General features: G+C 42.4%; 79 protein-coding genes and 4 tRNA genes. 46 read left to right on the forward strand and 37 right to left on the reverse strand.

The genetic code is table 11. The features are described from left to right. Positions 1 to 750: 750 nt before the first annotated feature. From BGP78_RS20185 to BGP78_RS20195, 3 genes are all read left to right on the forward strand, one after another. Positions 751 to 1,974 (forward strand): FG-GAP repeat protein, encoded by a 1,224-nt coding sequence (locus BGP78_RS20185; RefSeq protein ID WP_119863085.1) that lies wholly within the window; start codon positions 751 to 753, stop codon positions 1,972 to 1,974. 446 nt (positions 1,975 to 2,420) lie between these two features. After that, positions 2,421 to 3,770, forward strand: a complete 1,350-nt coding sequence (locus BGP78_RS20190) for a sphingomyelin phosphodiesterase (RefSeq protein WP_119863086.1) — start codon at positions 2,421 to 2,423, stop codon at positions 3,768 to 3,770. A gap of 307 nt (positions 3,771 to 4,077) precedes the next feature. Then, on the forward strand, positions 4,078 to 4,509 hold the full coding sequence (locus tag BGP78_RS20195) for a TraR/DksA C4-type zinc finger protein (protein ID WP_119863087.1): 432 nt from the start codon (positions 4,078 to 4,080) through the stop codon (positions 4,507 to 4,509). 144 nt (positions 4,510 to 4,653) lie between these two features. Here the strand turns inward: BGP78_RS20195 and BGP78_RS20200 are convergent, their stop codons facing one another. Further along, the gene (locus tag BGP78_RS20200; protein WP_119863088.1) at positions 4,654 to 5,142 is read right to left on the reverse strand and encodes a DUF1579 domain-containing protein; all 489 of its coding nucleotides are present in this window, start codon (positions 5,140 to 5,142) and stop codon (positions 4,654 to 4,656) included. Between the two features lie 147 nt (positions 5,143 to 5,289). Here BGP78_RS20200 and BGP78_RS20205 point away from each other — a divergent pair, with 147 nt between their 5' ends. From BGP78_RS20205 to BGP78_RS20220, 3 genes are all read left to right on the forward strand, one after another. Next, positions 5,290 to 6,267 (forward strand): YafY family protein, encoded by a 978-nt coding sequence (locus tag BGP78_RS20205; protein ID WP_119863089.1) that lies wholly within the window; start codon positions 5,290 to 5,292, stop codon positions 6,265 to 6,267. A gap of 199 nt (positions 6,268 to 6,466) precedes the next feature. After that, entirely contained in the window at positions 6,467 to 7,753 is a 1,287-nt protein-coding gene (locus BGP78_RS20215; RefSeq protein WP_119863091.1) for a DEAD/DEAH box helicase, read from the forward strand. Between the two features lie 337 nt (positions 7,754 to 8,090). After that, the gene (locus BGP78_RS20220; protein ID WP_119863092.1) at positions 8,091 to 8,537 is read left to right on the forward strand and encodes a hypothetical protein; all 447 of its coding nucleotides are present in this window, start codon (positions 8,091 to 8,093) and stop codon (positions 8,535 to 8,537) included. 152 nt (positions 8,538 to 8,689) lie between these two features. Here BGP78_RS20220 and BGP78_RS20225 read toward each other — a convergent pair whose 3' ends face one another. The 3 genes from BGP78_RS20225 to BGP78_RS20235 form a co-directional block, all read right to left on the reverse strand. Next, positions 8,690 to 9,079: a glutaredoxin family protein gene (locus BGP78_RS20225; RefSeq protein WP_119863093.1), complete on the reverse strand. Its 390-nt coding sequence runs from the start codon at positions 9,077 to 9,079 to the stop codon at positions 8,690 to 8,692. Positions 9,080 to 9,142: 63 nt separating this feature from the next. Beyond that, entirely contained in the window at positions 9,143 to 9,367 is a 225-nt protein-coding gene (locus tag BGP78_RS20230; protein WP_119863094.1) for a hypothetical protein, read from the reverse strand. A gap of 338 nt (positions 9,368 to 9,705) precedes the next feature. Then, the gene (locus tag BGP78_RS20235; protein WP_119863095.1) at positions 9,706 to 9,954 is read right to left on the reverse strand and encodes a DUF3297 family protein; all 249 of its coding nucleotides are present in this window, start codon (positions 9,952 to 9,954) and stop codon (positions 9,706 to 9,708) included. A gap of 410 nt (positions 9,955 to 10,364) precedes the next feature. Between BGP78_RS20235 and BGP78_RS20240 the strand changes: the two genes are divergently transcribed. Continuing rightward, positions 10,365 to 12,056, forward strand: a complete 1,692-nt coding sequence (locus tag BGP78_RS20240) for a methyl-accepting chemotaxis protein (RefSeq protein ID WP_119863096.1) — start codon at positions 10,365 to 10,367, stop codon at positions 12,054 to 12,056. 296 nt (positions 12,057 to 12,352) lie between these two features. On the opposite strand, the gene BGP78_RS20245 is transcribed toward BGP78_RS20240, so the two are convergent. The 3 genes from BGP78_RS20245 to BGP78_RS20255 form a co-directional block, all read right to left on the reverse strand. Then, the gene (locus tag BGP78_RS20245; RefSeq protein ID WP_119863097.1) at positions 12,353 to 12,757 is read right to left on the reverse strand and encodes a YbaN family protein; all 405 of its coding nucleotides are present in this window, start codon (positions 12,755 to 12,757) and stop codon (positions 12,353 to 12,355) included. A gap of 265 nt (positions 12,758 to 13,022) precedes the next feature. After that, positions 13,023 to 13,562 carry a carboxymuconolactone decarboxylase family protein gene (locus BGP78_RS20250; protein WP_119863098.1) on the reverse strand — a complete coding sequence of 180 codons (540 nt, stop codon included), beginning with the start codon at positions 13,560 to 13,562 and terminating at the stop codon, positions 13,023 to 13,025. A gap of 186 nt (positions 13,563 to 13,748) precedes the next feature. Beyond that, positions 13,749 to 14,978, reverse strand: coding sequence for a porin (locus BGP78_RS20255; RefSeq protein ID WP_119863099.1), 1,230 nt, complete (start codon positions 14,976 to 14,978; stop codon positions 13,749 to 13,751). A gap of 395 nt (positions 14,979 to 15,373) precedes the next feature. Here BGP78_RS20255 and BGP78_RS20260 point away from each other — a divergent pair, with 395 nt between their 5' ends. From BGP78_RS20260 to BGP78_RS20285, 6 genes are all read left to right on the forward strand, one after another. Next, positions 15,374 to 16,225, forward strand: a complete 852-nt coding sequence (locus BGP78_RS20260; protein WP_119863100.1) for a D-hexose-6-phosphate mutarotase — start codon at positions 15,374 to 15,376, stop codon at positions 16,223 to 16,225. Positions 16,226 to 16,285: 60 nt separating this feature from the next. Then, on the forward strand, positions 16,286 to 17,638 hold the full coding sequence (locus tag BGP78_RS20265) for a sigma-54 dependent transcriptional regulator (protein ID WP_119863101.1): 1,353 nt from the start codon (positions 16,286 to 16,288) through the stop codon (positions 17,636 to 17,638). Further along, positions 17,631 to 18,911: a PAS domain-containing sensor histidine kinase gene (locus tag BGP78_RS20270; protein WP_182912343.1), complete on the forward strand. Its 1,281-nt coding sequence runs from the start codon at positions 17,631 to 17,633 to the stop codon at positions 18,909 to 18,911. Before BGP78_RS20265 ends, BGP78_RS20270 begins: the two co-directional genes overlap by 8 nt. A gap of 29 nt (positions 18,912 to 18,940) precedes the next feature. Continuing rightward, the gene (locus tag BGP78_RS20275; RefSeq protein ID WP_119863103.1) at positions 18,941 to 19,186 is read left to right on the forward strand and encodes a hypothetical protein; all 246 of its coding nucleotides are present in this window, start codon (positions 18,941 to 18,943) and stop codon (positions 19,184 to 19,186) included. Positions 19,187 to 19,275: 89 nt separating this feature from the next. After that, positions 19,276 to 20,310: a hypothetical protein gene (locus tag BGP78_RS20280; protein ID WP_147386106.1), complete on the forward strand. Its 1,035-nt coding sequence runs from the start codon at positions 19,276 to 19,278 to the stop codon at positions 20,308 to 20,310. Then, entirely contained in the window at positions 20,261 to 22,126 is a 1,866-nt protein-coding gene (locus BGP78_RS20285) for a hypothetical protein (protein WP_119863105.1), read from the forward strand. The genes BGP78_RS20280 and BGP78_RS20285 overlap by 50 nt, the downstream gene beginning before the upstream one ends. A gap of 73 nt (positions 22,127 to 22,199) precedes the next feature. Here BGP78_RS20285 and BGP78_RS20290 read toward each other — a convergent pair whose 3' ends face one another. Both BGP78_RS20290 and BGP78_RS20295 read right to left on the reverse strand, forming a co-directional pair. Continuing rightward, positions 22,200 to 23,975, reverse strand: coding sequence for a pre-peptidase C-terminal domain-containing protein (locus BGP78_RS20290; RefSeq protein WP_119863106.1), 1,776 nt, complete (start codon positions 23,973 to 23,975; stop codon positions 22,200 to 22,202). A 101-nt stretch (positions 23,976 to 24,076) separates the two neighbouring features. Beyond that, entirely contained in the window at positions 24,077 to 25,231 is a 1,155-nt protein-coding gene (locus BGP78_RS20295) for a lipopolysaccharide assembly protein LapB (protein WP_119863107.1), read from the reverse strand. 236 nt (positions 25,232 to 25,467) lie between these two features. Between BGP78_RS20295 and BGP78_RS20300 the strand changes: the two genes are divergently transcribed. Then, on the forward strand, positions 25,468 to 26,082 hold the full coding sequence (locus BGP78_RS20300) for a PQ-loop repeat-containing protein (RefSeq protein ID WP_119863108.1): 615 nt from the start codon (positions 25,468 to 25,470) through the stop codon (positions 26,080 to 26,082). A gap of 9 nt (positions 26,083 to 26,091) precedes the next feature. Here the strand turns inward: BGP78_RS20300 and BGP78_RS20305 are convergent, their stop codons facing one another. The 5 genes from BGP78_RS20305 to BGP78_RS20325 form a co-directional block, all read right to left on the reverse strand. After that, positions 26,092 to 27,357 (reverse strand): PAS domain-containing sensor histidine kinase, encoded by a 1,266-nt coding sequence (locus tag BGP78_RS20305; RefSeq protein ID WP_182912344.1) that lies wholly within the window; start codon positions 27,355 to 27,357, stop codon positions 26,092 to 26,094. Between the two features lie 4 nt (positions 27,358 to 27,361). Then, positions 27,362 to 28,735 (reverse strand): sigma-54 dependent transcriptional regulator, encoded by a 1,374-nt coding sequence (locus tag BGP78_RS20310; RefSeq protein ID WP_119863110.1) that lies wholly within the window; start codon positions 28,733 to 28,735, stop codon positions 27,362 to 27,364. 78 nt (positions 28,736 to 28,813) lie between these two features. Beyond that, positions 28,814 to 31,276 (reverse strand): ABC transporter permease, encoded by a 2,463-nt coding sequence (locus BGP78_RS20315; RefSeq protein ID WP_119863111.1) that lies wholly within the window; start codon positions 31,274 to 31,276, stop codon positions 28,814 to 28,816. After that, entirely contained in the window at positions 31,273 to 31,965 is a 693-nt protein-coding gene (locus BGP78_RS20320; RefSeq protein WP_119863112.1) for an ABC transporter ATP-binding protein, read from the reverse strand. Before BGP78_RS20320 ends, BGP78_RS20315 begins: the two co-directional genes overlap by 4 nt. Before the next feature lie 12 nt (positions 31,966 to 31,977). Then, positions 31,978 to 33,234, reverse strand: a complete 1,257-nt coding sequence (locus BGP78_RS20325) for an efflux RND transporter periplasmic adaptor subunit (RefSeq protein WP_119863113.1) — start codon at positions 33,232 to 33,234, stop codon at positions 31,978 to 31,980. Between the two features lie 493 nt (positions 33,235 to 33,727). On the opposite strand from BGP78_RS20325, the gene BGP78_RS20330 reads away from it, so the two are divergent. The 9 genes from BGP78_RS20330 to BGP78_RS20370 all read left to right on the forward strand — a co-directional run bounded on the left by BGP78_RS20330 (position 33,728) and on the right by BGP78_RS20370 (position 45,824). Then, a complete protein-coding gene (locus tag BGP78_RS20330; RefSeq protein ID WP_182912345.1) occupies positions 33,728 to 34,408 on the forward strand; it encodes an HlyD family secretion protein in 681 nt (226 codons plus the stop codon). Then, positions 34,378 to 34,854: an HlyD family efflux transporter periplasmic adaptor subunit gene (locus BGP78_RS20335; RefSeq protein WP_182912346.1), complete on the forward strand. Its 477-nt coding sequence runs from the start codon at positions 34,378 to 34,380 to the stop codon at positions 34,852 to 34,854. Before BGP78_RS20330 ends, BGP78_RS20335 begins: the two co-directional genes overlap by 31 nt. A gap of 23 nt (positions 34,855 to 34,877) precedes the next feature. Then, a complete protein-coding gene (locus BGP78_RS20340; protein ID WP_182912347.1) occupies positions 34,878 to 35,597 on the forward strand; it encodes an ABC transporter ATP-binding protein in 720 nt (239 codons plus the stop codon). Continuing rightward, a complete protein-coding gene (locus BGP78_RS20345) occupies positions 35,594 to 37,993 on the forward strand; it encodes an ABC transporter permease (protein WP_119863117.1) in 2,400 nt (799 codons plus the stop codon). Before BGP78_RS20340 ends, BGP78_RS20345 begins: the two co-directional genes overlap by 4 nt. A 179-nt stretch (positions 37,994 to 38,172) precedes the next feature. Further along, complete coding sequence (locus tag BGP78_RS20350; protein ID WP_119863118.1) at positions 38,173 to 39,333, forward strand: efflux RND transporter periplasmic adaptor subunit; 1,161 nt, start codon at positions 38,173 to 38,175, stop codon at positions 39,331 to 39,333. 15 nt (positions 39,334 to 39,348) lie between these two features. Then, the gene (locus tag BGP78_RS20355) at positions 39,349 to 42,492 is read left to right on the forward strand and encodes an efflux RND transporter permease subunit (RefSeq protein WP_119863119.1); all 3,144 of its coding nucleotides are present in this window, start codon (positions 39,349 to 39,351) and stop codon (positions 42,490 to 42,492) included. A 148-nt stretch (positions 42,493 to 42,640) separates the two neighbouring features. Beyond that, a complete protein-coding gene (locus tag BGP78_RS20360; protein WP_119863120.1) occupies positions 42,641 to 43,192 on the forward strand; it encodes a hypothetical protein in 552 nt (183 codons plus the stop codon). Between the two features lie 86 nt (positions 43,193 to 43,278). Beyond that, positions 43,279 to 45,336, forward strand: coding sequence for a S9 family peptidase (locus BGP78_RS20365; RefSeq protein WP_182912348.1), 2,058 nt, complete (start codon positions 43,279 to 43,281; stop codon positions 45,334 to 45,336). Between the two features lie 62 nt (positions 45,337 to 45,398). After that, entirely contained in the window at positions 45,399 to 45,824 is a 426-nt protein-coding gene (locus BGP78_RS20370; RefSeq protein WP_119863121.1) for a hypothetical protein, read from the forward strand. On the opposite strand, the gene BGP78_RS20375 is transcribed toward BGP78_RS20370, so the two are convergent. After that, on the reverse strand, positions 45,792 to 46,265 hold the full coding sequence (locus tag BGP78_RS20375; protein ID WP_119863122.1) for a Dps family protein: 474 nt from the start codon (positions 46,263 to 46,265) through the stop codon (positions 45,792 to 45,794). The genes BGP78_RS20370 and BGP78_RS20375 overlap by 33 nt on opposite strands. Positions 46,266 to 46,594: 329 nt before the next feature. On the opposite strand from BGP78_RS20375, the gene BGP78_RS20385 reads away from it, so the two are divergent. Continuing rightward, positions 46,595 to 46,804 (forward strand): hypothetical protein, encoded by a 210-nt coding sequence (locus BGP78_RS20385; RefSeq protein ID WP_119863163.1) that lies wholly within the window; start codon positions 46,595 to 46,597, stop codon positions 46,802 to 46,804. An 8-nt stretch (positions 46,805 to 46,812) separates the two neighbouring features. On the opposite strand, the gene BGP78_RS20390 is transcribed toward BGP78_RS20385, so the two are convergent. Both BGP78_RS20390 and BGP78_RS20395 read right to left on the reverse strand, forming a co-directional pair. After that, positions 46,813 to 47,406, reverse strand: coding sequence for an alpha/beta hydrolase (locus tag BGP78_RS20390; protein WP_119863124.1), 594 nt, complete (start codon positions 47,404 to 47,406; stop codon positions 46,813 to 46,815). A 9-nt stretch (positions 47,407 to 47,415) separates the two neighbouring features. After that, positions 47,416 to 47,952, reverse strand: coding sequence for a YaeQ family protein (locus tag BGP78_RS20395; RefSeq protein ID WP_119863164.1), 537 nt, complete (start codon positions 47,950 to 47,952; stop codon positions 47,416 to 47,418). Between the two features lie 165 nt (positions 47,953 to 48,117). Between BGP78_RS20395 and ylqF the strand changes: the two genes are divergently transcribed. The 8 genes from ylqF (at position 48,118) to BGP78_RS20440 (ending at position 58,678) form a co-directional block, all read left to right on the forward strand. Further along, complete coding sequence (gene ylqF, locus BGP78_RS20400; RefSeq protein WP_119863125.1) at positions 48,118 to 49,062, forward strand: ribosome biogenesis GTPase YlqF; 945 nt, start codon at positions 48,118 to 48,120, stop codon at positions 49,060 to 49,062. A 1,777-nt stretch (positions 49,063 to 50,839) separates the two neighbouring features. Beyond that, entirely contained in the window at positions 50,840 to 51,475 is a 636-nt protein-coding gene (locus tag BGP78_RS20410; RefSeq protein WP_119863127.1) for a hypothetical protein, read from the forward strand. 11 nt (positions 51,476 to 51,486) lie between these two features. Next, positions 51,487 to 52,431 (forward strand): serine hydrolase, encoded by a 945-nt coding sequence (locus BGP78_RS20415; RefSeq protein ID WP_119863128.1) that lies wholly within the window; start codon positions 51,487 to 51,489, stop codon positions 52,429 to 52,431. Continuing rightward, positions 52,428 to 53,489, forward strand: coding sequence for a sensor histidine kinase (locus BGP78_RS20420; protein WP_119863129.1), 1,062 nt, complete (start codon positions 52,428 to 52,430; stop codon positions 53,487 to 53,489). Before BGP78_RS20415 ends, BGP78_RS20420 begins: the two co-directional genes overlap by 4 nt. Next, positions 53,486 to 54,178, forward strand: coding sequence for a LytTR family DNA-binding domain-containing protein (locus BGP78_RS20425; RefSeq protein WP_119863130.1), 693 nt, complete (start codon positions 53,486 to 53,488; stop codon positions 54,176 to 54,178). The genes BGP78_RS20420 and BGP78_RS20425 overlap by 4 nt, the downstream gene beginning before the upstream one ends. Positions 54,179 to 54,411: 233 nt before the next feature. Next, the gene (locus BGP78_RS20430) at positions 54,412 to 55,713 is read left to right on the forward strand and encodes a GntP family permease (RefSeq protein WP_119863131.1); all 1,302 of its coding nucleotides are present in this window, start codon (positions 54,412 to 54,414) and stop codon (positions 55,711 to 55,713) included. Between the two features lie 298 nt (positions 55,714 to 56,011). Next, a complete protein-coding gene (gene fusA, locus BGP78_RS20435; protein ID WP_119863132.1) occupies positions 56,012 to 58,099 on the forward strand; it encodes an elongation factor G in 2,088 nt (695 codons plus the stop codon). A gap of 183 nt (positions 58,100 to 58,282) precedes the next feature. Then, positions 58,283 to 58,678, forward strand: coding sequence for a hypothetical protein (locus BGP78_RS20440; RefSeq protein WP_119863133.1), 396 nt, complete (start codon positions 58,283 to 58,285; stop codon positions 58,676 to 58,678). Between the two features lie 65 nt (positions 58,679 to 58,743). On the opposite strand, the gene hemB is transcribed toward BGP78_RS20440, so the two are convergent. From hemB to BGP78_RS20490, 10 genes are all read right to left on the reverse strand, one after another. Next, positions 58,744 to 59,754: a porphobilinogen synthase gene (hemB, locus tag BGP78_RS20445; protein ID WP_119863134.1), complete on the reverse strand. Its 1,011-nt coding sequence runs from the start codon at positions 59,752 to 59,754 to the stop codon at positions 58,744 to 58,746. 9 nt (positions 59,755 to 59,763) lie between these two features. Continuing rightward, positions 59,764 to 61,608, reverse strand: a complete 1,845-nt coding sequence (locus BGP78_RS20450) for a diguanylate cyclase (RefSeq protein WP_119863135.1) — start codon at positions 61,606 to 61,608, stop codon at positions 59,764 to 59,766. After that, on the reverse strand, positions 61,605 to 62,393 hold the full coding sequence (locus BGP78_RS20455) for a TatD family hydrolase (RefSeq protein ID WP_119863136.1): 789 nt from the start codon (positions 62,391 to 62,393) through the stop codon (positions 61,605 to 61,607). The genes BGP78_RS20450 and BGP78_RS20455 overlap by 4 nt, the downstream gene beginning before the upstream one ends. Before the next feature lie 75 nt (positions 62,394 to 62,468). After that, on the reverse strand, positions 62,469 to 63,212 hold the full coding sequence (tatC, locus tag BGP78_RS20460) for a twin-arginine translocase subunit TatC (protein ID WP_119863137.1): 744 nt from the start codon (positions 63,210 to 63,212) through the stop codon (positions 62,469 to 62,471). A gap of 32 nt (positions 63,213 to 63,244) precedes the next feature. After that, positions 63,245 to 63,556, reverse strand: a complete 312-nt coding sequence (gene tatB / locus BGP78_RS20465) for a Sec-independent protein translocase protein TatB (protein WP_119863138.1) — start codon at positions 63,554 to 63,556, stop codon at positions 63,245 to 63,247. A gap of 5 nt (positions 63,557 to 63,561) precedes the next feature. Then, positions 63,562 to 63,789, reverse strand: coding sequence for a Sec-independent protein translocase subunit TatA (gene tatA / locus BGP78_RS20470; RefSeq protein WP_119863139.1), 228 nt, complete (start codon positions 63,787 to 63,789; stop codon positions 63,562 to 63,564). A gap of 63 nt (positions 63,790 to 63,852) precedes the next feature. Continuing rightward, entirely contained in the window at positions 63,853 to 65,457 is a 1,605-nt protein-coding gene (ubiB, locus tag BGP78_RS20475) for a ubiquinone biosynthesis regulatory protein kinase UbiB (protein ID WP_119863140.1), read from the reverse strand. Positions 65,458 to 65,468: 11 nt separating this feature from the next. Beyond that, complete coding sequence (locus BGP78_RS20480) at positions 65,469 to 66,071, reverse strand: SCP2 domain-containing protein (protein WP_119863141.1); 603 nt, start codon at positions 66,069 to 66,071, stop codon at positions 65,469 to 65,471. Positions 66,072 to 66,079: 8 nt separating this feature from the next. Continuing rightward, positions 66,080 to 66,835 (reverse strand): bifunctional demethylmenaquinone methyltransferase/2-methoxy-6-polyprenyl-1,4-benzoquinol methylase UbiE, encoded by a 756-nt coding sequence (ubiE, locus tag BGP78_RS20485; protein WP_119863142.1) that lies wholly within the window; start codon positions 66,833 to 66,835, stop codon positions 66,080 to 66,082. A 110-nt stretch (positions 66,836 to 66,945) separates the two neighbouring features. After that, entirely contained in the window at positions 66,946 to 67,947 is a 1,002-nt protein-coding gene (locus BGP78_RS20490) for a GGDEF domain-containing protein (RefSeq protein ID WP_119863143.1), read from the reverse strand. Positions 67,948 to 68,252: 305 nt separating this feature from the next. Here BGP78_RS20490 and BGP78_RS20495 point away from each other — a divergent pair, with 305 nt between their 5' ends. Continuing rightward, complete coding sequence (locus BGP78_RS20495) at positions 68,253 to 70,013, forward strand: DUF885 family protein (RefSeq protein ID WP_119863144.1); 1,761 nt, start codon at positions 68,253 to 68,255, stop codon at positions 70,011 to 70,013. Positions 70,014 to 70,059: 46 nt separating this feature from the next. Here BGP78_RS20495 and mtnK read toward each other — a convergent pair whose 3' ends face one another. After that, positions 70,060 to 71,262: an S-methyl-5-thioribose kinase gene (gene mtnK, locus BGP78_RS20500; RefSeq protein ID WP_119863145.1), complete on the reverse strand. Its 1,203-nt coding sequence runs from the start codon at positions 71,260 to 71,262 to the stop codon at positions 70,060 to 70,062. Between the two features lie 122 nt (positions 71,263 to 71,384). Here mtnK and mtnA point away from each other — a divergent pair, with 122 nt between their 5' ends. Next, positions 71,385 to 72,407 (forward strand): S-methyl-5-thioribose-1-phosphate isomerase, encoded by a 1,023-nt coding sequence (gene mtnA / locus BGP78_RS20505; RefSeq protein ID WP_119863146.1) that lies wholly within the window; start codon positions 71,385 to 71,387, stop codon positions 72,405 to 72,407. A gap of 30 nt (positions 72,408 to 72,437) precedes the next feature. Continuing rightward, the gene (locus BGP78_RS20510) at positions 72,438 to 74,396 is read left to right on the forward strand and encodes a S9 family peptidase (RefSeq protein WP_119863147.1); all 1,959 of its coding nucleotides are present in this window, start codon (positions 72,438 to 72,440) and stop codon (positions 74,394 to 74,396) included. 43 nt (positions 74,397 to 74,439) lie between these two features. On the opposite strand, the gene BGP78_RS20515 is transcribed toward BGP78_RS20510, so the two are convergent. From BGP78_RS20515 to BGP78_RS20525, 3 genes are read right to left on the reverse strand one after another with little or no spacing between them, the layout of a single operon-like run. Further along, on the reverse strand, positions 74,440 to 74,982 hold the full coding sequence (locus tag BGP78_RS20515; RefSeq protein WP_119863148.1) for an acireductone dioxygenase: 543 nt from the start codon (positions 74,980 to 74,982) through the stop codon (positions 74,440 to 74,442). Then, positions 74,979 to 75,662 carry an acireductone synthase gene (gene mtnC / locus BGP78_RS20520; RefSeq protein WP_119863149.1) on the reverse strand — a complete coding sequence of 228 codons (684 nt, stop codon included), beginning with the start codon at positions 75,660 to 75,662 and terminating at the stop codon, positions 74,979 to 74,981. Before mtnC ends, BGP78_RS20515 begins: the two co-directional genes overlap by 4 nt. Beyond that, positions 75,659 to 76,273 (reverse strand): methylthioribulose 1-phosphate dehydratase, encoded by a 615-nt coding sequence (locus BGP78_RS20525; RefSeq protein WP_119863150.1) that lies wholly within the window; start codon positions 76,271 to 76,273, stop codon positions 75,659 to 75,661. The genes mtnC and BGP78_RS20525 overlap by 4 nt, the downstream gene beginning before the upstream one ends. Before the next feature lie 207 nt (positions 76,274 to 76,480). On the opposite strand from BGP78_RS20525, the gene BGP78_RS20530 reads away from it, so the two are divergent. Together BGP78_RS20530 and BGP78_RS20535 are read left to right on the forward strand one after the other, a co-directional pair. After that, positions 76,481 to 77,593: a methionine aminotransferase gene (locus tag BGP78_RS20530; RefSeq protein WP_259386392.1), complete on the forward strand. Its 1,113-nt coding sequence runs from the start codon at positions 76,481 to 76,483 to the stop codon at positions 77,591 to 77,593. Next, positions 77,581 to 78,390, forward strand: a complete 810-nt coding sequence (locus BGP78_RS20535) for an amidohydrolase (protein ID WP_119863152.1) — start codon at positions 77,581 to 77,583, stop codon at positions 78,388 to 78,390. The genes BGP78_RS20530 and BGP78_RS20535 overlap by 13 nt, the downstream gene beginning before the upstream one ends. On the opposite strand, the gene BGP78_RS20540 is transcribed toward BGP78_RS20535, so the two are convergent. The 5 genes from BGP78_RS20540 to BGP78_RS20560 all read right to left on the reverse strand — a co-directional run bounded on the left by BGP78_RS20540 (position 78,387) and on the right by BGP78_RS20560 (position 88,923). Next, complete coding sequence (locus BGP78_RS20540) at positions 78,387 to 81,677, reverse strand: methyl-accepting chemotaxis protein (protein WP_119863153.1); 3,291 nt, start codon at positions 81,675 to 81,677, stop codon at positions 78,387 to 78,389. The two genes, BGP78_RS20535 and BGP78_RS20540, sit on opposite strands and share 4 nt — an antisense overlap. Before the next feature lie 187 nt (positions 81,678 to 81,864). After that, entirely contained in the window at positions 81,865 to 85,203 is a 3,339-nt protein-coding gene (locus BGP78_RS20545; RefSeq protein ID WP_119863154.1) for an amidohydrolase family protein, read from the reverse strand. 196 nt (positions 85,204 to 85,399) lie between these two features. Beyond that, positions 85,400 to 87,559 carry an ATP-binding protein gene (locus BGP78_RS20550; protein ID WP_119863155.1) on the reverse strand — a complete coding sequence of 720 codons (2,160 nt, stop codon included), beginning with the start codon at positions 87,557 to 87,559 and terminating at the stop codon, positions 85,400 to 85,402. Positions 87,560 to 87,665: 106 nt separating this feature from the next. Further along, entirely contained in the window at positions 87,666 to 88,322 is a 657-nt protein-coding gene (locus BGP78_RS20555; protein ID WP_021032157.1) for a helix-turn-helix transcriptional regulator, read from the reverse strand. 229 nt (positions 88,323 to 88,551) lie between these two features. Further along, the gene (locus BGP78_RS20560) at positions 88,552 to 88,923 is read right to left on the reverse strand and encodes a histidine triad nucleotide-binding protein (RefSeq protein WP_119863156.1); all 372 of its coding nucleotides are present in this window, start codon (positions 88,921 to 88,923) and stop codon (positions 88,552 to 88,554) included. Positions 88,924 to 89,055: 132 nt separating this feature from the next. Here BGP78_RS20560 and BGP78_RS20565 point away from each other — a divergent pair, with 132 nt between their 5' ends. After that, complete coding sequence (locus tag BGP78_RS20565) at positions 89,056 to 89,691, forward strand: DUF2057 family protein (protein WP_119863157.1); 636 nt, start codon at positions 89,056 to 89,058, stop codon at positions 89,689 to 89,691. 34 nt (positions 89,692 to 89,725) lie between these two features. Here the strand turns inward: BGP78_RS20565 and BGP78_RS20570 are convergent, their stop codons facing one another. Further along, positions 89,726 to 91,573: a M1 family metallopeptidase gene (locus BGP78_RS20570; protein WP_119863158.1), complete on the reverse strand. Its 1,848-nt coding sequence runs from the start codon at positions 91,571 to 91,573 to the stop codon at positions 89,726 to 89,728. A gap of 144 nt (positions 91,574 to 91,717) precedes the next feature. On the opposite strand from BGP78_RS20570, the gene murB reads away from it, so the two are divergent. The 8 genes from murB to BGP78_RS20610 all read left to right on the forward strand — a co-directional run. Beyond that, positions 91,718 to 92,731, forward strand: a complete 1,014-nt coding sequence (murB, locus tag BGP78_RS20575; RefSeq protein WP_119863159.1) for a UDP-N-acetylmuramate dehydrogenase — start codon at positions 91,718 to 91,720, stop codon at positions 92,729 to 92,731. Beyond that, positions 92,724 to 93,716, forward strand: coding sequence for a bifunctional biotin--[acetyl-CoA-carboxylase] ligase/biotin operon repressor BirA (gene birA, locus BGP78_RS20580; protein WP_119863160.1), 993 nt, complete (start codon positions 92,724 to 92,726; stop codon positions 93,714 to 93,716). The genes murB and birA overlap by 8 nt, the downstream gene beginning before the upstream one ends. After that, positions 93,713 to 94,414, forward strand: coding sequence for a type III pantothenate kinase (locus tag BGP78_RS20585; protein WP_119863161.1), 702 nt, complete (start codon positions 93,713 to 93,715; stop codon positions 94,412 to 94,414). The genes birA and BGP78_RS20585 overlap by 4 nt, the downstream gene beginning before the upstream one ends. Before the next feature lie 124 nt (positions 94,415 to 94,538). After that, positions 94,539 to 94,614, forward strand: a tRNA-Thr gene (locus tag BGP78_RS20590). A 46-nt stretch (positions 94,615 to 94,660) separates the two neighbouring features. After that, a tRNA-Tyr gene (locus BGP78_RS20595) sits at positions 94,661 to 94,745 on the forward strand. Between the two features lie 46 nt (positions 94,746 to 94,791). Further along, a tRNA-Gly gene (locus BGP78_RS20600) sits at positions 94,792 to 94,866 on the forward strand. Between the two features lie 13 nt (positions 94,867 to 94,879). Next, positions 94,880 to 94,955 (forward strand) — tRNA-Thr (locus tag BGP78_RS20605). A 128-nt stretch (positions 94,956 to 95,083) separates the two neighbouring features. Continuing rightward, positions 95,084 to 95,353: GTP-binding protein (locus tag BGP78_RS20610; RefSeq protein ID WP_259386389.1), on the forward strand; the 270-nt coding region annotated here is incomplete at its 3' end.

The following is a 95,353-nucleotide window of genomic DNA, read 5'->3' on the forward strand; positions in this document are numbered from 1 at the left end:
TAATTCATGGTGGAAACATTTGATGTAACCCAGCTCCTAGGATAGATTGTTCACGCAGTCGTGATTGTTTTGTGGACCCTGAATCAAGTTCAGGGAGACGAAGGTGTAAAATTTGCTATATTCGCGGCATTAAGCCTCGCCAACGCGTGAAGTTCCGCATAATTCGTCTTTCTGACGAAGGTCAGAATCCAGTGTTTTAAAGTGTTGGCCTACACTGTTGAGCTTAATCTGTGCAGGTAACATTTGATGTAACCCAGCTCCTAGGATGGATTGTTCACGCAGTCGTGGCTGATTTGTGGACCCTGAATCAAGTTCAGGGAGACGAAAATAGTTAAGCAACGACCGATGTGACCCAGCTTCAAGGATGGATTATTCACGCAGTTGTGGTGTTTTGTGGACCCTGAATCAAGTTCAGGGAGACGAAAATAGTTAAGCAACGACCGATGTGACCCAGCTTCAAGGATAGATTGTTCATGCAGTCGTGACTGTTTTGTGGACCCTGAATCAAGTTCAGGGAGACGGAAATAACCGATGTAATCCAGCTTCAAGGATGGATTGTCCACGCAGTCGTGGCTGATTTGTGGACCCTGAACCAAGTTCAGGAAGACGAGTTTTTTTTGATTTCAATGGTAAAAATGCAGATCTCGTTGATGCTGTGGTTAAGAGCATTAATTCATATCCCCTCTTGAAAAACGATAATGTGTGGAATAAATTTGTTTTATAGATATACCGAATAAAGGGAAATTTATAATGAAAACTGGGTTTGTTTTTAAATGCTTATCGTGTGTTGCCTTGATAGTCAGCTGTCAAAGCTTTGCTCAACAACACAAATTATTACCGCATGATGGCAAAGCGGGTGATAATTTTGCTTTTAGTGTGGCAATTGATGGGACTACGGCGTTAGTTGGCTCACACAAAGCCGATGCTAAAAATAAGGAAGACTCGGGGGCTGCTTATATTTATGGTCTTAGCGCTGCGGGGTGGCAACAGCAGGCAAAGTTGGTCGCCACGCCTGCTTACGCTCATGATACGTTAGGTGGCAATGTGGCGCTGAAAAACGACATGGCTATGTTAGGGGTGATCAAACGAGATGATAAAGGCGAAGACGCCGGTGCGGTATTTGCTTTTGAAAGAGGAGCCAATGCTTGGTCACAAAAACAAATCCTCACAGCGAACGATGGCAAAGCGGGCGATGCATTTGGCCAGAGTATTGCGCTAACAGAGCGCTTTTTGGTGATTGGTGCCCCTCACAGTGACGCGCCATATAAAGATTCAGGTTCTGCTTATGTTTATATTCGAGATAAAAAAGCATGGCGCTTTCACAGCAAATTGACAGCAAAAGATGGTGCTGAAGATGATTTGTTTGGCATCAGTGTGGCGATTGACGGCAATACTATTTTGGTTGGCGCTGATTTGCATGATGAAATTGCAAAAGAAGCGGGGGCTGTCTATGCGTATGTATTTGATGGCAAAAAGTGGCAACACCAAGCGAAGCTGATGGCTAAAGATGGTGCTCAAACCGATATTTTTGGGGTGAGAGTATCGCTTGTTGGTGATACTGCGCTTATTTCTGCCAGAAGAGACGATATAGCCGGTGTGGGTGTTGATGCAGGATCTGCTTATATATTTGAAAGAGCACAAGGTCGCTGGGCTCAAGTGCAAAAGTTAGTTGCCCCAGATGGTAAAGCAGATGACAGGTTTGCTCGTGGTGTAGCCCTTAACAAAGATACGGCTGTAATTAGTGCGATGCACCATGACGCCAAGGGTAATAATGCAGGTGCGCTTTACGTGTTTAAAAAACAACAGGGGTTATGGCGTTATAGCTCAAAAATTGTGGCTCACGATGGCACAGCAGAAGACCGCTTTGGGTGGAATATTGCGCTGACAGATCATGCTGCCATTGTCGCGGTGCCGCATCGTGATGAGCGCGGAGCGCAGTCAGGTGCTGCGTATGTGGTAGAGTTACCAGACTAAGTTTGTTTGTGTGTCGTAACAATAAAAGTTTATACAGTGTAAAGAAAAGCATGCCTCTATGGCATGCAACTGACGCAGTTAATATACGGGTAAATGTGTGAGGGATCCTAGCTGTTTACTCGTGTATATACTGGTCTTTGCTGCGTTGTTTTGACGATCGCAAAGTTGATAATGTGTTCTTTACAGTCTTTTTCTTCTTCTAATCACACTTGCTAGGTTAACACGACCTTATTTTTTTGATCACGCCTATTTTGTTAATGGTATAAATTATACAAAGTGTCATACCCACGTAATGCGCATGATTTAGCTTTAATTGTGTGACTGTCTACTCACTTGCTGAGCCTGATCATGGCTCTATGGGAAATAACATGCCGACCAGCGGTATGGAGTGAGATACAGGAGAACATTCAACTTAAATCTAACAATTAAAAGAAAGGGATCAGCGTATGATCACACTTAAGCAATGCCGAGCGATCGGTTTAGTCATTGTCGGTGTTTTATCTGGCTTATTGTCAGGTCAAGCATTGGCTGAAAGCTACGTGTATTTAACCAATAATACCATGGAAACCTTGACGCTGAATACGCAGCAAACTGGGCACGACAATATTCGTCATGGCGATCAGTGGCAACAATTGGCTGCTGAAGTGCCACCATTAAGTACGGTTAAGTTTTTGCGTTTTAATCGCGATCAAGGCATTAAGTGGGGAAAAGAGTATATTTTTACAACGTCGGTTAATGGTGCGTCACAGCCGGTTTATTTAAAGCAAAGATTACTCGGCACTATGACATTTAGCAAGATGTGGCTCAGTGGTCAGGATGAACCATGGCACTATGATCGCGACATCCATCGTGTGCCTTTAGACAACCAGCAACAAATTTTGGCATTTAAATCTTCTTCAGCCAGAGCCTCAGGTGATGATATTCACTATGTGATCCACGATACATTTAATAAATCAGAAAAGTCTCAATATTCTAACGAGTTAAATGTACTGACTTACAATACGTGGGCATTATTGCCACCGCTTGCCTCTAAAAATACCGGTGATCGATTAGATACTATCGCTGAGTATGTGACCCATTATGATGTGGTGGTCTTTCAAGAAGTGTTCGACCCCATTTTAACAGCGAAATTCAGAGCAAAGGTTGCTCAGACTTACCCGTATATGACACAAATCCCATGGCAAGTGGGTAAAATATTGACCGGGGGGTCATTTATTGCGAGCCGCTGGCCTATCGAAGCTCAAGACGCCGTCGTGTATGACGCGTGTCGAGCAGACGGGTGTTTGGCTGGTAAGGGAATGAATTATGCAAAAATACGAAAAGGCAGTAATGCGTATCATATTTTTGGGACTCACACACATGCCTACACCAGTGAACAAGATGTCGCAGTGCGTTTTGCGCAATTGGCGCAGTTAAAGCGTTTTGTTGAAAACAAGCAGATCCCGTACGAAGAGCCAGTGATTATGGCGGGTGACTTTAACGTAGATAAAATTAACTACCCGCAAGAGCATTTGGCCTTTTTGGCATTGTTGAATGCCACAGAGCCTGAGGCCACAGGGACTTATCCGTATTCATATGCTGGCCCAGTTAATATTTATGCTGATGAAGCGTTTAATGAATACTTAGATTATGTTTTATATAGTAATGATCATCTTGCGCCTTACACCTCAGAAAATAACATGCTGACGCCGCGCAGTATCGATAGTCAGCATTGGCAAAGCTGGGATTTATCTGATCACTATCCTGTAGAAGGGCGCTTTGCGTTTCCATTGGCACCTGAATACATGCCTTATTAAACAAGCTACACAGCAGATCGTTGAGTAACAATTAGGGCCTCTGAATTGAGGCTCTAATGCCTATTAATAAGGTGTTTCTGCTGTTTTTTGGCACATGCTAGTCTTTTCGTTTAGTTCACTGGACTTCCCAGACTTTGCTTTATTTAAAATAGCAAAGCGATTGTCGCGCTACTTTTTACTGTCATTCTGTTCGTGAATACAAAGTACTTTTATGATCACATAACAAATAAAAGGCTATAATACCGATTAAATGTTATGTTATAACAATATGGTTTTGGGTTGTTTTTAAGTAATGTGGGTGAGTAATATGGAAGCAAGTAAATCATTGCCTGAATTGGCGCTAGAGCAAAAAATTCTCAACGCACCAGAGGACGACTATATGAATGCGGAGCAATTAGCATTCTTTAAGCAACGGCTTATAGACTTACACGATGAGACAAGGGCGCATATTCGTGAGGCAAAAGCACAAATGTTGAATAAGCCAGATGTGACGGATCCGAGTGATAAAGCAACGTGGGAAGAGCAGTGTAGTTTGTTAATTCGCATTGTGGAACGTGAGCAAAGATTATTACCAAAAATTCAGCAATCGTTAGAGCGTATTCGCCTAGATACTTATGGCTATTGTGAAGAGTCGGGTGAGCCAATCGGGATCCCACGACTACTGGCAAGGCCGACCACCGAATACTGTGTTGATGTTAAAGCGGTACTTGAAATGAAAGAGCATCTGCGCCAAGAATAACTGGCCGTGAGGCAGACTAAATAATCGCTACGATTATTCGTCGCTTCTCATTTAGTCTGGTTCTGAGTCTATGTATCAATGAGGACATGTAAAATGTGTGTAATCGGCAGTTTTTTCACGTTATAAATTGGCGAGTATTTGGCGTTACATCCGTTTTGCAAAAGTCATTATCCAATTGGTTTGCCAAGTTGCGCCGTTATCTTTGGAAAAAGCTTGCTCCCACCTTGGCGTATTGGGGTTGGTTGAGAACCAGGTAAAGCGGACTTTAACAGGTACACCCTTGATCACTTCATCGGCAAAAAATTCGCCAATACCTTGCTTAAATTGACCCACCACTGGCACATCTAGGGTGTTTGGAGATCGGCCATCTAACCACCATATAGACCAATTCTGCGACATTGAATCATAACTTCGCAGGGCGATAGCGCGGTAGGGAGATGTAGGTAATTGGAGTTGAACATCTTCAATATTACCGAATCCTCCCAGCGTTTTTTGTACAGAAGATGTGCCTGTAAATTCAATCCATTCATCACATTCGGTTAAAAAGCAGGTGAGTCGACGGTGCTTTACGCTCCAGTCTCCAATAATAAAGTCAAAGTCTTTTGGGGTGTTGCATTCATAGTTGGTGAGCATGAGTATTCCACGAGTATTGTTAGTTTAAATGTTGTTGCTATTTGGCTGTACAGTTCTGTGAAACAGCGCTGGGTGATACTATAAAAGCCATATAGGGCGAAATACGTCCTATATAAAAAGCATGTTTGAAAAAAATGGACAGTCGATATGGCGCAACCAACTACGCGTATTTTAGCGGTACTCGAATTACTACAAAATTATGGCCGCTTAAGTGGCGCTGAGATATCAGCAAAATTGGGGTTAGAGCGGCGCACAGTGCGCCGTTACATTATGGCTTTGGAAGAGTTGGGTATTCCTATTATGACGGAGCGTGGCCGATATGGTGGTTACACGCTTATACCTGGGTTTAAATTACAGCCTTTGATGTTTGACGAAAGTGAAGCCATGGCTTTGGCTGTTGGTTTATTGGCAACAAAACAAACAGGGCTGATCCCCACCGCCTGCGCTAGTGCATCAGCGCAAGCCAAACTAGAACGTGTCATGCCACACGGTTTAAAGCATAAAGTGCGTGCGCTCTCTGATTCTGCGCACCTCGCTCTGCCTACTTCCCAAGATAACTGGGAGGTAAAAAATGAGGTATTGCTGACACTCAGTATGGCAGTGTCACAGCAACAGCGAGTATTAATAAGGTATGTGGCCGCTAACCAACATAGTAGTACCCGTGATGTGGCGGTTTATGGCGTGGCATATTATTTAGGCGCTTGGTATATGGCTGGTTTTTGTTATTTAAGGCAAGAGATCAGAACCTTTAGAGTAGACCGAATATCCGAGGTAAATAGTGTGAATATCTCGTTTGAGCGACCGGCCGATTTTGATGTGCTCAGCCATTTACAACACACCATTGCCACTTTACCCCGTGAGTTTACAGTGAAAGTGTTATTGCAAACCACATTGGACACCGCATTGTTATACATAGACCCAACCATAGGCGTATTGGCGCAAGTTGACGAAGGCATAATGCTAAATCACCAGTGTAGTGATCTGCCTTGGTTTGCTAGACAGTTGGCATTCTGGCCCTTTGATTTTGTGGTACATCAGCCAAATGAATTGCTATTAGAGCTAAAAAAAGTCTCAGAGCGGTTGAATAAAGGGTGTGAACAGCGCCGCAATTTAGCGCAGAAATAAAAGAGGTGCTAGGTCTGTTTAGGGGGTATAATAAGCCTGTTTTATCTATACTTTCAACGCTTTTAGCCCATATTTACGGTATTTATTCACTATTTAACCAAATAAACGACCATGAACATTTCAGAGATAATACTAACCAAATTGCACAAAAATGCGCTAAACTCGCCGGCTACTTTTTTAGCATTGAGCCGACCCCTTTATGACTTTAGCCGCTTCGCCTAGTAATTTTACCGATCTTGGCCTTATTTCTCCTTTATTAGCACGACTAGCTGAGTTGGATTATGCCAGTCCAACGCCTATTCAAGCACAGGCGATTGGCAAGATACTGGCTGGGCGAGATCTTATTGCGGGGGCGAACACGGGCTCAGGTAAAACAGCGGCATTTGCATTGCCAATGTTACAGCAGTTATCAGAGCAGGGCTCTGCGCACCGTGATAAAGGCAACTTTGTGGCTGGGTTGGTGTTAGTGCCTACGCGTGAGCTGGCGACACAAGTTGCAGACAGTATCAAATCGTATGCGGCACACTTGAATGGCGCAATTAAAACCACCGTGGTATTTGGTGGCGTGTCGGTTAATAAGCAAATGCAAAACTTGCGTGGTGGCAGTGATATTGTGGTGGCAACACCAGGGCGCTTGTTGGATTTAATCGCCAGTAATGCCATAAAGCTTGATCATGTGCGCACCCTTGTATTGGATGAAGCTGATCGCATGTTAGGCCTGGGGTTTGCTGAAGAGCTGTCTCAATTATTGGCGTTGATGCCAAGTACCAAGCAAACATTGTTGTTTTCGGCGACATTTCCTGAACAAGTAACCGCTTTAACCGATAAGTTATTGAACAACCCGGTTGAAATACAAGTACAAAGCCGTGATGCCAGTACGGTGATACAGCGCGTATTTACCGTCAACCCTGGGCAAAAAACGGCATTGTTAGCGCATTTAATTGAGCAACATCAATGGCGACAGGCGCTGATTTTTGTTAATGCTAAAAACCACTGTGAGCATTTGGCGCAGAAGCTTGAAAAACGCGGCATTAGCGCCCAAGTCTTTCATGGTGACAAAGGCCAAGCGGCACGAACACGCACCATGGACGCATTTAAATCAGGAAAAATCGATGTATTGATCGCCACCGATATTGCGGCGCGAGGCATTGATATTGCCAAACTGCCTGTGGTTATTAACTTTAATTTACCCAGAAGCCCAGCCGATTATATGCACCGCATTGGTCGAAGTGGTCGAGCTGGAGAAGTGGGATTAGCCTTATCTTTGATTGATCATGATGATTATCATCACTTTAAAATCATTGAAAAGAAAAACAAAATTCGTCTTGAACGTGAACAAGTCGCGGGCTTTGAGGCGGATGATGTTAATCCTGAACCGGCAGCAGAAAAGCCGATGGCTAAGCCTGAAGGCACGGGTAAGAAAAAACGTAAGAAGCAAATTGACCCAGATGATGAAGTTTGGACAGGATGGAAAACACGTTCTTAAGGCTTGCTCTTAAGAGCCGTAATTAAGACAAACAATGTATTATGGGGGCATCGCCCCCAGTTGACATAACGTCACCTAATCTCACCTTTTGTGACCCGTACTTGTAATCGCACACGTCTTCACTAAACGCTCCGTAAAGTAAACGTATACCTAAAAACTCAGCGTGTACTCTAAGCAAACTGCGTATTTTGCCACGGCATATTTCGCGCGATCATATTGCTGTTTTTTTATAATTAAAAGTTAAATTTAAGTTAATTTTATGTTTTTAATTTGGTGTTTTAAGCGTTACACTGTTTTGAGTTTTTATTTATTTAACGGTTCAAAAGGAGGATGAAAGATGGGTAACGCAATTATTAGAAAGTGGAGTGAGCAAACCTATCCGGGCTTTGATGCACTGAAAAGTTATATTGAGTCATGTGATGTCATTAGCTACAAAAACGATGAAGTGAATAGAAGCGACAGCGATAGCTGCATTTGGTTTAGAGATGCATCGAGTGGTCGCAGCCAAGCTGATATGGAGTATGTTTTAAATACCCCTAAGTTCCGACACTTTCATAATTTGATGCCCGCAGGGACCGATCCGGTTGTTGCATTTTGCCAATTAATGGTGCTCCAGTATCGTACTAGATTAAAGTTGGCGAATGAGTCTGGCACGTACTTAATTAACTTCCATGTATGGCATGATGTATTTGCTAACAAAAACGAAGCACAGCTGTCTCAGCAGGTGAATTTTAATTATTCATCGAGTAATAAAGGTAACTTTAGCGCGATCGTGTGTTTATAGCTTAAATAATAGAAGGCTAAAAATGAATACATAAGTATTGTTTAGCGGGCTATTTCACCGAGCAGGTATAATGTAATAAGAAGGTACTTTGGCCTTTTTATTACATCCTGCTCAGCCATCAGGTTATGTTAAAGCGTATAAGGGGAGGCAGGTTATAAAAGCTGAATTTTTTCTAATTGCTTTTCAATGGCAGCTTGATTAAACCCTCTAATTAAACCGTCGGAAATCAAAATGACGGGTAATCCTTTGCCTTTTAGTGCTTCAAATTCTTTTAGTGCAATTGGGTCTTTCTCAATATCGACTTGTATATAATTAATTTCAAGCTTATCTAAAAGCGAGGTTGTTTTTTTACAAAATGGGCACCAATCGGTGATGTATATTTTGACAGGGCTGTTGGCACTAACACCGAACTCAGAGTAATCCCCTTTTTCAATTTGATATGCCGCGCTGATAGACTGTACAGCGGCAATACCATATTTTCCAATGAATACACCTAGGGTTGCAGTTACGATGAAAATCAGAATATATTTTATTATATTCATTAATCTACCTTATTTATGTTCGCTAATATAAGCGATATTGTAATATCGCTTATTGGAAGAATATTACTTACATTCTTGCATACATTGATTTTTAATTGTTGAGCAATTGCGGCCTGCACCCAATCCACCCATTTGGCAAACATATGATTGATAACCACAGTAGTTTGACAATGAACCAAAGTCTTGCCAGTTACAGCCATGGGTATACCAGCTACCTGCAGAGGCTGTTACAGAAATACCCATCCCCATAGCGACGCCCATAACCGCCATTACGATTTTCTTATTCATATTTATATCCTTTTATATTTTATTGTTGAGTGTGTATAAATACCACCCAGAAAAAATGTATGGGAATATGTCTTTTGTGTCAATAAAAGGTAACAAGGAAGTGGTTGATTAAATTTAATACAGTGGGTGTTGGTGGAAATTAGCCTGTCAACGTGAAAAAAATTAATTAAAAAGTTGATTTATAACGCGGTAATTTATTAATAATGAGATTAAAACGAGGTGACAACATATGTGCTGAATGAAGTTATTGGTTAATTATATGGGGAAAGATAATAAAAAGCTTGCAGTGTTTTAAGGTCCAACCCGCAAGCCGTGAAATACAGAATAGTCGATAAATCTTAACGATAGAACGCTTCAACCGAGCCTTTAACCGTTAAGAGTAGAGGTTGGCCACGACGATCTAGCGCTTTAGGAGAAGCCACTTTGATCCAGCCCTCACTGATGCAGTACTCTTCAACATCAAAGCGCTCTTTACCATTAATTTTAATGCCAATATCGTGCTTAAACACTTCTTCATCGTGAAAACGGCTGCGTGGATTGATTGAAAGGCGATCTGGTAGTGCTGGTTGTGATGTAGTGTCGTTCATAACATAACTTCTTGTGAGTAAAATATGTGCCATTGTAGGCAATCGTTGTTTGATGCTCAAGCGTGTTGCAATAAATATAAATAACTTGATGCTAAAAATGAATGCCTAAGCTGTGTTGGAGAATTCGTTTACAGAACATCGCTTAGAATGCGTCGTGAAAAAGGCATGATATGTTTGCTTTTATAGCACACTTTATACGAACAATTACGGTGTTTAAGAAGGCACCTTGTCACCACTTTTGCGCCGAAATTAAGCGAAATGATAGCGATGCGTTCTTTAGCTGTTACCACTCAATAGTAGATAAATAAATAGCTGTGTGTATTGCGGCAAGAAGTTGGGTAGAAAAATCGCGATTTTTGGTTTGTGTTACTACACTGTTTACACAACAGTAATAATTGGTCGTGTAGTTTATGAAAAGATTAAGTATTGGCAACCGAATTTATGCGATGGGTATAGCGCAGTTATGTTTATTACTCATTGTGAGTGGGTTGTCTTTGGTGCAAATGGCAAAGATTGGTAAGGAGCTAATAGATATTGCTGAAGAAGATATTCCACTCACGCGATACTTAACACAACTCACCGAACATCAATTAGAGCAAGCAATTTTATTTGAGCGTGCGTTGCTCTATAAGTCACTTACCGATCAGGGCAATCAAAAGTTTGCGCCTAAGCTCACTACTGTTTTGGGTGAAATATCGGTGCTCAGTGAAAAAATCACAAAAGAGCTCTCATTTGCTACGTCTTTTGCTGCAGAGGCAATCACAAAAGCACATTCAGATTCTGCTAGGCAAGAGTTTACCAAAGTAACGAAACAATTACGGGTCATAGATGGGCATTACGCCAGCGCGAATTCGCATATGATGAGTGTGCTAAATAAGCTGTCTTCTAGCCAGCTTGTACCGCTGATGGACGAAGTGGTGAAGGTGGAGCAAGAAGAAGATGGCTTGAAAAATGAACTGATTGCTTTGCTGGATGACATTCAGTCTTATACCCAAGAAGCATCATTGCAAGCTGAGCATGATGAGCAAGCAGCAATTGTATGGATTGCGGTAACTTCTGCTGTGGCGGTTGGGTTTGCTTTGTTTATATCATTTGTGATTGGTCGTTCGATAACTACGCCGATAAATGAACTTATTGTTAGATTGAAAGCCGTGGCTAATGGAGACGGGGACTTAACGGTTAAGCTAGATGAGTCGGCCAGAGATGAAACCGGTACTATGGCCCGCGAGTTTAATAAATTTATTGGTAATTTGCGCCATATCATTGCCAGTACGAATAACATTGTGAAGAGCCTCGGAGAGTCATCAGAATTAGCCACACAGGTCGTTGGCCAAACCCAGCAAAACGTGCTTGCACAAAAAGATCAAACGGAGATGGTGGCTTCGGCTATTTATCAAATGACAACAACCACACAAGATGTGTCTAAAAGTACGGCGAACGCAGCAGAAGCAACGCAAAATGTACGAAACAAGGTGGCATCAAGCAAAGCAATTGCTTCTGAAACAAATAATATCATTGAAAATCTTGTGGAAGAAATGAACGAAGCATCGAGTGATATTACGTCGTTAGTGGAAGAAACCAACAACATAAGCACGGTACTTGAGTCGATTCAGAGTATTTCTGAGCAAACAAACTTACTGGCACTTAATGCCGCCATTGAGGCGGCTCGAGCGGGAGAAACAGGGCGAGGGTTTGCGGTTGTAGCTGATGAGGTAAGAACGCTTGCAAGCCGCACACAAGGTTCAACGGCGGATATTCAAGACTTATTGGCACGCTTAAAAACAGAGGCCAATAAAGTGGTTGTGAGCATGGCAAAAGGCACAGAAAGTGCCAGTGCTTGTTTAGGGAAAAGCCGAGAGACCCGCAGCACATTAGATGAAGCGGCTCAATCGATAGACCTAATTAATGATTTAAACACACAAATTGCGACAGCAACTGAAGAGCAATCAGTGGTCGCGGTCGATATTGATAAGAGTGTGACCAACATCAATGATCTTGCCAGTGAAACCGCTGAAGGGGCGAGTGAAACCTCCAATGCAAACCAAAACATAGCCCAACGAGTCGTTGATTTACATGCAAACTTTGATCGCTTTGTGACTTAAGCATTAAGCTATCGCTTCTTTATATTAAGCCTGCGTAATCAATGTGCTATATGAAGAAGTCAGTATTACTGAGCCTTACTAGAATCATCTTTTAGTAAGGCTTTTTTAGTTGGTGAGCATAACGTTTTGTTAAACGTGAGGATAATGGGGAGAGTACAGGTAAGTCATATGGTGATGAGACAAGTGCACCACCATCTTGCCCCAAAATGATGGCTCGTTTGTTTGAGGTGTTTGTAATGATTATTTATTGCAGTGTAGCTGTGCATGACTCAGTGCTAATGTTGTATGAATATTACTTAAGCGACGTCAGATGATGGCGGGTATGATGGTTTGCGAAGTATATACGCCAGCACTATAACTTCGATAGTTGCCACGAGTGCGAGTACCCAGATTGCTGGTTGGCTGTAGCATAAAATAATAAAGCCCAGCGACATGCCAATACCTGCGCCCCATTTGCCTTTGGGGGGCACGACTTGGTGTTGTTGCCACATTTGCAAACTTGGTCCAAAACGGGGATGGGTCAATAGCCAGTTGGCAAAGCGAGGTGATGAACGGGTAAAACAGGCTAATGCCAGAATAAAAAAAATGGTTGTGGGCATAACAGGGAGCACGATGCCAATAAAGCCCAGCGCAACGAAAATAATGCCAATCAAATGTAGCCAAAAACATCGGTTGAAAATACGACTGAAACTATTCTTCATACCTATGACCCTGTAATACCGCCCTTTTTAAGCTTATCACAGGGTCAATTAAATGCGAGTTTTTGTATTTAACCTCAGCTCTTGATAAGTGAATTTACCCAATAAAGCTAATTTTCTCACTCTCGGCGTTGCTTTCATTTGTAATAGCCCGCTATGACTGCATAAAAGCGCCTTGATATTGAGCAAAATATCATCATTAGATTGTAGTTAAGTTTGTTTTAAAAACATTTTCTATTCCAAAACCCTTATCCAAACCTGAGGTTATTTAGATAAACGCTTTAAACGGTTGGTCAACTGGGGTTTGGGCTAAGTGATTCACATAGTTACTCATAACTTTTTGTGCCAAACCTAGAATGATATCGAGCAAATGTTGTTGCGTATATCCAACAGCAAAAAACTGCTGCTGATCTTGTTCACTGATCTGTCCTCTATTTCGCACTAATAACAAAGTAATGGTACGTAAGGTTTCTAGCTTTTCGGTTGGCAGCGCCGTGTGATTGCGCAGCGAGTGCGTTAAGGCATCGTCAATGCCCATCGATTTCGCAATGGCGCTATGTGCGGGGACACAGTAATGACAGTTATGCTCAATATTAATAGTTTGCCATACCACGGTTTTTTCTTCGTCGTTAAAAGCGCTATTAAGAAATAAACTGTGTAAGGTTTGATAGGCCTGCAAGTGAGGGGCAGACTCGGCCATAACAGCGTGTAAATTTGGCAGCATACCAAACGTATTGATTGAGTCTTGTAACAAAGGTTTACTTGGTTCAGGTGCACTTTCTAAAGTGTGAAGGGTAAATTGAGTCATGTGGAAATACCTTTTATTGGTTAACTTATATACCACACTAGCGTTATTTGAATGATTATTCAAATAAGGTTTGGCTATATTGAGTGCATAAATAGACTAGCAGTTGATGAAATTTTTTTAATTGAGAGTCGGTCGCACAGAAACCCTTGTGCGACCGTAATATCTGGCGCTAACTAATGTGTATTACTAAAAATAGTAGCCAATATTGATGTTAAAACGTCGCTCAGTGTCGGTGCTATCTCCAGCGATAGAACCACCAACGAAAGGTTGGTTTTTGGCATGTACTAAATCAAAGTAAGTAAACAACCCTCCGGCAGCAACAGACACGCCGGTCACATTCATCCAAGTGTCTTCACTGGCGTCTGATTTGTCATAAATAATGCCAAAGTCATTGTAAAATTGCAGTCCGGTTATTGCGCCCCATTTTACGGGGAGACTGTAAGCAATGTTGGCACTCGAGGTGGTGGCTTGCGCTGCAATACTGTCGTAAAACGCATATGCTCCAACGGCCATACGATCTGCACCGTCAATATCATGATCGTATTCACCGTGCTGTAGTTGCAGGTTCCAAGGTCCAATATTGCTGTTTAAATGTAGTGCCCACGCGAGACTGTCCCCGACACGCTCAGTGCCGTCATGTAATCCACCAATTTGCCCAGAAAATCCAACTTCTGTAGAGCCGCCAGCATGTTGGATATGATATCCATAGCGCGCAGCAAAAGTATTGTATTCACCAATTGATTTAGTTGGGGTATCGTAAATACCTTCAGAGCCTTGGCGATAGCCAACAACGTCATATGAATAGCGATCTGCCCGGTCATCAACGTAGCCGTCAACACCACCTAGTTCATCATTTTTAAAGAAGCCGAGGTCTAACTGCCAATTGTCAGTTAATTTACGTTGAAATAATACGCCTAAGTCATGATCGTCTTCTAAGCCAATATAATAATTGGTACTAAAAAAGTAGTTATGAGAATTGTACGGCCAATTACCAAAAGGGACTTTGGTGATCCCCGCTTGCACTTGCCAGTCCTCTGCAAAGTTATAGGCAGCGTAAGCATATTTTACCGCGGTCATGTAATCAAAGAAGCGTATTTCAGCGTTTAGTGCAACGTCGCCGATATCACCAGAAAAGTTGATACGGAGCAGATCAAAATCAAAATCACCACCGCGATTTTTATTGCCGTCATTATAAGATGTATGACTGTAGTTGGTTCTAACCGCGCCACCTACTTTAACGCCTGACGTGGCGCTTGGTTGGGGTTGTTTCGCTTTTATTGCTTCTTCTTCAATTCTTTGTATTTGCTGCTGTAGTTTTGCTAGTTGTTGTTTTAATTGGGCTAATTCGTCATTATTCGCCAAAGTTGGCAGTGAGAGTAGTCCTGTAGCTAGGGCGAGCGCAGTGCATTTTAACATGGTTATTATTCAATGAAGTTGTCAATGGTAGTGCTATTAGGGTAGACCATTTCGTATATGGATTCTAATAACATATTTGTAATATTTGATTCTCAAGTAATTTTTTGTTGTGGCTTAAGTTATTTGGAGGGGTCTCGTTGTTAGCGTTTAAGATCACATAGGGCGTTATTTAGATGTCATATAAAGCGGGTAGTTTAGTGAAAGAAGACACATTGTATGCGCTATATCAAAGGTACCCGTGAAAAGTGGTTATAGAGTGATCATACACTCGTTCGGGAGAGTATGTTTACAGTCAGGTATATGAAGATGCTTCATATTCGCGGTTATTTATTTACTCAGTACGCGTAAATTAGGTAACCTAGCTCATGAATTTCAACACTTAAATAAGGTGAAGTATGGATCTTTCAGCATCAGTGTCTATCCAGCGTACCGAGAGCGGCCTTGAGTATATACAAGTCGATAGCGCGTTGTGTCATGGTAAGGTTTTTTTACAAGGGGCGCAGCTAACGGAGTTTACGCCTAAAGGCCAAGATAATTTGATCTGGGTGTCAGCTGATGAAGATTACGTAGAAGGAAAAGCCGTGCGCGGTGGGATCCCTATTTGCTGGCCTTGGTTTGGTGTGCATAGCGACGCTGATTGGCCTATCCATGGTGTTGCTAGAAAGTTGGTTTGGCGTGCAGAGGAAGTGATTGAACATGACACACATATTGAAGTGCGTTTATCGCTTCCGATGACGTTGGTTGATGAGACGTATTGGCCACACCAGTCAAAATTAGAAGTGACTTTTGTGTTTGGAGAAAGTATTGAAGTACGCTTAACCAACACCAATTTAGGGCAACAAGCCTTTACGCTCACTCAGGCTTTACATACTTATTTTCCAACCTCAGACATCAGTGAAACATCTGTAGAAGGGTTGCAAGGGTCGCAGTATATTGAATTTGGCGAAGGGCCTTTTGCACAAAACGACGTGGTGCATTTTGCCCGAGAAACTGACATGGTGTACACCCAAGCCCCCGCAATACAAGTGATAAACACACCAAAAGGCCGCATAGAAGTTGCGCGAGAAAATTCACAGTCATGCGTACTATGGAATCCGTGGATAGAAAAGTCGCAGCGTTTAAGTAACTTTAAAGATGATGAGTACTTGTCGATGCTATGTTTAGAGGCGGCCAATGTGATGGATGATGCCATTACGGTGCAGCCCGGAGAAAGTCACACTTTGACCACGCGTCTGCGTTGGATCTAATACCCATTTCATTTTGATTATCGTATTCTTGTAGAGAATCATTTACTGCAAGGATACGATATGTCTGTGCTCATTATTGATGACAACCCTGAAGTACGTTTAAGTGCGGTCTATTTATTGGAAGATCACGGCTATTCGGTGCTTGAAGCCGACACCCCCGAGTGTGCAAAACAACTGTTATCAGTAAAATCCATTCAGTTAATTCTGTTAGATATGAATTTTAGCCGAGATACCACTTCAGGTGAGGAAGGGTTAGCATTTTTACGTTGGCTGAGTATACATTACCCTGATAGAGCAGTGATATGTTTGACTGGCTGGTCGAGTGTAAACCTTGCTGTTGAAGCGATGCAATTGGGAGCGTGCGATTTCATAGAAAAGCCTTGGCAAAATGAAAGCTTATTGGCGTCGATTGTTGATCAGTTCAAACTGATGTCAAAACAAAAAGACAATGCGTCTAAGCCGGAGAGTGAGCCACATACTGATGCGCCGTATCAATGGCAAAGTCAATGTATGAAAGCCCTAGAACAGCAATTACAAAAAGTAGCATCTACCAATGCGACTATCTTGCTTACGGGCCCAAGTGGGGTTGGAAAAAGCCATATAGCGCAGTCGGTACATCAATTGTCAGCACGTCGGACAGGGCCTTGGGTGAGCGTAAATATGGGCTCATTAAGTAGCAGCCTGTTTGAAAGTGAAATGTTTGGCCACGTGAAGGGGGCGTTTACTGACGCTAAATCAGCGCGTGAAGGTCGCTTTGCCATGGCGCGACAAGGGACGTTGTTCTTAGATGAAATTGGTACGTTGGACATATCGTTGCAAGCTAAGTTGCTGAGAGTACTTGAATCTGGAGAGTATGAGCAAGTGGGCAGCAGTGTGACCGAGCAAACGGATATTCGACTTATTTGTGCCAGTAATATTGATTTTGACCGAGCAATGGCGCAAGCAGCATTTAGGACTGACTTATTTTACCGTATTAATACGTTTAATTTCTCGGTGCCTCGTTTTTATGATCGACGAGATGATATCCTCCCATTTGCACAGTATATGTTAGCTGTCCATGCGCAGCGCTACGGGCTGCCCGTGAAATTATTGGCTGAGTGTGCGAAAACCAAATTACGGCATTACACTTGGCCTGGCAATGTGCGTGAAGTGAGTCATGTTATGGAACGCGCTTTGTTATTAAGTGAACAACCCGCAATTAAAGCCACAGATTGCCAACTGCGATTAGTCGACCCTCAACTAGAGCACACTGTAAACGAGGCGAAGACGTTAGCAGATATTGAAAAAAGCCATATCGTGTTCATCTTAAATCAGTGTGATGGTCATATTGGTGATGCGGCACAACGGTTAGGGCTCACTAAGTCGTCATTATATCGGCGTATTGAAAAGTATGGTCTTAAAGATCATGGCTAATTTTGAGCAACGACAAGCCCGTTATATTGGCTTACTTAGCCTTGGCATACTCATTTTATTGATGATCAGTTTATGGCAACTTGGTTTATCACCAGTTTGGCTGGTGGTGAGTTGTTTATTATTCGCTATCGTATTGTTGCTTGGGTACCGACGTCAAAAAATACAGCTGATGCAGGTATTGGCACGAGCCAACTGGCAACTAGAAGCGATTTTTGCAGAAGACTTTAATCAACAAATTAAGGCCCAGTATGAAAGCGGCGAGGTGGCGCTTTTTGAACAGCAGTTAGTAGCACTCAGTGAGCATTTACACCGTCATAAAAGCCGCTATAACAGTCAAATTTTTATTATCTATCAGTTGATAGACAAACTCGATATGCCCGTAATGGTTTTTGATCAGGACCACTCGTTAAGCTATTCAAATAATGCGTTTGAGCATTTGTACCACCAACCTTGGCAAACGATGAAAGGAGCGTCACTCGACACGTTACAATTAACTTGTAAAAATGACCTCTGGCAATTTACTAATCGTAATTTAGCGCGGCATTGGCAGTTACATAGTAGTGAATTTAAAGAGCGTGAAGGGCAATATGTACTATTAATTGCATCGAATATACGGCAACGGTTAAGAGAGAATGAATTGCAGGCATGGCAGCAGTTGATCAGAGTTATAAGTCATGAAATTAATAATTCTCTGACACCTGTTAGCTCATTGGCCCAAAGCTTAAGTGGTAAAATGACGGTACATAGAGACAGCCAAGCATTACATGTTATAAAGCAGCGTTGCGAGCATTTACAGTCGTTTGTCGGACGATATGCTAAGGCAAGTGAACACTTGGAGGTGTCGCCAAGTGTGATAGCACTACAGCCTGTTTTTGACCATGTTATGCAGCTTTTCCCAGAGCAACGCTTTAAACTAGACTGTCGGGCACCTCGGTGTATGGCAGATCAACAACTATTGCAGCAAGTTTTGATTAATGTGTGTAAAAATGCCATTGAATCTCAACAGCAGCCACACACTGATATAGTATTATCAAGTGCTTACTCTCAAGAAAAAGTGGTTATTTCAATCCGTGACTATGGGGCTGGATTTGCGAACTTAGATAATGTTTTTACGCCATTTTATACTACAAAACATACGGGGCAAGGAATTGGCCTAACACTGAGCCGAAATATTATTGAACAACATAACGGTGAACTCTTATTAGAAAACACCGTACAAGGTGCGCGAGTAACGATTATATTACCCATACCAGTTGATAATAATTCTCATTAGCATATAATGAAGTTGAAAAGGAGGTTAATATGTTAGTGATACTGTGTTTGTTAGCGTTATTATTAGTGGTAGCTGTTCTTATCAATGTGAAGGCAAGTAACACATTCAGCCGTTGGTTACATCGTGTTGGTGTGTGGTGTGCCGCATCCTTATTGGCATCCGCTATGTATTATGCAGGCCTGAGCGCCTTACTTGCTATGTGTGTGTTAATTATTTCTGCAGGCATATTGAGTTTGTTTGTGTCGTTAGCGAATCCTGTTGCTAATCCAAGTTAATACCTAATCTATATTAATGTTCATGATACACCGAGAAAAGTAGGCAAAGTTTGCAATACTAAACATAAGATGCCTTTTGCGGATGAGTTATGTTGCGATTGCTAGCTGGACTATATGTGTGTTGTTGTTCATGGTTGTGTTGGGGAGCACCGCATTGGGAAACCATACAGACCGAACACTTCAATGTGCATTACACCAAAGGACATCAAGCGTGGGCGCAGGCCGCAGCGCAAGAGTTAGAAATTGTTCGTGATATTGTTTTAGTACAGCAGAATCGTAGTTTACCCAGCGTTGCAGATGTCGTGGTATTTGACCCATATCATGGTGCCAATGGGTTTGCTTTACCCAGTACAGACAACCCGCTGATGGCGCTTTTTACCACTCCTCCTCAATCTGATACGGTTATTTCCAATCACCACAGCTGGTTACAGTTACTGATACTGCATGAATATGTCCATTTGGTGCACCTATCCCAGCCAACACGTCATCGGTTTCGGCAATTAATACGAGATATATCAGATATCTATGATTTAACCTCTGCGATGATGCCGCGTTGGGTTGCTGAGGGGTACGCAACCTTATTAGAATCGAAAATAACAGGCCGTGGCCGGCTCTTTGATAATTATAGTGAAGCCATTATTAGGGAGTTTGCTCGTCAAGGTGCACTGCCAACGTATGCTCAGTTGAACGGAGGAGATAACCGCTACCTATCTGACTCAATGGCATATTTACTCGGTGCACGATTTTTAGCATGGTTAGAATCAACGTATTCTGAGCAAAAGTTAGATGCGGTGTGGACCCGAATGCAAGCAGTTAAAAAGCGTGATTTTGAAGACGCTTTCCAAGGCATATTTAACCTTTCTGCGGCTGTTTTGTATCAGCGCTTTACGGCGGAATACACTTATCAAACTATGCAGGTTGCTGCGAAACGAGCTCCATTGAATGATACTCTGTGGACGACGACCAAATTTAGTGTACACAGTCCAGCATTGTCGCCAGATAAACGGTTATTAGCAGTCATTGAGCGCGATGCGCAAGGCCGCTCGCATTTGAATGTGTACTCGACGAGCGACAATGCCGAGGCAAAAAAAAAAGTTTGTCGCACAACAAAAACAGCTGCTTGAAATAGACCCAAATGATATTGCTGACACTGTACCTGAAGTTTTCCCTAAAGAGCGGCTTTTTAGTCTTCCAGCGCGTGGTCAAAGAGGGGTCCGTTACCCGCATTGGCAGGGAAATGATACGCTTTTATTTGTTTCTTCAGTGCGAGATACAGCGCACGCGATGATCTTTTCGGGAGCGTTATTTAGCTGGTCTTTATCAACGGGTAAAATCACTCAGCTAACTGAAAATGCCCGAATTAGGCGCTTTACCTTAAGCCAAAGAGCCCAGAAAATTTATGCTGAACAAGTACAGTTTGGTTACTCTCAGTTAGTTGAGATCACCCTCGGAACGAATCATGTTAAGGCCATTACACACAGAGAGTTAGGTACAGTTTACGATCACCCTGTACTCAACCGCTCTGATGACAAGCTAGCTTATTTACGGGTGAAGGCAAACAGTAATTGGCAGCTGGTTGTGCGTGATTTGGTCGATGGTTTAGAGACGTTGATCCCTATGCCACAAGGGTATCAGTATTTAGCACAACCTCAGTGGGATATGGCTGGTCGCTCCATCACTTTTGTTGCGGGGCGGGCGGGGTTGCTTGATATTTACCGTTATGATTTTGAGTTACACACATTATATAAACTGACCGATGGGCAGTATGTATTTACATATCCACTTTATCTAAGCAAAGAGCGCTTACTGTTTTTAGCAAAAACGGCTCAAGGCACACAACTACGCGTTTTTAATATTGGCAATACACCTGAGGTGAATGCGATTAGCCGCTTTACACCTATGCCGCGAGCCTCATCCACTGGCGTACTATTACCTAAAGCTGAGCGCCATCATACGCCATTGCCGAGCCAGCCTTATGATATATGGCGACAGTCAACATCACTGGCAGTAGGTGGGCAATATCACAGTATAGGGCGTTCATTGTTGCATGTGGGTATTACCGGGTCTGATTTATTAGATTTACTGAGTTGGCAGGTTGGTGTGACGCAAGACCTTGCGGGTGATGCATTATCGGGTCGATTTTCTGACTTACGTTATGTTGGCCAATATGCCAATTGGCACGCTAAAGTATTTGATACACGTTTTTCTGCACCGAACCGATCGCAGCATCATGGTAAACACAGTCAGAGACGGCGTGGCATTTTTTTGCAAGCTGGCACGAGTTATCAGGCAGAACATTGGCGACTAGATACCCATTTTGCTGGCCAATTGGGTGATGAGCGTACTGACGTTGAGCGAGATGATCTGCGTTGGTCACGGTTTGCTCTGTCACACCGGTGGTTTGAAGACCGACAGAGCGTGGCATTTGGCAGTCACATGTCATGGCATTGGTTACAGGGTAAAAGCGGCGAGCAATCATGGCAAGGCTATGACCTCTCAGCACGGCTATTTGGCCGTGTGGATACTTTCCCTTGGTATATTTCAGGTAAATATCAGCAAAGACACAATGTGTTTATGGCGTTAGGGGGATTGGAGTCACCTATCGCAGACAATAATAGCCATGTGAATACGCTGTTTATCCCTGAGCTTAGTATGGCGGGTCTTCGCGGATCACATTACCAACAGTTTGGTGGTGGGGTTACTTGGCGCGCGAATAGGCCGTGGCTTTATTATCATCAATATCATTTAGACAGACAACTTATTGGCCATAGTTATGGATTACGCTTATCAACGAAGATAGAAAAAGGCAGTTGGCTTGGTAAGTTTGCCCCTGCTGGCGTGAGCAATTTACGTGTTGATATGGGGTTAAGCCGACTATCTGGCACATCGCTTAATGATGAAAATAGTGCGTGGTTAGGTATTTGGTATGACTTACGGTAGCCCTGATAAAAGGGCAGCCTTCGAGTGAGGCCGCCCTAAGTCTTCATTTAACTTGGAGGTAGAAATAGGTTAATTAATTAGTATAGTCGGCTTTTAAAGACACACCACTAAATGTTCTATAAGCTCTTAACATCACATGATATCGACCAGCACCTTGGTTGACCGTACATGTTTCACTATTGCCATTTCTATACGGACGACATGCATAATTAGATGTGGTTGGTTTTTGATCTTTTCTTACATACAGATCAGCATCACCCGTTCCGCCAGAGATCACAAAGTTGATGTTCGAGGCGCCAGCAGGGACGTCGATATAGTAAAAGGTTTCTGAACGATAACTGCCCTGTAAACTTGTTTTTGCAACCCCTTTTTGTAGCTGAGCGGGGTCTGTACCATCATTTACAGATATAGATTTGCTGGTGGTTGCCTGATTGCCTGCTGAGTCTGTCACAGTCAAAGAGACAGTGTAGTCGCCAATAGCTTGATAGGCATGTGTTGAGTTAACACCAAAGCCATTGTTACTACTATCACCAAACTGCCATTCATATTGGCTAATTGAACCATTCGGTGTGCTTGATGCCGCACCATCAAATGTGCAATTGAGCGCTGAGCAGTTAAAGGAGAAGCTTGCTGTTGGCAACCTGTCGCCTGGTCCATTATCACCAACGGGCACTTGGTTGTTGAAATGGCTGGCTACTTGTGGCCAAATTCGACTGATCTTTGCACCTTTATTGGTACATCCACCTAAATGATGTAATGCGATTACATTATTTGTCGCGGCTGCTAATACTGGAGAACCTGATGAACCACCAATGGTGTCACAGTAGTATCCTAAATCAGTACCTGTGCCACGGCCGTTGGCATTTGGTTCATTGACTTGGCATAGACTATTGCTATCTTGATCTGATTCAATTGACAGCTCTTTAGGGTTACCCGAACCATGCTGTGGAATATAAATACGTTCACCTTGTGTGGCGTCGCGCGTATCTAATCCGAAGTAACCAAATGGTGCCGCTTTTGCGAAATCGTTAATTGAAAATAAGGTGTAATCTAATGTGTAGTCAGTTTTGAAAAAGTCTTTACCGGTCACTTTAACGACGGTTTCTTTGGTTGAGCCATTACAGCTGGTATTTTGATAGTTAAACCAAACTTCAGTCGAGGCAAGCTCCGCAGCCGACTCGACACAGTGATTATTGGTAAACATATTATTATCTGCACCAACACGCCACCCGGTACATAGGCTACGACCGCCAATCACGAGGCGAGCAACGGGGCGACTACGTTCAAATTCTACAGGGTGAGAGTTTGCCCAACATTGTACATCTTTACGTTCATTAACACCGCATGTTGATTGAGTGCCTGTATCCGGCCCGCCTAATATACTGACCTCATTCTCTGTACCATAGTAGTAATGATCTATGGTCGGCGCTTGCTTACTCGTACCTGCTGTATATTCAACGACCACAGTATCACTAGAAATAGACATGGCGGAGAATGAACTCACGCCATTATCGCCCGCTTCGGTATCTAGTGTGGCTTTATTCATATCCGCGAGCGTGTATTCATAGCGTTCGCTACTGTCGAGGTTTCTCACGATGAGTTTACCACCGCCTTTAAGATCGAGATCTTTGAAATGCAGTTTGATGTAACTTGCATCAGGGTGAGAGATGGTTTGCTTAAATGACCCTGCCTTTGTTGTAAGCACAATATTGGTTTCGGCTTTCGCACCAATAATGGCTTCGCTTGTTTTGTTGGTATATTTAAGCATTTGCGCTTCAGTGAGCGGCGCCTGTGCCATTGCAGTTAGTGATACTGAGCCTATTAAGGGGAGTAAGTAACGCACTTTCATTTTAATTTCCTTTACATGTAGTTGTCGTTTGTCGAAAATTCGAACACAACCAACATAGTTATTAAAATGTTAACTGTAAAGTGCTTTTGTTTACTTTGCGGTTACTTTTTGTGTGTTATTTGCTCTAAAGTTGACAGTTTAGCTTGGTAAATACCTAATTTCTTTTGGTCTTCGGCTTTACTGAGCGCTTTAGATAAATATGCTTTTGATTGTACTAATTCGTTTTTAAGGTAATAAAGTTTTGCTAACTCAAAGTAAGGCTCTGGTAAATAAGAGTATTCGTTAGAGAGCTCACTGAGCAGCTTTTCTGCCTTGGTGTACTGCTTTTTATGAATCGCTTTTTGTGCAATAGAAATAATATCAAACGGGGTTTTAGCTATCTGATTAGTCATATTTTCCAGCTTAGTTACCAGCGTATAGTTACTATTTTCTTGTGCTAAAGCAGCGTAGCTAGTCAGTAAATTAGTACTTACTAAATTATGTGTTAAAGCAAACTCAAAGAGTTGTTTTGCTGTCTCTGAGTCGCCTGCTCTACGGTGTAAGATAGCGGCTATATTAATTAGTTCAGGATCATCTTTTATATTTTTAAATGCTTGAATTATATATGAATAGCTCTCATTGAAACGTTTGTTTAAGAGTGCGTCAGCAGCATGGTTAGCGTAAAATTTTGCTGTGAGATCATTAACTGTTGCGGTATCTACGAAGTAAATATCTTGCGCTGGAAAATAATCAATCACTGTGCCGGGACGGATAGCACTGATCCAACCTTCTTCCTTTTCAGTAGGAGCCAGTAGCTTGGTGTTGAAATGGTTCGAAATAAGTAAAGTTTGACCCGACATTTTATAGACTGGTATGGAGGCGACTTCTCTAAAGCTTGTTTCTATGCCAATTAAGTTGGCGTAAGCCTGCGTTAATATAGCGAGGCTAATACAGTTACCTTGATCTTGGTTAAGGGTTTGTGTTGCTGATAAGGTCGCGCCATCATATGAAAAGCTATTGAGCTTACTTTCTAAGTACGCAGATATGACACGATCTTGTCGCACCCCTTGTTTAAGGGCGTTTTGGTGATAAGCAAAAAACTTATTTTGCTCGGTCACAGGAAGATTAAAGATGTCTTTGACTTGTGGAGTGGGCTGAGAATTAAACAAAGTATGATTAAATAGCGAGACTGGATCTATAGGGACTGTGGGGATTTTCTTTGTCGTTGTACAGCCAGAAAGAAAAGCTAACCCCATGATAAATAGTATCTGTTTCATTTTATTATTCCCATCACACATGTGCTTATCAATTTATCGCGTTCTATAGATCTCGGCAAGTGTAATGGTTTCTTTGCGTCTCATTAATTGTTTTTTATTGCTTTTATTGCAATGTGCCACTGTGTGATTAAAATGCACATCTTCAATTTATTTTCACAACTGTTTGTTTTACAAGTTTTGTTTTTAAATTACGTCGCGTTTACCTATTTACAAAAAAGTAACTGGAGTGTGTTGCATTGGCCATCTATTTGCCTATTCTTTCATCGTTGATATTAATGTTTAGCTTTTTGCCGCTGGTCAAAAAAATCCGCAAAAATCGCAGTGTGTCGGGGTTATCCTTGTTGATGATGAGTTTTGGGGTGGCACAAAGCAGCTATTTTATCGCTTATAACGTGTTTTTTGATAGGTTATTTATGATGTTGCCATTTTTGGTGACCGGCATGTTAAGTTCACTGATATTGTATTATTTTGTTCGTTATAACGCTTGCTCACAGCAGCGCCGACAGTTAGCGATGATGCTAGGCTTATCCGTGTTACCGTTTTTTTTGTTATTAAGTCCGTTGGTGGCTGCTGCAGAGTTATTTACGTGGTTGACATTTGTTGGTTTGATCATGAGTTCACTTCGGGTGATGCCTCAGACTTATAAAACCATAAAAAGCAAAGATGTCGCAAACCTCAGTGTCGGTTACTTTAGTTTGCAGTTTTTAGCTGGGGTGGTCGGTTTATCAGCAGAGCTGAATATGGCGCAGGTCAGTGTGGCACATTTGATGACTTTTGTGATGATTTTATTGACTAATGCAGCTCAAATGGGATGCATTTCATATTATCGTCGCCGCCCTGCTGTGGCATAAGTGCGGCCTTTAGTTGTCGCGGCTCAGGGGAATGGTAATTTTGATGCATGCACCTGCTTCTACGTTATATAAGGTGATTTTTCCGCCATGTAACTGGACTATATCGTTGCACAACGCGAGGCCTAATCCATGACCATTGGCTTTGGTGGTGTATAAGGGGTTTAACGCGTTCTCCAAATTAGCAAAACCGGGGCCATTATCGATAAACTCGATAACATGGCTCTTCCCACTACACTGACTTTGCAGCATGACGAGTGTTTGTTCGTTGCTCGCTTCTCGGGCGTTTTTCAATAAGTTAATTATGAGCTGCTCAAATAAGAGCGGATCCGCATAACAACTTTTTTCACCACCATAACGGATGATAACACCTTGTTCATTGGCATTAGCCATGATTAATTTATGCATATCAAAATGACGAGGAGCGGGTGTTGGTAAGCGGCTCAGTGATCCGTATGCGTTAATAAAGCTAAGCAGTGATTCACTGCGAGATTTTATACGTGAAAGTGCCTGTTTAGTTTGTTGTTCAGGCAGAGCCTCAAAGCTGAGTAGAGTATCCGCCATAGAGGCCATAGGTGTTAAAGAGTTGTTCAGCTCATGAGATAGTACGCGAATAATATCCGCCTGCGACGCTCTTTTTGCGTCTTGAAGTTGCGCACCAATAAAGTTAGCAATGATCAACGTGTGTTCACTTTCTCCCAATTGATAACAATTTAGTTGCCAGTCTTTTTTAAATTCGAGGTGTTGGCAATGTATGTTGGTGATGTTAAAGCCGCATTCAGCTAATGTCATATCTCGCAGTAAAGGCACACTAAGGTGTTGGTGCATTGGGTGATTAAAAAAGGTGAGGCGATTATTTTTATCAAATAAAGCCACAGGTTGTGGCCAGTGTTGAAATAGGCTATCAAGTACAGTGGGAATGTGTGAAAAAGTGGTATGTGCAGATCTTGCGTTATGCTGAAAAGCCTGTTCGATTTGACGACTTAGCTGAGCGAGCGGGTTACTCGCATCCTGAAACTCTAAGCTGACATTTGACTGCCCATGCTGTTTTGCGTGTACAAAAGCTTGAAGTTGTGCAATGGGTTCATGCCAGCTCCGATAGATGTGATAGGCAGCGTATATTGACAGGTAACTTATGATTATATTGAGCGTTAAAGTCAGTAATGGATCGTTAAAACTTTGCTGGATCAATATTGTACTGAGCGACAATATACATAGAATAACGGCGCTGAGTGTCGTAATAAATTTATGCTTATGACTCACCTTGTTCAGTTTCATCGCGTCATTCATTATCATCAATATAACGTTCGAGTTGATACTTCTCGAGTCTACGATAGAGCGCATTACGAGATATGCCAAGTGCTTTAGCTGAAGCACTGATATGTTCATTGTGTTCTGTTAGTACGTCAATGATGCGTTGTTTTTCAAGGGCCGCGAGGGTGAGATCAGGAACGGGATGTTGCGCTTGTGTGTTAGTTGAGGCCGGGTTATCTATTAAAATATGCGCGATGTCGATTTGTTCATGCGCGCAAATTAACACAGCTCGCTCAATCACATGGCCTAATTCACGTACGTTGCCGGGCCAGTTATGCTCAAGCAGCAAACGACTGGCCGATTGACTTAGTTTGGGCGGTGTTTTGTTATATTTAGTGGCAAAGTGCGTAATAAAGTGATTGGCCAGAGGAATGATATCGTCACTGCGCTCGCGCAAAGCCGGTAAGGTAATAACAAAGGTATTTAAGCGGTAATATAGGTCTTGCCTAAATTGCCCTGCGGAGATGGCGGCATTTAGGTCCTGATTGGTTGCTGCTATTAAGCGGACATTTGCTTGCTCACTTTTATTTGCCCCTAGTGGCATAAATTCGCCTGTTTCTAATACTTGCAGCAGTTTAGGTTGTAAATGCAGGGGTAAAGTACCAATTTCATCCATAAATAAAGTACTGTTATGTGCTCGACTAAAGGCGCCGGTACGATCTTGTTTCGCGTCAGTAAACGCGCCTTTATGATGACCGAATAGCTCACTTTCAAAAAGTGTTTCAGTTAATGCACCCATATTGAGAGAGATGAGTGACTGCGCATGCCGTAAGCTCAATTGGTGAATACGGTTGGCGAGTTGTGATTTACCAGTCCCGTTTTCGCCTAAAATGAGGAGATTGGCATCAGTGGGGGCGAGTTGCTGTAAAAGTTGTTCTAATTGCTGCATTACGGGAGAGGTTGCGACCCATTGCATCGTGTTCGCAGACTCACCTTGTGCCGGACATTGAGTGGTTTCGGCCTGATTGGCTGCGGCAATATGCGTCGATACTTGGCTTAATAGTTTCTCTTTACGCCACGGCTTTTCAATAAAATCTTTTGCGCCCAATTGCAGTCCTTTAACGGCTAACTCTATGTTTGCCCAAGCGGTCATGAGCATAACTGGGATATGCTTTGGGGTGATGTCGCCAAGTAACTCTAGTCCTTCATTACCTGAGGTGGTATCTCGACTGAAATTCATATCAAGTAGGATCAAAGAGGGTGTTAACCGTGATAATAATTGCAGACATTGTGCGGGACTGTCTGCTTCTATGACTCTGTAACCTGCTTGTGAAAGCAAAAGTGATAGGGCAAATCGAATATCATCGTTATCGTCGACTATCAGTATAGACTGTTGTGTCATAGCAATTAACCGAGGCAGCTCGTGCTGCCTCATCCTTATTATTGTAAGTAGTATTCTGTTAATGTGTTATCAGGCGACTCATTGTTCTCTAAGTGCCTTCATTGGGTCCGCATTAATGATACGCCATACTACCAAAATAATAGCGAAAAACACGATAGTTATTAGCAAGCTAGTGAAAAAAAACAGTGAGGGCCAAGAAAATGAAGGGAGCATGGCAACCTGTTTTTGCAACATAAAATAAAGACCACATGCACTGGTAATGGCGATACCTAACGCGCTAAAAAGTAAGTGTTTGAACGTAGCCAAGGTATGGCTAAGCAAGGTAAATCGCGTAGCACCTGTGGCCATGCGAATAGCCAGTTCAAAGCGCTTCAGCTCAGTAAAGCTTATCGCCATGCCATTACTCCCTACTGCAGCGAGTAATAGTGTCAAGATTGATAGCCCAGCCACAAAGTAAAATTGTACACGCTCATCTAGCATCTCTGTTGCCCAGCGCTCATTTAAGCTCTTCACTTCCACATACTTAATTTCAGGGTGTGCATGGGTGATTGCTTGGGTTATTTGCTCTGAACTTAACCCATGCTCATTGGGCAATTGCATGACCAGTTGCATATTTAAATTATCAAGTGCATGGCGAGCATTAAATAACGTTGGATAGCCATCACCTTTGCTCATAAGGGTATAATTGTTGGCGATAATGCCCACGACTTGCAAAGAAGCGACTTTTATCCCGAGTACTGACTCCAGGGTGCCATCAGTGGTCAATTTTCTTGCGAATGCTTCATTTATGAGTGCGACTCGCGCTTGGCTTGTGTACTCATCCTCTGTGACATTACGGCCCGCGAGTAGGGGGATATTGAAGGCATTAATATAGTCAGGTGCAATATATTTGGCTAAAAAAGTGAGTCGTTCGTTGGTTTCTGAGTTTTGCGTCATATTAATCGTTGATGCAAACCCAAAAGGCTCATCGGCACTTTGTAGTACAGTAATATCATGGTGTAGTTGATGTAGTGCAGTTGTTACGCTGTTTTTTACCGCTATCATTGCGTTGAAACGTTTGTGACGTTCAGGTTCATTGACATCCTCTTCGTCAGGGAGTTCTGGCAGCTCACCATGGCGTATGATTTCTGCAACATAGGTATTGCCTGGGGTAAACCCTAAAGTGACATTGAGCGTGCTAAAGGCCGATTGGGCCAGCATGGCTGTACCGGTCAAAATTACTGCGGCTGAGCTGATTTGGGCGATAAATAGCACTTTACTTAACACGGTTACTTTACCCGCGTTGAGACCTTTGTTACCACTATTTAGATTGCTCACTAACTGTTGTTGGTTAAATTGTGTGGTTGATAACACTGCAAAGAATAGGTTAATAATAAGCGTGGTGATGAGTGCGATGCTAATGGTGACCATGTCGAGTTGAACCAGTTCGATCAATTCAAGGTTACCACCACTAACAATCGGCAACACTCGGATGATCCAGGCCGCACCAAGTAGGCCCAGTAGTGCCGACAATGCAAATGTAGGGATATTCTCTAGGAAACTCATGATGATCAGCTTTCTACGATTTGCACCTAGGCACAGCTGAGTTGCAAACTCTTGTTCACGCTGTTGGTAATGGGCAATAAATAGATTGAGTAGATTTAAGCTCGCCATCAGTAATAAAATGATGACAGTAGCAAGTAAAAACCAGATCATGGTATTTTGCTCAAGCATTAAGGCATCACGGTATTGCTTCACTGTGGTCACTGGTCCCAGTGACTCAATAATCGAATTCATAGGCCCAAGCTCACTGGCATGGTCACGATAGTAATTATGCCAGAACTGTTCAACATCACTTTCGGTAATGGGGCGGCTTGTTTCTCTAAATAGAGCACGTACATCTCCACTGATAGTCATCAGCGTAGGTGTTTTGATTTGTTCAGCTAAGTTGTAGTAGCGCCATACTTGTTGGCTATATTTTTCATCATTGCCTGGTGTAAATGACTGGAAATCTGTAACAATGCCTTTGATTTGCATTTCAGCTTCACCAAGGTGCAGCGTTTTACCTATAACGGCAGGGTCAGAACGATATGCGCTGTGCCATAGGCTTTGAGAAAGCCAAATGGCATCTTGCGTGTTCATTAGCGACGGCATTTCGCCTAGAAGCAGTTCTCCACCGAGTGTATCTAATATGTTATCACTGGCAGAAAACGCAGAAACAGGGTAGTGAGTGCCGTTGACGGTGACTTTATCATCATCCACTGAGAAGGATGTAAAGTCACCATAGTCCTGATACTGCTGGGCTAACAAAGCAACTCGCTTTTTGGTAAAAATAGAGGTGGTGAGTTCACCCGATACGGTCACTCGGCGGTCGATTTGATATAACGCTTGCTCATCTTTTACATCTGGTAGCGGCTTAAAAATGAGGTTACTGCTTATCGCGACGACAGCCAAGACGGCAGCCAATGTTAAACTTAACGTCAATATAACGGGTAACGATAGGCGTGGCAGGGTGAATAAACGCTGCACCCCATGGCGTAATGCGCGAAAATAAAAACTCATGCTACTGCCTCCTTATGCTCTACTAATATTTTGCCATCAAATAAGCGAATTTGACGACGGGCCATTTGGCTGTAGCGTTCGTCATGGGTCACCATGATAACCGTGGCACCGTTTTCGTTGAGTGTTTTAAGTAGTTGCATCACCGCGTCGCCATTTTGGCTATCAAGGTTGCCGGTTGGTTCATCAACAAGCAGCAAATCAGGGTTGCCAACCAGTGCTCTGGCAATGGCAACACGCTGTTGTTGACCACCGGATAGCTGACTGGGTTTGTGTGCTAGTCGGCCATCCATATTCACCGCACTCAATTGTTTTTCGACAGCGGCTTTAATATCGGCACTAGGCATACCTCTATGCTCTAATGGTAGCGCGACATTTTCAAATACAGTCAGGCTATCGATTAAATTAAATGATTGAAAAACATAACCAATGTGCTTATTTCTTACCTGTGAACGCTGATCAATTTTAAGTTGGTGTGTATCGATATTGGCAAGTTGATAACTGCCATTCGTAGGCGTATCGAGTAAACCTAAAATACTGAGCAGTGTCGACTTTCCACAACCTGAAGGCCCAGAGATAGAGATAAACTCCCCTTTATTAATGCTCAGAGAGATCTCATGGAGAGCATGGGTTTTCACTTGGCCTTTGCTGTACACTTTATTGATATTGTTAATAGTTACGAGTGCAGTCATGAGGGCGTTTCCTTAAAGTTGTGCGTTATCTAGGGCCAATTGGCTGTAAGTATGCCATTGACTTAAATTGTTTGTGATAATTTTGTCACCAGCAAGGGCTCCTGAGGTGATCAATAAGTGACGACCTGATAGCTCTCCAAAGGTGATATGTATTTGTTCAAGCAGTGCTTGTTCGGTGACTTTTTTGTAAAGTGGCTGGGTGCTGAGTGGCTTTAGACCTGCGCGTTGCTCTACATATAAGGCATTATGTACATGCTCAACAAACACTTTGGCATTGATGGGTTGTGCAGGTCGTACATTATCTGGCAGTGATGACTGTACGTGTATTTCAGCAATAATATAGCCATTTTCAACAACGGAACCCAGTTGCTTCACTGTGCCTTGTAATGGGCCTTGCTTATGATCAAGTATGACCGCTGCGCCTATGTTGATGCGTTCAGCAATACGCTGTGGAATGTTGAGTTTTGCCATTAACTCTGACTTGGAGCCCACTCGCGCCATGGCTTGCCCTTGGTTAACACGTTGGCCAAGCTCAATGTCTAAGCGTTGCAAAGTGCCAGAGATACCTGCTTTTATGGTTAGGTCGGCTACTTTATTGGCAATTAATGACACCTGCTTTTCTTGTTGCTTCAATAAAATATGCTGCTGTTGCAGTTCAAGTTTGTGCATTTCTTTTTGTTTACTGAAACGGTAGTCAGCGAATTCATAGCGCTTTTTCAATTGGTTATATTTTAATGTGGCCCGCTCTAATTCTATTTTGGCGGCGATCCCCTGTTTGGCTAAACGTTGATTTACATCGACATCTAATTTGGCGGCTTGAATTTGGCTATCGATGTCCGCTAATTCTCCTTGAAATGTCAGCTGTTCATTTTGTTTTTGAAACTGAAATGACGCGAATTCAGATTGCATACGCTCTAACTTTGACTCGGCTTCAAAGTGTTGTTGCTCTAAATCGGGGTTAGAGAGCATGGCAATAATGGTGTCTTTGGTGACATCTGTACCGGCGCGCAAGTAAATTTCACTCACCTGCCCATCTGCAGGTGCGCTGACCAATCGTTCAAAGCGAGATGCGAATTGGCCAAACACAGGTGTCATGATGTCAATATCACCTTGTTGCACAATGACTGTGTGCAACGAGTCATTGGATAATGTCGGCATTGCAGGGCGCAGCGCTAAGTAAGCCATAGATGCCATACAGCCTAGTGCGATTAGGCTCGTGATTATTTTCTTCTTGTTGGACTTTTTGACTGGGTTGATATCAATGTTCATTTATTAAGCTCCACTGCTGGCGATATAGTGAATATATGAAATTTTGATGCCAAAAAATAAAGCTATTTAAAATCAGTAGTTTACTTGTTTTCCTTGCTCGGTAATTAATTGAAGTGTGCGATATCGAACAGTGAGGTGTTCGGTTTTAAAAGAAGTTATGATTTTGAAATCGATAGCGCGTGCATAGTTATGAGTGATTGTGTGCTACTTGCTATGATAAATCGTTATATCAAAACCGGAATAGTATTCCGATTTTGGAGAGAACTGTTCATGATTTTTGGACTTTCAAACTTAAGGTTATGAAATAAATAGATTTAAAGCATTGGCATGCTTCTCGCTATGTGCCAGATACTATGAATTTAAAAAAGCGTAAATTGTGGACTGTGTGAAACCAAAACCAGACCGATCATACCAATATATCATTGTATTGTTGTGTATTAGTTTACTCATATTTGGAGTTAGCTGGCTTTTATATGACTCAAACAAGGTAACAGTGATAAAGCGTACGGATATTTTGGTTGATACGGTCAAACAAGGGCCAGTATCTATCAAGGTCAGTAGTTTTGGTAAATTACACAGTGCTGAGCGTTATATTATTACCAGTGAGAGTGATGCAATAGTCGAAGCGGTACTTCATCAAGCGGGTAGTATTTTACAAAAAGGTCAGGTCATTGCACGTTTGTCTAATCCCGATTTGCAGTTGCAAGTAAAGCAGCATGAGCAGTTATTACAGCAAGCAATAATAATGCGAGCGCAGCTACAGCTTACCCATCAGCGGGAGCTGCTGTTAGAGCAAGCTGAAATTGATACCCTCATCGGGGATTTAAAAACGGCTGAACTTGAATTCACGGCACAACAAGCTTTATTGCGTAAAGGTATTGTCTCGATGTTGACGTTTTTACAAGTGAAATCCAAAAAAGAGAATCTCACACGTCAATTAAGCAGTATAAAAACGCGCTTTTTACAACTTGAAAAATTACAAGCCAGCATGCTGCAACTTGCGAAGCAACGTATAGATATGCAGTCTTGGGAGCTGACGCGGTTGCGTACTCGGGAGGCAAATTTAACCGTAAAAGCACCTCAGCTTGGCGTGTTACAGCGTATGCCTTTAACTGTGGGGCAAAGTGTGAAAAAGGGGCTGAGTTGGCATTATTGGGTAGCCCGAAAAACTTAACTGCACGGTTGAAAGTGCCGCAAAGTGTCATAGCCAAAGTGGCTATTGGCCAAAGATGTGAAGTACGGATCCGCGAGCATAGTGTGGCTGGGGTTGTGCAGAGAATAAGCTCTCAAGTAGAAAATAACAGCGTTGAGGTGGAAGTGAGTCTTCAAGGGGAGCTGCCTTTGAGTGCGAGGCCTTTGTTGAATATTGATGCTGAGATTATTGTGGCACATTTGCATGATGCATTGTATATGTTGCGACCAGCTCACTACAGTGCATTTAAGCCGGTGGTTTTATATAAAATATTAGCTGGAGGTCAGACAAAAGCGACTAGGGTCAGTTTTGACACTAGTTCAGGAAAACTTGCCGTCATCGCTGACGGTGCAAGCGCTGGTGAACAGTTCATTATTTCAGACTTAACAACGCTGGCGCAGCAAGGTGCGCAGGTGGAATTGTATTAATCAAATCATATTTTTGGGAGTACATGATGGATGTTGTAATTTCAATGCAAGCTGTGAATAAGGTATTTGAAACAGAACTATTGCAAACGCACGCTTTAAGGAATATTCAGTTAATCATCAGAGAGGGGGAGTTTGTTTCTATATCTGGGCCTTCAGGCTGTGGTAAGTCTACATTATTATCGATTATGGGGTTATTGGAGTCGCCCAGTAGTGGTGAGTACTACATCAATGGAACTGATGTGTCAAAACTGACACCAGATGATGCTGCCGAAATTAGAAATAAAGCAATAGGGTTCATATTTCAGTCCTTTAATTTGGCAAATGAGTTGTCGGTATTGGAGAACGTCTCACTGCCTCTACGTTATAGCAGTGCGAAGCCGGACAAAGCGAGTATAAAACAACGAGCGTTAGCCTGCCTTGAGCAAGTGGGCTTATCGCATAGAGCTGGTCATAAACCGAATCAGTTATCAGGCGGCCAACAGCAACGTGTTGCCATTGCCAGAGCGCTTATTGCTGAGCCCGCAATTTTACTCATTGATGAGCCGACAGGTAATTTGGATTCAAAAAGTGGTGATTCAGTGATGCGTTTGATTGGCGAGCTACACAGACAAGGTCGCACGATTTGTATGGTGACACATGACCCAAAATATGCAGATATGGCCCCCAAAAAAATTAAACTACTTGATGGTGAAATACTGGGTGATATAAGCACAGTGGCAGCGCATGCTACTTTGGAGACATGATGATCATGCATGCATTTTCACAGGTTTTAACTACCCCGCGGTACACGTTCAGTGTGATGATGAGTATGGTAATAGCATTAACGACGTTATTTATTGCTGTGACATTCACCTATTCTCTTTTGTTTAGTTCGTTACCTTACCCGAATTCGGATCGCCTCGTTAAAGTTGAATTTGCTCAGTATGATGCGAATGATCAGTTTAATGTTGAGGCATTTAATTATCCGAGCCTCATGGCTTTGTACCAGCAAAGGCGTCACTTAGAAGAGGTTGCATTAGTGCACTATGCAGAGCAACTTTTATTGTCCCATGTGGATAGCCCCAAAGTGAATACGGCATTTGTAACACATGAATGGTTTTCAATGTTTGATATACCCATGCATTTGGGGCGAGGCTTTACACATCAAAGTGATAATACCCTCCCTGTTGCGGTACTGAGCTTTGAGCATTGGCAAAAGTACTTTGAGCAAGACCCTCACATTGTCGGTAAAACGATTTCTTTTGGAAAGGCGAGTTTTCAAGTTATAGGCGTGACGGCCGCACATTTTATCGAGGCGAATTTAGCACAATTTAATCAAAAAACCGGAGTATGGTTAGCGTGGGATCATAATTTAACCACACAAGGAGCCAGAAGCTTTTGGTGGAACCGATATGCAAATAATTTAATGGTCGCCCGGTTGCCTCAGTCTGAAACGATTGAGACTGTGAGTCTGAATTTATCACAAGAAATGAATAGTGTGTGGCAAACGAACGTCAAGGGTGAAACCTATTTTGATGGTTGGCACATAAAAATATGGTTAACCCCTTTGAAAGCAGTCTTATTGGGGTCGAGCCGTTCGCTCGTTTTAGGTGTATTGGCTGGCGCGATAGGGTTATTGCTCATGGTTTTGTTTAATGTCTGTAACTTGTATATCGCCATGTTAGCGACTCGAAGACATCAGTTGGTACTTCGTGTCGCGTTGGGTGCAAAAAAGAAACAATTGTATGCGCAGCTGTGGTGTGAAGGATTACTTATCATGTTTACGGCGACGGTATTAGCGATGATAATTGCCCACTTAAGCTTGTTTTATGGCGCACCTTGGTTAGCGACTTTGTTTCCTCATGTAAGTTTGCTGACACTATCTTGGCCTGTTGTGGCAATGATACTAGCCAGCGTGTTACTGCTAAACAGTGTGTTGGTTTCAGTTGGACTGTCGCGATTTCCGTATCAAGGTTTGGCGCAAGCTATGGCGGGTGCGACAAAAGGAGTTGGAGTGCAAGTCAGTGCGCAGCAAATTAATATATCTGTGGTCAGCCAGCTCGCCATTGCCATGATGATTGTTAGTTGTTTATTGACTGTTGCATGGCAGCAATGGCAGCAAATTGAACTTGCACATACGCTGCCCTTAAAAGATAAGTTTATGGTACAACTTTCGGATACCACAAAAGATGGGGAGGCAGCGCAACAAGCAGCCTATACACACGCGGCTAATGTACTTGAAGTGCTCCCTATGGTTGAACAAGTTAGTCGTAGTAACTCACCGTTAGGAGAGCAACTCATTACCTGGGATTTGACTTTGGTTGATACGCTGCAAAAGGTGACGCCATTAGGAAAAGTGGTAGATCATCGCTATGCAGCATTTTTTTCACAGACATTATTAGCAGGACGGTTTTTTGATGTCACAGATGTACAAAATAATGCCGATGTTTTAATGATCAGTGAGTCATTAGCTAATCAATTGGGTGGCATTGAGCAAGCATTATCAACTCGGCTGAGTTTTAATATTGATGACCCCGATGCGGCAATGCAGATAATTGGGGTGGTGGCTGATCAAGCGAGTGTGAATGGTTCAATAACCCCGCGTTTTGTGTATCGTGCAACACAAGGCAGGCATTATTTGTTAGTGCATTTATTACCAGGTCACTCATTATCAAAAGCGAACATGGAGCAGCTTTTTGAACAACACCAGCCAGGTATGAAAGTATTTAGGGTTCAGAGCCTTGAAAGTCAGCGAGATGCGTTATTACTCGCCAATAAGCTACTGCTATGGGTAAGTATGTGTATCACAATTGTGACGCTCGTTTTGGCCGCAGTAGGGTTATTTGGTGTCATGAGCATCCGTCAATCAGCTCAGAGGCAAACCATCGCCATGAAACGAGCGATAGGGGCAAAAAATTCGCAATTGGTGGCGGAAATGCTACTTCAATTTGGACGAGTTGCAACCATCGCCACGCTCATTGCTGCTGTTGGCAGTATATTACTCGTAAATTATTTTACAACTGCGATAGATGTGTGGGCTGCAAGCTTTTGTATTGCTGTTAGTGTGGTGTTGATAAATGCGGCTTTTTGGGTTTACCAACCGTTACAGCAGCAATTGAAGCACGCAATCGGATGTCAGTTACGTGGAGATAAGGGGTAGGTCATCTCCCCTCGATTACCTCATGTCTATTATTAGAGTTTTTTGGTGAATTTATCGCATCATAAAGTCCTTTTTACTGATTTTTATAATTAGCAACAGAATCTTACAAATGTCACGTTTATTGCTTTGTGAATCTTGCTAGTATTGCATGAGGAAATAATTTTCAGGTGATATTGGACATGCAAACAAAAATATTAAAAATAATCTTGCCACTAGTCATGCTGGCAGCAGGGGGGGTGGGATCAGTGGCTATCAATGCGCTTGCGACAGAGCCAGATGAGAAAGAACTAATTGATACCCGCCCAGTGGTTGAAGTAGAAACAGCTTTTGCCCTTGATCATCAAGTTGTGATTAACAGCTATGGTGAAGTTAAGCCCTTTGAGTCAACACAGCTTTCAGTTCAAGTCTCGGGTGAAGTGACTGCATGGCACCCTAATTTTGTCAGTGGGGGGATTGTTGCACGTGGTGACGTGTTAATGGAAATTGAAAAAGACAATTACGAAGCGGCTGTATTACAAGCTGAGGCTGACTTATCGCGCGCTCAAGCAACATTGATAGAAGAGCAAGCACAGGCCGACGTTGCCGAAGATGAAGCCAAGCGTTTCCCTAGCCGTAAACATACCGACCTGTTTTTACGTAAACCCCAAGTATTAAGTGCACAAGCAGGCGTAAAATCTGCACGCGCAGCACTCAAAAGGGCGCAAAGGGATTTGGCAAATTGTGAAGTAAGAGCACCTTATGATGCATTAGTTATTTCGCGTGATGTGGGATTAGGCCAATTTGTTAGTACGGGTTCATCGGTTGCGACACTCAACGGTATTGAATATGCTGAGGTTGTGATCCCAATTGCTGGCTTTGATAGTGCCTTTTTACCAGAGCGGATCACAGGTTTAACAGCCACAATAAAACAAACTGGGCTAAATGGCTTTACACGACAAGCGGTTGTGCATCGCGATCTCGGGATCGTTGACAGCGATACGCGTATGGTAAATTTGGTTGTGCGTATTCAAGACCCATACGGGTTAAAAACCCGTCAACCGCAAGTGAAGTTTGGCTCGTATGTACAAATCACGTTTGGTGGAAAAACATTAAATAAAATTTATCGCTTGCCACAAGATTTAGTTAACAATAGCACGATTTGGTTGCTTAACGCTGAAAATCAATTAGAGCCCAGAGAGGTGACGGTTATTCGTGAAGAAGGGACCTATTTTTATGTGAGTGCAGGTTTGAATGACAATGAAAAAATTGTGACGACGGTACCTGAATACCCACAAAAAGGCATGACAGTGAAAGTAGCTGGTGAAGATTCATCTCAGTTAGCTACAACTGAAAAATTATAAGGGTGGGTGTATATCGTGAGTACGCATGAACAGCAAAAACAAACCGGCTTAATTGCTTTTTTTGCTAATAACCCGGTTGCCGCAAACTTGCTAATGTGGTTTATCATCATCATTGGTATTTTTACCTATTCTACCATTCAGAGGCAGATGTTCCCGAATGTAGAGATTAATTATATTACCGTATCTGCAAACTATCCTGGGGCATCGCCACAAGAGATAGAAGAAAGTATTTTAATTAAGATTGAAGAGTCATTACAAGATGTTACTGATGTGGAAGAAGCCGTCTACCGCGCTTCTCATGGCAGTGGTAGCGCGCAGCTGAAAATAGACCCTGATGTTGAGCTGACAGATGTGTTAGATAAGGTGAAGCTGAGAGTCGATAGCATCGCTACTTTTCCAGCCGCAATGGAGCCTTTGACGGTAAACCAAGTTGAGTTTCGACAAGATGTGGTTGGCATGACTGTATCTGCTGACTTGCCATTGACTCAGCTAAAACCAATTGCGAAAGAAATAGAAGATGAGTTGCTACATTTAGGGAATGTGTCTCTCGTATCTGTTGACGTCCCATTGGATGAAATCGCGATAGAAATAAAGCCAGATGTGTTGCGTCAATATAACTTAACCATTGCAGATATAACGAATTCTATACGTAATTATTCGGCAAATATTTCAGCAGGTGAGCTCAGAACTGAAGCGGGTATTATTTCAGTGCGCGTTGAAAACCAGTCATACAGTGGTGATGAATTTCGTCAGCTGCCTGTCAAAGTGGGCGCGAATGGTGCACAGGTCTTACTTAAAGATGTTGCAATCATCAAAGATGAATTTACTGAAGGTGAGCGATATTTTAAATTAAATGGCCAAAATGCGGTTTTTATTCAGGTCAAAGCGACGACAGAGCAAAATATGGTGCCGGTGGCAAACTCTGTTAATGCATATATTAAGCAAAAGAATGAGCAGTTGCCAGCCGGTGTGACGATTGAGTCTTTAGTGGATATGACATACTACTTGAATGGTCGCTTGAGTATGATGAAAACAAACCTATTACAAGGGATGTTTCTCGTGGCATTGATGCTGTTTGTATTTTTGCGCTTTAAGTTGGCGATGTGGGTAACCATCGGGATCCCGGTCTGCTTCTTGGGGGCGATCATGTTAATGCCTGCATTGGGGATAACACTAAATGTGACCTCATTATTTGCTTTCATTATGGTGCTTGGGATCGTGGTTGATGATGCCATTGTGATAGGTGAAAGCGCGTATACTGAGGTAGAGAAAAAAGGTCCTGGTGTAGAAAATGTGATCCGAGGTGCTAAACGTGTTGCGACACCTGCGACATTTGGGGTGTTAACAACCATGGCGGTATTTGCACCGCTGATGTTCTCAACTGGACCTGAAAGTTCAAACTTCATTTCAATTGCGGGCGTTGTGTTACTGTGTTTATTTTTTAGTTTAATTGAATCTAAGCTCATTCTCCCTGCGCATATTGCGCAAATAAAGTTTAAACCCCTTGCAGAAAAAAGCTGGCGAAATGGGTTTAATCGACGCTTTTTTGGCTTTGTAAATGGGCCTTATAAACGTTTTGTAACACGCTGTGTAGAATGGCGATGGACGGTATTATTTTCGTTTGTCAGTATTTTTATAATCAGTGTAAGCTTAATGACGAGCGGCCATATTAGAACGCTATTCTTGCCTAAAATTCCTCATGATTTTCCTGCGATTAAATTGACCATGAACAATAATGTGTCAGATGAGCAGACCATTGCTGCGGCTAAGCAGCTAGAGCAATTGGTTATTGATATCGATAAGCAGGTTGAGCAAGAGTATGGCGTGAAAATGGTGAAAAACGTCATGGTTTTCAATATGGATAGAACCAGTGCGCAAGTGATGGCGCCGCTAGTTGATGAAGAGCTACGCCCCTTTGACACCTTTGAACTGAGTCGTCGCTGGCGGGAAAACATGCCAGAGATTGCAGGGGTGAAATCTATACTTGTTGAAGACGAAGTGATTAACCTCGGCGGTGAGGGAGATTTTGGTTATTTACTGTATGGCTCTGACATTGAAACACTCAATGCTGCCGGACGCCAGCTTATTACCTTATTGCAGCAAGAAAGCGGCTTATTTGATATTAGCTCGACGATTGACCCTGCAAGTAAAGAAATTCAATTATCTTTAAAGCCAGTCGCTTATGATTTAGGGCTTACATTGCGTGATATTGGCTCGCAAGTGGGCGCAAGTTTTTATGGCGGTGAGGCACAGCGTGTTATTCGTAATGGGGAAGAAGTACGTGTGATGGTGCGTTACCCTAAGTTAACCCGTGAAGCATATTCATCACTAAAACATACGGTGATCACGACACCACAGGGCAAAGAAGTGGTGTTAGGAGATGTAGTCGATTTGATAGAAAAACCAGGGATCAGCTATATTCGACGTGAAGAAGGCTACAGAACGGTGTATGTCTATGGCAACATTGATGAAGAAGCCATTGAACCAACTGCGGTAACCAAACGCATTGATGAGGTTATTTTACCTGAACTGCTCAAGAGCTTTCCTACGGTTAAAACCAAATTAAGTGGTGCTGTAGAAGAGCAACAAGCACAAGCAAATGAACAGATTGTCTTTTTCGTGATAGGCATGCTGTTGGTTTATATTTTGCTGGCTATTCCGTTAAAAAGTTATGCACAGCCTTTGATCGTCATGTCTGTTATCCCATTTAGTCTAGTGGGTGCATTGTGGGGGCATTTAGCATTTGGCTTAGACCTGAGCTTGATGTCTGCGTATGGCATTATTGCGGCGGCAGGGGTTGTTATTAATGACTCGTTGGTGATGACTGACTTTGTTAATCAGGTACGCCGTCAAGGTATGGCGTTAAAAGAGGCAGTTATAGAGGCAGGTTGTGCCCGTTTTCGTGCCATTACTTTAACGTCTATCACGACGTTTATGGGGGTTTTACCTATTATGTTTGAGACCAGTTTACAGGCGATGTTTGTGATCCCAATGGCTGTCTCACTTGGCTTTGCTGTTGTGTTTGCAACATTAATCACACTGTTACTGGTGCCATGTTTGTACATTATCTTAACGGATATACAAGGAGCCTTTAGTAAGGCATTTGGTTTTACTAGTAAAGTCTTTCATACCATAAAGCCACGTTCAGCAAAGATATAAGCAACTATGAACGTTCCAAAAAGCCAGTACCTCACTGGCTTTTTTAATTTTAAAGTGTTGCTATATTGGTCATTGATAGTCAAAAAGTTGTATTTGGTTTTTTCATCATTATACTTGCGAATATTCTAATTATTGATGAGCTTTATTGGTGTCTGACAAGCAGGAACTTGCGCTGTGGAAACAAATAGGCATGCTGGCACAGATGCGACAACTACATATTGGAGATGTGGTCTCTGCGCGCTTTTTTACCGAGACTGGGGAGGTAAGTGCGCTTCAAGTAAAGACGGAAATCATCTACCACTCTCAAAAGGATTCACATGCGTGGCGAGCAGAACTCGCGAATGCAATCAATGTGCATGTGCCTTTAGTCAAAGTAGGGAGTTATTCGGCTAAAGGTTGGGTATTTGGCTCAGGAGCTCAACCCGTGATGGCACATATTCATAGTGGGATCACGCATCTGAAGCTTGAACTTAAATGTAAAATGCAGCCCAAAAAATCGGTCGATAGGCGGCCTGAGTATGATCATGTCTTTCCACAAGCTCAGCACAGTTATCGACAAGGTACTCGGGTGTGGCATGCACCGTCAAAACGATGCTATCGATGTAAACCTTGGCCATTTACTGAATATTGTCGCAATAGCTCACCGCAATTTGAACCAGACAGTGGCGCATTATGGCAAGTTGCTTGGGAGGTTATGTAATAACATTACGCTCATTTTAAAACAGCACTGGCTTGCAACTATGACTATGATAGACTGGGAAAAATATCATAAGTTAGGAACAATCTGTGGCTGAAAACACGTCTGCTTTAACAGCAAAAAAAATCCCCCATAGTATGACTCATCATGGACACCAACGTACCGATAATTATTATTGGATGCGAGATGATAAACGCAGTAATGACGAAGTATTACAACATTTGCGTATTGAAAACGAGCATGTTGCCGCGCAAATGGCGCCTCATAAAGTATTGCAAGATTCGTTATTTACCGAAATGAAATCACGGATCGTGAAAGATGATAGCTCTGTACCTGTAAAAGATGGTGCGTATTGGTATGTCTCAGATGTGACTGGAGATAACGAATATGCGTCACACTATCGAGCAAGCGATGAAGCGCTGAGTGATAAATCACTCTTGTTAGACGTTAATGCCTTGGCGCAAAGTCATGAATACTATGATATTGGGGATTTGGCTGTTAGCCCAGATGATAAACTGTTAGCTTATAGCGAAGACTTAGATGGAAGGCGTATTTATACCTTCCGATTTAAAGATATTGCCAGTGATACCTATTTAGAAGATGTGTTATCTAACACTGAGGGTGAACTTGTTTGGGCCAATGACAATAAAACCGTTTTCTATGTAAAAAAAGATGCGCAAACGCTGTTGGGCACTCAGGTATACAGACATGTATTGGGCACACCACAAAGCGATGATGTTTTAGTTTATGAAGAGCAAGATCATCAGTTTTATATGGGGCTGGGTAAAAGTCGCGATGATAGCCAGATTTATATCTATTTATCGGCAACAGAAACCAGCGACTTATTGGTATTAGATGCGAACACACCTACAGGTGCTTTTGAACGGTTATTACCGCGCACAATAGGTCATGAATATGGTTTAGATAAACTGGGCGACTCTTTTTATATTTTATCGAATCATGATGCAATCAACTTTCGCTTAATGCGCGCGTCAGCAGAAACTATTGCGGAAATAGCACACTGGGAAGAAGTCGTCGCACATCGAGAACACGTGTTACTGGAAGGGCTGGAGTTATTCGATAGCCACTTTGTTGTGACCGAGCGTGAAATGGGCCAAATTCGTTTTGTGGTGCATACATACCAAGGCGATAGCTATCAGCTAACGTTTAATGATGAATGTTATTTTGCGGGAGTCGGACAAAACCCAGAGGCCAGTGCTACGACGGTCCGTATTTACTATTCAAGCCTGACAACACCGAGCTCAGTATTCGATTGTGATTTGGCAACGGGTCAGAAGGTGTTACGTAAACAACAAGAAGTCTTGGGTGAATTTAATAGTGATGCTTATGCGTCTGAGCGTATTTTCGTGACTTCCCGCGATGGCGTAGATATTCCTGTTTCATTGGTATATAAAAAATCGACATTCAAAAAAGATGGCTCTAACCCTTTACTACAGTACGGGTATGGCGCGTACGGTATTACCATTGATCCTACTTTCTCAAGTACAACGCTGAGCTTACTTGACCGTGGTTTTGTGTATGCAATTGCACATATTCGTGGCTCTGAAATGCTCGGACGTGCTTGGTATGAGCATGGGAAAAAGTCGTTTAAAGAAAACAGCTTTAATGATTTTGTTGATGTAACAAAATCATTAGTTAAAGAGGGCTATGGCGCATCAGATAAGATATTCGCTTCAGGTGGTAGTGCTGGTGGCTTGTTAATGGGGGCTGTGGTTAATCAGGCTCCAGAACTGTACTTAGGTGTTGGGTGCCATGTGCCATTTTTAGATGTCTTGACCACTATGTTGGACGAAACGATCCCCCTGACAACCAATGAGTATGATGAATGGGGTAATCCAAATAATGAAGCGGATTATAAAACCATTTTAGCGTATTCACCGTACGATAATATTGAAGCAAAAGCGTACCCTAATATCTTGGTGACTACAGGCTTACATGACTCTCAGGTGCAATATTGGGAGCCTATGAAGTGGGTGGTAAAGCTTCGAGAATATAAAACAGACAATAATCTATTGTTGTTTAAAACAGATATGGATGCTGGCCATGGTGGGGCGTCAGGTCGTTTTAAGAGCCTACATGAGAAAGCATTAGAAATGGCATTTTTTATTGGTTTACTCGATTCATAAATAACGATGCAAAGCATAACCATAGGCTTGTTGATGGTTATGCTTTTGACAGAGGATACCGAATGTTTGTAGCGCATGGTCTGTGGCGAGTGTATGTTGAAGCGCCGGTGATTTATATTGGCCTGCAAGGTGCGTTTAATCGAGAAGGCATTATTGACTTACAGCATGATTTGCTGGCTCAAGCGATGCAATATCCTCAAGGGAATTTGCAAAGTGCCGTCATCGATCTTTCTATGTTTGAGATGAGTACGGCTGATAGCTTTGATGTAATTCGCGATTACTTTGAAGGTGTGAAGTCGCGTGGCTATGTACGTGTTGATTATATTGGGGCGAATGCGTTAGCACGACAAGTCCTTGAACAGCTTTGGCGAGATGCAAAAACGCAGATCTATTTTTTTGATGATGCGGCTGACTTATTGGTGAGCCAACCACAGCACCACAATGCGTTATTAACACTAGTTCAAATACGCTTTGAGCATCCACACTAGCTTTTCTTGCTCTTTTATATAGTCACTCATCAATGCCGCAGTTCCTTCATCTTGTGCATCACCAGCTTGCGCTAACACTTCGCGCTGCATACCGATTAAAGTGGTGAAACCTGCGAGTAGGTTTTCCAGTGCTGCAGTCCCCTCACTGATCCCTTTCGCTTCGGCTATTTTGCTTTGCTCAAGATAGTCAGAGAAAGCGTGTAATGGCTGACCTTCAATGGTGAGTATACGTTCTGCTATTTCATCTACTTTTTCCAACAAAAGGTTATAGATCTCTTCAAACTTTAAATGTAGTTCAAAGAAGTTACGCCCTTTAATATTCCAATGAAAGCCGCGCGCATTCATGTATTGAATTTGATAGCTGCTCAAGAGTGTATTTAAAGCAGTTACAAGTGCTTGGCTTTTTTGGTTGTCTAAACCGATAGAATTAATGTGTGTCATGGTTGGCTCCTTATTTCGATGGGTTAAGTATGGATGAGCATTGAAGGATTGGCTAACAAGATAAATCAATATATACAATCTATAAAATCAATTGAAATCTTATTTTCTTATCTTTTTTTGGTTGGGAATAAAGCTTGCCAGTTTGGGAGTGAGCCGCAGGCTAACATCATGACACTTGATCTGACGCAAAGTGCTAAGAAGAGAGCACGGCGGGTGGTTTGCAATTTGATTTAGGTCAAAAAGTAGGCATGTGTAACACGCATAATGACTATGCGTTTCAGCAATTATTAATGCTGAGTAGGTTTAAGATGGAATTTAGGAGTAATGTTATGCAAGCTAAAACACGATCTCAACATAAATCAGAACTGCTGGTGGTTGTTATTGCTCTACTGGCTTTTGTGGTGGGTTTAGTCGGCCATTTAGCCGGAGCAAGTATCGCCAATTCAGACTCTTTTGGCTATATTGCAGCGCCAGTCCCGCTTATTGTTGGATTAATTGCCGTGGTCGCTTATAAAATAGCTGAACACGGTGATCACTGAGGGTCATTCTAAAGCAGCGAGTTTATATACTGAGTGACTTGGCGGGAGTAAATCATACTGGTGTGACTGACATGAAATACCTTATGTTCAGCCATCCCCGGCAACTGAGTTTCCTCTAAGAGGACAGTACCATCTGAGCGGCTGCCTTTTTGTAATAGGGGCATGAATCCCAGGGGCAAGTCGCCAGCTATGCTATATAACTTTGCGGAAAAGGGCCAATTTTGATTGTCTGACATTAAAAACTCAATGCTGTTTTTTAATAGCATGTTGAGGCCTTTATCATGCATATGCTTGGCAATGGCACTGCCTTTATGTGGCGTGCCTAACGTGATGACTTTTTCAACATATTGGCTAGGCGCGGAGTTATGTTCTAAATATGCCCGTGCGATAAGGCCTCCCATAGAGTGGCATACCAGCGCTGTTGCCTGAGTGCCAATAAACGCATCAAGTTCATTAAAGATGACCGACTTATCAGGCTCTAGGGTGTTATAACTGAAGTTTAAGATTTCAAAGCCGCGCTTTTTAAGCTTGGCACACAATGGGCGCATAACAAAGCCTGACATATACAAACCATGTAATACTACGATGCGCCGAATTGTCATATGGGCCTCTTACTTTAGTTGTTGCGGTATAATATGCACACTGTTTTGTTCATCACTGAGCCAGATTTCACCGTCCTGAATTGTGATGGTGAGCGTAATGGCACGACTGACCATATTGGCCAACTGTGCGGTGGCTTCATAAGGCAAACTGATCACCGTTAAGTTTTGATAATTTGCCAATTTTTGTTGGTTCTTTTGCCACCATATTGGCTGGTTATTTTCACCGTAAGTATACAACACGACGTTCTTAGCGCGGTTGCAGGCTTTTTTCAAACGCTTCTCTTCTGGTAAGCCGAGTTCAACCCATAGTTCTATTTCATCACTGTAATTTTTCACCCAGACTTCGGGTTCATCATCGGCACACAGGCCTTTAGTAAATTCTAACCGTTCTTGAAACTGTAATACGTAAGCTAAAATTCTAACCATCAAGCGTTGTTCAGTCTCTGATGGGTGCTGTGCTAACGTGAGTGATAAGTCTTGGTATACATGCCTATCCATGTCGCTAATAGATAGGTGAGTTTTGATTATAGTTGATTTAAGCGCCATGGTTTTTGGTTTCATAATATTCAGTGGCATGCAGTATACAAGAGATCTGGTTGAGAGTGCGCTGCTTATACTTTGATTGATAAATTTTTTCTGCTTTTAAAGCAATTGTGCGTTGAACTAGGTAAAATGGCGCGTTAATCAATATTTCACACAGGAGAATAGCGTATGGCAATTCAGTGGTTTCCAGGGCACATGAACAAAGCGCGTAATGAGATCAAAGAAATTATGCCGCAAATGGACGTAATTATTGAAGTGCTTGATGCACGTATTCCCTATAGTAGTGAAAACCCCATGGTGTCTGCGCTGCGCGAAGATAAGCCGGTTATCAAGATTTTAAATAAAGCGGATTTGGCCGATCCGGTCATGACCGATCGTTGGATGCAATATTTAGAGCAAGAGAGCGGTGTTAAAGCGGTGGCATTTGGTCACGATAAAGCGGCTGAAGTGCATAAAATAAACGAGTTATGTAAAAAATTGGCGCCGCATAAAGTGGGGGTTGATAAGCAACTTAAAGCCATGATCATGGGGATCCCAAATGTTGGTAAGTCGACATTAATCAATACCCTTGCGGGGCGAATTGTCGCTAAAACAGGCAATGAGCCTGCGGTTACTAAAGCGCAGCAACGTATTAAGCTTGAAGACGGTATTATGCTATATGATACGCCAGGGATGTTGTGGCCAAAGGTTGAGAACGAAAACTCAGGCTACCGTTTGGCAGCAACCGGTGCGATCCGAGATACGGCGATTGATTATGAAGAGGTGGCCAGTTATACCGCAGAATACTTATTAGAAGCTTACCCTAAATTATTACAAACCCGCTATAAAATTGAAGAACTGCCAGAGCAAGACTGGGAGTTTATGGAAATGGCAGGCAAAAAGCGTGGCTGTATACGCGGCGGAAATCAGGTGGATACCCATAAAATGTCTGAAATACTGATCAACGAATTACGTGATGCAGTGATTGGTCGTATCACCATGGAAACGCCAGAAATGCGAGAGCGTGAAGAAGTGGTGGTAGCAGAGCTAAGAGCACAAGCAGAGGCTAAAAAAGCGGCCAAAGAAGAAGAAAAGAAGCAACGAAGAGCGCGAGCGAGAAAGAATAGACGCTAACTGAGCGATAGCAATTAAGCATTATGACAAAAGCCCTTTTAGGGCTTTTTTATTTTATAAATACTGCAGGCTTGCTTGTATGTCGTGGTGGTAAATTACAGCGCTGGGTGAGTTTTAGGCATAAAAAAAGCCCTGTTAGGGCTTTTCCGTTTCATATCTACCGTCACAGATATGAGCAATGTAGCAAGTAAAATAGTGGATTGGCTAAGGTGAACAGCACAAGGGGCGTTGTTTAGTTCACCTTCACCGAGCAATTAACGTGTGCAACACGTGTTTCGGGTCAGAAACAAATAACAAGACTAAGTATGCATCACTCTTGTTGATATTGATTATCAGTTAGATCTGAGGTGTTGTCAACATCAAATGCAAATAATTATCATTTAATTTATTGGGAGTGAGATTAAACGTTTGACTGTGATAGCAAAAGGGCGGCTAAAAAGGCCAGCTCGCTTTAGTGAGTGATCTTTGTTTATTTAGTTTGAAGACGGCTTAATGCTTTGAATCAATTTGGCTTTGGTATGCGGTATAAATAACAGACATAAAAAAAGCCCTGTTAGGGCTTTTCTAATGTCATATCTACCGTCACAGATATGAGCAATGTAGCAAGTAAAATAGTGAGCGGGTGACATATGATGTAATAAGGGGCGTTATTACATCACTATCAACCTAGACAGTTAACGTGTGTCACACGTGTTTCAGGGTCGAGAAACATATCAGAGTAAAGAAACAAAACAAACCGTCAAACTTGTCTTGTTGAGATTGATTATCAGTTAGATTTGACTGAGTGTCAACAGTTTTATTACAAATAATTCTTATTTAATCTTTTAACGTTATCAAGCTCAAGCGAGTATATTTTAGGCATAAAAAAAGCCCTGTTAGGGCTTTTCCGTTTCATATCTACCGTCACAGATATGAGCAATGTAGCAAGTAAAATAGTGGATTGGCTAAGGTGAACAGCACAAGGGGCGTTGTTTAGTTCACCTTCACCGAGCAATTAACGTGTGCAACACGTGTTTCGGGTCAGAAACAAATAACAAGACTAAGTATGCATCACTCTTGTTGATATTGATTATCAGTTAGATCTGAGGTGTTGTCAACATCAAATGCAAATAATTATCATTTAATTTTTGGGGCTCAGATTAAGTGCGAGTATGAAAGCGAGGTGAGAAGTATAAGGCCTTGCTTAATTTAAGCGGTGCAAAGGTGTGAACACGGTTGGTTCAATTTATTGAGTCCACTATGTCTGATGTTTTATATCGACTGCACTAAATCAAGAGTTAGAAAGTGCGATTGTTAAATATTTCAATTAGGGAGGGGGTGTAAATTATGGACATAAAAAAAGCCCTATTAGGGCTTTTCTAATGTCATATCTACCGTCACAGATATGAGCAATGTAGCAAGTAAAATAGTGAGCGGGTGACATATGATGTAATAAGGGGCGTTATTACATCGCTATCATCCTAGACAGTTAACGTGTGTCACACGTGTTTCAGGGTCGAGAAACAATTAGAGTAAAATAACAAAACAAACCGTCAAACTTGCCTTGTTGAGATTGATTATCAGTTAGATTTACTTGACTGTCAACACCCATTTGTAAATAGTTCTCATTTAATCACTTACATTTATTCTTTTGGACTGTTTACATCGTTTTTGCACCGCTCAAACACATAAGCAACCCATCTTTAATTTGTTTATGTACACTGAGATCAACCTAATAGAGGTAACACAGTGAACTCTGTGATGGTTATTAATTTATGGTCACGTTAAGGAGAAGAAAATGAAGTGGTTTACGATTTTGGTTAGCGTATTGATGTGTGGATCAGTCAATGCCGCAGATAAATGGCGAGGGCTGTTAGAAATTCAGCCGAATATATTTCTTACCATTGGGGTTAATGTTGATATAACAAAAAATGAGATGACATTAGACAGCCCTAATCAAGGCTCGTTTGGTAAAACGCCAACCGAGTTTACTGTGTCTGAGACAAAAATATCATTCAAAGATACGCGGATCCAAGCTGAATTCACAGGGGCCATTGAGGGAGATAAATTAGTTGGATCTTTTACACAAGGTAGAGTGATGCCACTCACGTTGCATAAGTTGTCTGAGAAAGATCTGATGTCTTTAGAGTTTGAAGGTTCATACCTTGGTGATTTAGATTTGAATGGTAAGCCTTTGCCTGTTGTTGTTCAGGTCGCTGTGGTAGCAAATGGATTTTATACCTCACTTGACAGCCCTGCTCAGCAGAGTTTTGGTATTCCGCTGAATGAATTTACAATTGACAATAAACGCATGACTTTTAGCTCTAACATGATCGGTGCGCAATTTGAAGGTCAACTCGGTAAAGAGGGCTATCAAGGTAAGTTCGTGCAAGGTTTTGAAATGCCACTAACATTGAAAAAAAAACGTCTTTAATACCCTCTGATATGCCAGCGCTAGAATTGAGCAAGTTAGCTCAACAGCTAGCGCCAGTATTTGGTGAGCTGCCGGCTGCTATCGTGATATTGGATAAAGACAGCCGGGCTTCTTATTTTCATGGCGATGGCGTGCATGGAAATAGCTTGTTTGAAATAGGCTCTGTTTCTAAGCCACTATTTGCTTTATTAGCCAGCCAATTAGTGATGGATGAAATTTGGTCCTTAGAGGCACCACTTTCAGAAGTATTAGGGAAAGACTTTGAGCACCATAATTACTCATTGAAACAATTGCTCACACATCGTTCTGGTTTGCCGAGATTGCCTAAAAACTTGTTTCCTCAAAGTATAGACGATCCTTACGCTTCTTTTGACACTAAGGCTATGACGCAAGCTCTTATGATGCCTATTGGGCACAAAGGGAACTACGTATATTCAAATTTTGGTTATGGGGTATTAGGCTGGCAGATGGCAAAGGAGTTAGGGGTGACGCAATTAGCAATGATGCAAAAGCATGTGTTTAATAAGTTGAGAATGGCGCATGCTACATTGTCTTTGACAGGCGAAGTTGTACATAAATTACAGGGCCATGATCACTTTGGTGATCCAGTGTCCAATTGGCATTTTGATAGCTTGGTTGGAGCCGGTGGAGTCTTGGCGTCTGCTGCCGATATGGCTAATTGGATCTCTGCGTATTGGAAGAAGGAAGATGTTGATATTAAAACTAAATCTATACTAAAAGCTAGTTTAACAAGCTTAAGCGATGATATGGTATATGGTTTTAGCAAAGGCCAAAACGGTCGGTATTTTCATGATGGGAAAACCGCTGGTTTTAGTGCGATGGTGGTATTTGATCCGATCCAGCAGTTGGGAGTGATTGTACTGGTTGGCGGTGAGCGTAATACAAATAACATTGCGATGTCTTTATTCAGTCAGTTAGAAGAAAAAGAAAAATGAAACATTTACAACTCCAGTATTTATTTAGTCAGCGTTATATCTTTATTATATGTCACTCAATTAGTTGGTTATTTGCATACTTGTTTCTGACAATCATCGTGATGCAAAACCCTTATGCAAGCTGGAATGAAGCGATTTACGGTGCAATGTTTCTTTTTTCGGGGGCTGTGGTCACTTACTTCGTACGGTGTGTTTATAAAAAGCAACTACATAATAAGAGTAATGTATTGCAGTTTAGCTTTTTAGTATTTGGGTCGTGTTTCGCAACTTTAATAGCAACAACCGTTTTGTTGTGTGGCGTATTCTTTTTAGCACATATTGGGATGTCGCATCCTATTCCATCATCACAACTGGGGTTTATTATTGAAACTGTGGGGCTGAGTAATGGGTTAAACATGCTAGGCCTCACCTTACTTTGGTCATTTGGGTATTTGGCTTTGAGTAAAATAAAGTGTTTGAGTACAGCGCATGCATTGTTAACTGTGAGTCAGTTGCAAGCACTCAATAGTCAGCTTAATCCTCACTTTTTGTTTAATGCGATTAATGATATTCGTGCGCTGATATTGGCTCAACCGACGCAGGCACGAGCAAGCCTTGCAGAGCTGGCAGACATGCTGCGTTACTCTCTACAAGCTAATCAAGATGATAAAGTAATTTTAAGTCAGGAGCTTGAGAATGCTCAGCACTATCTCAGTCTTTGTAAAATAAGTTTAGCGGAGCGTTTACAAATTGAAGTTAACGTGGCTTCAGACACCGAGCGTTTATTAGTGCCTAAAATGATTCTTCAACTGTGCTTAGAAAACGCCATTAAACATGGTATTGCAAAAAACCGAGTTGGCGGAGTTGTCGCAGTAAAGGTATGGTGTGAAGAAAAATTGCACATTGAGGTTGTCAATCCCTTGGTCGTGAGTGCTCAGCCATCGGATGGCTTAGGGCTAGCAACTAAAAATATAGAAGAGCGATTAGGCCTATTATATCGTGGTGAAGGGTCGATTACTCGTATGGTACGGGGTGAGATCGTGGCGACAGTCATCGAAATACCTAAGGAGACAGTATGAACAAAGTTGTTATTGTTGATGACAGTCATTTGGCGCGACTTGAACTTAAAGCCCAACTTGACGAAATGGGTGATCTAGAAGTGGTTGCTGAGGCGCCTGATATTATTGAGGCGAAAGCGGTGATTGAACAGTTACAGCCAGATTTATTGCTCCTTGACATTAACATGCCTAGTGGCAGCGGTTTTGATTTGCTGGCGCAACTGAGTTATGTGCCTCATGTGATTTTTGTTACCGCACACGATGATTTTGCTGTTAAATCTTTTGAAGTGAATGCATTAGATTATTTGTTAAAGCCTGTAACACAAGCTCGTTTGGCTATCGCAATAGAAAAATATAAGAAGTTACAGACACCTCTTGAAGTGGACAGTCGTTTTTTTATTAAAGATGGCCAACGTTGTTTTTTTATAGCCTTAGAGGACGTTCAAGCATTTGAAGCAATGGGCAATTATACGCGTTTGCATACTAAAGATCGGGCTGTTAGCGTATATCGTACTTTGGCTAATATTGCTGAACGTTTGCCTGAGGAGCCCTTTTTTAGAGCAAACCGTAGTTGGTTGTTTAATGTACATCACATTGCCTCATTGGAGCAGGAGTCAGGAGGTACGCTTGAAGTGATATTGGAAAATGAGATGAGTATTGCCCTTTCTAGGGCACAAACCACTGCCTTTAAGCAACATTACAAACTCTAATCTGTGTACTTTTTCATCCCATTAGCATAAATTAATCTTAACTATAATAAGAACCCCGACTTGCCATCTATACAATCTAGCCCTTAGGCACAGCGTAAAAGGTATGTTGATAAAACGAGTATTTACGTTGTTGGTAAAGTTTGTATCCTTTACGGGCTTTTAGGTTTAAGGCGATGTAGCTATACCGTATTTAAGCAAATAGGGCAGGTATCAATAAATTTACTGGTGACATTATGCTTAGTTCAGTGGGTCTTGCATGTGCTTTATGCGCGTTAATTTTACTCACATTGCGAGGTGTTAATCTATTTATATCTGCGCCGCTGTGTGCTTTGGTTGTTGCCATAACAAGTGGGATTATGGTGTTTCCAACGAGTCAGGAAGTGAGCTTTATCAGTGGCTATATGAGTGGCTTTTCTGGGTTTGTGCAAGCTTGGTTTTTTATGTTTTTATTAGGCTCTTTGTTTGGTAAATTCATGGAAAATACGGGTGCCGCAGATGCAATTGCAGGGTGTATTGTGAACACTTTAGGCATGAAGTATGCGGTATTAGCGGTTGTCTTATCGTGTGCAGTGTTAACTTACGGGGGGGTTAGCGTATTTATTGTGGCATTTTCAGTGTACCCAATGGCATTAAGCTTGTTTAAAGATGCTAATTTACCGCGCCGTTTTATTCCCGGGACTTTGGCTTTTGGCTCAGTGACTTTTACCATGACATCAGCAGGCTCTCCAGAAATTCAAAATTGGATCCCGATAAAATACTTAAATACTTCTCCTTATGCGGCATGGCAAGAAAGTATCATTGTCGCAATATTTATGGCGCTATTAGGCTACGCATTACTGACATGGATGATAAAAAAAGCACAAGCGAAGGGAGAAGTGTTTGAGGTACGAGACAGTGATGATCATCGCACCACACGAGATTTGCCTCACCCAATCACCGGCATTTTGCCTTTATTGGTCGTGTTGGGGTTATCTTTCTCATTGCATGATACTTTACAGCAAAATGCGCTCATGGTGGCGTTATTAGGCGGTGTTTTGAGCTTATTTATCATCAATTTTAAGTACTTTATGAATCTGTCTGATGCCGTAAACTCAGCGACCACCGGAGCTTTGGTTGCAATTGGCAACACCGCGGCAGTTGTGGGGTTTGGCGCTGTTGCGAAAGAAACACCTGCTTTTCAAGAGGCGGTGGCCTTGATGACGCAGATCCCGGGTAACGAGTTAGTTGGTGCGGCCATTGCGGTAAGTGTTATTGCAGGGTTAACTGGTTCCGCCTCAGGTGGACAAGCGATTGCATTACCATTAGTTGCCCCACATTATTTGGACCTTGGCGTGGATAATAGCGAGTTGCATCGGGTGGTCGCCATCAGTTCTGGGGCGATTGATACCTTACCTCACAATGGCTATGTGGTGACAACCGTTCGCGCAATTTGTAAAGAAACACATCAAGCCGCTTATGGGCCTTTAGCCATACTGACTGTTGTGGTGCCATTACTGGGTTTAGGGTCAATATTGGCATTATTTATTTGGTTTTAATTTGCTTAAAAAGGATGAGAAAGGCGTATTATCTGACGCGTGTTGGGTTACGTGAAAATAGGGAGTGAGGTGCTGAAAAGTTGATAAAATATTAAGTCGAGCGTAATAAAACAGCATAGGAACAAGCAATAATTTAAGTTAATTCGCTGATGAATTTGCATTTTTGAATTACATATTCTGGTAAAAAGCAACTTTTTATTAAATTGATTGCATTTTAAGCGATATCAATGATGATGTTCGCTAGAAGAGGTGATATACTCCCGCCGAATAATTTTTCTACTTTAAATAGAGCAAAATAATGGCAGATTTATCGAAATACAGAAACATTGGTATTTTCGCGCACGTTGATGCGGGTAAAACTACTACCACTGAGCGTATCCTAAAGCTAACTGGTCAAATCCACAAAACTGGTGAAGTTCACGATGGCGAATCAACAACTGACTTCATGGAACAGGAAGCTGAGCGTGGTATTACTATCCAGTCAGCTGCAGTAAGCTGTTTCTGGAAAGATCACCGTTTTAACGTTATCGATACTCCTGGACACGTTGACTTCACAGTTGAAGTTTACCGTTCATTAAAAGTACTTGACGGTGGTATCGGTGTATTCTGTGGTTCTGGTGGTGTTGAGCCACAATCAGAAACAAACTGGCGTTACGCGAACGAGTCAGAAGTTGCTCGTTGTATCTTCGTAAACAAGTTAGACCGTATGGGTGCTGACTTCTACCGCGTAGTAGACCAAGTAACTAACGTACTAGCAGCTAACCCACTTGTAATGACGTTACCAATTGGTATCGAAGACGAGTTCGTTGGTGTTGTTGACGTACTTACTAAGAAAGCATACGTTTGGGATGACACTGGTCTTCCTGAAAACTATGAAGTATTAGACGTTCCAGCTGACATGGTAGACAAAGTTGAAGAATACCATGAGATGCTAATCGAAACTGCTGTTGAGCAAGACGATGATCTACTAGAAGCGTACATGGAAGGTGAAGTACCTTCTATTGAACAAATCAAAGCGTGTATCCGTAAAGGTACTCGTGATCTTGCGTTCTTCCCAACTTACTGTGGTTCAGCGTTCAAAAACAAAGGTGTTCAACTAGTACTTGACGCTGTTGTTGATTACCTACCAGCACCGACAGAAGTAGACCCGCAACCACTTACAGACAAAGACACTGGTGAGCCTACTGGTGAAGTTGCAACTGTATCAGTTGACGAGCCACTACGTGCACTTGCGTTTAAGATCATGGATGACCGTTTCGGTGCCTTGACCTTTATCCGTATTTACTCTGGTGTGCTTAACAAGGGTGACACTGTACTTAACTCTGCTACAGGTAAAACTGAGCGTGTTGGCCGTATGGTTGAGATGCAAGCAGATGACCGTAATGAATTAACATCAGCGCAAGCGGGTGACATCATTGCTGTTGTAGGTATGAAGAACGTTCAAACTGGTCACACTTTATGTGCACCTAAGCATGAATGTACACTTGAGCCAATGATTTTCCCTGAACCAGTAATCTCAATTGCGGTACAGCCTAAAGATAAAGGCGGTAACGAGAAAATGGGTGTTGCTATCGGTAAAATGGTTGCAGAAGATCCATCTTTCCAAGTTGAAACTGATGAAGATTCAGGTGAAACTATCCTTAAAGGTATGGGTGAATTACACCTAGACATTAAGGTAGATATCCTTAAGCGTACTTACGGTGTAGACCTTATCGTTGGTCAGCCTCAGGTAGCATACCGTGAAACTATCACTAAAGAAATTGAAGATAGCTACACGCACAAGAAGCAATCAGGTGGTTCTGGTCAGTTCGGTAAGATCGATTACCGCATCAAGCCAGGCGAGCAGAACTCAGGTTTCACGTTCTCTTCATCTGTTGTTGGTGGTAACGTACCTAAAGAATTCTGGCCTGCAGTTGAGAAAGGCTTTAAGTCAATGATGGACGAAGGTGTTCTAGCTGGTTTCCCAGTATTAGACGTTGAAGTTCAGTTATTTGACGGTGGATTCCACGCAGTTGATTCATCAGCAATCGCTTTTGAAATCGCAGCAAAAGGTGCTTTCCGTCAGTCTATCCCTAAAGCGGGTGCACAACTTCTTGAGCCTATCATGAAAGTTGACGTGTTCACGCCAGAAGACAACGTAGGTGACGTAATCGGTGACCTTAACCGTCGTCGTGGTATGATCAAAGACCAAGAAGCTGGCCTTACTGGTGTTCGCATCAAGGGTGATGTTCCACTTTCTGAGATGTTTGGTTACATCGGTCACTTACGTACTATTACGTCTGGCCGTGGTCAATTCTCAATGGAATTCTCACACTATGCAGCATGTCCTCAGAACGTAGCTGAGACAGTAATTGCAGCAGAGAAAGAGAAAAAAGCAGCTAAGTAATTAGTTCTTTTTTATTAAATACGAAAAACCGCTTATTTTATATAAGCGGTTTTTTTTTGTCTTGAAAAAATCACAATAAAAGCTTAAAGGTTTCTTGATTTAGGAACATGATACTCTTATCATTGCACTCCTGACAAAATGTTTGTTTTTGTTATGGGTACTTAAGTAAGAATGGAGGCTTTTATGAAAACAATCGATTTAACTGTGAACTGGATGTTCTACAGTACACTATTACTAGTATGCATCATTATTTATGGTGTATCACAAACATCCCCTTTGTTGTCGAATATATTGACGATTTCATCTTATCTGTTATTGGCAGGTGTATTGGTATCATTGAGCTTAGCAGTGATCAATCGTCGATACGTGCATCTTGATAAAGCGGGTGTTAGTTACTCAACAGGTTTAAATACTCAGTATATCCCAAGTGATGCGATTGTTGATATCCAACTGCTGCAGATTGGCTTCATAAAAGTGCTAGAAGTACAATTGAGTGACCAGACCAAAACCCGCTTTTATAGTTGGAAGATGTCGAATGAAGAGCTGCAAAGAACAAAAAAAATAATTAGTGAGCAATAAGTCCTTTCATAAAGCATAAAAAAAAGCGCCTCAAAAGGCGCTTTTTTTATGTTTTTATAGCGGTATTACTTTTGCTGTAGCCACTGAGCAGCTTGCTTAGCGAAATATGTTAGGATCCCATCAGCACCGGCACGTTTGAATGCCAACAAAGATTCTATGATGGTAGGTTGCTCAGCTAACCAACCATTGTCAATTGCAGCACGATGCATCGCGTATTCTCCACTGACCTGATAAGCAAACGTCGGCACACCAAATTCAGTTTTAACGCGTTTTACAATATCTAAATATGGCATACCGGGTTTAACCATGACCATGTCGGCACCCTCTTGAAGGTCGAGTGCAACTTCTCGAATTGCCTCATCTGAATTTGCTGGGTCCATTTGATAGGTTTTTTTATCAGCCCCCTTAAGATTCCCTGCAGAACCAACTGCATCTCTAAATGGTCCGTAATAGCTTGATGCGTATTTGGCTGAATACGCCATGATACGGGTATGCACATGCCCTTGTTGCTCTAGACCATCTCGAATGGCAGCGATACGGCCATCCATCATATCGGAAGGGGCTACAATGTCGGCACCTGCTTCGGCGTGAGAAAGCGCTTGCTGTACTAAAATTTCAGTGGTGACATCATTGACCACATAGCCATTATCATCAATGATCCCATCTTGACCATGGGTTGTGAAGGGGTCAAGTGCCACATCGGTGATCACACCCAGCTCGGGAAAAGCTTCTTTTAGTGCCCGTGTTGTGCGTTGAGCAAGGCCTTCAGTATTGTAGGCTTCTTCGGCGTGCAATGATTTTTTTTCAGCAGGAGTAACTGGAAAAATAGCTATTGCTGGGATCCCTAGTGCGACAAGCTCTTTGGCTTCTTCTAACAGTAGATCGATAGACAGGCGTTCAATACCGGGCATAGACTCTATGGCTTCACGGCGGTTTTTTCCTTCCAGTACAAAGACAGGATAGATTAGATCATTAACAGATAGTTGATTTTCGCTCATAAGACGGCGAGAGAAGTCATCTCGGCGCATACGGCGCATGCGAGTATATGGGAAAAGGTCTAGTCCAGATTGAGCCACGGTGGTCTCCTAAGAATGTTCATAAACAACGACGCGATTACGCCCTTGCTGTTTTGCTTGATACAGTGCTTTATCGGCAAAGTCGGTAAATAGTGTCGGGTTTTTGCTATTTCTGGCAATGGCGCTATGAATACCGGCGCTGATTGTCATAGTCAGGGTATGTTCGCCGACGGTGAGCTGGAATTTCTCTAAATCAGAACGAATAAGTTGAGCCAGTTCAATAGCGCCTTCCGCGTTAGTATTTGGTAAAAGTAACACGAACTCTTCACCGCCATAACGAAACACTTCATCATGGGGGCGCTTTAGGTGCTGTTGAATTTGTTCTGCCACGGCACAGATTGCTTGGTCGCCAACGAGGTGACCATAGGTGTCATTAATTCTTTTAAAGTGGTCAATATCTAACATAACCACACTCAAAATCGTCTGCTCTCGACGTGAACGCCTCACCTCCATCATGACTCGTTTATCAAAGTAACGGCGGTTTTTGACTTTTGTTAGTGCATCTTCCATATTGAGTTTTTCAAGCGCACGGTTCTTTTCTTCTAATTCACGTAATGTAACTTGTAACTCAAATGTGCGTTCATCAATACTGGACTCTAAGTCCTCTTGCGCTTGTTCTTGTAGGTGTAAGCGTTCTTTTAACAGCGCATCAGCCGCTTTACTTTGAGCAAGCTTAGCTTGTTGAGCTTGAATTTTACTGTCACGTTCGCTGACGTACTTTCTCATCAGGGAGTAGGTCAAAACGATACTCGTGAGCAGATAGCATAAGTACGTGATAGGTCTATCTAATAAAGCACCTGAAAGCAGACCTAGCTCAAAACACAGTTGATAAGCAATCGCAATCACTAAGGCACTGAAGAGGCTCACATGTGCATAACGCAGTGTCGCGCCTTGACGGTATCTGATCAGGGCAACTATCCAATACCCTAATGCCAATATAAGGCTAAAAATATAAGCACTAAGTAGTGCCACTTCGATTGGCATAAACAGCAGTGATAATGCTAATAATGTGGCAATGCTCCAAAGCCACTTCAATGGCTTTTGATAGGATGTTAGCTGCGTGCTGTTGAGTAAAGTTTGACTAATAAAAGAGGTGAAGAGTAAGCAGCTATAGAGTACTAAAATAGGTTGTGCATATTGCTGAAGCCACTGCCAATTACCATAAATATACCGATAGCTAAACCCATAAAGGTGTACATTGAGCAACCAAATAATAGTGATGATAAAGCCGGCCGATAGGAAGTACTTCTTCCGGGTGAAGGAATAGACGGTAAAGTTACTGAGCGCCATGGCAAGCATAAAGCCCGCTAATATACCGTATATAAGATTAAACTTACTTTTATATTTCAGATACTCAATGGGGTGCCACAGGCTTAACGGTATATTTAATGCGCCATGGTGCTGAATTTGCAAATAGATCACACCGCTACTTTGTGCTGGTAAATCAACAGGGACCAGCTGTGCTTCATGTTTAATAGGACGCTGCATCAGCGGGAGGGAATCTCCCAAATCAAGCGTGAGTAATGAGCGGTTGTGTAATTGAATAAAGGCACTGATCTTATCGAGTAAGTTGTTATCGATACTAAGTAAAAGCGGAAGCTCGATTTGACTGGGGTTATTAAGTGAAATTTTCAGCCAAACGTAATCGGTAATGGGTCCTAAATTAAGAACCCCACTGGTATTATTCTTCCAGTTAGGTGATGACGCGAGTAACTGTTCGACGTTTTGACTGTTATTGACCACGTATTTAAAAGGCAGCTCTGACTGTTTTTTAAAATCACCTTGTAGCTCTAAGGCAATGAGAGGTGAGATAAACAGGCACAAGTATAAAGTAAGTAGCCGTAGCAATATCATCTATCTTTTCCAGCTAGAAATAAGCGGTTAAAGTTTTCTACACTGATGTTAGCGATATGTTCAATTGTTTGACCGCGTAATTTTGCGACAGTGTTGGCTACTTCATGAATAAACATAGGTTCGTTACGACGAGACTTAGGTTTTGGAGATAAGCTACGAGGCAACAAGTAGGGTGCATCTGTTTCTAGGAGCAGCTTATCATCAGGGATAAGTGGTACTAAAGATTGTAATTCAGCACCGCGACGTTCATCACATACCCATCCGGTAATGCCAATATATAAGCCATAATCGAGGTAGAACTCCAGTGCTTCTCGATTGCCAGTGAAGCAATGTAAAACGCCCTTCACTGAGGTGTTTTTTAAGTGTGCTTTCATGGCTGAGAATGCATCACGTTCATGCAGATAGACGGGCATTTTGGTTATCTTGGCAAGTGCGAGATGTTGTTCAAATACACTTTGCTGTATAGCTCTAGGCGAAAAATCTCTATTGAAATCAAGCCCACACTCTCCAATGGCAATAACCTCCTTTTGCGTTAAGAGCTGTTGGATTTGGGGAATAAAGTCATCAGTTGCTTCTTTAGCATCATGTGGATGAACCCCAGCAGTACTGACAACGTTAAACTCTTGGGCAAGTGCTAAGCTGGCTTGGGAATCACTCACATTGCTGCCAATGAGAAGCATGTTTGAAACGCCAGCTTCTTTTGCTCTAGCAACAATATCGCTGCGCTTATCATCATACTGTGAATTGGTTAAGTTAACCCCAGCGTCAATAAAGTTGTGGGCCATTAGATAGCTCGTTTTACTTCACACTGCGATATGCAGCGAGCGTTAAAGATAAAGTGTTTTGTGCTATGCCTTTGTTCATTGCTCATGTTCCACTGTGTCTGCTTTCTTTGAATAGAAGATAGCCAGCACCAACCCCAACTCAAATAAGAGCAGCATCGGTAATGCTAGCAAGGTTTGCGAAAGTACATCGGGTGGCGTTAAAAACATAGCAATAACAAACGCACCAACCACAATATAAGGACGTTTTTCCTTTAGGCTTTTAATATCTGTAGCCCCACTCCAACACAAAACCATAATAGCGACAGGGATTTCGAAAGCAACGCCAAAAGCAAAAAACAATTTAAGGGCAAATGCGAGGTAGCTACTAATGTCAGGGGAGAGGGTCATCATTTCAGGCCCTACGCTTGTGAAAAAGCCGAGAATGATAGGTAAAACCACAAAGTAACAAAATGAAATACCTGCATAAAATAATAATATACTAGAACACAGGATGGGGATAAGCATACGCTTTTCATGCTTATAGAGGCCAGGTGCGATAAAGCTCCACACCTGATGTAAAATCATAGGCACTGCTGAAAATAAGGCGACGAACAACGTCAGTTTAAAGGGGGCGAAAAAAGGTGCGGTTACATCCGTGGCTATCATCGTGCTATTGGCAGGAAGGTTCGCAACTAAAGGAGCTGCAACAAATGCATAAATATCATTGGCAAAATAGACCAAGGCGATAAATATTACCAAAATGCTTAATATCGCTTTCATCAAACGATTGCGCAGCTCAATTAAGTGACCGATGAAGCCGCTTTGTTGCGTATCTGACATAGTGTACTCATTACTCTAATTGGTCACAGAGGTTACTCTTTACCTGACTGCTTAGTATTATTCTTATAGCTATGCTGTACAGATTCAGCTGCTTTTTGAAGTTCCTCGACAGACTGCTTTACCGTTGATGATAAGTCTGCCATGTTTTGCTCTTCCGCTTTTTTTAAGTTGCTGTGGAGTTCATGAACACGCAACTCTTCATTTACTTCCGCTTTTACTGAGTTAGCCATGGATTTGATGGTTTTAATCCATCGACTAACTGTTCTGATCGCGACAGGTAAACGCTCTGGGCCAAGTACAATCAAACCGACGATTAACACAACGGCTAATTCCCACATTCCCATGACGGTTAAACCTTATCCTTTTGCTTCTCAGCTGCTTCTTGCTGTTGTTGTGTGGTTTGGTCTTTTAACTGCTCGGGTGCTTTGTTGTCTTCATCAGAGACTGCTTTTTTAAACCCTTTTACAGCATTACCTAAATCACCACCAATACCGCGTAGCTTTTTTGTGCCAAATAACAAAACTATGATGGCTAAAACAATTAATAGTTGCCAAATACTTATCCCGCCGAAACCCATATTTACTCCGTTGATAATGAACTGTAGTTGTTAAAAATGATTATACGCTGAGTGTATAAAATATCATCCTGTTTTACGCCATGCGGCGATAAATAACCCTGTTGATACCAGCATTGTTAAGCTGGCCGCCATTGCATCATTTGCTAAGTACAACAAACAACTGGTGATTGTTGTACTGCATGCCAACATGCCTAAGAGCATCTGCTTTGTATTTGACTTAGGGGCTGGTGCTGTGACTTTACGATTACTTTGCTTCAGTGTTTGGTAAAGTAAATCAGGTAGCTCTGGCATTTTCTCTGCCCAGAATGGCAAGTTTGCATACACTTGCTTAAGCACTGACCAAGGGCCAACTTGTTCTTTAACCCATTGCTCTAAAAAGGGTTTTGCGGTTTGCCATAAATCAAGCTGTGGATAGAGCTGCCGACCTAACCCTTCTACATACAGCAAGGTCTTTTGAAGTAAAACCAGCTGAGGTTGCACTTCCATATTAAAGCGTCTTGCGGTGTTAAATAGGTTTACTAATACATGACCAAAAGAGATCTCAGCGAGCGGCTTATTAAAAATAGGCTCGCAAACAGTTCGAATCGCAAATTCAAATTCTTCAACACATGTATCAGCGGGCACCCAGCCTGAATCAACATGAAGCTGTGCGACTTGTCGGTAATCACGATTAAAAAAGGCAATAAAGTTTTCAGCTAAATAACGCTTATCTTCTTTATTTAAAGTACCCACGATCCCGCAGTCAATGCCGATGTACTTGGGGTTATGGGGGGTGTGAGGTGAGACAAAAATATTACCTGGATGCATATCAGCATGAAAAAAGCTGTCGCGAAAAACCTGAGTGAAAAATACTTCAACACCACGCTCAGCTAAGAGCTTCATGTTGGTTCCTTGGGCCAATAGTGCATCAGTGTCTGACACTGGGATCCCGTAGATACGCTCCATGACAAGCACATTTTTACGAGAGTAGTCACTGTATATTTCAGGAATATACAAGGAATCTGAGTCAATAAAATTACGCCTGAGCTGCAAGGCATTAGCACCTTCACGTAGTAAATCGAGTTCATCTAATAATGTTTTTTTATACTCTTTAACTACTTCTATAGGGCGTAAGCGTCTACTTTGGCTCTCTATTTTTACCAATATACTGGCAAACCTTGCCATCAGCGCAAGGTCAGCTTCAATTTGTTGGGCGATGTTAGGCCGTATAACTTTTATCACCACCTCTTTACTGTCAGTCTCTGTATGTAGACGTGCTGTATGTACTTGTGCAATAGATGCTGAGGCCAAAGGGGTTTGATCGAACTCGCTAAAGAGCTCACTAATATCATTGATTTGTAGGGCCTGCTCTATGAGTTGTTGTGCTTGTTTGCCACAAAATGGTTGTACTTTATCTTGTAGTTGTGCGAGCTCTAGTGCGATATCGTGGGGTAATAAATCACGGCGTGTTGATAACATTTGCCCGAACTTTATCCACACTGGGCCCAAAGTTTGTAAGGCAAGTCTTAGCCGCAGACCAAGAGGTTTGTCTTTGTGTTGATTCTTTAGCCAGAAAAGGCTTTTTCTTGCCAGTTTGCCATACCAAGGTTGTTTTTTATCTGGGATCAGGTCGTCTAATCCATAATGCAGCAAAGTACGAGTGATTTGATATAAACGCGCAACAGCCAACGTCGAATTCCTCAGCGATTAAGTAACGAATGAATGCGCTGTTCTAACTGCGCAGTGTGATTTTTTACATGGCGGGTGTGCATTTTAAATTGCTCAAGCTCAAGTGGGTGAATTGTCACTTTTAGTTCGTCTTGGCACAATTGACTCAGTGTATTTTGCAATGTTTTGCTGACCGAGACGCGGTGAACTTTAGCATTTTGAAAACAATTGGCAATTTGCTGAGCAGGGGCATCACCTAAATAACGGGATAGATGTTCAGCCCAGTTAATGTCTAAGTTAGAAAAGGCATTGCTGTAGCTTTGCGCTAATTGCAGATCACCGTCTAAATCGAGTTTATCTTGGCGTATCAGGTGTGTGAGTATACTGGGATTGGATAATTGCATCAGTGTGTCTACGTTTGCACTGATCTTACAATCTGCTGGGTCAGTATACTGATTGAATAGCATAAATTGTTTGCCTGTGTAGGTCAGAGCAATACTCTGTTGCCAATCACGTAATTCAACACACAGCACCTTATGCTTACTCGTGTGTAGTTCAGCATCAAGCTGAGGTTCCAATGAGAGCAAACGATTTAAAGCTGCTTCAAGCGCGGCACATGCAATGACCTCAATCATAATAGCCTCTAGTATTTAAAACCACGATGCAGGGCGACAATACCCCCTGTCATATTTTGGTAGGTAGTTTGTTCAAAACCAGCTTCATCCATCATACCCTTAAGTGTTTCTTGATCTGGGTGCATGCGAATCGACTCAGCAAGGTAGCGATATGATTCGCTATCATTTGCGATCACTTTACCCATCGAAGGCAGTAGATTAAAGGAATAGAAATCATATAGCTTAGACAGTGCTTCATTGTCTGTTTTAGAAAACTCTAACACCAATAGTCTGCCACCCGGTTTTAATACTCGGTACATAGAACGCAGTGCGGCATTTTTATCAGTCACATTACGCAGACCAAAGGCAATTGTGATGACATCGAATGAGTTGTCTGGAAATGGCAAGGCTTCAGCGTTCATCTGAACGTATTCGATATTACCGACTAATCCTAAATCACGTAACTTCTCGCGACCTACTTTTAGCATGGAGTCATTAATATCGCCAAGAATAACCTGCCCGCTGTCTGTTACTAACTGGCTGAATTTTGCCGTTAAGTCCCCGGTACCACCTGCTAAGTCGAGTACTTTATGGCCTTTTCTTACACCTGAACAAGCAATGGCTTGGCGCTTCCAAAGGCGGTGGATCCCAAAAGACATTAAATCATTCATAATGTCGTATTTTGCAGCCACTGAATGGAATACATCGGCGACCATCGATGCCTTTTCTTCACGATCAACAGTTTTATAACCAAAATCAGCAGTATCTTGCGGCGACTCTTTCATTGTTTTCTCTTTTGGGGTGAACACTATGATGTGCTTAGTGTACTTGATCGCGTGACTGACGTGCAATTCATAACCATGTGATTTTGTCTGATTATTGTAAGATTAGTCAGCTAAGAGGGGATGTAGTATTCTTGTTTTAAAATAAGGGCTTTATGTGCGGCTTGAGAGGCTTTTCGCGCAAGCGCTGTAAAGTCAGCTTCATTCTGTTGTTTTACTATCCCAACAGATAACTCAACACTTGGCAGCTCCAGCGGGCTTTTTGAGCTCACGAATTTGAGTTTTTCTACGCCTTTACGCACTTTTTCAGCGATAACTAGCGCGGTATCAGGTTCTATATCCGGCAGTAACACGGTGAATTCATTTTTACCTGTTCGTCCAGGTAAACCACTTTCAAACACATACTTTTGAATCTTCTTGGCTACACGGTTAAGGACAATTTCGCCAATCGCATCGCCATATTTGTCTGAGAATTCATGGATATTCTCTACTTGTATCGCAATAGCACAAATAGACTTTTGTTGCTTTAGCCACTGCTGTGTTTGTTGATTTAAGTAATGACGTTTATACATGCCCGTTTGAAGGTCAATGATATATTGTTTTCTGAGCTTAAGTAGCTGTTGCTGCGTTTTTTGATGGGTGATACGCGCTTTTTTTAGTGTTTCTTTAAAATGAGCATGGTGTTGTAGCAATGCATCGGTTTGCTTTGATAGGAGCTGCAAAGCACGTTTGCTTTGTTTAATATTGTGTTCATCTAAACTGTGTACGCAATGATGCAGCTGTTCTGAAAACTGACTAATATTACGTTGTGAGCTTTGCGTAGAGCTTTGTAATGTAGATAGCATGCCATCTACATTCTTTAACATGGCAGCTTCTTCTTGATGACCCTGATTGATGTGCTCAAAGTAAAGTTGTTCTAAATAGATACTATCGATTTTTTGCCCGCTGTTTAAAATGCGATCAAGTGCTGCATTTAGATCAGGATCAGACTTACTTATATAGGTATAGGTAACTTGGTAGTTTAGTGGCGTCGGCGGTAAGTGATGTTGCTCTAAAAATAGGCAGACTTTTGTCATTTTCTCTTGTGCAACAGCCATGGGGTCATGGAATATCATGTCAATTACCGCAATAATAGGTCAGCTAAAAGTGTGTGTGCAATCTTGATATCCTTGGGCCGTTGCTTAATGTCCCTTCAGTGGGTGCTACATTACTGAGTCACGCTCGTATTTAAAAGCAAAATCGATAGTTTTGAAATAGAAAGTTGAGTTTAATGGGTCTACTTGCTGATTTTACAGCCAACTTGTTATCGTTTGTTTGATTTTTGCACTAATGTCAATTGTGGCGTCTATCGAAATTAGTTGCGGAGAATTGATATGCTTAGATACAGTGCCAGCATATTCTTAGAAAATAAGGTCTTCAAGTGAAACACACTTTAGCAAATTATACGGCAATCGCAGTATTGAGCGTTTGCTTATCTGCTTGCCAGCTCACTCAAACTAATATTGATACACGGTTTACTGAGATAGCAGATCAAATCGAAGCAATGAGAGTCACAGATAATGCATATGCTAAAACAGCGCTTGATGATGCTTTTTTATTACCTGACTTGTCGCCGCAGAGCTTGGCACTTACCTACCAAAAAAACCGCCAGTTACTTAGTCGACTAGATACACTGGCGGTGGAAAATTTAAGCGCCGAAAATAAAATCAACCATACGATATTGCGTGCACAAATCCAAAATGACGTGGATGAGTATGAATTTAATAGTCATTATGTCCCGTTGACCTCTGAGTATGGTTTTCACTCAGGTATGTCATCAATGGTGGGTGGGCATGACTTTTCTAGTAAATCGGGCTTTGAGCTGTATTTACGTCGACTGGCGCAAATCCCGCGCTATTTTTCACAAAATATTGAGTGGATGAAAGAAGGCATGAAGGTTGGCCTGACTCAACCACAGGCAGTGTTAAAAGGCTATGAAGAGTCGATTGCTGTTTTTATCGTGCAAGATGTCACAACTTCTGAATTTTACACGCCATTTTTAGTTAATTCTGCAAACCTTGAAGAGATAGAATTTGCTGAATTACAAACACAAGCACAGCGTGTATTAACACGACAGGTTATCCCGGCTTATCAAGGTTATTTTGATTTTTTCGTTAATGAATATAAGCCGGCTGCACGACAAGAAATAGGTATCTCTGCAACTGAGCACGGTAAAGCGTTTTACATTAACCGCGCACGTCACTATACCACGACATCGATGACGCCACGTGAGATCCATGAATTAGGGCTTCAAGAAGTGGCAAGGATCCGCAGTGAAATGCAGGAGATTATTGATGGTATTGGTTTTGAAGGGACATTTGCAGAGTTTGTTGAGTTCTTGAGAACTGATCCGCAGTTTTATGCCACATCACCGGAACAGTTGTTGAAAGAAGCTGCTTACATAGCAAAAAAAATGGATGCGCAATTACCTAAGTTATTTCATACCTTACCGCGTAGACCTTATGGGGTAGCACCAGTGCCTGCTAGCATCGCACCAAAATATACTACCGGAAGGTATAGTGGTGCTACAAAGGATGATGAAGCTGGGTTTTATTGGGTGAACACCTACGCGTTAGATAAACGACCACTATATGTGCTTGAAGCTCTGACATTACACGAAGCAGTACCTGGACACCATTTACAAATAGCATTGAATGCAGAGTTGGAGTATTTACCGGGTTATCGTCGTAATACTTATATTTCGGCATTTGGAGAGGGATGGGGTTTATACTCGGAATATTTAGGCTTAGAGGCGGGCTTTTATAAAGACCCTTATAGTAACTTCGGTCGCTTAACGTATGAAATGTGGCGAGCTGCGAGGCTAGTCGTTGACACAGGCATGCATATGTTTGGTTGGAGTAGAGAGCGTGCTATGAACTTTATGAAGGATAACAGTGCGCTATCACTGCATAATATAAAAACTGAAACAGATCGTTATATTTCTTGGCCAGGACAGGCACTGTCTTACAAAATAGGCGAGTTAACAATTAAGCGCTTACGTAACGAAGCGGAAGCCGCACTGGGTGAAAAGTTTGATATCCGAGAGTTTCATCATCAAATACTCCGCCACGGTTCGGTGCCTTTGTTCGTGTTAGAAGAGCAGCTTGACCTTTATATTCAAGCACAGTTAGCTAATCAATAGCATAAAAAAACCAGTACGGTGCCTATTACCTAGGCACCGTGCGATGTTAATTAAGCAAGCTCAATAGTAATTGCATGGTTTGTTTTTGGCTGGTACAGCTTGATGAATTCAGGATTAATTGTTCGCCAATAAACAGTGTGTGCTGCGCTACAGCTAAGCGAGCTTGCTCATCCTCGATATTGTCAATATCAGCGACATGTGCGAGCCCAATGGTACGACGAATGAGCTCGGTACCACAATACCCCACGGCATCTTGTATGATACTGCCAACAAAGTATTCAATATAAACTGGATCACGCAATGTCACATCTAGGCTGTGCGCATTGGCTAAGTCTTTCCAGCTTTGTTCGAAAGTAAGTAAACACTCAGCAATACATGATATTAAATAAGTTTGCATTTGACGACGTTGTGGCAAGCTTTCAATACGTGCCTGTTGTGCACAGTAGTTTAATAGTAAGTTTCCAACGAAAGAGCCCAAATCAAAGCCAATTGGACCAAAAAAACCAAACTCAGGGTCAATGACTTTGGTGGTGTTTGCGTCGACAAAGATACTGCCAGTATGCACATCGCCATGTAGTAGTGTTTGCGGTGAGGAGAGAAATTTAGCTTTTAGTTTGGCCACTTCAAGACGAAGATGTGTGTTGCTTCTTAATGCGTTGACACGTTCTGTAAGCGTTATGGGAAAATTATTTCGTTCATGCTGATGATAAGGGTCATCAAAGAAGAGCTCTTCAGTAATGGCACATAATTCAGGATTTAAAAACTCACTGACGAGGGATTTCTTCTTAGCGGGAGTCAGTACGAAATCACTGTAGTTAAAGCTAGTGGTAGCCAAATGAGTGGCAATATCTTTGCTTAATTTAGGAAAGGTCTCACTGTTATTAAGTGCGGTACGAAGAATTGCTAATTGCCCAAGGTCTTCTAAGATTGTGAGCGCCAATTGATTGTTCTGGTGTAATACTTTAACGGTCGTTTCTGGGCAAATAACACCGTGCAACTTTAAAACACTGGCTTCAATACGGGCTCTATCGAGTGTTAAAGGCCAGGATTCACCGACGCAGCGAGCATACGGCAGTGCCTGTTTGAGAATAATACTACGACCTGTACTGTCACTGACTCTAAATACTAAGTTTAAGTTGCCATCGCCAAATTCATAGCAATTCAGTGGGGCCTGTAGGTTGAAGAGCGGGGCTAAAGACGCCACATAGTCGAGCGCCTTTTCACTATCAAAAACAGAGTATTGAGTCATAGGTTATTATCTCAAGTTAATTAAGTGGATAGCATTCTATATTTTTAAGCGTTTAGATGTCTATACATCTTTAGATCTTGATGTAGAATATCAAATGACTTTTATTCAACATGAGACGGCCAATGCAAACATTAGAAGCGCGGAGTTTGAAATATCAAGATGGTGCAGTATGGGTACTAGATCAGTACTTGCTACCTCACCAGAGTAAATGGCATCGCTGTGAGACGGTATCGCATATGCAGTCGTTAATTGTTGAATTAAAAGTGCGTGGTGCACCGTTAATTGGTTTGGCAGCAACATTGCTCGTTGCTTACCTAGCTGAACAAGGTGAGACACATAAAGCGTTAGCGCAAGCGATAGATGACTTGGAAGCAACGCGACCGACAGCAGTGAATCTGATGCATTGTATGAATAAAATGCGCCAAGCATTAAGTAAGCCTAATTATGTATCTGCGCTTGTTGATACCGCTGAAGCATTGTTTTTAGAGGATATTGCACTATGTGATGCGATGGCTGAATTGGGAGCCAGCCTAGTTGAAGCTGGCGATCAACTATTAACTCACTGCAATACCGGCGCACTTGCTACTGCTGGTGTTGGGACTGCATTAGGTGTCATTTATAAAGCGCATCAACGCTATGGGGACATTCATGTTTGGGTCGATGAAACACGTCCTTTGCTGCAAGGGGCGCGTTTGACAGCCTATGAATTAGAAAGTTGGGAAATACCCCATACCTTATTATGTGACAATATGGCAGCTAGCTTAATGGCTGCTGGTAAAGTGGATAAGGTTCTTGTCGGTGCTGATCGTATTGCTGCTAACGGAGACTTTGCCAATAAAGTAGGAACTTATAACTTGGCTGTCTTGGCACACTTTCATAACATTCCATTTTATGTGGTCGCGCCGCGAACAACCCTTGATGTGAATTGTGAGAATGGTCAAGCGATCCCAATTGAGAATCGAGACGATGCGGAGGTACGCGGTGTCAGTGGTAGCTTTGGTAACTGTGAGTGGGCGCCTTCAACAAGTCAAGTTTATAACCCTGCCTTTGATGTAACACCGGCGTTCTTAGTAACAGCCTGGATCCTTGATTGTGGCGTATATGAGTCACCTTTAGCATTGAAAAACGGAATTGCAGTCATGTAAACTGACGGTTAAACAAGACAAGGGTGTGCCATGCAATTATTTTTGAGAATATGTTTTATAGCTTTATTAATGAATAGCTTTGTGTCGGTAGGCGCGAATAATACTATTCCTGTTGAACATTTCAGTAAGGATTTGGCTTATAGCCAGATTAAAATCTCACCAGGAGGGGAGTTTCTTGCTTTTGTATCGAAGGTGGAGGGGAAGAAAAACCTCTATATACTCGATTTAAAGAGTTATAAAATTATTAGTGGGATCAGTTTTACTGGTAATGGGCAGGTTGGAGACTATGTTTGGGCTAATAATGAACGGATAGTAGTCGAGAAACAGTATTTGAGAGGTTGGTCTGCACACCCTGAATATAGGGGGGAGTTAATGGCCATGAACTCTGACGGGTCTCATCAACGTTATTTAGTGGGCTATTTAGGGGAAATGCAAACAGGCTCTGCAATCCGTAAATCAACCCCATTGCGTGGCACGTCATACATTTTAGACAGTCTACCCGATGATAGTAACCATATCTTGGTAGTAACTTACCCATGGCGCATAGTTAAAGAACCAAAAACAGTTGTCTATCGAGTAAATATTCATAGTGGGATACGCAAGAGAGTTGCTGGGTCACCGTCAAAAATGGGGCGTTATTTAACCGATCATCAGGGGAATGTGCGGATTGTTATTTCGACGGATGACTATATCCATCAGTCAATTCATATTAGAGAGAAACGCGGTGAAAAATGGAAACCACTGCCACTGCAAAACACGACTTTACAGGATGTTACCCCATGGTCTTTTGATAAATCGGGAAAGCATGCTTTTATAGCAGCCTCGGAGTCTGGTGGTCCAAAAGGTATTTATAAATTAAATCTTGCAACCGGTGCAACTGAAAAAGTATTTCAAGATAACGAAGTATCGCCGACAAACGTTTGGGTTGATGACTTTACAAAGGAAGTGTTTGCTATTGAATTAGAAGCTGGATATCCCAGCTATGCATTTGTAGATAGTCAGTCCAGAAATAGCAAAAAATTGAAGTCATTATTGGCGACTTTTCCAAATTCTCAGGTGCACTTAGTAAGTACTAGCAAAGATAATAAACGGAGTATCGCTTTTGTCTGGAGCGATAAAAACCCAGGACAGTACTATTTATATGATGAGAATAAAGGCAAACTAACTTTCTTATTTGCACAACGCGGGTGGATTTTAGCGGATCAAATGTCAGAAACAAAGCCGATCAAATTCAAAGCACGCGATGGTATCACTCTTCACGGTTATCTGACGTTACCCAAAGGTAAAGAGGCGAAAAATTTACCATTAGTTGTTATGCCTCACGGTGGTCCTCATGGGCCAAGAGACTATTGGCGTTTTGATGCTGATAGCCAATTATTAGCAAGTAGGGGTATAGCGGTACTTAAAGTGAACTTTAGAGGGTCGGGTGGTTATGGGCGTAAGTTTGAAGTGGCGGGCTATCGACAGTGGGGAAATGCAATTCAGCACGATATTATTGATGCTACACGTTATGTAATCCAATCTGGGTATGCTGATGAGAAAAATATGTGCATTATGGGTGCCAGTTTTGGTGGTTACTCTGCTTTACAAAGTGCGATTATTGAGCCTGAGCTCTTTAAATGCGCTGTTGGGGTAGTCGGTGTATATGATTTACCACTTATGTTTAAAGAAGGGGATGTCGCAGACCATAAATCCGGGCGTAACTATTTATCTCAGGTGCTAGGGACTGATCAGCAAGAGTTGAGCGCGTTTTCACCAAGCTACAATATCGATAAACTGAAAGCACCTGTACTTATAGTGCATGGTGGCGAAGATGAGCGTGCACCAATAGAGCAAGCTGAGTCGTTGATCAAATCATTAAAAGCGGCAGAACACTCATATAAATACATGCTGCTGGAAAGTGAGGGACACGGTTTTTATCAGGAAAAGCACCGCACGGAATATTATAAAACAGTATTAGCATTTCTGGATGAGCATTTAAAACTCTAAATTAGAATGAAAGGCAACGTCTGTTGCCTTTCTTTTTTCAAATTTAATCTATCAGTGGAAATCGCTTTGCGATTTCCGACTCCGTTGACGTGGCAACCCAGCCTTCTTGGTTGTCAAATAATCGAATTGCACTAAACTCCGGGTCGCTACCCATGTCGAACCAATGCGGTGTATTTTTAGGCACGGATATGAGATCACCTTGCTGACATAACACTTGAAAGACTTGTTCATGTACGTGCAAGCAAAATAGTCCTTGTCCTTTGACAAAAAATCGGACTTCATCTTCGCTGTGGGTGTGTTCAAAAAGGAACTTCTCGCGTAATTGTGCTGCATTTGGGTTGCCTTTGGCGAGGCTTATAACATCCACAGTTTGATAGCCCTCGGCTGCTTTTAGTCGAGTAATGTCAGCTTGATAAGCCTCAATGATGTCATCTTGATTCATATCATCTGTAATGTTATGACTTGCCTGCCACTGTTCAAACCTCACACCAATATGACTAAGCTGCTGGGCTATTAGCGCTGGATCATGGCTATCAAAGGTGTGTTGAGCGGGATTATCGTGACGGTAAATAGTAAGTTGGCTCATACGTTGCGACTCATATATTGATTAAAGTCAGTGATGGCATTATGTGCAGGGGATTGCGCTTGACCATCACGCCATAGTTGTAAGGTTGCTAAACCTGCCGTTTTAGCGGCGTCTAATTCTTCGATAATATCACTTAGGAATAGCACTTCCGCTGCGCTATACGGGAGTTGTTCAATAATAGAGTGATATGATTTTGGCTCTTTTTTCCCGCCAATCTTGGTATCAAAATAGGCCTGAAATAATGGCCTCATATCCCCATAATCAGAATATTCAAACAGCAATTGTTGTGCTTTGACGGAGCCTGATGAATACACGTATAAAGGAGTGCCCTCGCGGTGTTGTGTACTGAGAAATTCAAATGCATCAGGATAAATATGACCCGTAAAATCACCATTTTCATAGCCAGCCTGCCATATTAACCCTTGCAATTGCTTTAAAGGGGTGACTTTTTCATCATTTTTTATCCAGTTAAGTAATGCATCAATTATCTCAGGTACGGATGCCATAGGGTTGGCAATGAGCTGTTTTACTGCGTTTAATTGTGTGGCGACTTCAGGAGTATGTTGATGTTTTTCCACAAATTCGGGCAAATGCTTCGCGGCATAAGGAAATAAGACATCTTTAACAAATGATATTCGAGTGATAGTGCCTTCGATATCTGTGATAATGGCTTTAATCATCGTGTACCTTCTAGTTTTATACGTTCAAGTTCGCAAGCAAATAAAAATTCTAACCCTTCGATATGGCGGCGAGTTTCTGCAACGCTATGACCCATCGCATATAGGCCATGGCCACGGATCAATATGCCATGCACAACCGGTGTGGTGGCATGATGTTTGGCGACACGCAAAGCGAGTCTTTCGATATCTTGGTCATTATCAAAAATAGCAATGTGCAAAGGGGTTAAATGACTGTCAATGCCACGGAGTGATTTTTGCATCTCATAGCCTTCGATGTGCAAAGTATCATTGCGAATAAAGCGCGATAATGTTGTCGCGGCAACAGAATGGGTATGGAGCACACATTCCGTGTTTGGACTAAGTTGATATAACATAAGGTGAAGCGCTGTTTCAGCGGAAGGGGCGCCAGTACCAGCGGTGATCTGTCCATCAGCACATAACTCTAAAAAGTGCTCGGGTTCGAGATACCCTTTATGATACCCACTTGCAGTGACAACAAACCCTGAATCAGTTCTTATTGAAAAGTTGCCGCCTGTTGCGGGGACCCATCCTTGTTGGCTTATCCAGTGCCCTGTCTCAATCAAGGCGCTTTTTGCAGCATGATTTTGCATCTTATGTTACCTTTGCGTTATGCATTACAATTCAATTTAGACGGCTATACATCTATTTCGATCATGATAACATCGCTTTTAAGATAGCACTACCTGTGAATATCGAAACCATAAAAGTGGGCTTATAAAGTTAAAGATTGGCATTGGTGGCAATACATCATAGATTCTTGGAGAAGCGCAGTGCGTAGTAAATTACCTAATCTTGGTATGAGTATTTTTAGTAAAATGACGGGGCTGGCAAATCAGTATGGGGCAATTAATTTATCGCAGGGCTTTCCTGAGTTTGATACCCCTGAATTTTTAAAACGCAGACTGGCAGACTATGTTCAGCAAGGAGTTAATCAATACGCTCCTTCAGCAGGTATTGCGCCTTTACAGCAACAAATTAGTGCATTGGTCAAAAGGCGTTATCAGGCGAATATCAATGCTGATGATATGGTAACAGTGACATCTGGTGCCACTGAAGCTTTGTTTGTTGCGATTCAATCGATCACGCGCTCGGGCGATGAAATAATAGTATTTGATCCTGCCTATGATTCATATAAGCCGGCGATTGAGCTTGCTGGTGGTAAGGCGGTCCATGTTGCACTGAGCGCACCAGGTTATATGATTGATTGGGCGGAGGTTAAGCGCCTTATTAATGATAAAACGCGAGCCATTATTATTAATACGCCACATAACCCCAGTGCAAAGACCTTGAAGTTGGCCGATCTAACAAGCTTAAAAAAACTGGTTATTCAGCATGATCTTTATGTGATCAGTGATGAGGTGTATGAACATATTACTTTCGATGAACAGCCTCATTTAAGTGTGTTACGAGATCCCGAATTATTTGAGCGTAGCTTTGTGGTGTCGAGCTTTGGCAAAACCTTCCATTGCACGGGCTGGAAGATGGGCTATTGTATTGCACCAAGCAAATTAACTGTTGAGTTTAGAAAGTTACACCAATACGTGACATTTTCTAGCTTTACTCCCGCTCAGTTTGCCTTGGCTGATATGCTGGCGGAAGAGGGAACCCATGTTGACTCTTTGGCTCAGTTTTATCAACACAAGCGAGACTGCTTAGTGGCGGCATTAGCGTCTAGCCGTTTTCAAGTTTTGCCTAGTGAAGGCACGTACTTTTTATTACTTGATTATAGTCAACTCTCTGAATTGGATGACGTGGCATTTTGTGAGTATTTAGTCAAAGAAATTGGCATTGCGGCGATTCCGTTGAGTGTTTTTTATGACTCGCCGACGGGAGACCGTGTGATCAGACTATGTTTTGCAAAAGAAACTAACACATTACTCGCTGCTGCGGAGAAGTTATGTCAACTCTAACACACAATGGTAGCTCGCAATTGTGCGTGGCATTAGTGCAACAGGACATTGCTTGGTTACAGCCAGAGCTTAATTTTACGCAGCTAGAGATGTTATTAACCAAGCGCTTGAGCGACCACGCTCACCCGGTTGATTTAATTCTGCTACCTGAAACCTTTGCGACAGGGTTTGCGGTTGATTTAGCCGTTGCTGAAGCTCAGCCAGGTCCTATTTTACAATGGCTCATCACTACAGCTCAGCGTTTTCAGGCGGTTATTGCGGGGTCTGTATTGGTAAAGCAAGGTGCAAAACAAGTTAACCGTTTTTACTGGGTACGCCCAGATGGCACCATATCATATTATGATAAAAGACATTTGTTTCGACTTGGCAATGAAGGTGAGTATGTCGAGGCAGGGCAATCCCGAGCGATATTTACCCTTGGTGAGTTCAGGTTTTTACCACAAGTGTGTTACGACTTAAGGTTTCCTGTTTTTCAGCGAAACCGTAATGATTATGATGTCATGGTTAATGTGGCCAATTGGCCAGCTGCCAGACGACATGTTTGGGATACCTTGTTGATGGCCAGAGCAATGGAAAATCAGTGTTATGTACTCGCTTGTAATCGCATTGGCACGGATGGAAAAGGAGTTGCACACAATGGTGGCACCGCGGTCTATGACTTTAAAGGTGAGCCGCTATTACAATCACCTGATGATCAGGCCTGTGTTGAAATTGTTCAATTGCGCAAAAATACTTTGGATGAATTTCGAGCCGGTTTCCCAGCTCATTTAGATGCCGATGAGTTTATGCTGCGTTAACTCGCCGTATTATGCGTCAGCCGTTGGAGGCTGCTCGCGTCGGGCTCTGACAACGCAAAATAACCAAGTAAGCGGCGCATTTCGTTGGCTTGATCCGCCATTTGTTTCGCCGCTGCCATCGTTTCTTCTGTAATGGCGGAGTTTTCTTGGATCAAATCAGTTAAGCGCTGCACCACTAAATCCACTTCAGTGATCGCCTGTTGCTGTGTCATGGTAGATTGATTGATTTTGACGATAGTCCCGTTTACTTTAGAAACCGCGTCTACGATTTGCTCTAATTTGTGACCTGAGCTATTCGCCATTTCGGTACTTTGTTCCACTTTTTCATTGCTGTTTGCGATGATGTTTTTGATTTGCTTCGCTGAAGCGGCGCTTCTACCAGCGAGTTCTCTGACTTCATTAGCGACCACAGCAAATCCTCGACCATGTTCACCTGCTCGTGCTGCTTCAACCGCAGCGTTGAGTGCTAACAAATTGGTTTGAAAGGCTAAAGCGTCAATAACAGAGACAATTTCGTTGATATCCTTACTGGCATTGTTGACTTCTTCAATGGCAACCACGGTATCTTTTGATAGTGTGCCACCTTCCTGAGCAATATCTTGTGCATTGTCTGATAACTCAACTGCATTACTTGATTGTTTCGCCACCGCAGTTATCTCACTTAATATATGACCAGTGCTGGCGCTTGCTTCTTCTAAATTGGCTGCTTGCTCCTCAGTTCGGGCACTGATCTCCGTATTACTGGCCGCAATTTCTCCAGCGCTTTGCGAAACATGATTTGCCGAAAGCTGGATCCCCTCAATAACTTCGGTGAGCTTGCGGATGGTTTTATTCACATCTTGTTTGAGTACTAAAAAGACGCCCTCATAGTCACCAGAGATAGCATCGGTTAATTTGCCTTGAGAAACTGCACTGAGGACATGGGTGACTTCACTGATAGCACCTGAAATAATAGCAATAGACCCATTTACATCTTCTTTAAGTTGTTGCAATTGACCTTGTAACGACAGCTCGATTTTCAAACTAAAGTTGCCCTGACACAGAGCAGCCATGACAGAACTGAGCTCCTCGATAACCTGATTCAGATTTTCAACCGAGTTATTAATATCAATTTTTAGTGTATTGAGCTGCCCTGGCATTACCGAGGTTATCGTTCTGTCAAAGCGCCCGTGGCTAATCGCCATCATCACTGACGAAATCTCACTGACGGCTTTATCAAGATCTCTGATTGAGGTGTTGATATCTTCTTTTAACACGCCTAATTGACCTTGTGCAGGGCACTCTACGCTTTGCTTGAAATTTCCTTTGCTCATCGCGGCCATTACAGTGCTAATGTCTTTAATGATCAGGGCTAGGTTATCGACACTAAAGTTGATGTTTTCTTTTAGCTCATTGAGTTGCCCTTCAAGCGGAATACTAACACGTTGTGAAAAGTCTCCTTGTTTAATTGCCCTCATTACGGTGCTTATTTCGTCAATGGCCCCAGAGACACTGAAAACAGAGTTATTTACGCTATCTTTAAGCTGGCCTAACTTACCCTGGGCTGCAATGGAAACTTGGCCTTTAAAATCGCCATGTTCGACATTTTCCATCACCCCAACAATGGCATTCATGGTGTCGTTAAGTGATTGCAAGGATTGGTTTATATTACTCTTAAGCTTGTCTAAATCTCCAGACATTGGGGCGTTGAGTTGGTGGCTAAACTGTCCTACTGACATGGCTTTCACAACTTGATTTATTTCACCAATGGCAATATCTAAACTATCAGCACAGTGATTGGTGGCTTGCTTGAGGGTTTCAAGTTCACCTTTACATTGGGCTTTTATACGTTTGGAGAATCGTCCTGATGCCATTTCATTCATCACTACATTGGTTTCTGATATAGACTGCTGAAGCGCGTTTAATAGCGAGTTAAAGGCTTGGGCCGATTGCCCAATTTCATCTTGTGACGCGACGGGAGCTCGAATCGAGAAATCACCTTCTTGTTCAACTCTACGCATGGTATTTACTAATGAATGGGCTGGACGAGTGAGTGTACGTGCGAAAAGAAAGGCACTGACAACAATCGCGGTGATAGTGAATAGTAAGACAATAGCGAGTAAGTTCCGTAGCCGAGTGACGGCATAGAAGGCTTCTTGTTTGTCGATTTCAGCAATTAATGCCCACTCGGCACCCATTACTGTAACAGGCATAAAAGCGGATAAGACAGGTTGCCCATTGTAGTCCATGATGAGCTTTTGTCCCTGCTCACCTTGTATTGCACGCTGAAAAGCCTCGGTGTTAATGGCTCCTTTATCTGGGTATTTAAAAGAGTTGATGACCGAATGGTTTTGCGGGTCTAAGTAAGAATCAGAGCGCATCAAACCATCGCTACCGACAAGGTAGGTTTCGCCACTATCACCTAACCCTTCACGTTCGGTCATGATCTGATTTAACGCGTCAATCGAAAGCTGAAAGATTAATGTTGCCTTGGCCTGTTCGCTATTGACCAGTGGCGCGGCAATAAAGCTGGCGGGGGCATTGTATGAGGGTAAGTATTGTTGATAGTCAACAAAGGCATATTGTTCTGGAGAGGTTAAAAGGCGTGCTTGTTGAAACACTTTAGCAAGATTGCTATCAGCATAGGGACCTGTTAGTAAGGAAGTCGCAAAGTCGAGCTCTTTATACACCGAATACACGATATTACCCGTTTCGTTGTCGACGATGAAAATATCATAAAAGTGGTTAATTTCTGCAATTTTCAAAAAATATTCATGATGTCGCTGATGTGTCGCGTCGTACTCGTCATCATGGTTGGTAGCTAACAATTGGGATTTTTCACCCAATGGAAAGGGGTTGTCTGAAATGTAGCGATGTTGTAATGAAATGCCTTCAGCATTCACACTATTTAGTAAGTCGTCAGGTGGCATCACTCCTGGGTTCTCATCGGTAAACTTTTTAGTAAACTCATTATCGTAAAATGACACCAGTCCATCGGGCGTAAATGTACTGCCATCAAGTGAACTGTACGCGTACATAAATTCTTTGGCGGCTGTTTGTGCATAAGGGTTGTGTGCCAGTGCACTCATTTTGTTTTTTACTGCTTTGAAATGACGTTCAACAGCGCTTTTTTTGATTTCTCCGACCGCGCCGAGCTGCGAGTATGCTTGTTCTTGCAGCGCTGTAGATGCATGGTACAACGCCATTGAGATGACAATGGCGATAGGTGCAAGTGCAACAAGTAAAAATGCCACAACGAGCTTCTTGGTCAGGTCTAATGAATGATAGATTGCGCTTATACTGGCCACGGCATGTTCCTTGTCCTAGTTTACTGTGCTCACAAAAATAAGAGCGTTGTAGCAAAGTGTAGAACAGTTCTCGTTTACGTCTAGCAAAAGGGGAGGAAATGTGTGCCGAAATTTGCGAAAAAATAGAGGCGTTAGTGAGATGAAAAAGGCCACCAAAGGCAGCCTTTTTATATTTTAAAACAATTAATTAGTGTTTCCAGTGGTATTTGTGCGCTTTTTCTTCCATGTACATCTGCGTTGCAGGATGCATTTGTGTTTTAGTGCCATTTTCAAAGAAGAAAGGCGCTCGTTTGTTGTCGTAGTTACCTACTTCATTCATGGTTGCTGAATCGTAAATACGGCCATTGATCACGGTGTAAGCGACTTTTTCTGATTGACGAATATCAGTTAATACATCGCCATCAATAATTGCCAAGTCGGCTAATTTACCTGTTTCGATAGTGCCGATGTCATGATCCATACCAAGATATTTTGCGCCGTCAATTGTGCCACTGCGCAGTGCTTCCCATGCACTGAATCCGCCTTGTGCCATCGACCATAGTTCCCAATGTGCCGCAAGACCTTCACGTTGACCGTGTGCCCCGATATGAACGGTGACACCTTCATCACGCAATTGCTTAGCAACTTCAGCAGCCAATATATGGTTGTAAAGTCTTTCTGGTGCTTGGCCTGGACGAATTGCATGCGGCTTAACAATGTATTCAGGTACAAAGCTCATTAAACGCTCGTTTTCCCATACATTGGTGTGCTCGTAGAAGTAGTCTTCCCCTTTTATACCGCCATAGGCGACTACAAATGTTGGGGTAAATCCGACATTACTCTGGCCCCACATTTGTTCTACGTCAGAATAAATATGTGGAATTGGCAATGCATGTTCAACGCCCGTATGGCCGTCGACAATCATATTCATATTATGTTGAAATTTAGATCCCCCTTCAGGAACAACCATAATCTCCATATTTTTTGCGGCTTCTAGCACTTGCTGGCGAGTTTCACGGCGAGGGTGGTTATAACTCTTAACAGAAATTGCACCCGAATCTTTAAGACGTTTTACATGGAATTCGGCATCATCTAGATTGCTGATAGGCGTTTTATACCCTGGTGCGTTACCGGCATAAAGAATACGGCCAACAGAATAAATACGTGGCGCTAACGTTTCACCTGCTTTTGCAAGTTCAGCCATCGAAAACACTTCAGATGAGTTGTTTGATGGATCATGAATGGTTGTTACACCAAAGCTGAGGTTTGAGTATTGGTTCCAGTTTTGTTTTGGCTGTAGGTCGTAGCTACCATAGCTGCCATGGGCATGCGCATCAATTAAACCTGGAATAACCGTTTTACCACTGATGTCCATGGTTTTTGCACCGTCAGGGATCGCGACTTCACCTTGTTTACCCACCGCAACAATGCGGTTCTCTTTGATGATGATCACACCATTTGAGATGATTTCTTGCTGTTTATCAGCATCACGCATCGTCACAACAGTCCCGCCTACGAGCGCGAGTGTACCTTCTGGTTTGTCTGCTTGTTTTTCAAAGCTTAAGTCGATGCCTTGCGCAGTAAGCTCGGTTGGTGTGGTTTTACCTTCGGTCAAAAAGGCAAAAGTATCGGTTAATTTACGTTGATATAAATTAGGACCGAATGCCCACGTAAGCGCGCTACTATCACTCACCCAGTTTAGATAATCACCAGAGTATTTTGATACCTGCTTAACCGGGAAGGATTTAGTCCCTTTATTGATCGTCAGGGTTTTACCGGTACTCGTAAACGGGGCAACAAACGTATTGAAATGCTCAATAAAGGCGACATATTTGCCGTCTGGTGAGACTTTAAAGTCAAAGATGTAATCACCTTTAAAGTGGCTACGTTCTTCTTGGCCGTTTAGGTTTACGCTTTTCAGTTCACGGTTTGTTTCACCCGCAACAGAGAAGAAAACACGGTCAGATGCTGCGCCAAAGTGTGGGTTATCACCTGATTTAACAAGACGCTTGGCGTCGCCACCTTTGCTGCTAACTAGATAAATGCCCGGAGACATAGACCAATCACCATTTAATAAATAACCACCGGTGACTTTCTTATACAAGACTTGCTTGCCGTCAGGTGAAAAGCTAGGTGACACGTAGTGGCCTGGCTGTTGGGTGATGGTTTTTCCTTTTCCGCCTTTGGCTGAGACAACACGAATAGATCCGAGTTCTTTGTCATCCCACGCGGTATATACGATAGATTTTCCATCGCGAGAATAGCTTGGGTAGAATTCAAAGTGATCGGTTTGTGTTGTTAAACGGCGCACTTTTCCAGAGGCAATATCTTTTACATATAAGTAGCCAAGGGCTTGAAAGAGTGCTGTTTCGCCATTCGGCGAAAGTTGTGACCAACGCGCCATTTTTACTTTAAAGCTATCTGGGGCGACATCAACAGCAAACCGTAATGCAGGCGTAATTTGCTTTTCAGCGATGATGCGCGTTGGAATCACTTGTGCCTGTTTTGAGTCGATATTAACAGTGCGGAATACGCCGCCAGCCCAAAATACCAATGATTTACCATCTGGTGTGTATGCAAATGACGGTGTATTACCGTGCGCGCCATTGGCCTCTTGTAAATCTCGGTCTAAGCCTGCATAAATCTCAGTTTCAATGCCCGACTCAAGGTTTTTAATATACAGCGCACTGGCCATAGCTTTGCCGTCATCAACACGTTTTACAAACGCGATAGACTTGCCATCAGGACTTGGTGTCGGACGAATCGCGCCACCCGCACCGCGAATAACCACCTCTTCTTCACCGGTAGCAAGATCCCAACTACGGACTTCAAATACAGTATCAAGGGCATTTTTATTGTATTGCCAGCGCACGCCAGCGGTACCATCTACTGAGTAATAGATTTTTTTGCCATCGATAGAGAATGCTGGCTCAGCGACGTTCTTTTGAGACTTCGCGCCATGCAGACGGTCTCTTACTACAACCCCTTTACCGCCACTAATATGGTACATGCGAATTGAGCCACCAGGGATGGTACGACCGGTTACTTGGCCTTGTTTAACCGCAATGTACTGGCCGTCAGGAGACCAAGCTGGGTTATGCACGATATTATGGCTTTCTTTTGATACTTGTTTTTTGTTTTCGCCATTAATATCCATCACCCATAAATTATCACCACCGGCGCGGTCAGAGATAAAAGCGATCTTTTTGCCGTCAGGAGAGAATTTAGGCTGAATGTTCCAACCCATGTCATTGGTAACAATAGTTGCCTTACCACCAGTAATAGGCATGATATAAATATCGCCCAGCATATCAAATACAACCTGCTTGCCATTTGGACTAACATCTAAGTTACTCCAGGTAGTTTGGTTAGTGTCGATTGTAATGGTTTGCTTGTCACCTGGTGTATTAAGTACATCCCAGCCTTCAGTACTTCTTTGTTCTGCGGCAGGTGTGGTTGCATTTGTGACTTCAGCCAAACTTGACACACTTGTGCCTAATACAGCAAGGCTAATTGCTACTGTCAGTGGTTTTTTGAAAAATGCCATCATGATTTCCATGTTATGGTTATTGGTTGCTCTAATATCGAGTATTAGAGCATATAGTCTTAGAGAATGACGAAATTTGACGAAGATGTCGACTATGCACGATAAATGGCGAGCCGATTGGTTAAAATATAGTCGAGATTTACCCCGTTACGCGTCTGTATATAAATAACACTCGCGTAACGGTTCAATAATTGGGTTAGCGAAGCGTGTTTTTACGCACATAATCTAAATAGGCTTCCAGGCTTTGTTGCCATAATGCCATCGCTTGCGTCAACTCACTGTCACTGGACTTTTTATCAAGTAAGCGACGCTCAATTTTTTTCAGCAGTAGGCCATATCGATTAAAGCCAAGTTGCATTGCTGTGCTAGATTGGCGGTGCAGTTGTCTAATGCATTGGTCATTGTCTTGAGTGAGCATTTGTTGAATATGAATTAACTTGTTCCGTGCTGATAGCACAAACTCATTGTAAATGGACGACACTTCATCTTCACTGAAGCTATTCTTTAATAAGCTCACGGCCGTTTCATCATAAAGTGTGTCGGTTAACTCAACGCTGATATTGGGTTTTTGTGCTGTTTGTGAATCGTTAAGTGCTTGGCGCAGCTTTTCTTGTTTAATTGGCTTACCGACAATGTCTTTGATCCCTAAAGCCAAATATTCTTTGACTTCATCTGGGCTGAGACTAGCAGTAAACGCAAGAAACGGCGTGCGTTGGTTTTTATGTTCTATAGTTTGCAGGCGGCGCAGTACTTCTTGGCCAGTGAAATCCGGCAGGTTCATATCAAGTAACACCACATCGAATTGAAACTCTGACAATAACTCCAAAGCGCTACTCCCATTGGTGGCCAGCTTCACTTTGTGTTCGTCGGTTGCCATAAACTCAATGGCAATTTTTTGATTAAGGTCGAGATCCTCGACTAGCAAAATATTCAAGCCAGTGATGCAATCAGAGCTATGATTACGTTGCTCAACAAGGCTCAATTCACCGATAGCCAAAGGAATATCAAAGCTAAATGAGCTGCCCTTGTTTAGTTCACTTAAAATATCAAGGTGGCTATCGAGTCTGTCGAGTAAGCGGCTGGTTATTGCAAGGCCAAGTCCTGTACCGCCTTTCACTTTACCTGCGCTACTTTGCACATAGGGTTCAGTGAGTTTACTGATGTCTTCTTCATCAATACCTGGGCCAGAGTCAATCACGCTAAATCGCACCACATGTGACATATGCTGCTCAGCTAATAATTCAACACGGATCTTCACACACCCCTTGTCAGTAAACTTTATTGCATTACCAACGAGGTTGATGATGATTTGTCGCAGTTTTTGTTGGTCACAGTAATAACATGCTTGTTCAGGTAATTCGTATATTAATTCGAAGCTGAGCTTTTTCTGTTCGGCCAGTGGGCTTAACAATAAGCAAAGGTTATTGAGCCAGCTTTTTAATTCGACATCTTCTTCATAAAGAGATTCGTCGCTTTGGTCTAAGCTGGCATAATCTAGTACTTTATCTATGAGTAAGTTTAAGGATTCTGCCGAGTTAATAATGGCTTCACAGTAGGCTTTATTGCGGTGGTTTGTCGTGCGGTTAAGTACTAATTGTGCACTTCCTAAAATACCATTCAGTGGTGTACGAATTTCATGACTAATGGTAGATAAAAACAATCCTCTGATCTCAAGGTCTTTTTTGGCTTTGTCTGTTAATTGGTTCAGATGGTATTCGCGTCGCTCATTGCACAGTAGTGCCATACCTGTTGCATAAAAAATAGGTGCCAGAACCCCATTAATGAATAAGGTGATAATAAACCAATTGTCTTCTAATAAAGTAAAGGAGGTTACTTCACCCATGAGGACTGTACGGGCTATAAAGGCACTCATAACGAGTGTCAGAACGATACCGTAAACAATTGTGCCATTAGGGTACAGTGGTCGTGCAAATCGGAAGAAGATGTAAAGGAGAAATATTGCTTCACAAATATGTTGTAAGTCAGAGACAAAAATACGACAGCGTAAATCATCATCGACCACACTGAAGTAGACGAGGGCGGCGAGTAGAAACGCCGTAATGATGAGAAATAAGCGAAGCTCCCAGCCTCGATAATTTAAAAACTGACATATAGCGAGACAATGAATAATTGAGGCGGCAAAGAGCAGGGTATTGGCAATCCCAATAGTTTGCCATGACTCAATATCACTGTGCACAAAAAAGCCGACGATAGCAGAAAATAACACCATAGGGTAAAAAATATAGAGCAAGGTGCCGGGCGTATGTTTGTTTGCACGCCAAGTCAAAAAGTTTAGCAATGTCATCATGGCCATCATGACAGCACTGGTAAAATAGAGTGTTTTAGGGTCAAACATTATTGTTATTTTTTGAGGGTTTGTTGTTAAGGATAGAGATTACAGCGGAAGGAGTAAAGAAACAAAAACAGCCGTATAGTACGGCTGTTTTTATTGGTAACACGATTTAGCGAATTTCGTCAGGGATATTTTGCTGTGCCCAAGACAATAATTCGATACGGTTACGGCATTTGGTTTTTCTAAATGCGCTATATAAATGTGTTTTAACCGTATGCGGGCTAATATTGAGATCTTCAGCAATCTCTTTATTTTTTGCCCCTTTACTCATTAGCGATATAATTGCTTTCTCACGTTTGGTAAGTTTTACCGGTTCAATATCGCCTTCGGTTAACTTATGTAATGCGTCCTTGTTATATTGCAACATGCGGTTTAAGGCGTTACACATAATCTCACGACGATACCAAAGCTGATCTTCCATAAGAAGACGAATGCCCTTCATCAGTACATCAGCGTTATCGGTTGTATAAAATACACCTCGGATCCCACTTAATAATGCACGATTGGCAAGTTCAGGATTTTCATCCAAGTTAAATAATATGATATCGCAACTTACTTTCAGCCTGACTAATTGTTCTTTTAATTTATTCCAAGCATCATTGGTTGCGGTTTCTATAAATAATAGGCGTGTCCCTTCAGGTACATCTGCTATATCGGTACCTGTGGTTACATCTAGTCCTTGCGTTTTCAGCAATGGCTGCAAAACGTTAATTCCTATGGTGTTAATAGGCTCTTTATCTAATAACAAAAAGGCAGAACTGCTCATTTTTGGCAACACTCTTATTCCAACTGATGATTCAATGCTAACACGGGACTCAGGCCTTTTGTATTAGAATCTTCATCAAACGATAGATAGTTTTGCTATATGTAATCGACATATAACGCTATGAATACAAATGAATTACATTACCTATATCATAACTTTATGATATAGATGGCTTTTCATGTTTTCGAAATAATAACTTACTTGTTTACATTCCTTAACAGAGAATATTTTAAAGTAGTTCTTTTTTCGTATTTGTATATGGTGGCCACCCCATTGTTTTACCTGCTAGTAGGTGTAGGTGAATATGGTATACAGTTTGCCCACCATGCTCATTACAGTTCATAACAACACGATAGCCATCTTCGGCAAAGCCATGTTCTTTAGCTAGTTTAGCAGCAACTGCGTATAAATGGCCGACAAGGTGTGAATTTTGTTCAGTCACATCGTTGATTGTTGCGATTCTTGCTTTGGGGATCACCAATACATGAAAAGGGGCTTGTGGATTTATGTCTTTAAAGGCGAGTGCTTTATCGTCTTCATAGACAATATCAGCGGGGATTTCTTTATTAATGATTTTGTCGAAAATTGTACTCTGGCTCATTGATAATCCTAAATAAAATGCTTCTCTTATACAAAGGAAGAGAAATTAAAAGTTAAGGTGTACACTAATGACAAAGTTTGGCCTGAGTGTCAAACCACGAAATGTAATTATACGTAAATAAAAGGAGCAACCATGATGAAAATAATAAGCTACGTATGTTTCGCACTATGTCTTGGTATGGTTATGAAAGACAGCCACGGTGCAACAGTTCGTTTTAACGAAGAGTTATTGCCATTACAGGTGAACGATAAGGTGATTGACCACTCATTATTCAGTAACGTGACTGAACTTGAACTTGCCTCTGGTAGCTATGCGGTGAAACTGCAGTATAGTGATTTATATGAACTGGAATATGATGAGCATGAAGTGGTTGAGTCAGATGCTTTTTGGGTTGAATTAAACATCATGATGGAGGGGGAGTACTTAATTACGCTTCAACGCCCCGACGAGGTCGAAGAAGCTAAATTGTTTGCGAAAAATCCCCAAGTGACGATAGTGTCGCCAGACAAAAATAGACAAATTGCTGATAAACGTGCGCGTTTTATGCCGCAGGCGTATGCCTCGCAGCCAGTTGCAGCGCCTAGCTCTCGTCATTCAGTAAGCACGGCTGATATTGAAGGCGCACCAAAAGATCGGGTGAAGCACCGTCAGGCAGCGCCTATGCAAGGCGTTATGCACCCAGATGCGGCTACGATGTTAGAGTTTTGGTGGGAGCAGGCAAGTGCAGAGCAGCGCGCTGCTTTTTTACAAAAAATTAAAAAGGGCTAGGAGTAGCCCTTTGATAGAAAAGCAGCTGAATAAGTTACTTATTAAAAATCGCGTCAATGGTGCCTTGTGCGAGTGGGTGATAGCCCGGACGCGCTGCTTGGTAAACCTTTTGGCCCCATGCGCGTTTACCATTTTTAACCAAGGCTTTGTACAAGGGTACAATCAGCTTGCGACGGCCAATACCTGATAAATGTTCATCCAGAGCGGGGTAAATTGCCTGATATCCATTGCCGACCGCAAGCATATACCATGCAAAAGCACGCTCTGCATTAGTAGAAGTCGTGAGATTAAAGGCGCTGTCGAGCTCTGTCATTTTATCTAAACTAAGATCTCGAGGTAGGTTATTGATAAAATGCAGCCATTCGTGAACTGTCCACTTGTTAGTAGGGAGTGCGGTTGCTGAAAGGTCACCGTTTAACCATGCCGCAGAGACTTTATCAACATTAATAAATGCGTCTGATGTTGGGTTAGGGGCATCCGCAGGTAATCCCGGTTGGTGGATCCATTCATTGGCCTTGTCTAGGCTGACAATGCCTGGGTACTTTTCGAGTAAGTGTGTATTTAAGTACACGGTAAACTCAGCCGTGGTCAGAGACTTAAATGAATATTTACTAAAGTAGCCTTTGACAAATTCATCAAACCGCGCACGGCCAAATTTTTCTTCTAGATACAACAAGAACAGTTGGCCTTTAGTGTAAGGGACTGAGCTAAAGGCATCATCTGGATCGCGGCCATTGAGTTTTAAATTTAAGCGTGTATCTGGCGCGGCAATATTTTTGAGTTGCTTTTTAAGGCCCGCAGTATCGAGTGCTTGCTCCATCACGGCGCGTTCACGGCCAAATACTTCTTCCATAATGCGGTTTTCAACATAAGAGGTAAATCCTTCGTTTAACCAAAGGTCTTCCCATGTTGCGTTAGTGACTAGATTACCAGACCAAGAGTGTGCCAGCTCATGTGCGATTAAGTTCACCAAGCTTTTATCACCCGCTACAACGGTGGGAGTAATGAATGACAGGCGTGGGTTTTCCATGCCACCAAATGGAAAGCTCGGTGGGAGCATGAGTAAGTCATAGCGTCCCCATGCGTATTCACCATACATCACGTTGGTTTTATCGATCATGGCTTGTGTATCGTTAAATTCAGCCACGGAAGCGTCTAAAATTTGTGGCTCTGCGAAAATAGCGGTTTGGTGAGACATTTCTTTATATTCAAGGTTACCTGCACCAATAGCGATTAAATAAGGAGGGATAGCTTGTGGCATATCAAACCAATAATCCCCGTCTTTAATAAAAGCACCTGAGTTATCAGCACTCATCACGGCGCGAACGTCCTCAGGTGTGTTTATTCGAGCTGAATAGGTAACACGCATTGCTGGCGTATCTTGGACTGGGATCCAGCTGCGCGCATGAATGGCTTGCGACTGGCTATACATAAATGGATGTGTTTTACTCGCCGTTTGAATTGGGGTTAACCACTGCAAGCCAGAAGCTTGAGGCAAGCTATTGTAATAAATGCGTGCTTTTTTAGCTTGCTGTTTAAACGTAATGGTTAATTTGGCACCTTTTACATCGTCTCGTTTTGCCAATGTAAATGCTGCTTTATGCCATTGGCCATTTTTCCCTTGATACATGACTTTATCGATTTCTAAATCGCGAGTATCTAGTACTAATGTGCGCGCTTGGGCTGTGCGCCAATCTAAGGTGTGCTCTACAAAACCTTCTAGTTGCTTATCGGCAAAATCAACATCTAAATCTAAGTGTAAGTGGGTACTAATTACGTCGTTTAGGTTAGCGTAGGTATGTTCGTCTACGGCTTGTGTTGCTAAGGCTAAGTGAGAGAAACCAGCCAGCATTAAACTGGTAGTTAAGGCAGAAAGTTTCATAGGATCCTTGTTCTTTATTATTAATAAAATATCGGGTGGTAGGCTTTTATACCATGCTTATCATGAAAGTCACATACTGATGCGCCAAGCATCGCAATGGGTTAAACTATTCGATATTATGAGATTTAGGTTTAAGGCACGTACGTGCAAGCATTACAGTCACTTCACACTTTTGCATTACCTCACACATGTCGAGATGTTGTCCAGATCGAGGATCCTCAGCAGTTACGAGCCGTTGATTTTTCGCAGCCATTTTGTGTATTAGGCGCGGGCAGCAATACCGTTTTTATCGACGACTTTATAGGCACTGTGGTTCGAATTAACAATAAAGGCATAGGCATTGTAGAACATGATACGTTTTGGGATGTGGAGGTGGCTGCGGGTGAAAATTGGCATAAGTTGGTAACTGGTTTACTCGCAAAAGGGATCCCTGGGCTTGAGAACTTAGTGTTGATCCCTGGCACCGTGGGCGCAGCACCAGTACAGAATGTTGGGGCATACGGTGTTGAACTTGCTCAGTTTATAGAGTACGTAGATGGCTTTAATATTGACACTCAGTCTTTTGAACGGTTGAACCGAGTGCAATGCCAGTTTGGTTATCGTGACTCTATTTTTAAGCATGCTTTAAAAAATCAGTTTGTAATAACTCAAGTAGGTTTGCGCCTCAATAAACGCTGGCAACCAACTTTGAATTATGGCCCATTACAAACACTAGATGAAAAGACGGTTACCGCGCTACAAGTGAGTGATGCTGTGGTGGCGATCCGTCAAAGCAAACTACCTGATCCAGAGATATTACCCAACGCTGGGAGCTTCTTTAAAAACCCGGTGATCTCCGAGGCGCATTACCAAGCGTTACTTGCTAAGTATGCCAATATGCCAGCGTACTCGGCAGGAATTGGACAACGCAAGCTGGCAGCAGGTTGGCTTATTGAGCAGGCAGGCCTTAAAGGGTATCGCGTGTCGGGGGTACGTGTATATGAAAAGCAAGCGCTGGTATTGGTGAATGAAGGTCATAGCTCAGGCTGTGCCTTATGTGAGGTGATCCAACATGTGCAACAAAGAGTTGCACATCAGTTTGAAATTCAATTAGAACACGAAGTAAGGCTGATTGGCCGCGAAGGTGAGGTGAGTGTGCAGGAGAAGAGTAATGGATAACGCTCCACAAGGTAATAAATTAGCGATTTTACATGCACTCAACCAAGGTGGCTTTGTATCTGGGCAGGTACTAGCGACACAATTGGGGATTAGTCGCGCAGCCATTTCAAAACATATTCGTTCGTTACAAGAAATGGGCATTGATATTTTTACTCTCAATGGCAAAGGATATTGTTTAAACGAAAGCTTACCTTTATTAAACAGTGAGGAAATCCAACAGCATCTTGCCTCGTTGGCTTGTGAGAATAATGTTGAAGTCAGGCCTATTATTGATTCTACAAACACAGAACTAATGCGTCGAATTCAGCAGGGCGATGACTTGGTCTCGGGTCAGGTGTTAGTTGCTGAAATGCAACAAGCGGGGCGTGGGCGACGAGGCCGAGTGTGGCAGTCACCTTTTGGCGCGAACCTCTATTACAGTTATTACTGGAAACTAGAAGAAGGGCTGCAGGCTGCGATGGGGGTATCTATTGCGGTTGGGTTGGCGGTATATGATGCCATCGAAGCCTTGTATGGCTTATCTGCAGCGCTCAAATGGCCCAATGATATTTATTTACATGGCCGAAAACTGGCAGGCGTATTGGTTGAGCTTGAAGGACAAGTTGAGGGGCCATGCCATTTAGTGATTGGCATTGGCATTAATTTGCAAATGCCAGAAACCGCGTCTAAACACATTGATCAGCCTTGGACTGACTTGGCATCACATACCCATAGCTTAAATAAAAATGCCTTGGTTGCCCAATTAACCCATTGTTTGGCCCAACGGCTCGCGGTATACCAAGTGTCAGGGTTAACGACCATGGTTGAGCAATGGAATAACGTGAATGCATTTGGCAATGAGATGGTGACGTTATCAACGGGTATGCGAACATGGCGTGGTGTTTGTGAAGGAATTGACACACAAGGTGGTATTGTACTGCGTCAAGATGGTGAGTTAAAAAGTTACTATGGCGGTGAAATATCACTGCGCAAGGATAGTGTGTGAGATTACTGGTCGATGTAGGTAATACTGCAGTTAAGGTGGGGTTGGACTGCGATGGTAAAATTGCGCAGATCAATGAAACGGATATTCCGTGGTTAGATGTGGATGATATTGTCGTCGCGCAGGTAGGGCATGCCAATGCACTCGCTTCGATAATACAGCATGCAGCGCGTTATAATATCAATATAAGACAAGCAACCGTGACGCCAAAGCTTGGTAAGGTGAATTGTGGTTATACCCAATATCAAAATTTAGGGATCGATCGTTGGTTAGCGGTGATTGCAGGTCATTACTTATACCCAAATCAATATTGTGTTGTCGTTGACTCAGGCACGGCAACAAAAGTGGATGTGGTCAATCAAGTTGGACAGCACTTGGGTGGCTGGATATTACCGGGTTTAGATATGATGATCGCAAGCCTTTTGGCTAATACAGAAAAAGTATTTAGTGATAACACCAGTTTATTTGAACAAGGGCTGGGTCGTAATACGCCAAATGCGGTAAAAAATGGCGCATTAGTATCAACATTGGGTGCAGTCTATACCGCTATTGCGCAATTAGAGTGTGATGCGACAGATATTCAAGTTATTTTTGCTGGTGGCTATGGTGAACTATTACAGCAACATTATGATAAGCCAAGTGTCTTTATCGATGACTTGGTATTGAAAGGGCTGAAAAATTGGTGTGATTTTATACGTTAATTGCTGTTTTCAGGGGTTTTTGCTGTAATAATGAGCATTAAGGTAAAAAACTTTGATTTTTTTTGATTTTACTCTTGCATCACCCCCAACCTTGCTCTAGAATCCTGCCCCGTACTAAAGCAGTGCCGACTTAGCTCAGTTGGTAGAGCAACTGACTTGTAATCAGTAGGTCATCCGTTCGACTCGGATAGTCGGCACCATTTTCTGCACTCTTATGCAGAAGCTTTAGACAAAGAATTGTTATGTGGAGGGGTTCCCGAGCGGCCAAAGGGATCAGACTGTAAATCTGACGGCACTGCCTTCGCTGGTTCGAATCCAGCCCCCTCCACCACTTTATTCTTGACGGTTAGAGGTAGTTAAGAAAACAGTTTGCTAAAGCGGGCATCGTATAATGGCTATTACCTCAGCCTTCCAAGCTGATGATGTGGGTTCGATTCCCACTGCCCGCTCCAGTTTTCTGGTGTTGCTGATATAGCTCAGTTGGTAGAGCGCACCCTTGGTAAGGGTGAGGTCGGCAGTTCAAATCTGCCTATCAGCACCAGGCTGCTGAATCTTCTCAAACGCTTCCTTTGATTTGTCCTAAAATATTCATTTATTGAAAAATTCTAATCCGCATTTTCGTGGGTTGTTTTTATATGTAATCTAGACACATAAACGATAGGTTCCGTCATGGCAAAAGAAAAGTTTGAACGCGTAAAACCGCACGTAAACGTTGGTACAATCGGCCACGTTGACCACGGTAAAACTACCCTAACTGCAGCAATCACTAACGTACTTGCAAAAGTATACGGTGGTGAAGCAAAAGACTTCGCAGCAATCGATAACGCTCCAGAAGAGCGTGAGCGTGGTATCACAATTTCAACGTCTCACGTTGAGTACGATACACCGACTCGTCACTACGCACACGTAGATTGTCCAGGACACGCGGATTATGTTAAA

This window comes from Pseudoalteromonas sp. MSK9-3 (genome assembly GCF_003590335.1).
Lineage (GTDB): Bacteria > Pseudomonadota > Gammaproteobacteria > Enterobacterales > Alteromonadaceae > Pseudoalteromonas.

Bases quoted from the DNA above. Each gene is read 5' to 3' on its own strand.
- BGP78_RS20480 (WP_119863141.1), bottom strand. From the start codon at position 66,071: ATGATTGAGGTCATTGCATGTGCCGCGCTTGAAGCAGCTTTAAATCGT.
- BGP78_RS20375 (WP_119863122.1), bottom strand. From the start codon at position 46,265: ATGACACACATTAATTCTATCGGTTTAGACAACCAAAAAAGCCAAGCA.
- BGP78_RS20225 (WP_119863093.1), bottom strand. From the start codon at position 9,079: ATGAATATAATAAAATATATTCTGATTTTCATCGTAACTGCAACCCTA.
- BGP78_RS20530 (WP_259386392.1), top strand. From the start codon at position 76,481: ATGAGTATTTTTAGTAAAATGACGGGGCTGGCAAATCAGTATGGGGCA.
- BGP78_RS20410 (WP_119863127.1), top strand. From the start codon at position 50,840: ATGAAGTGGTTTACGATTTTGGTTAGCGTATTGATGTGTGGATCAGTC.
- mtnC (WP_119863149.1), bottom strand. From the start codon at position 75,662: ATGATTAAAGCCATTATCACAGATATCGAAGGCACTATCACTCGAATA.
- BGP78_RS20325 (WP_119863113.1), bottom strand. From the start codon at position 33,234: ATGAACATTGATATCAACCCAGTCAAAAAGTCCAACAAGAAGAAAATA.
- tatB (WP_119863138.1), bottom strand. From the start codon at position 63,556: ATGGGAATGTGGGAATTAGCCGTTGTGTTAATCGTCGGTTTGATTGTA.
- ylqF (WP_119863125.1), top strand. From the start codon at position 48,118: ATGGCAATTCAGTGGTTTCCAGGGCACATGAACAAAGCGCGTAATGAG.
- BGP78_RS20270 (WP_182912343.1), top strand. From the start codon at position 17,631: ATGGCTAATTTTGAGCAACGACAAGCCCGTTATATTGGCTTACTTAGC.
- birA (WP_119863160.1), top strand. From the start codon at position 92,724: ATGGATAACGCTCCACAAGGTAATAAATTAGCGATTTTACATGCACTC.
- BGP78_RS20455 (WP_119863136.1), bottom strand. From the start codon at position 62,393: ATGGCCCACAACTTTATTGACGCTGGGGTTAACTTAACCAATTCACAG.
- BGP78_RS20295 (WP_119863107.1), bottom strand. From the start codon at position 25,231: ATGAAACAGATACTATTTATCATGGGGTTAGCTTTTCTTTCTGGCTGT.
- BGP78_RS20560 (WP_119863156.1), bottom strand. From the start codon at position 88,923: ATGAGCCAGAGTACAATTTTCGACAAAATCATTAATAAAGAAATCCCC.
- BGP78_RS20490 (WP_119863143.1), bottom strand. From the start codon at position 67,947: ATGATATTCCATGACCCCATGGCTGTTGCACAAGAGAAAATGACAAAA.
- BGP78_RS20545 (WP_119863154.1), bottom strand. From the start codon at position 85,203: ATGGCATTTTTCAAAAAACCACTGACAGTAGCAATTAGCCTTGCTGTA.
- BGP78_RS20370 (WP_119863121.1), top strand. From the start codon at position 45,399: ATGTTTGTAGCGCATGGTCTGTGGCGAGTGTATGTTGAAGCGCCGGTG.
- BGP78_RS20570 (WP_119863158.1), bottom strand. From the start codon at position 91,573: ATGAAACTTTCTGCCTTAACTACCAGTTTAATGCTGGCTGGTTTCTCT.
- BGP78_RS20235 (WP_119863095.1), bottom strand. From the start codon at position 9,954: ATGAACGACACTACATCACAACCAGCACTACCAGATCGCCTTTCAATC.
- BGP78_RS20305 (WP_182912344.1), bottom strand. From the start codon at position 27,357: ATGAAACTGAACAAGGTGAGTCATAAGCATAAATTTATTACGACACTC.
- BGP78_RS20550 (WP_119863155.1), bottom strand. From the start codon at position 87,559: ATGTTTGACCCTAAAACACTCTATTTTACCAGTGCTGTCATGATGGCC.
- BGP78_RS20255 (WP_119863099.1), bottom strand. From the start codon at position 14,978: ATGTTAAAATGCACTGCGCTCGCCCTAGCTACAGGACTACTCTCACTG.
- BGP78_RS20535 (WP_119863152.1), top strand. From the start codon at position 77,581: ATGTCAACTCTAACACACAATGGTAGCTCGCAATTGTGCGTGGCATTA.
- BGP78_RS20215 (WP_119863091.1), top strand. From the start codon at position 6,467: ATGACTTTAGCCGCTTCGCCTAGTAATTTTACCGATCTTGGCCTTATT.
- BGP78_RS20195 (WP_119863087.1), top strand. From the start codon at position 4,078: ATGGAAGCAAGTAAATCATTGCCTGAATTGGCGCTAGAGCAAAAAATT.
- BGP78_RS20290 (WP_119863106.1), bottom strand. From the start codon at position 23,975: ATGAAAGTGCGTTACTTACTCCCCTTAATAGGCTCAGTATCACTAACT.
- BGP78_RS20230 (WP_119863094.1), bottom strand. From the start codon at position 9,367: ATGAATAAGAAAATCGTAATGGCGGTTATGGGCGTCGCTATGGGGATG.
- BGP78_RS20430 (WP_119863131.1), top strand. From the start codon at position 54,412: ATGCTTAGTTCAGTGGGTCTTGCATGTGCTTTATGCGCGTTAATTTTA.
- BGP78_RS20420 (WP_119863129.1), top strand. From the start codon at position 52,428: ATGAAACATTTACAACTCCAGTATTTATTTAGTCAGCGTTATATCTTT.
- BGP78_RS20345 (WP_119863117.1), top strand. From the start codon at position 35,594: ATGATGATCATGCATGCATTTTCACAGGTTTTAACTACCCCGCGGTAC.
- BGP78_RS20320 (WP_119863112.1), bottom strand. From the start codon at position 31,965: ATGACTGCACTCGTAACTATTAACAATATCAATAAAGTGTACAGCAAA.
- BGP78_RS20555 (WP_021032157.1), bottom strand. From the start codon at position 88,322: ATGAGCAGTTCTGCCTTTTTGTTATTAGATAAAGAGCCTATTAACACC.
- BGP78_RS20265 (WP_119863101.1), top strand. From the start codon at position 16,286: ATGTCTGTGCTCATTATTGATGACAACCCTGAAGTACGTTTAAGTGCG.
- BGP78_RS20220 (WP_119863092.1), top strand. From the start codon at position 8,091: ATGGGTAACGCAATTATTAGAAAGTGGAGTGAGCAAACCTATCCGGGC.
- BGP78_RS20390 (WP_119863124.1), bottom strand. From the start codon at position 47,406: ATGACAATTCGGCGCATCGTAGTATTACATGGTTTGTATATGTCAGGC.
- BGP78_RS20285 (WP_119863105.1), top strand. From the start codon at position 20,261: ATGCCGAGGCAAAAAAAAAAGTTTGTCGCACAACAAAAACAGCTGCTT.
- BGP78_RS20385 (WP_119863163.1), top strand. From the start codon at position 46,595: ATGCAAGCTAAAACACGATCTCAACATAAATCAGAACTGCTGGTGGTT.
- BGP78_RS20565 (WP_119863157.1), top strand. From the start codon at position 89,056: ATGATGAAAATAATAAGCTACGTATGTTTCGCACTATGTCTTGGTATG.
- BGP78_RS20315 (WP_119863111.1), bottom strand. From the start codon at position 31,276: ATGAGTTTTTATTTTCGCGCATTACGCCATGGGGTGCAGCGTTTATTC.
- BGP78_RS20310 (WP_119863110.1), bottom strand. From the start codon at position 28,735: ATGACACAACAGTCTATACTGATAGTCGACGATAACGATGATATTCGA.
- BGP78_RS20185 (WP_119863085.1), top strand. From the start codon at position 751: ATGAAAACTGGGTTTGTTTTTAAATGCTTATCGTGTGTTGCCTTGATA.
- BGP78_RS20250 (WP_119863098.1), bottom strand. From the start codon at position 13,562: ATGACTCAATTTACCCTTCACACTTTAGAAAGTGCACCTGAACCAAGT.
- BGP78_RS20525 (WP_119863150.1), bottom strand. From the start codon at position 76,273: ATGCAAAATCATGCTGCAAAAAGCGCCTTGATTGAGACAGGGCACTGG.
- BGP78_RS20200 (WP_119863088.1), bottom strand. From the start codon at position 5,142: ATGCTCACCAACTATGAATGCAACACCCCAAAAGACTTTGACTTTATT.
- BGP78_RS20510 (WP_119863147.1), top strand. From the start codon at position 72,438: ATGCAATTATTTTTGAGAATATGTTTTATAGCTTTATTAATGAATAGC.
- BGP78_RS20205 (WP_119863089.1), top strand. From the start codon at position 5,290: ATGGCGCAACCAACTACGCGTATTTTAGCGGTACTCGAATTACTACAA.
- BGP78_RS20450 (WP_119863135.1), bottom strand. From the start codon at position 61,608: ATGATATTGCTACGGCTACTTACTTTATACTTGTGCCTGTTTATCTCA.
- BGP78_RS20240 (WP_119863096.1), top strand. From the start codon at position 10,365: ATGAAAAGATTAAGTATTGGCAACCGAATTTATGCGATGGGTATAGCG.
- BGP78_RS20415 (WP_119863128.1), top strand. From the start codon at position 51,487: ATGCCAGCGCTAGAATTGAGCAAGTTAGCTCAACAGCTAGCGCCAGTA.
- mtnA (WP_119863146.1), top strand. From the start codon at position 71,385: ATGCAAACATTAGAAGCGCGGAGTTTGAAATATCAAGATGGTGCAGTA.
- tatA (WP_119863139.1), bottom strand. From the start codon at position 63,789: ATGGGTTTCGGCGGGATAAGTATTTGGCAACTATTAATTGTTTTAGCC.
- fusA (WP_119863132.1), top strand. From the start codon at position 56,012: ATGGCAGATTTATCGAAATACAGAAACATTGGTATTTTCGCGCACGTT.
- mtnK (WP_119863145.1), bottom strand. From the start codon at position 71,262: ATGACTCAATACTCTGTTTTTGATAGTGAAAAGGCGCTCGACTATGTG.
- BGP78_RS20425 (WP_119863130.1), top strand. From the start codon at position 53,486: ATGAACAAAGTTGTTATTGTTGATGACAGTCATTTGGCGCGACTTGAA.
- BGP78_RS20340 (WP_182912347.1), top strand. From the start codon at position 34,878: ATGATGGATGTTGTAATTTCAATGCAAGCTGTGAATAAGGTATTTGAA.
- BGP78_RS20515 (WP_119863148.1), bottom strand. From the start codon at position 74,982: ATGAGCCAACTTACTATTTACCGTCACGATAATCCCGCTCAACACACC.
- BGP78_RS20275 (WP_119863103.1), top strand. From the start codon at position 18,941: ATGTTAGTGATACTGTGTTTGTTAGCGTTATTATTAGTGGTAGCTGTT.
- BGP78_RS20260 (WP_119863100.1), top strand. From the start codon at position 15,374: ATGGATCTTTCAGCATCAGTGTCTATCCAGCGTACCGAGAGCGGCCTT.
- BGP78_RS20190 (WP_119863086.1), top strand. From the start codon at position 2,421: ATGATCACACTTAAGCAATGCCGAGCGATCGGTTTAGTCATTGTCGGT.
- ubiE (WP_119863142.1), bottom strand. From the start codon at position 66,835: ATGAAAGAGTCGCCGCAAGATACTGCTGATTTTGGTTATAAAACTGTT.
- BGP78_RS20350 (WP_119863118.1), top strand. From the start codon at position 38,173: ATGCAAACAAAAATATTAAAAATAATCTTGCCACTAGTCATGCTGGCA.
- tatC (WP_119863137.1), bottom strand. From the start codon at position 63,212: ATGTCAGATACGCAACAAAGCGGCTTCATCGGTCACTTAATTGAGCTG.
- BGP78_RS20395 (WP_119863164.1), bottom strand. From the start codon at position 47,952: ATGGCGCTTAAATCAACTATAATCAAAACTCACCTATCTATTAGCGAC.
- BGP78_RS20280 (WP_147386106.1), top strand. From the start codon at position 19,276: ATGTTGCGATTGCTAGCTGGACTATATGTGTGTTGTTGTTCATGGTTG.
- BGP78_RS20440 (WP_119863133.1), top strand. From the start codon at position 58,283: ATGAAAACAATCGATTTAACTGTGAACTGGATGTTCTACAGTACACTA.
- BGP78_RS20245 (WP_119863097.1), bottom strand. From the start codon at position 12,757: ATGAAGAATAGTTTCAGTCGTATTTTCAACCGATGTTTTTGGCTACAT.